The sequence below is a fragment of the Tsuneonella flava genome, assembly GCF_002870965.1.
GTDB lineage: Bacteria > Pseudomonadota > Alphaproteobacteria > Sphingomonadales > Sphingomonadaceae > Tsuneonella > Tsuneonella flava.
Window position 1 is genome coordinate 1 of sequence record NZ_PHSO01000005.1, and the last position, 112,965, is coordinate 112,965.

At 61.9% G+C, this 112,965-nt stretch carries 108 protein-coding genes and 2 pseudogenes (1 of these 110 only partly in view); 58 read left to right on the forward strand and 52 right to left on the reverse strand.

Annotated elements, in window-relative coordinates:
* The first annotated feature begins 507 nt into the window (after window positions 1-507).
* Window positions 508-1,134 (forward strand): DNA alkylation repair protein, encoded by a 627-nt coding sequence (locus CV013_RS07050; RefSeq protein ID WP_102154589.1) that lies wholly within the window; start codon window positions 508-510, stop codon window positions 1,132-1,134.
* Between the two features lie 132 nt (window positions 1,135-1,266).
* On the opposite strand, the gene CV013_RS07055 is transcribed toward CV013_RS07050, so the two are convergent.
* The 6 genes from CV013_RS07055 to CV013_RS07075 form a co-directional block, all read right to left on the reverse strand.
* Window positions 1,267-1,527 (reverse strand): hypothetical protein, encoded by a 261-nt coding sequence (locus CV013_RS07055; protein ID WP_198591836.1) that lies wholly within the window; start codon window positions 1,525-1,527, stop codon window positions 1,267-1,269.
* Window positions 1,528-1,575: 48 nt separating this feature from the next.
* Window positions 1,576-1,707, reverse strand: a complete 132-nt coding sequence (locus CV013_RS15945) for a hypothetical protein (RefSeq protein ID WP_267907955.1) — start codon at window positions 1,705-1,707, stop codon at window positions 1,576-1,578.
* 56 nt (window positions 1,708-1,763) lie between these two features.
* Window positions 1,764-2,234 carry a hypothetical protein gene (locus tag CV013_RS07060; protein WP_123639869.1) on the reverse strand — a complete coding sequence of 157 codons (471 nt, stop codon included), beginning with the start codon at window positions 2,232-2,234 and terminating at the stop codon, window positions 1,764-1,766.
* 87 nt (window positions 2,235-2,321) lie between these two features.
* Window positions 2,322-2,567 (reverse strand): hypothetical protein, encoded by a 246-nt coding sequence (locus tag CV013_RS07065; RefSeq protein ID WP_102154592.1) that lies wholly within the window; start codon window positions 2,565-2,567, stop codon window positions 2,322-2,324.
* 234 nt (window positions 2,568-2,801) lie between these two features.
* Window positions 2,802-3,278 carry a hypothetical protein gene (locus tag CV013_RS07070; RefSeq protein WP_223805156.1) on the reverse strand — a complete coding sequence of 159 codons (477 nt, stop codon included), beginning with the start codon at window positions 3,276-3,278 and terminating at the stop codon, window positions 2,802-2,804.
* 157 nt (window positions 3,279-3,435) lie between these two features.
* Window positions 3,436-4,077, reverse strand: coding sequence for a YqaA family protein (locus CV013_RS07075; protein ID WP_102155083.1), 642 nt, complete (start codon window positions 4,075-4,077; stop codon window positions 3,436-3,438).
* 252 nt (window positions 4,078-4,329) lie between these two features.
* Here CV013_RS07075 and CV013_RS15675 point away from each other — a divergent pair, with 252 nt between their 5' ends.
* The 6 genes and pseudogenes from CV013_RS15675 to CV013_RS07100 all read left to right on the forward strand — a co-directional run bounded on the left by CV013_RS15675 (window position 4,330) and on the right by CV013_RS07100 (window position 7,884).
* Complete coding sequence (locus tag CV013_RS15675) at window positions 4,330-5,079, forward strand: hypothetical protein (RefSeq protein WP_198591837.1); 750 nt, start codon at window positions 4,330-4,332, stop codon at window positions 5,077-5,079.
* Window positions 5,072-5,536, forward strand: a pseudogene (locus CV013_RS07085) (terminase large subunit domain-containing protein); the annotation flags it as partial. The gene CV013_RS15675 and the pseudogene CV013_RS07085, both read left to right, overlap by 8 nt.
* Before the next feature lie 46 nt (window positions 5,537-5,582).
* Window positions 5,583-5,756 (forward strand): annotated as a pseudogene (locus CV013_RS16010) (DUF2793 domain-containing protein); the annotation flags it as partial.
* Window positions 5,757-5,762: 6 nt separating this feature from the next.
* Window positions 5,763-5,936, forward strand: coding sequence for a hypothetical protein (locus CV013_RS15820; RefSeq protein ID WP_232806568.1), 174 nt, complete (start codon window positions 5,763-5,765; stop codon window positions 5,934-5,936).
* A 196-nt stretch (window positions 5,937-6,132) separates the two neighbouring features.
* Window positions 6,133-7,260 carry an OmpA family protein gene (locus CV013_RS07095; RefSeq protein ID WP_102154595.1) on the forward strand — a complete coding sequence of 376 codons (1,128 nt, stop codon included), beginning with the start codon at window positions 6,133-6,135 and terminating at the stop codon, window positions 7,258-7,260.
* 93 nt (window positions 7,261-7,353) lie between these two features.
* Window positions 7,354-7,884, forward strand: a complete 531-nt coding sequence (locus CV013_RS07100) for a superoxide dismutase family protein (protein WP_102154596.1) — start codon at window positions 7,354-7,356, stop codon at window positions 7,882-7,884.
* On the opposite strand, the gene CV013_RS07105 is transcribed toward CV013_RS07100, so the two are convergent.
* The 7 genes from CV013_RS07105 to CV013_RS15970 form a co-directional block, all read right to left on the reverse strand.
* Window positions 7,885-9,486: an MFS transporter gene (locus tag CV013_RS07105; protein WP_102155085.1), complete on the reverse strand. Its 1,602-nt coding sequence runs from the start codon at window positions 9,484-9,486 to the stop codon at window positions 7,885-7,887.
* 29 nt (window positions 9,487-9,515) lie between these two features.
* Window positions 9,516-10,214 carry a 7-cyano-7-deazaguanine synthase QueC gene (gene queC, locus CV013_RS07110; protein WP_102154597.1) on the reverse strand — a complete coding sequence of 233 codons (699 nt, stop codon included), beginning with the start codon at window positions 10,212-10,214 and terminating at the stop codon, window positions 9,516-9,518.
* 129 nt (window positions 10,215-10,343) lie between these two features.
* Window positions 10,344-10,763: a DUF3617 domain-containing protein gene (locus tag CV013_RS07115; RefSeq protein WP_102154598.1), complete on the reverse strand. Its 420-nt coding sequence runs from the start codon at window positions 10,761-10,763 to the stop codon at window positions 10,344-10,346.
* Between the two features lie 97 nt (window positions 10,764-10,860).
* Entirely contained in the window at window positions 10,861-11,754 is an 894-nt protein-coding gene (hslO, locus tag CV013_RS07120) for an Hsp33 family molecular chaperone HslO (RefSeq protein ID WP_102154599.1), read from the reverse strand.
* A gap of 55 nt (window positions 11,755-11,809) precedes the next feature.
* Window positions 11,810-12,739: an ornithine carbamoyltransferase gene (gene argF / locus CV013_RS07125; RefSeq protein WP_102154600.1), complete on the reverse strand. Its 930-nt coding sequence runs from the start codon at window positions 12,737-12,739 to the stop codon at window positions 11,810-11,812.
* Window positions 12,739-13,929, reverse strand: coding sequence for an aspartate aminotransferase family protein (locus CV013_RS07130; protein WP_102155086.1), 1,191 nt, complete (start codon window positions 13,927-13,929; stop codon window positions 12,739-12,741). Before CV013_RS07130 ends, argF begins: the two co-directional genes overlap by 1 nt.
* A 131-nt stretch (window positions 13,930-14,060) precedes the next feature.
* Window positions 14,061-14,831, reverse strand: a complete 771-nt coding sequence (locus CV013_RS15970) for a cold-shock protein (protein ID WP_102154601.1) — start codon at window positions 14,829-14,831, stop codon at window positions 14,061-14,063.
* A gap of 266 nt (window positions 14,832-15,097) precedes the next feature.
* Between CV013_RS15970 and CV013_RS07140 the strand changes: the two genes are divergently transcribed.
* From CV013_RS07140 to CV013_RS07160, 5 genes are read left to right on the forward strand one after another with little or no spacing between them, the layout of a single operon-like run.
* A complete protein-coding gene (locus CV013_RS07140; RefSeq protein ID WP_102154602.1) occupies window positions 15,098-15,883 on the forward strand; it encodes a TerC family protein in 786 nt (261 codons plus the stop codon).
* A 7-nt stretch (window positions 15,884-15,890) separates the two neighbouring features.
* Window positions 15,891-16,328 carry a TIGR01244 family sulfur transferase gene (locus tag CV013_RS07145; protein WP_102154603.1) on the forward strand — a complete coding sequence of 146 codons (438 nt, stop codon included), beginning with the start codon at window positions 15,891-15,893 and terminating at the stop codon, window positions 16,326-16,328.
* A 15-nt stretch (window positions 16,329-16,343) separates the two neighbouring features.
* Window positions 16,344-16,739, forward strand: a complete 396-nt coding sequence (locus tag CV013_RS07150; RefSeq protein WP_102154604.1) for a hypothetical protein — start codon at window positions 16,344-16,346, stop codon at window positions 16,737-16,739.
* An 11-nt stretch (window positions 16,740-16,750) separates the two neighbouring features.
* Window positions 16,751-17,713 carry a sterol desaturase family protein gene (locus CV013_RS07155; protein WP_102154605.1) on the forward strand — a complete coding sequence of 321 codons (963 nt, stop codon included), beginning with the start codon at window positions 16,751-16,753 and terminating at the stop codon, window positions 17,711-17,713.
* 33 nt (window positions 17,714-17,746) lie between these two features.
* A complete protein-coding gene (locus CV013_RS07160) occupies window positions 17,747-19,333 on the forward strand; it encodes a GMC family oxidoreductase (protein WP_102154606.1) in 1,587 nt (528 codons plus the stop codon).
* 241 nt (window positions 19,334-19,574) lie between these two features.
* Here CV013_RS07160 and CV013_RS07165 read toward each other — a convergent pair whose 3' ends face one another.
* From CV013_RS07165 to CV013_RS07185, 5 genes are all read right to left on the reverse strand, one after another.
* A complete protein-coding gene (locus CV013_RS07165) occupies window positions 19,575-20,912 on the reverse strand; it encodes an ammonium transporter (RefSeq protein ID WP_102154607.1) in 1,338 nt (445 codons plus the stop codon).
* A 26-nt stretch (window positions 20,913-20,938) separates the two neighbouring features.
* The gene (locus tag CV013_RS07170; RefSeq protein ID WP_102155088.1) at window positions 20,939-21,277 is read right to left on the reverse strand and encodes a P-II family nitrogen regulator; all 339 of its coding nucleotides are present in this window, start codon (window positions 21,275-21,277) and stop codon (window positions 20,939-20,941) included.
* Window positions 21,278-21,429: 152 nt separating this feature from the next.
* Window positions 21,430-22,128, reverse strand: a complete 699-nt coding sequence (locus CV013_RS07175) for an endonuclease/exonuclease/phosphatase family protein (RefSeq protein ID WP_102155090.1) — start codon at window positions 22,126-22,128, stop codon at window positions 21,430-21,432.
* Window positions 22,129-22,147: 19 nt separating this feature from the next.
* Window positions 22,148-22,726, reverse strand: a complete 579-nt coding sequence (locus tag CV013_RS07180; RefSeq protein ID WP_102154608.1) for a pyridoxamine 5'-phosphate oxidase family protein — start codon at window positions 22,724-22,726, stop codon at window positions 22,148-22,150.
* A 120-nt stretch (window positions 22,727-22,846) separates the two neighbouring features.
* The gene (locus CV013_RS07185; RefSeq protein ID WP_102154609.1) at window positions 22,847-24,421 is read right to left on the reverse strand and encodes a helicase HerA-like domain-containing protein; all 1,575 of its coding nucleotides are present in this window, start codon (window positions 24,419-24,421) and stop codon (window positions 22,847-22,849) included.
* A gap of 108 nt (window positions 24,422-24,529) precedes the next feature.
* On the opposite strand from CV013_RS07185, the gene pabB reads away from it, so the two are divergent.
* The 9 genes from pabB to ribA all read left to right on the forward strand — a co-directional run bounded on the left by pabB (window position 24,530) and on the right by ribA (window position 33,884).
* On the forward strand, window positions 24,530-26,326 hold the full coding sequence (pabB, locus tag CV013_RS07190; protein WP_102154610.1) for an aminodeoxychorismate synthase component I: 1,797 nt from the start codon (window positions 24,530-24,532) through the stop codon (window positions 26,324-26,326).
* Entirely contained in the window at window positions 26,323-26,973 is a 651-nt protein-coding gene (locus tag CV013_RS07195; protein ID WP_102154611.1) for an RluA family pseudouridine synthase, read from the forward strand. Before pabB ends, CV013_RS07195 begins: the two co-directional genes overlap by 4 nt.
* Window positions 26,966-27,379: an alternative ribosome rescue aminoacyl-tRNA hydrolase ArfB gene (gene arfB / locus CV013_RS07200; RefSeq protein WP_102154612.1), complete on the forward strand. Its 414-nt coding sequence runs from the start codon at window positions 26,966-26,968 to the stop codon at window positions 27,377-27,379. The genes CV013_RS07195 and arfB overlap by 8 nt, the downstream gene beginning before the upstream one ends.
* Window positions 27,380-27,525: 146 nt before the next feature.
* The gene (rpmG, locus tag CV013_RS07205) at window positions 27,526-27,693 is read left to right on the forward strand and encodes a 50S ribosomal protein L33 (RefSeq protein WP_013832249.1); all 168 of its coding nucleotides are present in this window, start codon (window positions 27,526-27,528) and stop codon (window positions 27,691-27,693) included.
* A 64-nt stretch (window positions 27,694-27,757) separates the two neighbouring features.
* Window positions 27,758-28,426: a LolA family protein gene (locus CV013_RS07210; protein ID WP_102154613.1), complete on the forward strand. Its 669-nt coding sequence runs from the start codon at window positions 27,758-27,760 to the stop codon at window positions 28,424-28,426.
* 335 nt (window positions 28,427-28,761) lie between these two features.
* On the forward strand, window positions 28,762-30,942 hold the full coding sequence (locus CV013_RS07215; RefSeq protein ID WP_102154614.1) for a TonB-dependent receptor: 2,181 nt from the start codon (window positions 28,762-28,764) through the stop codon (window positions 30,940-30,942).
* Window positions 30,942-31,949, forward strand: a complete 1,008-nt coding sequence (locus tag CV013_RS07220) for a PepSY-associated TM helix domain-containing protein (protein ID WP_102154615.1) — start codon at window positions 30,942-30,944, stop codon at window positions 31,947-31,949. Before CV013_RS07215 ends, CV013_RS07220 begins: the two co-directional genes overlap by 1 nt.
* A 79-nt stretch (window positions 31,950-32,028) precedes the next feature.
* On the forward strand, window positions 32,029-32,823 hold the full coding sequence (locus CV013_RS15835) for an exodeoxyribonuclease III (protein ID WP_223805157.1): 795 nt from the start codon (window positions 32,029-32,031) through the stop codon (window positions 32,821-32,823).
* Window positions 32,824-32,867: 44 nt separating this feature from the next.
* Window positions 32,868-33,884 (forward strand): GTP cyclohydrolase II, encoded by a 1,017-nt coding sequence (ribA, locus tag CV013_RS07225; protein WP_223805158.1) that lies wholly within the window; start codon window positions 32,868-32,870, stop codon window positions 33,882-33,884.
* Window positions 33,885-33,918: 34 nt separating this feature from the next.
* Here the strand turns inward: ribA and CV013_RS07230 are convergent, their stop codons facing one another.
* Genes CV013_RS07230 through recQ form a run of 5 tightly spaced genes read right to left on the reverse strand, consistent with a single transcriptional unit; the run spans window position 33,919 to window position 38,229 of the window.
* Window positions 33,919-34,908 carry a hypothetical protein gene (locus CV013_RS07230; RefSeq protein ID WP_102154617.1) on the reverse strand — a complete coding sequence of 330 codons (990 nt, stop codon included), beginning with the start codon at window positions 34,906-34,908 and terminating at the stop codon, window positions 33,919-33,921.
* A 59-nt stretch (window positions 34,909-34,967) separates the two neighbouring features.
* Window positions 34,968-35,225 carry a hypothetical protein gene (locus CV013_RS07235; RefSeq protein WP_102154618.1) on the reverse strand — a complete coding sequence of 86 codons (258 nt, stop codon included), beginning with the start codon at window positions 35,223-35,225 and terminating at the stop codon, window positions 34,968-34,970.
* Window positions 35,226-35,228: 3 nt separating this feature from the next.
* On the reverse strand, window positions 35,229-35,429 hold the full coding sequence (locus tag CV013_RS07240; RefSeq protein WP_102154619.1) for a toxin-antitoxin system HicB family antitoxin: 201 nt from the start codon (window positions 35,427-35,429) through the stop codon (window positions 35,229-35,231).
* 25 nt (window positions 35,430-35,454) lie between these two features.
* The gene (locus CV013_RS07245) at window positions 35,455-36,372 is read right to left on the reverse strand and encodes an SPFH domain-containing protein (protein WP_408057035.1); all 918 of its coding nucleotides are present in this window, start codon (window positions 36,370-36,372) and stop codon (window positions 35,455-35,457) included.
* Between the two features lie 54 nt (window positions 36,373-36,426).
* On the reverse strand, window positions 36,427-38,229 hold the full coding sequence (recQ, locus tag CV013_RS07250) for a DNA helicase RecQ (RefSeq protein WP_102154621.1): 1,803 nt from the start codon (window positions 38,227-38,229) through the stop codon (window positions 36,427-36,429).
* Between the two features lie 133 nt (window positions 38,230-38,362).
* On the opposite strand from recQ, the gene CV013_RS07255 reads away from it, so the two are divergent.
* The 4 genes from CV013_RS07255 to CV013_RS07270 all read left to right on the forward strand — a co-directional run bounded on the left by CV013_RS07255 (window position 38,363) and on the right by CV013_RS07270 (window position 41,152).
* On the forward strand, window positions 38,363-38,689 hold the full coding sequence (locus CV013_RS07255) for a hypothetical protein (RefSeq protein WP_102154622.1): 327 nt from the start codon (window positions 38,363-38,365) through the stop codon (window positions 38,687-38,689).
* Between the two features lie 101 nt (window positions 38,690-38,790).
* Window positions 38,791-39,042 (forward strand): hypothetical protein, encoded by a 252-nt coding sequence (locus tag CV013_RS07260; protein WP_148070609.1) that lies wholly within the window; start codon window positions 38,791-38,793, stop codon window positions 39,040-39,042.
* Window positions 39,043-39,080: 38 nt separating this feature from the next.
* Complete coding sequence (locus tag CV013_RS07265; RefSeq protein ID WP_102154624.1) at window positions 39,081-40,295, forward strand: acetyl-CoA C-acetyltransferase; 1,215 nt, start codon at window positions 39,081-39,083, stop codon at window positions 40,293-40,295.
* Window positions 40,296-40,297: 2 nt separating this feature from the next.
* Window positions 40,298-41,152 carry an FAS1-like dehydratase domain-containing protein gene (locus CV013_RS07270; RefSeq protein ID WP_102154625.1) on the forward strand — a complete coding sequence of 285 codons (855 nt, stop codon included), beginning with the start codon at window positions 40,298-40,300 and terminating at the stop codon, window positions 41,150-41,152.
* Window positions 41,153-41,175: 23 nt separating this feature from the next.
* Here the strand turns inward: CV013_RS07270 and ppk2 are convergent, their stop codons facing one another.
* A complete protein-coding gene (ppk2, locus tag CV013_RS07275) occupies window positions 41,176-41,946 on the reverse strand; it encodes a polyphosphate kinase 2 (RefSeq protein WP_102154626.1) in 771 nt (256 codons plus the stop codon).
* A 73-nt stretch (window positions 41,947-42,019) separates the two neighbouring features.
* On the opposite strand from ppk2, the gene phhA reads away from it, so the two are divergent.
* Window positions 42,020-42,961 (forward strand): phenylalanine 4-monooxygenase, encoded by a 942-nt coding sequence (gene phhA / locus CV013_RS07280; RefSeq protein WP_102154627.1) that lies wholly within the window; start codon window positions 42,020-42,022, stop codon window positions 42,959-42,961.
* An 89-nt stretch (window positions 42,962-43,050) separates the two neighbouring features.
* On the opposite strand, the gene CV013_RS07285 is transcribed toward phhA, so the two are convergent.
* The 5 genes from CV013_RS07285 to CV013_RS07305 form a co-directional block, all read right to left on the reverse strand.
* Window positions 43,051-43,305 carry a hypothetical protein gene (locus tag CV013_RS07285; protein WP_102154628.1) on the reverse strand — a complete coding sequence of 85 codons (255 nt, stop codon included), beginning with the start codon at window positions 43,303-43,305 and terminating at the stop codon, window positions 43,051-43,053.
* 71 nt (window positions 43,306-43,376) lie between these two features.
* Window positions 43,377-43,640 (reverse strand): GlsB/YeaQ/YmgE family stress response membrane protein, encoded by a 264-nt coding sequence (locus CV013_RS07290; protein WP_102154629.1) that lies wholly within the window; start codon window positions 43,638-43,640, stop codon window positions 43,377-43,379.
* A gap of 99 nt (window positions 43,641-43,739) precedes the next feature.
* Entirely contained in the window at window positions 43,740-44,552 is an 813-nt protein-coding gene (locus CV013_RS07295) for an undecaprenyl-diphosphate phosphatase (protein ID WP_102154630.1), read from the reverse strand.
* Between the two features lie 100 nt (window positions 44,553-44,652).
* A complete protein-coding gene (locus CV013_RS07300; RefSeq protein WP_102154631.1) occupies window positions 44,653-46,824 on the reverse strand; it encodes a M13 family metallopeptidase in 2,172 nt (723 codons plus the stop codon).
* Between the two features lie 187 nt (window positions 46,825-47,011).
* Complete coding sequence (locus tag CV013_RS07305; RefSeq protein ID WP_102154632.1) at window positions 47,012-48,853, reverse strand: ABC transporter transmembrane domain-containing protein; 1,842 nt, start codon at window positions 48,851-48,853, stop codon at window positions 47,012-47,014.
* Between the two features lie 171 nt (window positions 48,854-49,024).
* Between CV013_RS07305 and CV013_RS07310 the strand changes: the two genes are divergently transcribed.
* Window positions 49,025-50,278: a polyhydroxyalkanoate depolymerase gene (locus CV013_RS07310; RefSeq protein ID WP_102154633.1), complete on the forward strand. Its 1,254-nt coding sequence runs from the start codon at window positions 49,025-49,027 to the stop codon at window positions 50,276-50,278.
* Between the two features lie 4 nt (window positions 50,279-50,282).
* Here CV013_RS07310 and CV013_RS07315 read toward each other — a convergent pair whose 3' ends face one another.
* On the reverse strand, window positions 50,283-50,927 hold the full coding sequence (locus tag CV013_RS07315; RefSeq protein WP_102154634.1) for a DUF4126 domain-containing protein: 645 nt from the start codon (window positions 50,925-50,927) through the stop codon (window positions 50,283-50,285).
* A gap of 92 nt (window positions 50,928-51,019) precedes the next feature.
* Window positions 51,020-51,856 carry a LytTR family DNA-binding domain-containing protein gene (locus CV013_RS07320; protein ID WP_123639888.1) on the reverse strand — a complete coding sequence of 279 codons (837 nt, stop codon included), beginning with the start codon at window positions 51,854-51,856 and terminating at the stop codon, window positions 51,020-51,022.
* A gap of 140 nt (window positions 51,857-51,996) precedes the next feature.
* On the opposite strand from CV013_RS07320, the gene CV013_RS07325 reads away from it, so the two are divergent.
* A complete protein-coding gene (locus CV013_RS07325) occupies window positions 51,997-52,551 on the forward strand; it encodes a DUF2306 domain-containing protein (RefSeq protein ID WP_157935741.1) in 555 nt (184 codons plus the stop codon).
* 73 nt (window positions 52,552-52,624) lie between these two features.
* Here the strand turns inward: CV013_RS07325 and CV013_RS07330 are convergent, their stop codons facing one another.
* The 4 genes from CV013_RS07330 to CV013_RS15680 form a co-directional block, all read right to left on the reverse strand.
* A complete protein-coding gene (locus tag CV013_RS07330; protein WP_102154637.1) occupies window positions 52,625-53,803 on the reverse strand; it encodes an acetyl-CoA C-acyltransferase in 1,179 nt (392 codons plus the stop codon).
* A 106-nt stretch (window positions 53,804-53,909) separates the two neighbouring features.
* Entirely contained in the window at window positions 53,910-54,359 is a 450-nt protein-coding gene (locus CV013_RS07335) for a MaoC family dehydratase (RefSeq protein WP_102154638.1), read from the reverse strand.
* Between the two features lie 60 nt (window positions 54,360-54,419).
* Window positions 54,420-55,817 carry a DUF5935 domain-containing protein gene (locus CV013_RS07340; protein ID WP_102154639.1) on the reverse strand — a complete coding sequence of 466 codons (1,398 nt, stop codon included), beginning with the start codon at window positions 55,815-55,817 and terminating at the stop codon, window positions 54,420-54,422.
* Window positions 55,814-55,960: a hypothetical protein gene (locus CV013_RS15680; protein WP_190276451.1), complete on the reverse strand. Its 147-nt coding sequence runs from the start codon at window positions 55,958-55,960 to the stop codon at window positions 55,814-55,816. The genes CV013_RS07340 and CV013_RS15680 overlap by 4 nt, the downstream gene beginning before the upstream one ends.
* A gap of 121 nt (window positions 55,961-56,081) precedes the next feature.
* On the opposite strand from CV013_RS15680, the gene CV013_RS07345 reads away from it, so the two are divergent.
* The 9 genes from CV013_RS07345 (at window position 56,082) to gmhB (ending at window position 69,754) form a co-directional block, all read left to right on the forward strand.
* Window positions 56,082-57,314 carry a TIGR04063 family PEP-CTERM/XrtA system glycosyltransferase gene (locus tag CV013_RS07345; RefSeq protein WP_102154640.1) on the forward strand — a complete coding sequence of 411 codons (1,233 nt, stop codon included), beginning with the start codon at window positions 56,082-56,084 and terminating at the stop codon, window positions 57,312-57,314.
* A 44-nt stretch (window positions 57,315-57,358) separates the two neighbouring features.
* Window positions 57,359-58,912: a hypothetical protein gene (locus CV013_RS07350; protein WP_102154641.1), complete on the forward strand. Its 1,554-nt coding sequence runs from the start codon at window positions 57,359-57,361 to the stop codon at window positions 58,910-58,912.
* A 208-nt stretch (window positions 58,913-59,120) separates the two neighbouring features.
* Window positions 59,121-63,761: a glutamate synthase large subunit gene (gltB, locus tag CV013_RS07355; protein ID WP_102154642.1), complete on the forward strand. Its 4,641-nt coding sequence runs from the start codon at window positions 59,121-59,123 to the stop codon at window positions 63,759-63,761.
* A gap of 11 nt (window positions 63,762-63,772) precedes the next feature.
* On the forward strand, window positions 63,773-65,209 hold the full coding sequence (locus CV013_RS07360) for a glutamate synthase subunit beta (protein WP_102154643.1): 1,437 nt from the start codon (window positions 63,773-63,775) through the stop codon (window positions 65,207-65,209).
* A 439-nt stretch (window positions 65,210-65,648) separates the two neighbouring features.
* A complete protein-coding gene (locus CV013_RS07365) occupies window positions 65,649-66,413 on the forward strand; it encodes a helix-turn-helix transcriptional regulator (RefSeq protein ID WP_102154644.1) in 765 nt (254 codons plus the stop codon).
* A gap of 353 nt (window positions 66,414-66,766) precedes the next feature.
* Entirely contained in the window at window positions 66,767-67,675 is a 909-nt protein-coding gene (gene rfaE1, locus CV013_RS07370; RefSeq protein ID WP_223805240.1) for a D-glycero-beta-D-manno-heptose-7-phosphate kinase, read from the forward strand.
* Window positions 67,672-68,685 (forward strand): ADP-glyceromanno-heptose 6-epimerase, encoded by a 1,014-nt coding sequence (gene rfaD / locus CV013_RS07375; RefSeq protein WP_102154646.1) that lies wholly within the window; start codon window positions 67,672-67,674, stop codon window positions 68,683-68,685. Before rfaE1 ends, rfaD begins: the two co-directional genes overlap by 4 nt.
* Entirely contained in the window at window positions 68,682-69,212 is a 531-nt protein-coding gene (gene rfaE2 / locus CV013_RS07380) for a D-glycero-beta-D-manno-heptose 1-phosphate adenylyltransferase (RefSeq protein ID WP_102154647.1), read from the forward strand. The genes rfaD and rfaE2 overlap by 4 nt, the downstream gene beginning before the upstream one ends.
* Entirely contained in the window at window positions 69,206-69,754 is a 549-nt protein-coding gene (gmhB, locus tag CV013_RS07385) for a D-glycero-beta-D-manno-heptose 1,7-bisphosphate 7-phosphatase (RefSeq protein ID WP_102154648.1), read from the forward strand. Before rfaE2 ends, gmhB begins: the two co-directional genes overlap by 7 nt.
* Window positions 69,755-70,011: 257 nt before the next feature.
* On the opposite strand, the gene ung is transcribed toward gmhB, so the two are convergent.
* Complete coding sequence (gene ung, locus CV013_RS07390) at window positions 70,012-70,710, reverse strand: uracil-DNA glycosylase (RefSeq protein ID WP_102154649.1); 699 nt, start codon at window positions 70,708-70,710, stop codon at window positions 70,012-70,014.
* 79 nt (window positions 70,711-70,789) lie between these two features.
* Here ung and CV013_RS07395 point away from each other — a divergent pair, with 79 nt between their 5' ends.
* Genes CV013_RS07395 through CV013_RS07405 form a run of 3 tightly spaced genes read left to right on the forward strand, consistent with a single transcriptional unit; the run spans window position 70,790 to window position 72,705 of the window.
* On the forward strand, window positions 70,790-71,410 hold the full coding sequence (locus CV013_RS07395; protein WP_102154650.1) for a ribonuclease D: 621 nt from the start codon (window positions 70,790-70,792) through the stop codon (window positions 71,408-71,410).
* 27 nt (window positions 71,411-71,437) lie between these two features.
* Window positions 71,438-72,133 carry an LPS export ABC transporter periplasmic protein LptC gene (locus CV013_RS07400; protein ID WP_102154651.1) on the forward strand — a complete coding sequence of 232 codons (696 nt, stop codon included), beginning with the start codon at window positions 71,438-71,440 and terminating at the stop codon, window positions 72,131-72,133.
* Complete coding sequence (locus CV013_RS07405) at window positions 72,130-72,705, forward strand: LptA/OstA family protein (RefSeq protein WP_102154652.1); 576 nt, start codon at window positions 72,130-72,132, stop codon at window positions 72,703-72,705. The genes CV013_RS07400 and CV013_RS07405 overlap by 4 nt, the downstream gene beginning before the upstream one ends.
* A 48-nt stretch (window positions 72,706-72,753) precedes the next feature.
* Here the strand turns inward: CV013_RS07405 and holA are convergent, their stop codons facing one another.
* The 4 genes from holA to CV013_RS07425 are packed head-to-tail and all read right to left on the reverse strand — an operon-like array spanning window position 72,754 to window position 77,300.
* Entirely contained in the window at window positions 72,754-73,800 is a 1,047-nt protein-coding gene (holA, locus tag CV013_RS07410) for a DNA polymerase III subunit delta (protein WP_102154653.1), read from the reverse strand.
* The gene (gene lptE / locus CV013_RS07415; protein WP_102154654.1) at window positions 73,797-74,297 is read right to left on the reverse strand and encodes an LPS assembly lipoprotein LptE; all 501 of its coding nucleotides are present in this window, start codon (window positions 74,295-74,297) and stop codon (window positions 73,797-73,799) included. The genes holA and lptE overlap by 4 nt, the downstream gene beginning before the upstream one ends.
* Window positions 74,294-76,828 carry a leucine--tRNA ligase gene (gene leuS, locus CV013_RS07420; RefSeq protein ID WP_102154655.1) on the reverse strand — a complete coding sequence of 845 codons (2,535 nt, stop codon included), beginning with the start codon at window positions 76,826-76,828 and terminating at the stop codon, window positions 74,294-74,296. Before leuS ends, lptE begins: the two co-directional genes overlap by 4 nt.
* A 22-nt stretch (window positions 76,829-76,850) precedes the next feature.
* The gene (locus CV013_RS07425) at window positions 76,851-77,300 is read right to left on the reverse strand and encodes a DUF3576 domain-containing protein (protein WP_102154656.1); all 450 of its coding nucleotides are present in this window, start codon (window positions 77,298-77,300) and stop codon (window positions 76,851-76,853) included.
* A 385-nt stretch (window positions 77,301-77,685) separates the two neighbouring features.
* Here CV013_RS07425 and CV013_RS07430 point away from each other — a divergent pair, with 385 nt between their 5' ends.
* Together CV013_RS07430 and phbB are read left to right on the forward strand one after the other, a co-directional pair.
* Complete coding sequence (locus CV013_RS07430) at window positions 77,686-78,465, forward strand: hypothetical protein (protein ID WP_102154657.1); 780 nt, start codon at window positions 77,686-77,688, stop codon at window positions 78,463-78,465.
* 160 nt (window positions 78,466-78,625) lie between these two features.
* Window positions 78,626-79,348, forward strand: a complete 723-nt coding sequence (gene phbB, locus CV013_RS07435) for an acetoacetyl-CoA reductase (protein ID WP_102154658.1) — start codon at window positions 78,626-78,628, stop codon at window positions 79,346-79,348.
* Window positions 79,349-79,393: 45 nt separating this feature from the next.
* On the opposite strand, the gene CV013_RS07440 is transcribed toward phbB, so the two are convergent.
* The gene (locus CV013_RS07440) at window positions 79,394-80,167 is read right to left on the reverse strand and encodes a helix-turn-helix domain-containing protein (protein WP_102154659.1); all 774 of its coding nucleotides are present in this window, start codon (window positions 80,165-80,167) and stop codon (window positions 79,394-79,396) included.
* An 85-nt stretch (window positions 80,168-80,252) separates the two neighbouring features.
* Between CV013_RS07440 and CV013_RS07445 the strand changes: the two genes are divergently transcribed.
* On the forward strand, window positions 80,253-80,519 hold the full coding sequence (locus CV013_RS07445; RefSeq protein WP_190276452.1) for a ribbon-helix-helix domain-containing protein: 267 nt from the start codon (window positions 80,253-80,255) through the stop codon (window positions 80,517-80,519).
* 802 nt (window positions 80,520-81,321) lie between these two features.
* On the opposite strand, the gene CV013_RS07455 is transcribed toward CV013_RS07445, so the two are convergent.
* Window positions 81,322-81,552, reverse strand: coding sequence for a hypothetical protein (locus CV013_RS07455; protein ID WP_190276453.1), 231 nt, complete (start codon window positions 81,550-81,552; stop codon window positions 81,322-81,324).
* A gap of 61 nt (window positions 81,553-81,613) precedes the next feature.
* Window positions 81,614-82,897 carry a UDP-N-acetylglucosamine 1-carboxyvinyltransferase gene (gene murA, locus CV013_RS07460; protein ID WP_102154662.1) on the reverse strand — a complete coding sequence of 428 codons (1,284 nt, stop codon included), beginning with the start codon at window positions 82,895-82,897 and terminating at the stop codon, window positions 81,614-81,616.
* A gap of 76 nt (window positions 82,898-82,973) precedes the next feature.
* On the opposite strand from murA, the gene galU reads away from it, so the two are divergent.
* Entirely contained in the window at window positions 82,974-83,852 is an 879-nt protein-coding gene (gene galU / locus CV013_RS07465) for a UTP--glucose-1-phosphate uridylyltransferase GalU (protein ID WP_102154663.1), read from the forward strand.
* 148 nt (window positions 83,853-84,000) lie between these two features.
* On the opposite strand, the gene CV013_RS07470 is transcribed toward galU, so the two are convergent.
* From CV013_RS07470 to CV013_RS07490, 5 genes are all read right to left on the reverse strand, one after another.
* On the reverse strand, window positions 84,001-85,545 hold the full coding sequence (locus CV013_RS07470; protein WP_102154664.1) for an acyl-CoA synthetase: 1,545 nt from the start codon (window positions 85,543-85,545) through the stop codon (window positions 84,001-84,003).
* 143 nt (window positions 85,546-85,688) lie between these two features.
* Window positions 85,689-86,393: a M23 family metallopeptidase gene (locus CV013_RS07475; RefSeq protein ID WP_408057025.1), complete on the reverse strand. Its 705-nt coding sequence runs from the start codon at window positions 86,391-86,393 to the stop codon at window positions 85,689-85,691.
* A gap of 153 nt (window positions 86,394-86,546) precedes the next feature.
* Window positions 86,547-87,392, reverse strand: coding sequence for a ferritin-like domain-containing protein (locus CV013_RS07480; RefSeq protein ID WP_102154665.1), 846 nt, complete (start codon window positions 87,390-87,392; stop codon window positions 86,547-86,549).
* Window positions 87,393-87,406: 14 nt separating this feature from the next.
* The gene (locus CV013_RS07485; RefSeq protein ID WP_102154666.1) at window positions 87,407-87,877 is read right to left on the reverse strand and encodes a peroxiredoxin; all 471 of its coding nucleotides are present in this window, start codon (window positions 87,875-87,877) and stop codon (window positions 87,407-87,409) included.
* Between the two features lies 1 nt (window position 87,878).
* Window positions 87,879-90,575, reverse strand: a complete 2,697-nt coding sequence (locus tag CV013_RS07490; protein WP_102154667.1) for a bifunctional [glutamine synthetase] adenylyltransferase/[glutamine synthetase]-adenylyl-L-tyrosine phosphorylase — start codon at window positions 90,573-90,575, stop codon at window positions 87,879-87,881.
* Between the two features lie 101 nt (window positions 90,576-90,676).
* Between CV013_RS07490 and CV013_RS07495 the strand changes: the two genes are divergently transcribed.
* Window positions 90,677-92,365 carry a M28 family metallopeptidase gene (locus CV013_RS07495; protein ID WP_102154668.1) on the forward strand — a complete coding sequence of 563 codons (1,689 nt, stop codon included), beginning with the start codon at window positions 90,677-90,679 and terminating at the stop codon, window positions 92,363-92,365.
* Between the two features lie 22 nt (window positions 92,366-92,387).
* Entirely contained in the window at window positions 92,388-93,374 is a 987-nt protein-coding gene (locus CV013_RS07500; RefSeq protein ID WP_102155097.1) for an agmatine deiminase family protein, read from the forward strand.
* Between the two features lie 166 nt (window positions 93,375-93,540).
* Here CV013_RS07500 and CV013_RS07505 read toward each other — a convergent pair whose 3' ends face one another.
* The 3 genes from CV013_RS07505 to CV013_RS07515 form a co-directional block, all read right to left on the reverse strand.
* A complete protein-coding gene (locus CV013_RS07505) occupies window positions 93,541-94,287 on the reverse strand; it encodes a sulfite exporter TauE/SafE family protein (RefSeq protein WP_102154669.1) in 747 nt (248 codons plus the stop codon).
* Window positions 94,288-94,309: 22 nt separating this feature from the next.
* Window positions 94,310-96,307 (reverse strand): threonine--tRNA ligase, encoded by a 1,998-nt coding sequence (thrS, locus tag CV013_RS07510; protein WP_102155100.1) that lies wholly within the window; start codon window positions 96,305-96,307, stop codon window positions 94,310-94,312.
* Window positions 96,308-96,576: 269 nt separating this feature from the next.
* Complete coding sequence (locus CV013_RS07515; protein WP_223805160.1) at window positions 96,577-98,235, reverse strand: alkaline phosphatase D family protein; 1,659 nt, start codon at window positions 98,233-98,235, stop codon at window positions 96,577-96,579.
* Window positions 98,236-98,370: 135 nt separating this feature from the next.
* Between CV013_RS07515 and CV013_RS07520 the strand changes: the two genes are divergently transcribed.
* The 8 genes from CV013_RS07520 to CV013_RS07555 all read left to right on the forward strand — a co-directional run bounded on the left by CV013_RS07520 (window position 98,371) and on the right by CV013_RS07555 (window position 108,164).
* Window positions 98,371-98,553, forward strand: a complete 183-nt coding sequence (locus CV013_RS07520; protein WP_123639889.1) for a hypothetical protein — start codon at window positions 98,371-98,373, stop codon at window positions 98,551-98,553.
* A gap of 3 nt (window positions 98,554-98,556) precedes the next feature.
* Window positions 98,557-99,165 carry a hypothetical protein gene (locus CV013_RS07525; RefSeq protein WP_102154672.1) on the forward strand — a complete coding sequence of 203 codons (609 nt, stop codon included), beginning with the start codon at window positions 98,557-98,559 and terminating at the stop codon, window positions 99,163-99,165.
* Entirely contained in the window at window positions 99,162-99,353 is a 192-nt protein-coding gene (locus CV013_RS07530) for a helix-turn-helix transcriptional regulator (protein ID WP_102154673.1), read from the forward strand. Before CV013_RS07525 ends, CV013_RS07530 begins: the two co-directional genes overlap by 4 nt.
* Window positions 99,354-99,385: 32 nt before the next feature.
* Entirely contained in the window at window positions 99,386-100,114 is a 729-nt protein-coding gene (locus CV013_RS07535) for an alpha/beta fold hydrolase (protein WP_102155101.1), read from the forward strand.
* Between the two features lie 9 nt (window positions 100,115-100,123).
* On the forward strand, window positions 100,124-100,948 hold the full coding sequence (locus CV013_RS07540; protein WP_102154674.1) for a tetratricopeptide repeat protein: 825 nt from the start codon (window positions 100,124-100,126) through the stop codon (window positions 100,946-100,948).
* Window positions 100,945-101,925 carry an LLM class flavin-dependent oxidoreductase gene (locus CV013_RS07545; protein ID WP_102154675.1) on the forward strand — a complete coding sequence of 327 codons (981 nt, stop codon included), beginning with the start codon at window positions 100,945-100,947 and terminating at the stop codon, window positions 101,923-101,925. The genes CV013_RS07540 and CV013_RS07545 overlap by 4 nt, the downstream gene beginning before the upstream one ends.
* A gap of 193 nt (window positions 101,926-102,118) precedes the next feature.
* Entirely contained in the window at window positions 102,119-106,855 is a 4,737-nt protein-coding gene (locus CV013_RS07550) for an NAD-glutamate dehydrogenase (RefSeq protein WP_102154676.1), read from the forward strand.
* Between the two features lie 82 nt (window positions 106,856-106,937).
* Window positions 106,938-108,164 carry an NAD(P)/FAD-dependent oxidoreductase gene (locus tag CV013_RS07555; protein WP_102154677.1) on the forward strand — a complete coding sequence of 409 codons (1,227 nt, stop codon included), beginning with the start codon at window positions 106,938-106,940 and terminating at the stop codon, window positions 108,162-108,164.
* Here the strand turns inward: CV013_RS07555 and queG are convergent.
* Window positions 108,147-109,217 (reverse strand): tRNA epoxyqueuosine(34) reductase QueG, encoded by a 1,071-nt coding sequence (queG, locus tag CV013_RS07560; RefSeq protein ID WP_102154678.1) that lies wholly within the window; start codon window positions 109,215-109,217, stop codon window positions 108,147-108,149. The two genes, CV013_RS07555 and queG, sit on opposite strands and share 18 nt — an antisense overlap.
* Window positions 109,218-109,244: 27 nt before the next feature.
* Here queG and CV013_RS07565 point away from each other — a divergent pair, with 27 nt between their 5' ends.
* The 4 genes from CV013_RS07565 to msrB all read left to right on the forward strand — a co-directional run.
* Entirely contained in the window at window positions 109,245-110,228 is a 984-nt protein-coding gene (locus CV013_RS07565) for an ABC transporter ATP-binding protein (RefSeq protein ID WP_102154679.1), read from the forward strand.
* Window positions 110,225-111,445, forward strand: a complete 1,221-nt coding sequence (locus tag CV013_RS07570; protein ID WP_102154680.1) for an ABC transporter permease — start codon at window positions 110,225-110,227, stop codon at window positions 111,443-111,445. Before CV013_RS07565 ends, CV013_RS07570 begins: the two co-directional genes overlap by 4 nt.
* Before the next feature lie 117 nt (window positions 111,446-111,562).
* Window positions 111,563-112,900, forward strand: a complete 1,338-nt coding sequence (locus CV013_RS07575) for a cytochrome P450 (protein ID WP_102154681.1) — start codon at window positions 111,563-111,565, stop codon at window positions 112,898-112,900.
* A gap of 61 nt (window positions 112,901-112,961) precedes the next feature.
* On the forward strand, window positions 112,962-112,965 hold the 5' end (the start) of the coding sequence (msrB, locus tag CV013_RS07580) for a peptide-methionine (R)-S-oxide reductase MsrB (RefSeq protein ID WP_102154682.1). Its footprint extends 485 nt past the window's final position; 4 of the gene's 489 nt are visible here — the first part of the coding sequence; the start codon lies at window positions 112,962-112,964; its stop codon lies off the right edge, out of view.

A 112,965-nucleotide genomic window follows, 5' to 3' on the forward strand; every position in this document is an offset into this window, starting at 1 on the left:
CGCACTGCCGATAGCTGGTCAATACTACCGCGCGCATCTCCTCCCCGTCGTCATTGCGAGGAACCGCGGGCGACGTGGCAATCCACGGACCGCCGCTTGCGCCATCGCAGCCACCGCGATGGGCAGCACCCTCACGCCTTGGATTGCTTCACTGCGTTCGCAATGACGAAGGAGAGGGGTAGAGGCGCGCGGGACATAGAGGGCAGTGGCAGACGAGTCGCGCGGCGGTGCGGCAGCCAGCGCCAGCAACCCGCGCAACCCCACTCTCCCCGCATCCCCTCTCCCTCCGGCACACCGTCGCCCCGGACCTGATCCGGGGCCCCGCTTTTCTTCCCGCACCGCGTTGGAGGAAGCTGGACCCCGGCTCGGGGGCCGGGGTGACGGGATAGCAGGACCAAACCACCTCCGCTCGCCGCCGTCACCCCTCACCCTTGCGAAGAGCGTCGCCGCGCGCGCTGTACAGTCGCGGGGATCGCCCTATATGCGTGGCCCGAAGGGGATTGCGGTATGGGTATCGTGGACGACATCGTTGCCAGATCGCAGAAGACCGAACACGGTTTCAACGACTTGCAGCTTGCCGCCGATGAAGTGGTGTCATCGCACGATCGCGCGGCGGCCAGCGAAATCGCGCTGGCCCTGCTCGATTCGCAAGTCCATCAGGCGCGGTGTGTCGGCACTTTCATCCTGGGGCAGTTCGCCGCAGCGGACGCCGACGCGCTGCATATCCTGAAAGACCGGGTGAGTCAGGACAGCGACTGGCGGGTTCAGGAAATACTGGCCAAGGCGTTCGACCGGTTCTGCCACGATACCGGATACGAGGCGGCGCTGCCGGTCATCCGCGAATGGCTCTCCGCTACGGCGGCCAATACGCGGCGGGCCGTGACCGAAGGGCTGCGGATATGGACCGGCCGCCCCTATTTTCGCGACCATCCGGGGGAGGCGATTGCCCTGCTCTCTGCACTGCGCGATGACGAAAGCGAATATGTCCGCAAATCGGTCGGCAATGCATTGCGCGATATCAGCAAGAAGCATCCCGATATGGTCCGTCGGGAAGTGCGGAGCTGGGATCTGACCACGCGCGGGGTGCAACAGGTGCATAAACTGGCGACGCGGATCATTGCCGACCGGCTGTAATCCGCCGCGCCCACGCAGCAACGCCTCCAACCAGATCGCCGGGAGCATTGCGTGTCTGTCGCAATGAGCGGACAGATGCGGGTGCCGTTCCCGCCGATCCAAACCTGTTGTCGGGCCGCTATTTCCAGACCGCTATATCCCGTCCGATTGTATCGCCGCATCGAGACCGGCCGGATCGATCGTCACCATCCGCGAGCGATGGTGCCCGCGCACATGAATGACAGTCGCCACGCGAACATACACGCTGCGATCGTTACCTTCGTGCACCTCTTCATCGGTATCGATATCGTAAGTGCCCGGCGGGAGCTGTTCTGCGATTTCCTTCAGCCGAAAGGGCGCGGCGAAGGTCACCTGCGTTCGGGTGGTGCGGATGGCCATACGGCGTGCTCCCATTCGGCGGACATGCGCGGGGCCGGAAGAACCCGGCCAATATCCCGCGCCTTATTTGTTGCGAATGGTTTCCAGCCCTTTGATCGCACCCGGTTTGAGGCTGGGCTGAGACGCGTTGGTCTTGGGCTTTTCCGCCTTGGGCTTGCGGATTTCGCGGCTGGATCGTCTTTGCTTCTTCGACATCGTGTCTCTCCGTTGGGCCGTCACTGCGCGAATTGCGGTGCGGCTATGGCTTCAATTCAGTCTGAGCGGAGGTGGCGCTTCGCGTTCGGCGCCGGATCGCTTTGCGCGTGCGATTGCTGTCGACGATGCTCGGCCAGTGCGAGGGGCAGATCGGTATAGACATAGGGCCCGACGAAAAACTGCCGGATGACAGCAGTGGCAACCCCATCGGGCAGCGGCACCTGCGGCGGATCGAGCGAGCCGCCTTCGCTTTCCCACGAACCGATCGAATGCGGTTCGGCCGGTGTCGGCAGATCGCCGGCATACGTGCCGTAGATAACCGTGTCGGTCGATACGGCCGGCGGAGGGGCGACGATCGTAGTGGCAGATGCGCTGTCCTGCGCGCCCAGCCGCAATTCCCGCAGCTCCCGGATTCTCTCCGCATAGAGAGCGATCTTTTCGTAGTGGCTGTCGCTCACCCCGGCGCCCGATGTCTGGCTTTTCATTACTTCTGCCTGATGGGCACGCAGCAGTTCATTGATGTCCATGATCATGGTCCTCGCATGGCGGGGCGGGAAAGCGATAAGGGCGAAGGCCGGGGACACTGGCTGGAATGCCCCCGGCTTCGCTGCCTTTTAGCCCTGCTGGTTTTCGGCCTGCGCCCGCTTGCCATTTTCAGCCTGCAGACTGGTCGCACGGGCCTTGCCGCCGCCGGAAACCTGGCTGGTGGCATATCCGTAACGCTGGCCAGACTTTGGTTCGGCCGCTTCCTGCTGAAGATCGGCCTTCACGAAGGGGAGTGCATCGCCACCCTTTTCAGGGGCAATCATGCCTTCGCCCTTGGCGGAGTCATAGCTCTTGATGGTGCCAAAATGGGTCATATCCGTATCCTTCTATCTCGCGCAGACGATCATCAGCGACCGCTTGTGCGCGGGCTAAGAGGCGAAAAAGAAAGAAGAGAGGGGGACTTGGCCCTCTGGACCGTCGATCACGACTGGCAGCTGATCCCAATGTGGTGCGTCGGCAGCAACTAAACAAGGTGCGCGGTCGCTATGTGCAGAACGGGCATCGGTGTTCAGTGGCGCGTGGCACCTGCCGATGCAGCTCCCTCCCCCTCAGGCGCGGGTGACCAGTGCGGTGCTGGCGATTTCGATCACCGGCACTTCCCACGGGTGCGCCGCGACGATTGCATCGATCGCCGCCGATACCGCCCCCTCTACTGCGTCGGCGGGGATATAGACTGTCAGGATCGCAGTGGGGGACACTGTATTGGCCCCGGCATCACCCAGCGCGGGCCGCGCCGCTGCGCCGGGGGTGAACAGTTCCCAGCCCGCCCCCAGCTCGATAACCGATTGATACAGCCCAAAATCGCCCAGCGGATTGTCCCCGCGCACCACCGCGATAACTCGCGCCAGCGCGCAATCGGGGTGAATCTCCTCCACTTGCCCGCGCATCAGCAGGGCCAGTGTATCGTCATCGAGCGGGCAGTGGATTTTCAGCGCGGTTACCGCGCGCGTGGCGTGATGGGCAGGCATAGCGCCTGTTATCACGCCCCCTGCCCGATGGCGATCAGTTGCGTGAGTCCTGGCCATGCGCCGCCCCCCTCGCCGCGGCCACAACTGCCGCGATGGAGGGGCGTCGGGTGGAAGCTTGGTTCACACGAAGGCACGAAGGCACGGAGTGGGGTTTGGTTCGGGGATAAGGGCCGCACTGCCGATAGCTGGTCAATGCTATCGCGCCGCCGCCCTCTCAGCCCCCGGCATTTACCGTGGTGGCCGCCGCGCATGGGTCGGACTTGTCCGAACTGCTGCCGGAAAGCGTCGTCAGCACCAGCACGCCGCCCACCAGCAGCACAACAAACGCCGTCGTCACCAACCCGAGATACTTGTCGATCACCCGCTTGATCGGGGCGCCGAACACGCGGAACAGCACGCCCACTGTCACGAAAATCAGTGCACGGGCGAACAGGCTCGACAGCACGAAGCTGACCAGGTTCATGCCGACGAAACCGGCAGTGATCGTCAGCAGTTTGAACGGCACCGGGGTCGCGCCTGCGATCAGGATCGCTTCGAAATCGTATTTCCGCAGATGGCATGCGGCGACGGGGAAACTGTCTGTCAGGCCGAGCGCGCCGATCAGGCGGACGCCGACGGTATCGTACAGCCCCCAGCCGATGGCATAGCCGAGCAGCGCCCCGGCGACCGAGGCCAGCGTCGCCACCAGCGCGAAACGGATCGCCTTTTTCGGTTCGGCCAGACACATCAGGCCGAGCAGAGGGTGCGGCGGGATCGGGAAGAAGCTCGCTTCGACGAAGCAGAAGAACGCCAGCCACCACACGGCATGGCGATGCGCCGCCTTGTCCATCGTCCAGTCGTAAAGCTTACGCAGCATCGCCGTTCCACCCTGCATCCCAAGTGCGTCGCAGGCGTTTAGGCGAGCGCGGCGGGTGGCACAATCGCTCTCGCAAACTAACCTATTTGGTTTTTTCTATTGACATCGTCACGCTGTTTCGGTACATAAGTCGAACATCGCGATATTCCGATTCGAACGGGCGGCCCTGCACACGCAGCGGCCGCCCGTTTGCGTTGGCCCTCGCCAGATCGCGCCCCGTCAGCGGGGCCGCACCACACGGGAGCATGTCCAATGACCGCCAGCCAGATCGATCCGCCAGCCTATCACCGGACCCGGCAACAGTGGGAACAACCGTTCCTGCAATCGCTCGCCCGCCTGAAATTCATCACCCGCGCGGCAGAGAAAACGGGGATTGCCGCCGCCACGGTCCATGCCCGCAAGCGGCGCGATCCCGATTTCGCGCGGGCGATAAAGCGCGCGGTGGCGCAGGCCGCGCCGCCAATGCCCGGCGTATGCGAAGTGGCCAGCCGCCAGCGGCCCCGCCACACTGCCACCACCCGCCGCGTCGCGCCCCTCGCTCCGCAACCGGGCCGCAAGTGGCGCGACCGGTTTATCCAGCGGCTGGGCGAAACATCCAACGTCGCGGCCAGTGCAGCCCACGCGCATATCTCCACCCGCGAAGTCTATGCCCTGCGGCGCAGCGACCCGACCTTTGCCGCCGCGTGGCAGTCTGCGCTCTACGAAGGGTATCTCAATCTGGAGATGGAGGTACTGGGCCACCTGCGCGACCCGGCGCCGGAGCGGAAGCTGGACGTGGCCAGCGCGCTGCGTCTGCTTTCCGCGCACAGGGAAACCGTGGCGAAAGAGCGCGCCGTTCGCACGCATATGAGCAAGGCGGAACTGCGCGAATCGCTTGCCCGCAAGGTCGATGCGCTGCGCCGCAAGATCGAGGCCGAACGCGCCACCGATGCCGAGCTGGATCGGGCGGCAGACCGCGCCTCTGACAAGAACACTTCGGGAAAGGAACCCCGCGATGCATGAACCCCCGCTGGGTTTCCTCTACGATGCCGACCCAAGCAAGACCGAACAATGGATCGGCGCGCTGGCGGACAGGATCACCCGCGACGAACGCGACGAGATGGCGCACGATTTCCGCTATTCCGCGCACGCCGGGCAAATCGCCCCGCCGGGGGACTGGCGGGTGTGGCTGGTGATGGGCGGGCGCGGGTTCGGCAAGACGCGGGCGGGCGCCGAATGGGTCCGCTCTGTGGCCGAAAGCGACGGCACGGTGCGGATCGCGCTGGTCGGCGCATCGCTGGGCGAAGCGCGCAGCGTGATGGTGGAAGGGGAAAGCGGGCTGGTCGCCTGCTCTCCCCCGCATTGCCGCCCTCTGTTCGAACCGTCGCTCCACCGGCTGCGCTGGCCCAACGGGGCGCAGGCGTTCCTCTATTCCGCCGCCGAGCCGGAAAGCCTGCGCGGCCCGCAACACAGCCACGCACCCCGGCCAGTCGCAGAAAGAGGTTTTCGTCAATCAGGCGCACGCGATGATCGACGCCCTGCTCCATCCCGCAATTTCCGGCGAAGCAACGTCACCGCCCGCCGATCCGGCTTCCGGCGAAGCGTGGCTTGTCGGCAACGGTGCCACGGGCGACTGGGCGGGTCACGTCGGTAAACTGGCCGTTTACCACACGGATCAGTGGCTGTTCTTCGCCCCGCGCGCCGGGATGCAATTGCTCGATACGCGCAGCGGGCAGCAGATCCGCTACACCGGCGAGTGGGAAAAACCCGCCGCCCCTCCGCTGCCACACGGAGGGGAAGTGATCGATCACGAGGCACGCGATACGTTGCAGATACTTATTGAAGCGATGAAGTCGGCCGGAATCTTTCCTGCAAACTAGCGGGAACTATTTGCAGATACGCCCGTTCGGGCTGCACATGGAGGGCAACAATCCTGTCTTTCTTCGATTATTGGGCACATGACCGATGCGTTCTTGCAACACTTGGTTTTTAATGCCTGCTTGCTCTCTCGCAAGCTAGGAGATAGGGGTTGGGTTCTTCGGTGGCTCAATATTCGCTGAAAAGGGGAATTGCATAATGCGGAAACTCGTCATCGGTATGGCGATGGCCTCTACGGCCCTTGCTGTGCCTGCACTTGCACGAGATAATTCGTGGTACGTCGAAGTCGACGGCGGCCCGATGCTCGTGGAAGATATCGACTTCAACATCAACGGCACGTCGAACGCTGCCAGCGCCAACTTCGACGCTGGTTACGACTTCGGCGGCGTGGTTGGCTACGACTTCGGCGGCATCCGCCTCGAAGCCGAAGGCAGCTACCGCAACTCGAACGTTTCCGACATGACCGTCGGCAACCTCGGCGTTGCTTCGGGCACGAACACCACCATTTCGGGCGTCACCACGCCTGCTAATGGCAGTGCCAACGTTCTCAGCTTCATGGTCAACGCTCTGGCTGACTTTGGTGACGACGATGGCCTGCAGGGCTTCGTCGGTGCCGGTGCCGGTGTCGCTCGTACTTCGTTCGACAACATCACCGTCAACAGCGCCGGACCGGGCTTCCTGGACGATTCCGACACCGGTCTCGCATGGCAGGTTCTGGCGGGTGTTCGCGCTCCGCTGACCGACCACTGGGATGTCGGCCTGAAGTATCGTTACTTCCAGACTCAGGGCACCGACACGGTCGACACTCTGGGCCGCGACGTTTACGCCAAGTGGCGTTCGCACTCGCTGCTCGGCACGCTGACCTACAACTTCGGTGGCAAGGAAGAAGTGGCTCCGCCGCCTCCGCCGCCCCCGCCGCCGCCGCCGCCTCCGCCGCCCCCTCCGCCTCCGCCGCCGCCTCCGCCGGCTCCGGTGTGCAACAAGGGCCCGTACATCGTGTTCTTCGAATGGGATAAGTCGAACATCACTCCGGAAGCTGCGTCGATCCTCGACAACGCCGTGTCGGCATACGCCAACTGCGGTAGTGCTTCTGTGATGCTGGCCGGTTACACCGACCGTTCGGGTACTGTGAAGTACAACCTCGGCCTCGCGGCACGTCGTAACGCTTCGGTTCGTTCGTACCTCTCGGGTCACGGCATTCCGGACGGTATGATCTCGAGCGAAGCCTTCGGTGAAGCGAACCCGCGTGTTCCGACCGCCGACGGTGTCCGCGAACTCCAGAACCGTCGTGTGGAAATCACCTACGGTCCGGGTTCGGGCATGTAATCTTCGGCATCAGCCGAATTTTCGAGAGGGGCCGGAGCAATCCGGCCCCTTTTTCGTTGTGGTCATGGGCTTTCTAATTTTCGGAGGGAATTCATGACGATCTTTAAAACTGCTATCTGCGCCGGGGCGCTCGCTGTGTTGGGTGGTTGCACCACGATGCAGGATCTGCCGACCGAACGGATCGGCTCCGCCACCATCTCGCTGCCCAACGGGATGCCCGCTGGCACCGCGCACTTACTGTCCAGTGGCGATACCGTTAACGTGGCCGTGGCTCTTACCGGCATTCCTGCCGGCGAGCACGGCATCCACCTGCATATGGTCGGCAAATGCACTGTGCCCGATTTCAAATCGGCTGGCGGCCACCTGAACCCGCAGGGCAAGGATCACGGTTCAATGGCTGCGGGCGGCAAGCATCTGGGCGACCTGCCCAATATCGCCATCTCCAGTAACGGCACCGGCACTCTGAATGCCAAGCTGACAGGCACACGGCAGGAAGTTATCGATGCGATTTTCGATAACGATGGCACCGCAATCGTCGTTCACGCCGATCCGGATGACAACATCACCAACCCATCAGGCAATTCCGGTGCACGGATCGCCTGCGGGGTGTTCAAACGCTCCTGATCAATCCGCTTCACCCGCTGCAGCCGCGCGTTCGCGCACGGTTGCGGCGGATAGCGGCACCAGCCTGATCGCGACCAGCAGGCAGATCAGGCCGATCGGCACAGCCCACATCGTGGACAGCACCCCGTGCGACAGATCGTCACCATTGGTGGCAGAGACCCAGCCCGCCATAAACGGTCCAAGCGCCAGGCCGACCAGCGTGGTCGCCAGGAAGAATGTCGCCGTGGCCACCCCGCGCATCCGCGGCAGAACCAGCGCCTGACTGGTCGCTGCCGCCGCGCCCAGCGCGCTGGCCGCCAAGAACTGCGTCAATGCGGCGAAGATGTAGAACACCACTACGCTGCTGGTGGTATAGCTGACCCAGATAATCGGCAACGGCGCGATCAGCCCGAACAGCACGACATAGAGCCGCCCGGCTGCGAAGCGGACAAACAGGAAATCCGCCATGCGGCCACCCGCGATCACGCCGAGGAAGCCCGCGACTGCCGCCGGGGCGCCCAGCCACCAGCCCAGATCGGTCTTGTCGACCATGAACACTCGCTCGGCATATGGTGCGCCCCAATATGAGCAGGCGTACGATACGAATGCGACGATGCCATAGCCCAGAATGGTGCAGAGAAACGCAGGCGATCCCCATGTCAGGCGGAAAGTCGGCAGATCGCGCGCGCGCAGTGCTGTGGCCCAGCTGAATACCGCGTAATATCCCACCGCCAGGAACAGCCACTGGTCCGACACCGCTGCGATGATCGAACCGGTGCCCGCATGAACATAGATCGACAGCAAATAAGCAGCGACAGCAAAAAATACCGCTCCTGCCAGATTAAGCGCCAGCCCGCCGATCCCGCGCCGCGCGGCGCCGATCACAGTGAACGGTGGAATGATCTGGTAGAGTTCCTCGAAAAAGCCCTTGAACGGCCGGGGATCGCCGGGGGTGGGTATGCCATCGATTGCCCCGCGCACAGGCTCCCGCAGAGTCATCACCCACAATGCCAGCAACAAACCCGGTGCGCCGACCGCGATAAACGCCACATGCCAACCGGCCAGATCGAGCGGCCCGCCATCGGGATAGGCCGTGTTCCAGCCATCGACGATCGCCCCGCCGATCAGCAACGAAATACCTCCGCCGAGATACAGGCCTGAGGAGTAGATCGCCAATGCCGTTGCCCGCAGGCGCGCAGGAAACCAGTCCGATATCAGCGAGTAGGCCGATGGGCTGGCGGTCGCTTCGCCGACCCCGACGCCAATCCGCGCGAATGTCAGCGCCGTGCCATTGCGCGCAAACCCGGACAACGCGGTCATTACCGACCACAGCGCCAGGCCGATGGTCATCAGCCGCACCCGTTTCCAGCTGTCGGCCAGTTTGCCCAGCGGAATGCCGAACAGCGCGTAGAAAATGGCAAACGCCGTGCCATAAAGGAAGCCGAGATACGCATCGTCGACCTGCAGATCGGCTTTGATATCGTTGGCCAGAATGGAGAGGATCTGCCGGTCGACGAAGTTCAGCACATAGACCAGCACCAGCACTCCAAGGGCATACCAGCTATAGGCTGGAACCGATTGCTCCTCGACAGTTGCGGGCGCAGGTGTACCGCCATTCTCGATCTTCAAATTGCCTCTCCCCTACGGCGCTATCAGCCGCTTGTGTAAGCTACCCTATCCTCTAATCCTGCATCCGCGAAGCCCTTTTGTCGCAAGCGGCAACTATCGCATTGCCCGCAGGCCAGCCCATCGGGAGTCGGGTCGTAACACGACCAGGACATGCCCGTATCCAGCCCCAGGCGATGCGCTTCGCGCGCAATATCGGCCTTGCTCATATGCTGCAGCGGAGCATGGATAGTGAACGGCCGCCCTTCGACACCCTCTTTCGTGCCGAGCCGGGCCGTTTCGGCAAAGCTGGCGATGAATTCGGGCCGACAGTCGGGGTATCCCGAATAATCGAGCGCATTGACGCCGATGAAGATATCGTGCGCGCCCGCCGCCTCTGCACAGCCCACGGTCAGCGCCAGAAAGATCAGGTTGCGCGCCGGCACATATGTGATCGGGATATCGTCCCCCACCCCCGACTTGGGCACGTCGATATCTGCGGTTAGCGCCGATCCGCCGAATTTCCGCAAGTCCAGTGGCAGCACGATATGTTCCCCCGCGCCCAGAGCGGCGGCAATGCGCTGCGCCGCCTCGATCTCCCGCCGGTGGCGCTGCCCGTAATCGATCGTCAGCGCGTGAATGGCGAAGCCACGTTCGCGCGCGATCGCAGCGGACACCATCGAATCGAGGCCACCCGACAGCAGCACGACTGCCACCGGGGCGCGGTTGGATTGAGAATCTGTCATGCCGCAGAGCTAGAACCAGTGCTGCGCCTGCACAATACGTTGTTTCGAACGTTCTCGGCACCCCGCCGCAACGCGTGATAGGCACGCCAAGCCCCCTGTGGGCGGAGAATGCCCGCGTTACCGGTTCCTCTAGCGGCAAGCCCCTGTTCGGCGCGCTTCCAGCTTCATATCGAACGGTCGCCCATCGGCGATGCCCTGAGTCGATATCTGCACCAGTGTAGGCGTTTCGCTGCGGATCGTGGTTCGTCCATAGCCGTTGCCACGGCAGGTATATTGCACCGTCACCATGCTGGCGCTGTTTTCAGCGACAAAGCGATTGCATGGTGGTTGCCGGTGTTTGATCTGGATGAGATCGCGCCCGTTCTTCAGACAGAGCTTACGCACTTCGCCAGTCGCACGATCGCGCAGTTCCCACGCGCCCGGCGTCAGATTGTCGAGCATTGCGAGCGCAGGCGCTTCCGCCACGGCAGGCGTCATAACGCCGCCGCCTGCCAGCAATGCGGCACCCACAATCGCCGCTTTCAGACCGGATGAAGGCCCATAACGCATTTCTCGTCACTCCAAGCTGAGGCCCATCCAGTGCCTCTCACACCAACTATACGCTGGGAAAGATGGGGAACAACACATGCGCCCGCAAGGTCATAAATCAGACAGCGATTGGAAATAACCGCGAGCAGAACGCGCAATCAACATGGATCTTACCGTCCTCGCCTCGCATCGCTTCTCTTTCATCTTCAGGGAAACGTGAAAGTATTTGGCGATAATGATCCTCAGAACACCGGCATCCACGGTTAATGTGTGCACCCGGATTTACGCGCACTTCGCTCTCTTCATGAAACAGCCGCCAGACGATTCCTTCCAGCGACAGCGCGGGATCGAGCAGTTCGTCGTGCCGAATCGATCCGGCCATGACAGCGACATGCTCCCATTCCGGGTGATCGAGCCGGGCATGGAGACGCTCGCGCCCTTCCTCCCCGTCGGGCATGTGCTGCACCAGTATGCCCGCCGCAGTCGTCCCCGCGTTGCCCGAACGCACTGCGACGCGGATAAGCGTCGGCACCTGTTCTGACTGCGTGAAATAGGCTTCGCAGGCATCGGACAGCGACTCGCCTTCGAGCGGCACCACGCCCTGATATCGCCCGTCGCCATCGGTCATATCGAACGTGATAGCGAGATAGCCTTTGCCGAATAGCGCGGAGAGCGGCGGGTTCGCACCCAGTTCCCCCAGCCGTTCGGCATCGAAATCGACATACCCGCGCAGATCGCCATCGCGATAATCGCACACCAGCAGGCGGACCACGCCGCCTTCGGTTTGCGCCTGCATCGTGACCTGACCGCTCTCCTTGTCGAGCAAGCCGCCGATCAATGACGCGATCACCAATGCTTCGGCCAGCAGGTGCGTGATCGCCGGGGGATAGGAGTGCGCGGCGAGGATTTCGTCCAGCACCCGGTCGAGCCGCACAAGCCGCCCGCGCGCGTTGCGCGAAGGGATCGTAAAGCCGAGCACTTGCCCGGCGAAGGTTTCTTCTGTGTTTTCCATCGCCGCCGATATGGGGGCTGCGCGGCCATACGCAATCGCCGCGCAGCCGTAACCGTCAGAGCAGCCCCATGCTCCACAGCAGAACCGATTTCTGCCCGTGGATGCGGTTTTCGGCTTCGTCGAACACGACCGACTGACCGCTTTCGAATACCTCTTCGCTCACTTCTTCCCCGATATGCGCGGGCAGGCAGTGGAGGAAGATCGCATCGGGCTTCGCCAGCGCCATCAGCGCGGCATTCACCTGATACGGGGCCATCGCCGCCAGCTTGGCATCGGCGTGGTCCTGGCCCATCGAAATCCACGTATCGGTCACGATCACGTCGGCGCCATCGGCCGCTGCGGCAGCGTCGTTGGTGAGGGTTACCGTGCTGCCACCCTTGCGCGCCAGATCGACGAATTCAGCGTCAGGCTCGTACCCGGCCGGAGTAGCGACGCGGACGTTGAAACCCAGCAGCCCGGCAGCCTCCAGAATCGAGTGCAGCACATTGTTGCCATCCCCGAACCACGCCAGCTCCAGACCCGGCAGCGATTTGCCCTGCTCTTCGATCGTCAGCAGATCGGCAACGATCTGGCACGGGTGCGACCGGTCGGTCAGCCCGTTGATGACCGGCACAGTGGCATTGGCCGCCATTTCGCGGATCTTGTCGTGATCGTCGGTGCGGATCATGATCGCGTCGACCATCCGGCTGAGCACGCGCGCGGTGTCGGCCACGCTTTCACCGCGCCCCAGTTGCATCGAACCGGCGTCCATCACCATCGCGCTGCCGCCAAGCTGACGCATCGCCATGTCGAAGCTGACGCGGGTGCGGGTCGAATTCTTTTCGAAGATCATCGCCAGCACGCGGCCAGCCAGCGGCGCGTCGCTGTCGATCTGTCCTTTGGACCATTCGCGCCGCGCGGATTTGCGAGCATGGCCATCGCGCAACATCGCCTTCAGCGCATCGGGGCCAGCGTCGGACAGGTCGAGGAAGTGCCGATATCCCATCACGCGACCTCCGGCGGCTGATAATCGGCAGCACCGGCCGACAGCTTATCGAAGAATTCGTCGATCTCTGCATCGCCAATCACCAGCGGAGGCAGGATGCGAAGAGTCTGATCGCCCGCCGCCACTGTCAGCAACTGATGGTTATCGCGCAGATGCGCGTAGAACGGACGGCTTTCGACTTTCATTCGCAGGCCGAGCATCAGCCCCTTGCCGCGCACGAAATCGAACAGATCGGGATAATTGCCAATGAACTGCTCAAGCCGGGCACGAATGCGTTCGCCCTTTTCGCGCACTTCGCTGAGAAATTCGTCGTTGGCCACAGCATCGAGCACTGCCGAACCTGCCGCCATCGCCAGCGGATTGCCGCCGTATGTCGAACCGTGGGTGCCGATAACCATGCCGCGTGCGGCCTTTTCCGTTGCCATGCAGGCGCCGAGCGGGAAACCGCCACCGATTCCCTTGGCCGTGGCGAGGATATCGGGTTCGACTCCATATTGTTCGTAAGCATAGAGCGTTCCGGTGCGCGCAACGCCGCACTGCACTTCGTCAAACACCAGCATCAGATCGTGCTCGTCGCACAGCGCGCGCAAGCCCTTGATGAATTCATCCGAGCCGGGACGGATGCCCCCTTCGCCCTGAATCGGTTCGACCAGGAAGCCCGCGGTGTTCGGCCCCATCAGCGCCCTGGCGCTTTCGAGGTTATCGAATTCGGCATATTTGAAGCCTGCGAGCAAAGGCATGAAGCCCTTGTGCATCTTCTCCTGATTCGATGCGCTGATCGTCGCCATCGTCCTCCCGTGGAAGGCGTTGGTGAACGTGATCAGCTCATACTTGTCATCGTTGCCCACGCTCTGGTGATAGGCGCGCGCAGTCTTGATCGCCGCTTCCACCGCTTCGGCACCCGAATTGGTGAAGAATACCGTGTCTGCGAAAGTCTTGTCCACCAGCCGCTGTGCCAGCGCTTCGCCCTGCGGGCTGCCGTAGAGGTTCGATACGTGCATCAGCGTTTCGGCCTGCTTCTGGATCGCACCGATCAGACCGGGATGGCTGTGGCCGAGCAGGTTGACCGCGATGCCGCTGGCGAAATCGAGATAGCGCGTGCCGTCTTCGTCGATCAGGTGGCAATTGTCGCCGCGCACGGGGCGCACACCACACCGGGGATAGACGGGCATGAGCGGAGTGATCGACATCGGCATAATCCTTCAAGCAGAAACGAACGAGAGATTTGAAACGACAAATGGCGGCCCCGTAAAGGGCCGCCATTCGCACCGTGTAGGCAGTTGCATTGCTACGGTCAAACCAACCGCAATGCCGCCAGCGATCAATCCTGGACGGGCACCAGGTTAACCGCCGAATGCTTGCCTCGTCGATCGACTTCGAGGTCGAACTCGAACCGGTCGCCTTCGTTGATCGAAGACAGACCAGAGCGTTCAACCGCAGAAATGTGAACGAATGCATCGGGCTGGCCATCGTCGCGAACGAGGAAACCGAAGCCCTTGACCGCGTTGAAGAACTTAACCGTACCGGTCGCCTTCTCGCCAGTCAGTTCGCGACGCGGCTTCTCCGGAGAGCTGCTGCTGCTGGCAACCGGAATTACGTCACCGACGACCTGAAGATCCTGAGCGGAAACTTTGCCACCGCGATCGACAAGATTGAATTCCAGCTCCTGCCCTTCGGCCAGCCCTTCCAGACCGGCACGTTCGACTGCGGAAATGTGCACGAACACATCTTCACCGCCAGTTTCCTGTGCAATGAAGCCGAAGCCTTTCTGGCCATTGAAGAACTTCACCGTCCCTTTGCCGGTGCCGACAACTTGCGGGGGCATGCGGTTGAAACCGCCACCACCACCGCCGCCGCCGCCCGGACGGCCACCGCGACCGCCGCCGCCGAAACGGTCACCGCCGCCGCCGCCGAAACGGTCACCGCCGCCGCCGCCGAAACGGTCACCGCCGCCGCCGCCGAAACGGTCACCGCCGCCGAAATTATCGCGAGGAGGAAAACTGTCCGGCCCCCCGCCGAACGGATCGAAGTTGTCCTCGCCGAAACCATCGCGTTTGTCCCGGCCGCGACGGCGCCCTCTGTCATAACCCATAGTCTAAAACGTACCTTCGCACTTTAACCGCCCCACAACTCCCCCCCGACGGCGCGGACGGAACGCGCCGGGCCGACACGATTCGCTCCGAAGAACAATGCACGCCGGTCAATCAGTGTAGGTTCATAGCGCATACCAAAGTGTTAAGCGAACATTTTGATTGGCTCGCCCGACAGGGCGGTAAATTTCCTACGGCGCCGTAATTAAACGGTTACCACGAGCGGACTTCTTGCCAGCGGGATCGAGTGTTGCCATTGACGCAGGCAATGGACCTTCTTGCACTCCTATCCGACCCTGCGGCATGGCTCGCACTGCTCACCCTGATTGCGCTGGAAGTCGTTCTTGGGATCGACAATCTCGTATTTATTGCTATTCTTTCCAATAAGTTACCTGAACATCAGCAAGCGCGCGCACGGCGCATTGGCCTGTCGCTGGCATTAATAATGCGAATCGCCCTGCTGATGCTGATCGGCTGGCTGGTGACATTGCAAACGCCGCTGTTCGACCTGGGCCTGCAAGGCGCGCCCGGCCCACATGGCGAGCCTACATTCGAGACTGCATTTTCGGGACGCGACCTTATCCTGCTGGCCGGTGGCCTGTTTCTGTTATGGAAAGCGACCAAGGAAATTCACCATTCGATGTCGCCCGAAGACGAATCGGGCGACCTGCTCGACAAGACACCGGCGAAAGCTGTCGCTCAACTCACTTTCGGCAGCGCTATCGCTCAGATCATCGCGCTCGATCTGGTGTTTTCGATCGATTCGATCCTCACTGCCGTGGGAATGACCGACGAAGTACCGATCATGGTCACAGCAGTGATCATCACCGTCACCATCATGCTTTTCGCAGCAGATCCATTGGCGCGATTTATCGAAAAGAACCCGACACTGGTGATGCTGGCGCTGGCGTTCCTGGTGATGATCGGGTTCGTGCTGATCGCCGATGCGTTCGGGTTTCACGTTCCCAAAGGCTATATTTACGCAGCGATGGGTTTTTCGGTCGCAGTCGAAGGACTGAATATCGCCCAGCGCAAGCGCCGTCAGAAGGGATAAGATACACATGGCCCAGTTTCGCCGCCTGTCCGACATAATGCTCGCCAGTCCGCAGATTTCGGTCGCGGATGTGTCCGATGCGCTCGCACAGGGTGTGACGCTGATCATCAACAACCGACCCGAAGGGGAAAGCGACGATCAGGTGCCCGGCCCGCAGATAGAGGCTGCGGCGCGCGCGGCAGGTATCGACTATCTCGCTATCCCAATCACCCATTCCGGTTTCAGCGCGCCGCAAGTCGATGCCATGGCCGAAGCATTGGCCCACGCCAGCGGGCAGGTTCTTGGCTATTGCCGTTCGGGCACCCGTTCCACGCTGTTGTGGGCATTGGCGCAAGCCAAGGCAGGCGAAAACCCCGATGCCATCACCGCTGCCGCTGCCGACGCGGGATACGACGTATCGCCCATTCGCGGCGCGATGGATGCGCTGGCTGGCGCCGCGCACTGATCCCGGCATCAGACGATGGCCATGCAGCTGGTCCTGTTCGGTGGTTCGTTGGCAGCTATCCTGCTGCTTGCCTTCATCGCGCATAAGCTGGGGCTTGGCGGCGATATCCGCATTCGCGATGCCGATCAGGCCCGCGCATTGGCGAACGAAACGATCGATGGCTTCAATCCGGTAGAGATTTCCATCGATCGCGCAGGATATGGCGCGCTGCTGCGCGATGCCGACGGGCGTGTGCTGCTGCTGCGCCGACATGGAGCACGCTTTGTCGGGCGCCTGCTCGATAGCCATGCCGAATCCCGACTCGACCAGCAATTCATCACGATCGGCACACACGAAAAGCGCTTCGGCACGGTCACGCTCAATCTCGGCCCTCAAGCTCAGGCTTGGGCGGCGAGCCTCCGGCGGCTATAGAGCGAAGCATCATGCCCGATTTCTCGCCCGTCGATTATGCCGTACCCGGCTTTGTCCTGCTGGTCCTGATCGAAATGGTCTGGGCGTGGAAGGTGCGGCGCGAGGCATACGAAGCAAAGGATACGCTGACCAGCCTCGGACTGGGGCTGGGCAGCACGGTGGCGGGCGTCCTGCTGGGCGGAATCGCACTAGCGGCATTCGTTTATGCCTATCAGTTCCGTCTGTTCGATATCGGCTGGACATGGTGGGCTTGGATCGCCTGTTTCGTGCTCGACGATCTGGCCTATTACTGGATTCACCGGACGGGGCATCGTGTACGCTGGTTCTGGGCGAGCCACGTGAATCATCATTCCAGCCAGCATTACAACCTGTCGACCGCGTTGCGACAGACATGGACCGGCGCGCTGACGCTGGGCTTCGCATTCAAGCTGCCGCTGGTGCTGATTGGATTTCATCCAGCGATGATCGCGGTGGTGGCCGGATTCAATCTGATCTACCAGTTCTGGATTCATACGGAGGCAATCGAAAGGCTGCCGCGCTGGTGCGAAGCGGTGATGAACACGCCGAGCCATCACCGCGTGCATCACGCGACCAACCCCCGCTACCTCGATCGCAACTATGCGGGCGTTTTCATCGTGTGGGACCGGATGTTCGGCACGTTCGAACCAGAGGTACTACCCCGCGAAGGGGGAGAGCCGATCCGCTATGGCATTGTCAAACAACTCGGCAGCTTCAATCTGTTGTATGCCGTGTTCCACGAATGGGCGGCGATGCTGGCCGATATCTGGCGCGCACCGTGGCGGCACAAACTGTCGTATCTGCTGCGCCCTCCGGGCTGGAGCCACGATGGCAGCCGGGAGACATCGGATACCATGCGCGAACGCTGGCTCGCACGGCAGGCGCAACAGGAATCGGCAACGCCAAAGCAAGTTTCATCTGAAAACCCGATTGCAGGGACTCGCGAAGCCGCCTAACCCTTGTCTCCAGATAAAAGAGGAGCCTTGGGAATGGATGAGTTCGACGTCATCGTAATCGGCGGCGGCAGCGGCGGCAGTGCAGTTGCCGGGCGACTGGTCGAAGCAGGCAAACGCGTGTGCCTGCTGGAAGCAGGACCGCGCAACGATAACATGCTTATCAAGACGCCGGGGTTCATGCCCTTCATCCGCAATGCCTCCAATTATCGATACGATACGGTGCCGCAGAAAGGTCTGAAGGGCCGGATTGGCTATCAGCCGCGTGGCCGTGGGCTGGGCGGATCGAGCGCCATCAACGCGATGATCTATATTCGGGGCAACCGGTGGGATTACGACAACTGGGCTACGCTTGGCTGCAATGGGTGGAGCTACGACGACGTGCTGCCCTATTTCAAGCGGGCGGAACACAATGTGCGCGGTGAGAACGAATACCACGGCGCCCGTGGCCCGCTGTGGGTCAGCGATCAGAAGTACTACAATCCCGGCAGCCACGCCTTCGTCGATGCGGCGACGCAACTACAGCTTCCCCACAATGCCGACTTCAACGGCGCGAAACAGGAAGGTTTCGGGCTATATCAGGTAACCCAGAAAGATGGTGAGCGCTGGTCGGCAGCCCGCGCCTATGTCGAACCGCTCCGTAGAAGTCGCAATCTGGATATCCGCATCGGGGTGACAGTGCAGCGGATCGAGATATCCGAAGGCCGCGCGCGCGGGGTGACTTATACCGTCGCCGGCAAGGAACGCACACTGACGGCGCGGGGCGGCGTTGTGCTGTCGGCAGGCGCGTTCAATTCGCCGCAGATCATGATGCTGTCAGGTATCGGTCCGGCAGCGCATCTTAAGGAACACGGGATCGATGTGCTGGCCGATATGGCCGCTGTCGGTTCGGACCTGCAGGATCACCCCGACTACGTATCGAGCTGGGAAACGGACAATACCGACTTTATCGGCACCAGCTTGAAAGGCAGTGTGCGGATGGTGAAGGCCATCGTCGAACACCGCCGGAAGCGTACCGGCATCATGACCACGCCCTACGCCGAGGCAGGGGGTTTCTGGAAAGTGATGAACGATGCGCCTGCGCCCGATGTCCAGTGGCACTTCGTCCCGGCTATGCTGGAAGATCACGGACGGCAAAGCGTGAAAGGCCACGGCTTTTCGCTTCATGCCTGCGTACTGCGCCCTGAAAGCCGGGGAACCGTGCGGCTGGCCAGCAACGATGCCGACGATGCGCCACAGATCGATCCCAACTTCCTCGATGACGAACGCGATATGGCTACCTTGCGCGCAGGTGTCCGCTTGTCGCACCGGATTGTCGATGCCCCGGCGATGGCAATCTACAATCCGCAAGACCGCTACCCCATCGATCTCGATGATGACGATGCGCTGGACGATCTCATCCGCAGTCGCGCCGACACCGTTTATCACCCGGTCGGCACCTGCCGCATGGGCAACGACCCCGACAGCGTCGTCGACCCGCAACTCAAAGTGCGCGGTATCGATGGCCTGTGGATCGCCGACGCATCGATCATGCCCCGGCTGGTCAGCGGCAACACCAACGCGCCCAGCATTATGATCGGAGAGCGATGCGCGGATTTCGTGAAAGCGGAATTACAGCGTTAGGTATTGCACCGAACGGCCTGCCGATGGCGGGCTGCAAGTCGCATGTCCCTCAAACAACGGCACCGGGGGCTTCGTGAAAGCTCCCGGCTAAACACCAATGGCTATCTCGCAAAAAAGAGGCCGGAGCGGCTGGCTCCGGCCTTTTAAAGGTGTTGTTCGCAGGAGGAACATCTGATGGCGGGACCGGGATTGAGGAGAGGAGAGAGTCCCCGACCCCGCCAAACTGGATAATCTTGTTCGATCAGTTGTAGGCGCGCTCTCCGTGTTCACCGATGTCGAGACCTTCCTGTTCGACTTCGGGGGAGACACGCAGCCCGGTGATAAGCTTGGCGATGTAGATCGCGATCACGGTGCCGATAGCAGCCCAGACCAGCGAGACGAGCACGGCCTGAATCTGGATCCAGACCTGTGCACCCATCGCAGTGGAGCCATCGCCCGGTCCGCCGAACACCGGCTGATAGACGATGCCTGTGCCGATGGCGCCAACGATGCCGCCTACGCCGTGGATCCCGAATGCATCGAGCGAGTCGTCGAAGCCGAGCTTGGGCTTGAGCTTGCTGACCACCAGGAAGCAGACGATCGAGGCGACAGCGCCCAGCACGATCGCACCGAACGGGCCGGAGTTACCGGCAGCCGGGGTCACTGCGACGAGACCGGCAATAATCCCCGAGCAGAAACCGAGCGCCGAACCTTTGTGGCCGGAGACCTTTTCCGCCAGCATCCAGAACAGGCCTGCCGAAGCGGTGGCAACGAAGGTGTTGATCATGGCGAGACCTGCAGTGCCGTCGGCTTCGAGTTCCGACCCGGCATTGAAGCCGAACCAACCCACCCACAGCAGGCCGGTGCCGACCATAGTCAGCGTCAGGCTGTGCGGCGGCATCGGTTCGCTGGGATAGCCTTTGCGCTTACCGAGGATGATCGCAGCGACCAATGCGGACACGCCCGCATTGATGTGCACCACAGTGCCGCCAGCAAAGTCCAGCGCGCCGAGCTTGAACAGCAAACCGCCGCCTGCCCACACCATGTGGGCAATCGGGAAATAGACGATCGTCAACCACACAGCCGTGAACACCATCACTGCCGAAAACTTCATGCGCTCGACTGTCGCACCCAGCACCAGCGCTGCGGTAATCGCGGCGAAAGTCATCTGGAAGCTGACGAAGACATATTCGCTGATCACTTCGTCAGAGAATGTCGCTGCAGTCGAATCGGGCGTGACCGACGACAGGAACAGCGAACCGGAACTGACGAAATTGCCGATGAACCCTTCCGAAGTCGTCGGCCCAAATGCCATCGAGTAACCCCACATCACCCAGATCAGCATCGCCAGCGCCGCTGCCGCGCCGATCTGTGTCATGGTGGACAGCATGTTCTTCGAACGGGTCAGACCGCCATAAAACAAGGCAAGGCCCGGCAGGATCATCATCAGGACGAGAACGGTGGAAGTCATCATCCAGGCATTGTTGCCGGGGTTGGGAACAGGTGCAGCCTTTTCGGCAACTTCCTGAGCAAAGGCAGCGGTGGTGGCGAGCATCGAGCCCCCTGCCACGACCGCGCCGGTAACGAGTTTGCGGATCATTGGAGTACCCCTCGTGTCCATGGGAATTACAGCGCGGTATCGCCGGTTTCGCCGGTGCGGATGCGCGTGGCAGAGGCGAGATCGAGCACGAAAATCTTGCCGTCGCCGATGGCTTCGGTGCTGGCGACTTGCTGGATCGTCTCGACAACTTGCGGTGCGATCGCGTCGGTTGTTGCGATCTCCAGCTTCACTTTAGGAAGCATGTTGGTCGAATACTCGGCTCCGCGATAAATTTCCGTCTGGCCCTTCTGGCGCCCGAAGCCCTTCACTTCGGTCACCGTCATGCCCGCGACGCCGATGCCCGAAAGAGCTTCGCGCACTTCGTCGAGCTTGAACGGCTTGATTACGGCGATGATGAATTTCATCCCTGCCCCCTTGCTGACCGCCGGACGATCCCGGCTCGGCCCATTCAGCAAGAGGCGTGCCAAGCGCCCGAATCTGCCTGAAATACGTGCATTCGGACAGATTCTAGAAATCCGAGTTGTTCATATATGCCTTAAAATTAGGCTTTTGCCTATTATTCGGGCAATTCGAGGCGCGCCCAGACAGGAAGATGGTCCGATGCCTGGGATGCCAGTGCGCTGCGATGGACACCATGCTCCACCACCCGCCATTCTTGCGATGCGACAATCCGGTCCAGGTTGGCGACCGGTCTGCGGCTGGGAAAGCTCGGCCCGGGCACCAGCGATTGCCACCCGGCACCGAACTCGCGCATTGCACCGCTCGCCTTGCCCCACTGGTTGAGATCGCCAAGCAACACCGCCGGACACCCGCCCTCGCAATCGTCGACGTGATCGAGCACGGCGCGGATCTGATCCCGCCGCCTGAGGCCTGACAAGTCCAGGTGCATTCCCACCACGCGCAAACGCCGTTCGCCCACAAAAAAGTCGCCCCGCACGGCCCCGCGTGGTTCCAACGTGGGCAGTACCAGCGGCTCCGATTCGACTGGCTTGAAACTACGCCGCACCAGCAAAGCATTGCCGTGCCAGCCCAGACTGCGCGGCCTGCGCGCTACGGGCAGCGCGCGCCAGGGCGTATCGTCGAGCGCGGCACGCTCTATGACGCTCACTCGCTGGCCAAACCGGCGATCGCACTCCTGCAAGGCGATTACATCGGCATCGATTTCCCGCAACACCGATACGATACGATCAGCGTCACGGATGCCGTCAATGCCGACACCCTTGTGTATATTATAACTGGCGAAAGTGAGCTGCACTGCGCTCAACCAACACCGATCATTCGCTGACGGTTCCGGCTTCGCCCGCAATATAGCGGTCGGTCGGGCGCGCGGGCAGCCCATCGATACTGCGATTGCGCGCGATGTATTTTTCCCTCCACACTCCGGGATCGGCCTGCCGGTGATACTTGGTCAGTGTTTCGCGCTGGCGGTCGAATTCCATCAGCGGCACGCCCCATCCGCAACTGGTCTGCACACTTTCGACTGCGATATCGAAAATCTGCCGTGTGCCGGGCAGCAACGCGAAATGCGCGGCCAGCTCTTCCCATTCGGAGTCAGCAGGCAGAACCGCCCGCCCCTTGCCGTATATCCGCAAAATCAGTGCTGGCTGCTGAAAGTTGCACACCATCACTGTGATACGCCCGTCAGCCATCAGATGGGCGTTGGTCTCGTTGCCCGATCCGCCGAGATCGAGATAGGCGACTCGTGCAGGTGACAGAACGCGAAGCGTATCGGCAAGCCCCTTGGGACTGAGATTGATCCGCGCATCTGCGGCAGCCGTGGCGACGAAAAACACCGGCTGCGCGACGATCATCGCGATATGGTCTTCCGTAAGCGCATCGAAGAATTCAGCCATCTTGCAACAGGAATAGGCCCCAAATGGGCCTTCTGCCAAGTGCAACAGACTTAATCGCGATTCAGCGCAGCTTCTTCTCTTTCTTGCCCAACCCGCGCATTCTGCCTCGCCCGAGGCTCATTACCGCATCAGACCGCCCAGCAGGTTGCGGACAAAACGCCCGGCAATCTGCCCGCCAAAGCTGGTCGCAATCGTCCCCGCGGCACTGGTTGCTGCGCTCCGCACAGGATTGGCGCTCGACTTGCGGCCGCTTATCTTCGCGGCGACGATCGCGGCGGTCGAACTGGCAGCGGCGCCCATCGCCGCCTTGCCCGCACGTTCCCACAACGATGTAGTCTTGCGCGAACGCTTAGCGACTTCGTCCTTACCCTTCTCCGCCACTTCTTCGGCGGTATCAGCGGCATCGACAGCTTTGGCGGCGAGCACTTCCTGTGCACTCTCGCGATTAACCGCAGTATCGTATTTGCCATCCACCGGGCTGACCGACTGTATGATTGCCCGTTCTTTGGCGGTCAATGGCCCAAGGCGGCTGCGCGGCGGCTTGATAAGGGTGCGCTGAACGACAGACGGCGCGCCATCGGCCATCAGAGTCGACACCAGCCCCTCGCCCACTTTCAGCTGCGTGATGGCCTCCGCTACGTCGAGTTCGGGATTGATGCGGAAGGTATCGGCAGCAGCCTTGATCGCCTTCTGATCGCGCGGTGTGAAGGCACGCAGAGCATGCTGTACACGGTTGCCCAGTTGCCCCGCCACGTCTTCAGGAATGTCGATCGGATTCTGCGTACAGAAATAGACGCCGACACCCTTGGATCGGATCAGCCGGACCACCTGTTCGATCTTGTCGAGGAGCGCCTTAGGCGGATCGTCGAACAGCAAATGGGCTTCATCGAAGAAGAACACCAGCTTCGGTTTGTCCGGATCGCCCACTTCGGGCAATGTCTCGAACAGTTCCGCCAGCAGCCACAACAGGAAAGTGGCATAGAGCTTTGGGCTCTGCATCAGGCGGTCGGCGGCCAGCACATTGATGTACCCGCGCCCCTTTTCGTCCACCTTCAGGAAATCGTCGATCTCCAGCGCTGGCTCGCCAAAAAAACGGTCGGCCCCTTGCGATTCGAAGCTCAGGAGCTGACGCTGAATCGCCCCGACACTGGCCTTGGTAACATTGCCATACTTGCCGCTCAACGCGCCGCTATTTTCAGCAGCCCATTGCAGCATCGCCTGCAGATCGCTGAAATCGAGCAGCAACAGGCCGTTGTCGTCAGCATAGCGGAACACGATCTGCAACACGCCTTCCTGCGTATCGTTGAGATCGAGCAGGCGGGCGAGCAACAGCGGCCCCATCTCGGAGATAGTGGTACGGATCGGGTGCCCCTGTTCGCCGTACAAGTCCCAGAAAATCGCGGGATTATCGGAATAGGCATAGTCATCCATGCCCAGATCCTTCGCCCGTTGCTCGAGCGAAGCGGCATGTTTGAAATCATGACTGCCCGGCATGGCGATACCCGACAGATCGCCTTTCACATCGGCCAGGAATACCGGCACGCCATCGGCGGAAAAGCTTTCCGCCAACCCCTGCAAGGTCACTGTCTTACCAGTGCCAGTCGCCCCGGCGATCAGCCCGTGGCGGTTGGCACGGCCAAGGTTGAGATACTGTTTCTCTCCATTGGCAGCCAGACCCAGGAAGATTTCACCCATTGCTCAAGATACTCCGGCATTTGGTTGACCCGGTAATCGCATGGCGCAGCGTGCCCTGCACGGTCAAGCACCCTCGACTTGCGCGCCGAAGAAGCTAAGGCAGGGGCAATGGGAGAACGCAGCCCTTTCGTATTGCTTGACGACGCGCGCGACAGTGGTGCCGCCAGTGCGCGGCACTATTCCCATCCGCGCGCTGTGTTCGTCGCCTATCGCCCAGCAGAGGTGGCATCGGTGCTGGAGGCGGCCGAAACCGCACGGATCAGCAAGGGCGGCATCCTCGCGGGTTACATCGCCTTCGAAGCCGGGCTCGCGCTCGAACCCCGGCTCGCGCCGCTGGCCGACGCGCGCAGCGGCGCGGCCGGACCACTGGTGTGGCTGGGCCTGTTCGATGCGGAAGAAACAATTTCCGCCAACCGGGTACCAGACTGGCTGGACGCCAATTCCGACGGGAATGCATCGCTTGGTCCTCTCGACCCACAGCTGTCCACTGGCGGTTATATCGAAGCGTTCACCGAAATGCAGGATGCGATTCGGGCTGGCGATATCTATCAGGCCAATCTGACTTTTCCTGTCGCAGGCAGCTATCGCGGCGACCCGCTCGCGCTTTACGCGGCGCTGCGTCGCGATGCGAAGGCAGGTTATGGCGGCGCGGTCTTCGACGGACAGCGCTGGCTGCTCAGCCTCTCACCCGAACTGTTCGTGTCGCTGAAAGGACAAAAGGCGCGCGTCAAGCCGATGAAAGGCACCCGCCCGCGCGGGCACAATCTGGAAGAAGACCACGATCTGGCAGAAGAACTGGCCCATTCGGAAAAGGATAAGGCCGAAAATCTGATGATCGTCGATCTGATGCGGAACGATCTCAGCCGGGTCGCCGTGCCCGGAAGTGTACGGGTCGAATCACCTTTCACGATCGAAAGCTATCCCACGGTGCATCAGATGGTTTCCACGGTAGAGGCCAGACTTGCCCCCGGCATGGGCACGATGGATCTTGTCCGCGCGATGTTCCCGTGCGGATCGGTAACCGGCGCGCCAAAAATCCGGGCGATAGAAATGATTGCCTCCGTGGAGCGCGACGCCCGCGGGCCATATTGCGGCGCCATCGGCCGGATCGGACCCGATGGAGACGCGGCGTTCAACGTGGCCATCCGCACCCTGCGCCTGTCCGAGATTGAAAACGGTCAGGGGACTGCAGTTCTGGGTCTCGGCTCCGCAATCGTTGCAGACAGCGAAGCCCTGTCTGAATGGCGTGAAGGCATTTTGAAGGGCGATTTTGCCCGCCGCAGCGCCAGCGCATTCGATCTGATCGAAACGATGCGGTTCGATCCTGAGGCGGGAATAGAATTGCTGGAACTGCATCTGGAACGAATCAAGGCAAGCGCAGAGGAATTCGGCTTTTCATTTGATCGGCACGCAGCACGTAATCAAATTCAGGCACTGTGTTTCGATCTCGATGCAGCATCGAAAGTGCGGCTGTTGGTGGCCCGCAGTGGCGCGATGGGTCTGGAAGCATCGCCTCTGCCCGAAGCGCCAGAACGACCGCTGACCTGCGCGATTCTGCCGCTGCCGGTCAATTCAGGTGACTGGCGCTTGCGGCACAAGACAACTGACCGCGCGTTCTATGATGCCGCGCGTGAAGTGGCACGCGATGCCGGTGCAGACGAAGCCCTGTTGTTGCGAGACGATGGCTTGCTCACAGAAGGCAGCTTCACATCGCTGTTCATCGAACGACGCGGTATGTTGCTGACACCGCCCGCATCGCTTGGACTGCTGCCGGGTGTACAGCGTCGCCATCTCATCGAACAAGGGCGCGCGCGGGAGGAAAATCTGACGATCGACGATCTGGCCGATGGGTTTTTTATTGGCAACGCCGTGCGCGGTCTGATGCCTGCAAGGCTGATGGAATGATTCCGATTTTGTATGAGGATGGCGAAGCGCTGGCGATCGATAAGCCCGCACGCCTGCCGCTCGAACGTCCGCGCGCAGGCGGTGCATCGCTGGAAGATCGGATCGGTGAATTGCGTCTTGGGTTCCTACGCGATCCGGTGCCGGTCCACAGGCTCGATACCGACACTTCGGGATGCCTGCTGCTGGCACGCAACCCCAAAGCCCTCAAACGTTTCAATAAGGCGTTTGCCGAGCGGCTGGTGGAAAAACGCTACCTCGGCATCGTGGAAGGAACTTTGAAGCAAAGCGAAGGGACTATCGCCCTCTCGCTTTCCAAGATCAGTTCGGCGGAGGCCGGATGGCGGATGATCCCGGCTAAGAAGGGCAAACCCGCAGTCACCCATTGGCGACAGATTGCGTCAGCTGGAGGATTCACGCTCGTAGAATTTCGGCCTGAAACCGGGCGCACTCACCAGATTCGCGTACACGCGGCATCAGGGCTTGGTGCACCGCTGGCAGGCGATCCCGTCTATGGCAATCGCGCGACCGCGCCACGCACAATGCTCCATGCAGCAGGCCTCGTTGTTCCGCGCGAAGGCAAAACGCCAATCGTTGCCGTATCACCACTGCCGCCCGATTTCGCGCAGCTCGGCTTCGCGCATGAGTGACGCGGACGAAACGGTCGCACGCGCACTTTCGCTGGTAGAAGAGAGCTTCATCGCTGCATCCGGGCCGGGTGGGCAAAACGTCAACAAAGTAGCGACCGCCGTGCAACTGCGGCTCAACGTGTTCGCCCTGCGACTGCAGCCACAGGTCTTCACCCGCCTCAAATCGTTGACGGGCAGCAGGATGACGAGCGGGGGCGAAATCGTGCTGACCGCCCGCCGATTTCGCACACAGGAAGCGAATCGTGCCGACGCCCGCGAAAGACTGACGGAACTGATTCGCAAGGCGCACGAAAGCCCGCGCAAACGCGCCAAGACCCGGCTCAATCGAATCAACAAGGAAGCCCGTATAAAAGCAAAGAAATCCCGCGGCACGGTGAAGGCCAACCGCGGCAAAATCGATTGGTAGCCACAGCGCAGACCCGCCCCCTCGACACTTGACTTTATCCACCGTTTGCAGCATTGGCCGCGCCGGACGGGCGGCGCACGTGTGCCGCCCTTGGTATTTGTGAGGTCCGGCAGGACTTCCATCAAGAACGCATCAGGACGCAAAAAATGGCGAAGCCCGCAACCGTCAAGATCCGGCTGGTTTCCACCGCCGATACCGGTTTCTTCTATGTTACTAAGAAGAACCCGCGCAACACGACCGAGAAAATGTCGTTCCGCAAGTACGACCCGGTTGCGCGCAAGCACGTCGAATTCAAGGAAGCCAAGATCAAGTAAGCTGAATGGCCGGAACCGGTTGGGTTCACTGGCGGTTCAAGGCTCCGACACCATAATCCGGAGCATGATGATCTTGACCAAATTCCGTAAAGCCCCAGTGCGCGCCGCCCTTGTCGGCGCGCTTTCGCTTGCCTTGCCTGCAAGCGCTGCTTTTACGCTGGCAGCAACGCCAGCAGTGGCTGCCAGCCCGGACAAGCTCGATACCGCCGTATCGGCACTCCGTGCGATCTCGACGATGACTGCCGATTTCGTGCAGACCGATGCCAAGGGGCAGTCGCTTTCCGGCAAGATGACACTGAAGCGTCCCGGCAAAATTCGCTTCGAATATGCGAAGAGCGCCGACATGCTCATAGTGTCGAATGGCAGCTCGCTCTATCTGATCGATTATGCGGTGAATCAGGTTCAACGCTGGCCGATCAAAAGCTCGCCGCTCGGTGCGTTACTCGATCCCAACCGTGACGTAAAAAAGTACGGCAAGTTGATGCCGACCAGCACGAACGACGTGATCGGCGTCGAAGTGCGCGATCCGAAGCATCCGGAATACGGTGTCATCACGCTTGTGTTCAGCCGCAATGCATCGGCCCCGGGCGGATATGAACTGGTGAGCTGGGTCGCCCTCGATTCGCAGAACAATCGCACGACTGTGCGGCTGAAGAACCAGCGCTACGGCGCAGCCATTTCCGACAGCACATTCAAGTTCAAAGATCCGCGCCGATCGGGCCGTCGCCCTTAATCAACGCATTCAGGTCGGGTCGTTCGCATCCTGCGACAAAGCGCGACAATACGTTCATGGACCCGAAAGGCGCCCGTTCCTACATATTAGGCAGCAGGATGGCTTGAGAGGGCGGTTTCCCCCCTGTTGCCCCCTCTACCCTTAACGGGTCACCTGCAACAGCGTGACGAACGCTCAAAAGGAACCCTCGTGCCAATGCCCCCGGCACGAGGGTTTTCCTTTGCCTGCCACTTATTTTCATACCAAAGCCAGACTAAGCACGAGCAACCGCGTTTCACCGCTATTGCAATCCATTATCATTATCCTTAGGGCGCCTCGCATTCACAGGAGGTACCATGCATTTCGGTCGGCTTTTTATCGCATCAGTGTCCACTCTCGCCTTTGCCGCACCGGCTCTCGCGCAAGAGGCGGCGGAAGCAGACAGCGATGCCCCGGTAGAGGCAGCCGCGTCGTCCGATATCGTGGTAACCGCCACACGAACCCAGCTCCCTGCCAGCGCGCTGCCGCTCACTATCGATGTGCTCGATTCGGAAACATTCAACCGCCAGCTGACCATTTCCGGATCGACCGTTGATGCAGTGTCGGCGCTCCTCCCCTCGTTTTCTCCCACACGGGAAAAATTGAGCGGCGCCGGGGAAAGCCTGCGTGGCCGGGCACCACTCTTCGCGATTGATGGAATCCCGCAATCGACCCCGGTGCGCGATGGATCGCGCGACGGCTATACCATCGATCCGTTCTTCATCGACCGGGTGGAAGTGATCTATGGATCGAACGCCTTGCAAGGCATCGGCGGCACCGGCGGTGTCGTCAATCAGGTCATCGTGGCCGCGCCAAAGGAAGATGGCGTATCGGTTCGCACTCTGGTTCAGGGTACCGCAGCCGACAGTTTCGCCGGGGAAACACTGGGCGGCAAAGTTGCCGCACTGGGAGGCTGGCGCAATGGTGCGCTCGATGCTTCGATAGGCGGAGCATTCGAACGGCGCGGCGCATTTGTGGACGGAGCGGGCAACCGGGTCGGCGTGGATGGCACTCAGGGAGAAATTCAGGACAGCGATAGCTGGTCGGTGTTTGGCCGTGTCGGCTACGATCTGACGCCCGACACCCGCATCGAACTGGTCGCCAATCATTTCGAATTGAAAGGTAACGGCCATTATGTGGTGGTTCCGGGCGACCGTCTCGCTGCCCGCCCCGCGTCGAGCGAGTTGGGGCAAAGCCCCGGCGACACTCCGGCGAACAAGGCCGACATGGTTTCCCTGTCGCTAAAGGACAAGAATCTGGCAGGCGGCACGTTCACGCTACAGGGATTCTACAACCGCACACAGGACATATTCGGCGGCGGAATCTACGCATCGTTTCAAGACCCGACGATTGACCCCACCGGCCAGCTGTTCGACCAGTCGGCGAACAAATCGCGCAAGGTTGGCGGCAAAGTCACCTACGAACGTGGCGTTCCGGGGTTTGACGACCTGGTCCTCACTGTCGGATTCGATGTGTTGTTCGACAAAACTACCCAGACGTTGATTCAGACTGGACGCGCATGGGTGCCTGAAACGGAATTCCGCAGCCTTGCCCCGTTCGCGCAAGCCAACCTCAAGCTGCTGGATGGTGCGCTTCGCCTCGCTGGCGGTGTTCGTCACGAAGATGTGAAGCTGACCGTAGGCGACTATGAAACGCTGGCCGCCAACGGCGCGACAGATGACAACGATATCTCGACATACACGCCGATCTTCGTCGCAGGCGGCTCTCCCTCGTTCAGCCGGACACTCTTTAACGGAGGCGTGATTGTGGAGCCGATGCAGGGCCTGCGGGCATATGGCAGCTACGCAGAAGGGTTCACTATCGCCGATGTCGGCCGCATCCTGCGCGGGGTTTCAGAACAAGGCGTGGACATCGACAATTATCTGTCGCTCGAACCAGTCATTTCCAACAACAAGGAACTGGGCGTTGAACTGGAACGCGGCCCGGTCAAGGCTAACGCCAGCTATTTCTGGTCGTCGAGCAAGCTCGGCTCTCGCCTTGTGCTCAACAGCGACGGCATCTTCGAAGTGGTCCGTGCGCCAGTCGATATCGAAGGGCTTGAACTCAACCTCAAGACCCAAACTCCCGTTCCCGGACTGGACGTGTCTTTCGGCTATAGCCATCTGATCGGCAAGACAGACGGCAACGGAGACGGAATTCTGGAGGCGGATCTCGACGGCGCAAATATCTCGCCGGATCGGCTCAACCTCGCGGCCGATTTCACCCGTGGTCGTTTCAGCGCACGGGCGCAGGGGCGGTTTTATCTGTCGCGCACGTTCGCCGGGCAACCGGCGGACAGCGCCTTCGAAGGATACACACTGCTCGACGCCTACATCGGGTATCGCACCGGGTTCGGTCTGGTCTCACTGGGCATTCAGAACGCGCTCGACGAATATTACCTGACGTATGACAGCGATACTGTCCGCACGTTCGACAATTCACGGTACTTCACCGGGCGCGGGCGCACGTTCACGTTATCGCTGCAAAGCGAGTTTTAATGAACCTGCTGGCCACGCTGCACCGCTGGGCCGGGGCAACGATCGGCGCAATTCTGATCGTCCTCGGCCTGTCGGGTATCGCGCTGGTCTGGGAGGACGAGTGGATCGGCGTGCCCGGGGCGGGCGATCTTGTCGACGCAAGCCCACCCGCGCTTGCTCACGCTGTGGACGCCGCGATGACGCATCACGACGGTCTTTCACGAGTTACATTTGCTAGCGACGGAACGGGGCTGCATCAGACGGCCTATGCCGACGGCAGCGGCGCATATCTGAACGGGCAAGGCGCTATCGTCGAACAATGGTCGGGTAAGTGGCAGCGGCCCGAATTATGGATTTTCGACCTGCACCATTATCTGTTCGCAGGCGATATCGGCAAGACGATCACAGGCATCGCCGGACTGGCGGGGGTGTTCTTCGTTATATCGGGCGCGATCCTGTGGTGGCGCACCCGGCGGACGTTCGTTTTCCGTCTCTGGCCGAAGCGAATGACGCGCAGCGCCATCATCCGGCAGCATCGTGATCTTGGCATAATTGTCGCCCCATTTCTGTTCGTAGTGCTGCTTAGTGGCAGCGCGATGGTGTTCAAACCACTCGGCGCAGCCCTCGTCACTCCCTTTCCCGCGCCAATAGAGCACCCTGCATTGCCTGCCACCCAGGTCGATCCGAACGACTGGGAGGCAATATTCCGTCTGGCGAAAACGACTTTCCCCGGCGCCGAGATCCGCCGCCTCCAGTTTGGTGCGGAGACGACAACACTGCGCCTGCGGCAGCCGTTCGAATGGACACCCAACGGACGGTCCTATCTGCGGATAGACAACGCAGGGCTTGTTACCGTCGACGCGCCGACCGGCGCCATCGACAGGCAGAATGCGACTGAGAAGTTCTATCCGATCCACGCAGGCAAAGTTGGCGGCATCTGGTGGAAAATCGTGCTGACCCTGACCGGGATGAGCCTGGTGTTGCTCGGCGCGCTGGCATTTTTCGGTTTTTGGTTCAGGCGGAAATAATCCCGCTGGCCGCATCTGGCGGTAAAAGGATACAAGGTAACGTCTTGCCCGCGCGGCCCGCGCTCCCTATCGAAACGCCATGCTGTCTGTTGCCACTTGGAATATCAATTCAGTCCGCCTGCGTATCGAGCAGGTTCAACGTATGCTGCGCGAACAGGCACCCGACGTGCTGTCCTTGCAGGAAATCAAATGTCAGGAAGGCCAGTTCCCGGCGCAGGCGTTCGCGGACATGGGCTATGTCCATCAGGCGGTGCACGGCCAGAAGGGATATCATGGCGTAGCTACGGTCAGCCGCGTGCCCTTGCGCGAAATTACCCGGTTCGACTGGCAGGATAATGGCGAAGCACGCCACGTCGGTGTCGAACTGACCGAAGGCGAAGGCAAAGGCCTCGTCATCGAAAACGTCTATATCCCGGCAGGCGGCGATATTCCCGATCGCGAACTGAACCCGAAATTCGGGCAGAAGCTCGATTTTCTGGAACGGATGACGCGCTGGTCCGAGACACTGGACCGGCCCACACTGCTGGTCGGGGATTTCAACATCGCCCCGCTCGAATGCGATGTTTACGATCACAAGGCTTTGCTGAAAGTGGTCAGCCATACTCCGCTGGAAGTGGAAACGCTGAACAGGTTGCGGGACGCGCATGGGTGGGCCGATCTGGGGCGTCATTTCATCCCGGCGCCGGAACGCAATTATTCGTGGTGGTCGTATCGCAGTTACTGGCGGCAGAAGGATCACGGGCGGCGGCTCGATCATATGTGGGCCAGCCCCGACCTTGTCCCTCAGGCGTCGGCGCATCGCTTCGTCGAAGAAACGCGCCGCTGGGAACAGCCAAGCGACCACATCCCGCTGATTACGGAGTTTTCGCTCTGACCGGGCCAAGCCCGCAACGCCGCGCGGCGCAGGCAGTCGATGCCTTGCGCCACGGCTGGCCTATCGCGCTGGATGGCGGACCGGTCCTGCTGCCCGCCGAAACCGCAATAGTGAATGGCGCGACATCGCAACTTGCGCTGATTTCCTCCGCCCGTGCAGCGACCCTCAAACTCGCCAATCAGCGTGAAGCGGCAGAGCCCCATGCCCCCGTTCTGGTCCGCGCCGCCGAACCCTTCGATCTTGCCGCGGCGCGCGCGCTGGCCGACCCGGCCCTCGATCTGGCCACTCCGCTGAAAGGGCCGTTTCGGGCGGAAATGCTCGAATGGGAGGAGGCGGCACAAGCGGCGCTGGCGCTGGCGCGGATTGCCGGAATTCTACCTGCTTTCATGGTCGATCCGCAAAATGCCGGCGAAGCGCAACCATTTGCACCCGGCGACCTGTCGGCCCTGTCCGATCCGATCCACCTGACTATCGCCAGTCGGGCGCATTTGCCTGTCGATGCCAGCGATCAGGCCGAAATAGTCGCCTTCCGCAGTATCGACGATACGCGGGAGCATGTTGCGCTGATCATCGGGGAACAGCGCAGCGATCGCGCGCCTATCGTCCGACTTCACTCCGAATGCCTGACGGGCGATGTGCTTGGCAGTCTGAAATGCGATTGTGGGCCACAACTCGACGCCGCGCTCCACGCCATCGCCCACGAGGCGCAAGCGGGCGGCTGGGGCGTGTTGCTCTATCTGCGGCAGGAGGGGCGCGGGATCGGGCTGGTCAACAAACTGCGCGCCTATCGCCTGCAGGACGATGGTTTCGACACCATCGATGCCAATCAACGGCTGGGTCTGCCCGATGAAGCGCGCGATTTCCCGACCGCTGCGCGTATGCTGGATCTGCTGGGCGTCTCTGAAATCCGGCTGATGACCAACAATCCGGCAAAAGTCTCAGCGCTGGAACAAGCGGGCGTGAAGGTGATCGAACGACTGGCGCACCAGTTGCCCGACAACCCGCACAACGCGCGTTATCTGGCGACCAAGCGTGATCGGGCAGGGCACCTGCTGACGTAACGTCCAATGGCGCCGAAAAGACTTCGCGACAGCTTTATCGTTTCTCGAACGGCTTGATTCCGTCACCCAATGTATTGGGCCCAAGCTTCAGCGCCGCGCCTGTCCAGTCAGCGACGAAGGCACTGCTGCGGCGTAACGAAGGCGCAAAGCGGGCATCGTTGCCTGCTATTGTCAGACCGGTCGACGGATTGGACCGATTTTCCGCCCCGACCGCGATAAATGCAGAATAGTTTTCCTTATCCCGCCCCTGCACGAACCAATTGTTGGTGATCTGGCCAGTCGCCCCATTGGGCAGGTCGATCATGTAATTGGTGGCGCGTCCCGCAGAATCGTCGAAATCGCTCGATGCGATCTCCACCACTTTCGCGCGTGATTTCAGATAATGGCCGCCGGTTCCGCGCTCAAAGCGCGTGCGCGTTACCCGCAGATGGCCGTATTCACCCACGTAAAGTGAATGGGCGCACCCTGACTGATCCTCACAATTGCCGAGGCCGGAAAAGGTGGTCTTGTCGATCACGATCATCCCGTTCGGATCATTACCGGTAAGGATTCCCTGCTGGCTATCGAGAAACCAGCTCTGCGCCACAGTCAGATTGCCGTTCTCGAGACGAATGCCCGCACCGTTAAAGTCAGGCACCGCCATGTCACGGAACACCAGACCAGCTACGCGCGCCGACTGTCCGCCCAGCACCAGTGCTGCTTTCCCCTGACATGTCTTGCCAGAAAATACCGCTTTGCCCGGATCGCTGGCGAGATAGGTGATATTGCCGCCGCTCTGCACCGCGCATTCGCGGTAAGTGCCCGGCGCAATCGCGATGGTGCCAGTTCCGCCACCGATGGCATCCACTGCTGCCTGCAATGTGGGATAGCCACGCTTCGTTTCAGTCACCGTGAATGGCGCTTTGCCATCCTGTGCCAACAGGGTCGCTGTGGGAATAGCGGCCACCGCGACCGCGGCCACCGCAGCGATGAGCAGGGGCGATGGGCGCGCTGGTGCGGCGGGCTTCGAGGCATGGCTTTCCATAGCGCCTGCGATAGTGGAAAAGGGTTAACGCCGGGCTAAGCCTTGGCCCGGCACTGCATTCAGTCTTCCGAACCCCAGCGCCAGCGCCACTGGCCGCGTGTGCGCTTTTTCGCGATGATAATCAGCACCGCAGTGGCGATCACAAAACCCGTCCACCGCAGGAACGGATCGAGATCCGGCACGTTCGCCAGCCCGATCAGGAGCGCAGCGAAGGCGATCAGCAAGACCCAACCCTGCCACGCAATCGGCATCCCGGCACCATACCCAAACCGTTTGGGAGCGAACCAGTATCCTTCTTCGAAAAACTTATGCAGCATGGATCAATCTCCTTTTGGTGGGCGACCGCGACGGACAGGCTTCGAGTGAGCGATGGAAATCCCGCGCGCCTCCAACGCTTCGCGCAGCAACATTTCGATTTCCGCATTTGCACTCCGCAGTTCGGCTGCGGCCAGGCGCTCGATCGCAGCGTGAACCGCCGGATCGAGACGCAGGGCAAAGGCTTTTTTCTTCGAAGCGGACATGGAATGAGAAGTCCTGTCAGAGCCTCTATTGGTAGAGCGTTCCGGCGTTGACGACCGGCTGCGCCTCACGTTCACCGCACAATACGACCATCAGGTTCGATACCATCGTCGCACGGCGTTCGTCGTCCAGTTCGACGATCTCGTCTTCGCTCAACTTAGCAAGCGCCATTTCCACCATACTGACGGCGCCCATCACCAGCTTCGCTCGCGCAGCAATCACCGCTTCGGCCTGCTGGCGGCGCAGCATGGCTCCGGCGATTTCAGGGGCATAAGCAAGGTGCGTCAGCCCGGCTTCGTCCACGACGATCCCGGCAACATTCAGTCGTTCGTTCAGTTCGACCTGCAATTCGCGGTTTACCACATCGGGGCTGCCGCGCAGCGTGGTTTCTTCCTGCTCCAGATCGTCATACGGATGGCGGGCACCCACGGTCCGCAGACCTGCTTCGATCTGGATGTTCACGAATTCCTTGAAATCGTCGACGTCGAATGCTGCCTGTGCAGTATCCGCTACGCGCCACACCACGTTGCAGGCAATATCGATCGGGTTACCTTTCAAATCGTTGATCTTCACCCGATCCGAATGGACGTTGTGCGCGCGGGCAGAGATCTTTTTCCGCATCATCCATGGCCAGATCCAGCGCAGCCCTTCCGTCCGATCGGTGCCAGAATAGGCGCCGAACAGCGTGATGACAGCCGCCTGATTGGGCTGAATCATGTAAAATCCCGATGCCACCACCAGCGTAGCAACGATGCCCAGCAGCACACTCCCCACGAACAGCAACTTGGCCGCGCGATCAGCACCGACAGGCGGAAATCCGCCACTCACAAGCCACACCGACACTACAGCAGTCGCCAGCAGGACCAGCAACATGATGTAGCCATTGTAGGTCTTGGCCGACCGTTCGCGGCTGGTGTTCATTCCCTTGAGTTCAACAGACACGATAGTGATTCCTTCGATATAATTATGATATCATATTTATATCGAATCGCATTCATGTCAATCGATATGACGGATCACCGACAGGAATTCGTCGCCATAAGCTTCCAGCTTTTTCGCTCCGACCCCGCTGATTGCGCCCATTTCGGCGCGCGACCGCGGGCGCGTGGCAGCCATTTCGCGCAACACAGCATCATGGAATACCACATAAGGTGGAACGCCCGCTTGCTGCGCGAGTTCGCGGCGGCGTTCACGCAATGCATCGAACAGCGAATCGCCGATCGGATTGGCTTCTCCGCCTCTGCTTCTGCGGCGACTACCCTGCTCGCGACGCGGCGGGATGGCAATCTCGACACTCGCCTCGCCTTTCAGGATTGCCTTGGCATCGCCGGCCAGTTGCAGCCCGCCATGCTCGGTCGCGGTCAGGCTGCCACGCGCCTGCAATGCGCGACTGAGAGGCTGCAGCAGGCGCGCCTCTTCATCGGTCACGATGCCGAACACGCTCAGCCGATCGTGGCCGCGCTCGGCCACCCGAATATCATTCGATCCAGTGAGCACTTTCTGAACGTGGCCGAATCCATATGTCTGTCCGGTACGATAAACAGCCGACAGCAATTTGCGCGCCAGTTCGGTCGCATCGGTCACACTGGGAGGCGACAGGCAATTGTCGCAATTGCCGCATCGTTCCGCCGGATGTTCCCCGAAATGGCGCAGCAGCACCGCACGGCGGCATCCCGGCGTTTCGACCAGACCGGCGAGTGCATCGAGCCGCTGCCGTTCCGATTGGCGGCGGGATTCGTCCACTTCGGTCAATCGCTGCCGCGCGGTCGCGAAATCGCTCGCCCCCCATAACATGACTGACTGAGCAGGGTCGCCGTCGCGCCCCGCACGCCCGGTTTCCTGATAATAGGCCTCTATCGACTTGGGGATACCCGCATGGGCGACGAAGCGCACATCGGGTTTGTCGATCCCCATGCCGAACGCAATCGTCGCGACGATCACCATATCTTCGCTGGCAACAAAGGTCGCCTGATTGGCAGCGCGCTGTTCTGGCGGCAGACCGGCATGATATGGCAGCACCGATCGTCCGGTCGCTGCGGCGAGCTGTTCGGCCAGCTTTTCCACCCGCGCACGGGTCGGTGCATAGACTATGCCCGGCCCCGGCTGTTCAGCCATCAACGCAGCCACTTGCCGTGCGGGATTATCGCGATGGCGGATGGCATAGCGGATATTGGGCCGGTCGAACCCGGCCACGATCAGCCCGCTTTCGGGGATGCCGAGCTGGGCCAGAATGTCGCTACGCGTATGCGCGTCCGCTGTCGCGGTCAGCGCCAGGCGGGGCACATCGGGGAATGCATCCATCAACGGACGCAGTTGCCGGTAATCGGGCCGGAAATCGTGGCCCCATTCGGATACGCAATGCGCTTCGTCGATGGCGAACAGCGCGATCCGTGTGCTGGCCAGCAAATCCCGAAATTGCGGTTGGCTGGCCCGTTCCGGGGCGACATAGAGCAGGTCGAGATCGCCCCGGCGAAATGCGTCCATCGTCTCGCGCCAGTCGGAATCGGCGCTGGTCAGCGTGGCAGCGGCAATGCCATTGGCACGCGCGGAACGAAGCTGATCGTGCATCAGTGCGATCAGCGGGCTTACCACCACGCAGGTGCCATGCATCATAGTTGCCGGCAACTGATAGGTGAGCGATTTTCCCGCCCCTGTCGGCATAACCGCCAACGTCGACTCCCCTGCCAGAACACGAGCGACAACCTGATCCTGCACTCCGCGAAAGCTGTCGAAACCGAACACCTCCCTCAAAGCAGCGCGAGCAGGACCAAGATCGGCAGGCGGGGCAAGCAAAGTATCCATTGACCCGGCCAATGCCACAGCGCGCTGCGCGGGGGAACGGGGGGAGGCGGTTGTGTGGACAGCTTCGCGTTGCCCTTGGCCGACCTGGTGGCTAAACCCGCGTGCAACCCATTCCAATTGGAGAGACCACACAATGAAGAAATTTGCCTATGTAGCTATCCCGCTCGTGCTGACTCTGGCCGCTTGCGGGAAGTCCGACGATGCATCGACCGAAGCGGAAGCCGACACCGTTGAAATGCCTGCGGACGACGCGATGGCAACAGTCACCGAAACGCCGGAAGCCGACGACGCCGCCAACGCAGCCGCCCCGGCCATCGACGCTGCATCGGAAGCCGCCGCACAGAAAGTACAGCAAACCGCGCAGCAGGCAGGCGAGAGCGCAGCTGAAGTCGCCGCCCGCGCTCAGGCGGCCGCTGCTGCTGCTGCCGCAGCGACAGGCGAGCAGGACGCAAAGGATTAAACACCTTCGCTTAATCCGATGAACAGGCGGGCGGATCGGGCGGATCGCATGGCGCGATTCGCCCGCTTTTCCTTTTCGCCGTATGCGGTATGGCATGGACTATGCGTTTCATCCGGCCACTTGTCGCCCGCCCCGCCACCGCATTCGCCGCTGTTGCAACGGTACTGCTGCTTTCTGCCTGCAATGGTCAGGGTGAAGATCCCGGCCCCACCAGTATGACCGAGAGTGAGAGCAAGGCGCTCGACGATGCCGCTCAGATGATTGAGGAGCGGCGCCTGCCGCCCGACGCTATCCCAAGCTCGGACACATCAGCGACCAACGATGTCGCCAGCCCGAACCCCACCGATAATTGATCACGCGGGGCGCAAGCCCCCAAGGGAGATAAGTCAACATGAGCCAACGCCGCGCCGCCATCGTCAGCCCGCTTCGCACACCGGTGGGCAAATTCCTCGGCGCGCTCTCGTCGCTCGATGCCGGCCAGCTCGGTGCAATTATTCTCAAAGCGTTGATTGACCGATCTGGAATCGATCCGGCGCGGGTCGACGATGTCGTGTTCAGCCAGGGATATGGAAGTGGCGAAGCCCCCGCGATTGGCCACTGGGCGTGGCTGGCGGCAGGGCTGCCTTTAGAAGTACCGGGCTATCAACTCGACCGACGCTGCGGGTCGGGACTGCAGGCGGTCGTCAATGCTGCAATGATGGTGGAATCGGGCCATGCCGACGTGGTCGTCGCTGGTGGCTGCGAGAGCATGTCCAACGTCGAACACTATGCAACCGGGCTGCGTACCGGGAAGAAAGCCGGACATATCGAATTGATGGACCGCCTGACCCGTGGCCGAGTGATGAGCCAGCCGGTCGAACGGTTCGGCGTCATCAGCGGAATGATCGAAACGGCGGAAAATCTCGCCAGCGATTATGGCATTACGCGCGCCGCGGCCGATGCCTATGCTGTCCGCAGCCATCGCAATGCGACTGCCGCATGGGAAGCGGGCCGGTTTGACGCTCACCTCGTCCCCGTCGAAGTGCCGCAGCGGCGCGGAGATCCGGTTGTCTTCGCAAAAGACGAAGGTTTCCGTCCAGATGCCAGCATGGAAACCCTCGGCGCACTGCGCCCGCTCGAAGGGGGTGTTGTCACCGCCGGCAATGCCAGCCAGCAAAACGATGCCGCTGCCGCCTGTCTTGTCGTGGCCGAAGACAAACTGGACGAACTGGGGCTGGAGCCTGCGCTGTGGTTCACCGGATATGCCGCCGCCGGATGCGACCCAAGCCGCATGGGTATTGGCCCCGTCCCGGCGGTCGAGCGTCTGTTCGCCCGCACCGGCATGGGCTGGAACGATATCGGTATGGTCGAACTGAACGAGGCCTTCGCGCCGCAGGTTCTGGCTGTACTGAAAGGGTGGGGCTGGTCGGAAAACGACAGCCGGATGGACATGCTGAACGTCAACGGGTCGGGTATCTCGCTCGGCCACCCCATTGGCGCGACCGGAGGCCGTATTCTGGCCGATATGGCCGCTGAAATGGCACGTCGCGAAGTGCGTTATGGGCTTGAAACCATGTGTATCGGCGGCGGGCAGGGTATTGCCGCGATTTTCGAACGGGCGGCGTAACGATGAACGATTGGACCGCATGGGTCGGGCGCGAAGAACGCCGCAACGACACACTCGATACCGCGCTGGCCGCGCGCTGGCTGGCGACATTCGACCTGCCCACCCCTACCGACGGGGCGATGCCGCAGGGCATTCACCTGTGCCTGTGCACACCCGATGCGCCGACTGCGACACTGGGGGAAGACGGCCACCCTGTGCGGAACGAGAGCGAGGCCAGCTTCCTGCCTCCGATCCCGTTGCCCCGCCGAATGTGGGCATCGAGCAAGATGGAATTCCACACCCCGATTGCCATCGGCGCAACTATCGAGCGCACCAGCAGGGTCGCTTCCGTCACACCCAAATCAGGCCGCAGTGGCGAAATGGTGTTCGTCGATGTCGTCCACGATACTGCCGCCGATGGCGCGCTGGCCGTGCAGGAGACGCAGACGCTGGTCTATCGCGAGGCGTCACCAGCCGATGCCCCACTCCAGCCGCCCGAACCCGGTGAAGGGATGTTCGATCCCGCAGAGTGGGACGCGCATCGCATTCTCACACCTGATTCCCGGCTGCTGTTCCGCTACTCCGCTCTGACCTTCAACACCCACCGCATCCATTACGATGCGCCTTATGCTCACGACATAGAGCGTTATCGCGGGCTGGTCGTCCACGGCCCGCTCAGCGCCAGCCTGCTGTTGCAACTGGCTGCACGCGAATTGGGCGACAACCGCCTGACCGGCTTCTCCTTCCGTGGAGTAAGCCCGGCCATCGCAGGAGAGGCATTGCATCTGGCAATGCACGAGAGCGATACGGGGATTGCATTGGGTGCGTTTGCCGATGACGGGCGCGAAGTAGTCCGCGCAAAAGCGATGGTGGGATAAGGCCCGCAATCAGCGACCCCCCGCTATTCGACCGGATAGTCCTTTATCGGTTTGAGCACGCCATATTCCTCCGCATGTGGAGGATGGTCCAGAGGTGGAAACGAAAGTTCCTCCGGCTGCACAGCGGTATCTGGCATTCGGTCGAGCAGGTCACGCACCAGTGTCAGGCGTCCCAGCTTCTGATCGTTGAATTCCACCAGAGTCCACGGCGCATGTTCGGTATGCGTCGCTTTCAGCATCTCCTCCCGCGCATGGCTATAATCGTCGTATTTGCCCCGCGCGGCGAGGTCGATCGGTGACAGTTTCCAGCGTTTGAGCGGATCGTCGAGCCGCTCTCTCAGCCGCTCTTCCTGTTGCGCCTGATCGGTGGTGAGCCAGTATTTGAACAGCAGGATGCCATCGTCCACCAGCATTCGTTCGAATACCGGAGCCTGTTTGAGAAAAGCGTCCACTTGCAGCTGCGTGGCAAAACCCATGACCTGTTCCACTCCGGCCCGGTTGTACCAGCTCCGATCGAACAGGACGATCTCCCCCGCGCTGGGCAGATGGCGGACGTAGCGCTGGAAATACCATTGCGTCTTCTCCGTTTCGGTCGGCGCAGCCAGCGCCACGGTGCGACATTGGCGCGGATTGAGGGGGCCGCCCACGGCCCGGATCGCCCCGCCTTTGCCCGCGGTATCGCGCCCTTCGAACAACACACAGATGCGCGCGCCCGTCGCTTTTGCCCAGCGCGCCATCGCGACCAGTTCCAGTTCGAGCGGCTCGTATAGCTCTTCGTATTGTTTTTTCTTCATTTCCCTATGCGCCGGGCCTTCACGGACAGTTTGTCAGCACCGTATGTAGGTGCTACAAGTTTCAATTGTAATCATGGCTACTCTCGCAGACCAAGATCAGGACTTTTCCGTCCTGCCCGATTTGCCCGCGGATGTCTTCACCGCTCCGCTTCGCAAGCCCGCGCATGTTGGTGACGATTGGATTGAACCGGCGCAAACCCAATACGGCACAGCAGAAGATGCTATCTGGAACGATCTTTACGAACGGCAGATGGACGTACTGCCCGGTCGTGCGGCCAGCGCGTTTATGGCAGGCCTTCAGAAACTGCCGCTGGGCCAGCGCGGTGTACCCGATTTCAACGAACTGTCGGAAGAACTAGGCTACCTGACCGGGTGGAGCGTGGTGCCGGTGCCGATGCTGATCCCCGACCACGTGTTTTTCTGGCATCTGGCCAACAGGCGTTTTCCTGCGGGCAATTTCATCCGTACACGCGAAACGTTCGATTACATTCAGGAACCGGACGTGTTCCACGATGTGTTCGGCCATGTGCCGATGCTGGCCGATCCGGTCTATGCCGATTACATGCAGGAATATGGCCGCGCCGGGTGGAAGGCCATGCGTTACAACCGCCTGAAAGCACTGGGCGCGCTTTACTGGTATACAGTCGAATTCGGCCTGATACTGGAAGGGCCCGACGATGTGCGTGCCTATGGCGCCGGTATCCTGTCCGGCCCGACCGAAGCGGTATTTTCAACCGAAGCCAAAAGCCCGAACCGCATCATGCTAAACGTCGATCGCGTCATGCGAACCGATTATGTCATCAGCGATCTTCAGCCGACCTATTTCGTGATCGAAAGCTTCGAAGACCTCTATCACCAGACGGTGGAGCGAGATTTCGACCGCCTCTATCGCAACCTGCCGCCCGCGTTCACTTACGCCAACGCAGCAGTTATCGATGTCGACGACGTGCTCCACCGCGGCACGCAGGAATATCTGCTACGCGGCGGGCGCGGCAGCGGCGCGAAACCGGTCTGAGCGAAGCCTCAGCAGCAAGAGATAACGTGCGGGCATAGAAAAACCGGCCCGGAATCGCTTCCGGGCCGGTTTCTGTCGCTTGTCTGCGATTAGTTGCCGTTGGCGTGGTCGGCTGCTTCGCCAGCTTTTTCCATCGCATCGGCCTTGTCTTCGGCCTTCTTGGTCATTGCATCTTCCTGTGCATCGGTGATCTGGCCAGCGTCTTCCATCGCTTCGGCTTTGTCGTTCACCGCTTCGGCATGCTGTTCACCGGCATCTTCCATCGCATTTTCCTTCGGACCGTCGCATGCAGCAACGCCGAGGCCGAGCGCGAGAGCCGACGAAATCATGATAAACTTCTTCATTTCAGTATCCCCTTCTTGGATTAGGCTGTCGATAAAACCGGTTGCGTGACCAGCTAACGATCGGTCACGGATTAATGATGCTGACGGGCGAGCGCCTGCCGCAGAATGTTGAAACTAGCCAACAATCCGATCGTTCCGACAAATGAGAAAAGCAGTGACGAGGCGGTCAGACCGACGAACAGCGAACCGTCGTTCGTCAGCCAGCCGATGGTCAACGCGCCCAACGAACCTACCGTCAGGTTGGCGAGGACACATTGCCGATTATCGGCGCAGATAAGAATAGAGGCCAGCCAGCCAAGGACGCCCCCGACAGCCAGCAGCACGATCAAACCCATTACACTTCAAATCCCTGTGACTGCTGCTCGGGTAACGAGCTGCCAGCCGACAAGGTTCCAAAATGTGCGGTGAACCGATCCCCGAACAGCAGGCCAGGCTCAGCCGAAGCTGAGCCAGGCGATAGCTGCCGCGCCAATTACGATGCGATACCAGGCGAACGGAGCGAAGCCGTGGCGGCTGACGTAAGCGACAAAGGCACGGATCACAGCCAGAGCCACGATGAAGGAAACGGCAAACCCGATGCCGATTTCGGTCCAGCCCACCGGGCCAGAGCCCGCGGCCAGCTCTTCACGGTGGTCGATAATCTGCAATACGGTCGCGCCCATCATTGTGGGAATGGCGAGGAAGAAGCTGAATTCTGCCGCAGTACGCCGCTCCACACCCATCGCCAGCGCGCCCATGATCGTCGCCCCGGAACGGCTGACACCGGGGATCATGGCAATGCACTGGACAAATCCGATGCCGAGTGCAGTCTTCATGGGAAGATCGCCAATACCCGTCGCTTCGCCTTGTTTAGCGACGCGTTCGATCACCAATATCGCAACGCCACCGATCAGCAGTGCCCAGCCAACCGGCACCGGACTTTCGAGCAAAGCATCGATCTGATTCTTGAACAGAACCCCCAGCACTGCCGCCGGGATAAATGCAATCAGCAGATTGCGAATGAAGCGCAAACTATGCGCCTCTCCCTTCAGTAAGCCCATGCCCACGGCCCAGAACGTGCGCCAATAAGCCACGACGACCGCCAGGATCGCACCAAGCTGGATTACGATATTAAAGACCTCCCAGGTCTTCGGATCGTAGCCGAACAGCTTGGAGGCCAGAATCAGGTGCCCGGTGGATGATACCGGCACGAATTCCGTCAGACCCTCGACGATGCCAAGGAGGATGGCTGTAAGTGTAAGACCCATGACTGCCGCCCATTGAAGCACGGGCGGAACAAGTCAAGTGACCTGTCCCGCCCGCGCAAATGTTAGCCAGTTCAGCGCAATTCCTCGCGCCGGACTTTTCTTACCAGATCTTGAGCCGCTGTTCCGGCGGGAGGTAAAGTGCGTCACCCGGCTTCACGTTGAACGCCTTGTACCAGGCATCCATGTTGCGAACGATCCCGTTCACCCGGTACTCTTCCGGGCTGTGCGGGTCGGTGCGAATCCGCATCCGTGCGGCATCTTCACGCTGCTGCGAACGCCATACCTGTGCCCATGCGAGGAAGAAACGCTGATCGCCGGTCAGACCGTCGATTACCGGCGCTTCCTTGCCGTTCAGCGCCAACTTGTAAGCACGGTAAGCCAGGCTCAATCCGCCCAGATCGCCGATGTTTTCACCCAGCGTGAAGCGGCCGTTCACACATGTCTTGCCATCGTCGAGCGGGCAGAACTTGTCGTACTGTTCGACCAGCTTGTTGCCCAGCTTGTCGAAAGCCGCGCGGTCCGCAGCAGTCCACCAGTTGCGGAGTGCGCCGGTGCCATCGCTCTTCGCACCCTGATCGTCGAACCCGTGGCTCATTTCATGGCCGATCACCGCACCGATCCCGCCATAATTGACCGCCAGATCGGCTGTCGCATTGAAGAACGGGGGCTGCAGAATACCAGCCGGGAACACGACCTCGTTCATGCTGGGGTTGTAGTAGGCGTTGACCGTTTCCGGCAGCATACCCCACTCGGTGCGATCGATCGGGCCACCCAGCTTCGACAAGTCGTGGTTCCATTCCCAGGCACTGGCCGCAACGCGGTTAGCGATGGGATTGTCCGGCGTCATCGTCAGGCCTTTGTAAACTTCCAGATTGTCGCGGTAACCGATCTTGGGCGTAAAGGCATCGAGCTTGGCAATCGCTTCCTTCTTGGTAGCGGCGCCCATCCAGCCATTCGACTTGATCGATTCCGCCAGAGCAATCCGCAGATTGGCGACCAGCTTGTCCATCGCCACTTTGTTCGCAGGCGGGAAGTACTTCTCGACATAGGCCTTGCCGACCAATTCACCGACGAGACTTTCGGTTTCATCGATCGCGCGCTTCCACCGGGGACGCTGCTCAGGCGTACCCGACAGAGTCTTGCCGTAGAATTCGAAGTTCGCCGCATCGATGTCTGACGGCAGGACAGAGGCATTGCTGGAAATGAACCGCGCGATGGTCCACGCCTGCAGCGTCGAAACCGGCACTTCGCTCAACAGCTTGAACATGCCCGGCACACCGCTGCCGATCGACTGAACCTGTTGCGGGGTGAGGCCCAGCTCCTTGGCGCGTTCGGGCGAAGGCGGCAGGTAGGCGACATTGAATTTCGTCGCTTTGTCCAGGCCCGATGTCTGCATGAATGCGGCCAGCGGGAAGTCGCCCGCCAGCGCGGCAAGCTGTTCTGGCGTTTCGGCATTATAGGTCAGGTCGCGATTGCGGCGCGCAGTGCGATCCCACGATACGTCGCGGGCAATCACATCTTCCAGGCTGTACACGGCCTCAGCCGCCGCCTTGGGGTCGGCATATCCAGCCTTACCGAGAATAAACGCGAGATAATCGCGATACTTCTGCTGGATCTCCTTACCCTTCTCGCTTGTGTCGAGATAGTAGTCGCGATCGGGCAGGCCCAGTCCGCCGTTGTAAATTCCCACGAGGTACTGATCGGGCTGCTTGGAATCGACCATCACACCGCCGCCGAAGGGCGCGGGATAGCCCGGCTTGCCCCATAGCGCGGCCAGTTTGGGCAAAGTGTCGGCACCGATGATCGCCGTCAGGTAAGGTTGGGCGTGGCTCAAGCCCGCAGCGTTGATCGCCTGCGTATCGATGAAGGCGTTGTACACATCGACTACACGGGCATCGCTGCTGTCGGGCGCGGGGTTGGATGCGACCATTGTATCGACCACGTTCTTCACGTCTTTGGTCGAACCTTCACGCAGCAGGTTGAACGCCCCGAAGCGCGAAAACTCTGCTGGCAACGGATTGGCTTCGAGCCATTTCTCGTTCGCGTAAGCGAAGAAGTCGTCGCCCGGTTTCACATCATGATCGATGTAGGCAGGGTCGAAACCCCAGGTGCCGAAACTCATTGTCGGCAGTTTGTCTTCATCTGCGGCGGCATCCTTGGCAGGTGCGGGCTTTGCGGCGGCGGCAGGCGCCGGATCGGCAGCAGATGCAGGAGCGGCAAGCGCCAACGCAAATGCGCTGGCACCGGCGGCGATAGCGGTCTTGATGGTCATGAAAGTCCCTTCTTGATCCGTTCGAGGCGCGAATAAAGAAGCCCGATACGGGCGCGCCCGGAATGGCCTTGTCTGTGCGCCGCCCACGGGTAACCCGTCAAGCAACGCCAATACGTTCGTCGGCTGCATTAACCGCTTTGTAGATTAACCCGCCTGAGGCTCGACTGAACGCAGGTGCTTGCTGGCTTCAGGCCATTTCTCCGGTGCCAAACTGCAACCGGGCAAGCCGCGCGTACAGACCGCCCGCTACCGCCAGTTCGGCATGGGTGCCCTGCTCCACAATGCGCCCGTCTTCCATCACCACGATCCGGTCGGCAGCGCGGACAGTGGCGAGGCGGTGAGCGATGACCAGCGTGGTGCGGTGTTGCATCAGCCGGTCGAGCGCGTCCTGCACCAACCGTTCGCTTTCCGCGTCGAGCGCGCTGGTCGCTTCGTCGAGCAACAGGATCGGCGCATCGCGCAGTATGGCGCGGGCAATCGCGATCCGCTGGCGCTGTCCCCCCGATAGCTGCGTTCCATTCTCGCCGAGGAACGTATCCAGTCCCTGTGGCAGATCGCGCAGGAATGCTTCTGCATTGGCCGCCCGCGCCGCTTCCCAGATCGCTTCGTCGCTTGCGTCCCATGCGCCATAACGCAAGTTGTCGCGGGCATTGGCGGAAAACAACACGCCTTCCTGTGGAACCAACGCGATACGCTGGCGAATTTCCGCCGGATCGGCGCTGATCAGCGGCACTCCATCGAGCCGGATCGTGCCCGCCTGAGGATCGTAAAACCGTTCCGCCAACTGGAAGATCGTCGATTTTCCCGCGCCCGACGGGCCAACGATGGCCACGGTTTCGCCGGGCTGCACCTCCAGCGTAAAATCGTGCAGTGCAGCGGTGTCCAGCCGCGTGGGATAACGGAAACTGACATTGCGGAACGACAGGTTGCCACGCGCGGGCACTGGCAGTGCCTCTGGCCGGGCAGGCGCGGCGATTGTCGGCTGTTCATCGAGCAATTCGGCCAGTCGACTGGCTGCCCCCGCGCCACGCAATAAATCGCCATAAACTTCGGTCAGCGATCCGAATGCGCCCGCGACCAGACCGGCGGTGATAACCACCGCGGCAATCGTACCGCCGGATATTTCGCCGCTCGCCACGCCGACGGCCCCGCGCCACATCAGCGCAGTGATCGCGCCGAAGATCAGCAGGATAACAATCGCCGTCATCGCTGCACGGATCAGGATGCGGCGCTTGGCCGTGGTGAAGGTGCTTTCCACTGCGCCGGTAAACCGTTCCCGCTCACGCGTTTCCTGATTGAACGCCTGCACGATCTTCATCGCGCCGAGCACTTCGGTCACCATCGCTCCGATATCGGCCACCCGGTCCTGACTCGACCGCGAAACTGTACGCAACCGACGGCCGAAATACGTGATCGGGATCACGATGGCGGGGATCACCAGCATCATCCACATCGTCAGCGTCGGCACCAGCCAGAACAGGTACGCAGTGCCGCCAATCGCCATCAGCGTGTTCCGCAGAGCGACCGAAACGGTCGTGCCCACAACCTGCTCGATCAGCGTGGTATCGCTGGTCATCCGGCTGGAGATTTCCTTGGGGCTGTTCTCTTCGTAAAAACCCGGCGCAAGGCGCAACAGGTTCTGCTGCACGCGCAGGCGGATATCGGCCACCACCCGTTCGCCCAGCCACGAAACAAAATAGAACCGTGCCGCTGTACCCAGCGCCAGTACGCACACGATCATCATCAGATAGCGGAACCAGCGCGCGATATCGTCAGGGTTTCCTCCCGCGGAAAAGCCCCGGTCGATAATCAGCTTGAACCCGGCCGGTATCGCCAGAGTCGCGCTCGCCGTAATCACCAGAGCGATCAAGGCCAGCGTCACGCGACCGGGATACACCAGCGCCTGCTGCCAGATCATCAGCAGCGGGCGAATGCTCTTCGCCGCCTGTGGATCGCGCTCCTTGCGGCGGCGGCCCCGCTTGCGGCGGGTGGGAGCGGCGGTTTCGTCTTCCAGCGGAGTGTCGTCCATCGGGGCCGCACATAAGCCTGCCTTGCGGCGAAATCCACTGGTACGCTCGACATTTGGCGCCAGCCTCCCATATTGTGCATTGCACAATGAAACGAACGCGGGCACCATACCTCCCGTTCGGGAATAAGCGCCAAAGGCGCGACAACAACGCCGCACGGCAGGAGAATACCAATGCTCTATCACGCACACGAGATGCAACGGGCATGGCTGAACGGAGCCAGCGCATGGGCTTCGATCGCTTCGGAAATGTTGGGAAATCCCGCCAATCCGATGGGTTATTTCGGGTTAGGCCCCACTGCGGCGAGCGCATTGGAAGTGTTCGCTCACGCTACGCAGTCACGTGGCAAACCCGAATTCGGGATCGATGCGGTCAATGTCGACGGGCAACCCCACGCAGTGATCGAATCGATCGTGCTGAACAAACCGTTTGGCGATCTTCTCCGCTTTACCCACGACGGGCTGGACGATTCTTCGCCCAAAGTTCTGATCGTCGCTCCGATGAGCGGCCATTATGCCACACTGCTGCGCGGCACCGTCGAACGGATGCTCGAACATAGCGAAGTGTACATCACCGACTGGGCCGATGCGAAGATGGTCTCCATGCGCGAAGGCAGCTTCGACCTGGACGATTATATCGATTATATCATCGATTTCCTCGAATATATCGGGCCAGGCGCCAATGTGATCGCCGTGTGCCAGCCTTCGGTGCCCGCGCTTGCAGCCACGGCCGTGATGAATGCTGCGAAAAACCCGGCGACCCCTGCGACGCTGACGATGATGGGCGGCCCGATCGACACCCGTTGTTCGCCCACCACGGTCAACGATCTGGCGATGGAGCGGCCCATCGAATGGTTCCGCCAGACAGTGATCGCCACCGTGCCGATGCAGTATCCGGGGCACGGGCGGCGGGTCTATCCCGGCTTCATGCAGCTCGCCAGTTTCATGAGCATGAACCTCGGCAGCCACATGATGAGCCATTACGAGATGTTCAAACATCTCACCGCAGGCGACGATGCCAGCGCCGATCTGACCAAGGCATTCTACGACGAATACCGTTCGGTGTGCGACATGACCGCCGAATTCTATCTCCAGACGGTGGAGGAAGTGTTCCAGAAGCATTCGCTGCCCAACGGAACATTCGTCCATCGCGGCAAGCCGGTCGATCTCGGCGCGATCAACCAGACCGCGTTGCTGGCGGTCGAGGGCGAACGAGACGATATTTCAGGCATCGGCCAGACCAAGGCTGCGCTCGATCTGGCCACGGGCCTCGCCAAATCGAAGAAGCTGTATCTGCTGGCCGAAGGGGCCGGACACTATGGCATCTTCAACGGCAGCCGCTGGCGCACCAAAATCGCGCCAGTGGTCGAAGAATTCATCGCTAAGCACGCCGCGAAGGGTAAGGCGCGACTCAAGCAAGTCGCCTGACGTGCTAGCCTGCGCCCGCGTCGAAATCTCTGGCGCGCACCCGGGCCGGTACCGGCTCGCCCCGCCCCTTGCGACCGAGTAACTTGCGGATCACCCTTCGCGCCATCAGCGTAAGGTAAACTGCCAGCACCAGCAGCGCCACTGCGACGACAGCAGCAATCGCTGGGAAAGCATAGACCAGCACCAGCGAGCCACCGATCACCACATCTTCGGCTAGCGAAGCGGCAAGATTGCTGACCGGTTCGGGGCTGGCGTTGATAACCGCGCGCGTACCCGCCTTGCTGGCATGGCTGGCCAGCGCCCCGGCGCCCCCCAGTATGAACGCGATCACTTGCGTGTTTGGATCGGAAGGATCGACGATCGCCAGCGCCAGCATCGCACCGCCAATCGGACGGACAAGCGTGTGCACTGCATCCCATGCGCTGTCGAGCCAGGCAATCTTGTCTGTCAGCAGTTCGATCAAAGCGGCCAGCGCAGCCACACCCATAACCCACGGATTGGCCAGCACATCCAGCGCGGCGAGATGTTCGGGCAACGGTAACGGACCCCAGCGCATCGCCGCACCGGTGGCGAAGATGCACAGATACAGGCGCCATCCGGCCAGCAGGCTGACCGATCCGGCAATGCCCAGAATCTCGATAATCCCCATCGGCCCCTTCCCCCTCTTGCGGCTGCCTAGAATTTCGCCGGTGCGTCCATGCGATCCTGAATGCTACGCCGGAACCACACAAATTGCACGGCCTAGAACCAGCCTGCAGCGCGCAGTTCCTCCACCATGCTACGGGCAACAGGCACTTCGCGCCCGTCTGTCAGTTGCAAGCGGATCGCCCGCCCGTGTCTGATTGTGCCGCTGACAGCCCGGCGCGCCACCCACCAGCCACGGTGGACCCGCGCCCCGTCGATCCCGCGCAGCGCCTCTGTCGCATCGCCCATCCGCATCAGGATCAACGCATCGCCCCTGTCGGTGTGGACCCTCAGATAATGATCTTCGTTTTCTAGATAGAGCACATCCTCCCCCAAGGCAGGAGGCAGCTTGTCGAAAACCAGACGCGCCGGATCGGGCGATGGCGCTTCTTCGCGCGCGGGCGAGGTCGCTGAAGGCACTGTGGCGGCAGGCTGTATGTTATGATCCGCATGGGTGGGCGATGCGCTCTCCCCCGCCACACGCCTGTTTCGCCGCAACAATACCTGCAACGTAGTAACTATCCCGCCCACCAGCACGACATTGGAATAAAGTACAGCCAGCCTACCAAGCCGCATCTCGCCAAGCTGCCAGCCATAGAGCGTACCCGCAACGATCAGCGTCGTCGGAAACGACGCCAGCATCGTAGCAAGCGCAAGCCCCAGCCAGAGCGGCAAACCGGTGCGTTCGGACAAGGCGATCCCGCCCGCCACGACCGGGCGGAAACAGAGATATCCGCCAATCGCAAACACCAGCCACACGAACAGGCGCGTGCCGAACGGCATGGCGTCCATTCCGAACGGAGCCAGCAGCGCCATCGCCAGCGCGGCAACCGCCATCAGCGCGATTTCGCGGGCCAGCTTGCCCTTATTCAACTGAATACCTGCTCCGTTCATGCTTCGCGAGATGTACAGCCTGCGCCGCGGAAGGCCAGCCTGCGAAATGCGGGTCGCGTTCGTGCAATCGCGATTGCCCGCCAACGGGCGAGTGGCATTTCCAGTGCCATCGAAACCATCGGATGCACGAAGGAATTGCCATGACACCCTCTCCCGCCCCTACGCATTCCAGCCGCACTGCCGGTGCAGAGGCCGCCATGCCCGGTCGTTCCGCACAGGCTGTGCGCTGGGGCGCGATGGTCGTCATTGCCGGGATGAGCGTTGCATGCGCCGTTGCGATCGCCCGTCTGGCCGCCGCCCCCTACCGAGTGACGATTGCCCCGCACATCCCGCACCTTTGGCTGACCATTCATCTGGTCTGTGCTGTCCCCGCGATCCCATTGGGCGGCTGGATCCTGTTGAGCCGCAAGGGTGATCGGCGCCACAAAATGCTGGGCCGGATCTGGGGCATCATGATGCTGGGTGCGGCGCTATCGAGCTTCGCGCTGACCGGATTGCTGGGCGGAAGCTTCAGCCCGATCCATGCGCTGTCGATCCTCACGCTGGTGACCATCCCGCGGGCGGTGTGGAACATTCGCCGCGGTAATGTACGCGCTCACAAACGTTCGATGGTCACTCTTTACATCAGTCTGCTGGTGGCCGCCGGGTTTGCATTCCTACCCGGCCGCCTGATGGGCGACTGGCTGATAGGCTGACCGCCTTCACCAAAAAACGCAGCGCCACCGGGCGGGCCAGGGCGCTGCGCGTATTACATTGCTGTTGGTGACCTCAGAGGACTTCGAACAGGCCCGCTGCACCCATACCGCCGCCGACGCACATCGTCACCACGACATACTTTTCGCCGCGACGTTTGCCTTCGCGAATGGCGTGGCCAACGCAGCGCGCGCCAGTCATTCCATAGGGATGGCCAATGGAGATCGAACCGCCGTTGACGTTGAGCTTCGCACCGTCGATGCCGAGCTTGTCCTGACAGTAAAGCACCTGCACTGCGAAGGCTTCGTTCAGTTCCCACACGCCGATATCGTCGATCTTCAGGCCAAACCGATCGAGCAGCTTGGGAATAGCATATACCGGACCGATGCCCATTTCATCAGGCTCCGTCCCGGCGACAGCCATGCCGACATAACGCGCCATCGGGGTCAGGCCCTTTTTGGCTGCAACACCGGCTTCCATCACCACGACCGCCGCAGAACCGTCGCTGAGCTGGCTGGCATTACCGGCCGTGATCGAACCGCCGGGGATCACCGGCTGAAGGCTGGAAAGCCCTTCCAGCGTGGTCGACGGGCGATTGCCTTCGTCCTGCTTCAGCGTGATTTCCTTGTCGGAAATTTCGCCGGTTTCCTTGTTCTGCACCTTCATCGTGCGGGTCACTTCGACGATTTCGTCGTCGAAAATGCCGGCCTGCTGCGCGGCAGCGGTGCGCTGCTGGCTGGACAGCGCGTATTCGTCCTGCCGTTCGCGGCTGATGTTGTAACGGTTGGCGACCGTTTCCGCGGTCTGCAACATCGGCATGTAAACAGCGCCGTGCATCGCCAGCAATTCGGGGTCGGGCATCACCCGCATTTCAGGCGTCTGCACCAGACTGATCGATTCCTGCCCACCGGCAGCAACGATGTCCATCCGGTCCATCACCACCTGTTTGGCTGCAGTGGCGATAGTCATCAGGCCACTGGAGCACTGGCGATCGATGGTCATGCCCGAAACGGAAACCGGGCACCCGGCGCGCAGTGCGACCTGGCGGCCGATATTGCCTGCCTGTGCGCCCTGCTGCAACGCAGAACCCCAGATGACATCGTCGATTTCGCCCGCTTCGATACCGGCACGTTCGATGGCCGGGGCGAGCGAAAGGGCGCCGAGCGTGGCGCCCGGAGTGGCGTTGAACGCACCGCGATAGGCCTTGCCGATCGGGGTACGGGCGGTGGATACGATCACTGCATCACGTGACATGGAGTATTCCTTATGTTGCGAAGTGCGGGTTTCCTGATCCTGACAACAGATCAGGCAAATGAGTTTCGCGCGCCCGATCGCCCGTGGGCACAGGCGCGCAGACGGATCAGACGAAGATCTGGGTGATCCATTCGCAGATCAGAGCGGGCTTTTCCTCGCCTTCGATCTCGATGGTGATTTCAGCGGTCTGCTGCCACTGGCCGGGCCGTTTTTCGACCATTTCCACCAGTTTCCAGATGCCGCGAATGCGCTTGCCGGAACGAACGGGGTTGATGAACCGCGTTTTGTTGCCGCCATAGTTGATGCCCATTTTCACGCCGTCGATCTGCGGCATATCCGAATTGGCACCAAGATAGGGGATCATCGACAGCGTCAGGAACCCATGCGCGATCGTGCCCCCGAACGGAGTCATCTTCGCCATATCCGGATTGACGTGGATAAACTGATGATCGCCGGTCGCATCGGCAAATTTGTCGATCCGGTCCTGGCCAATTTCGACCCATTCGCTGGTCGCGATGGTTTCGCCGACTTTCGCCTGGATTTCCTGCGGGGACATGCGCCTCTCCTCTTTTCGAAGCCGTGGTATGTTGGCGGCTTCATAGGCGCATGACTGGCCCTAACGCAACGCGCCTGCCTGTGCCGCTACGGCATTCTGGCCTGCACGGGCACGCCGCCGCCGCTGGGCAGCGCGGGGCGATTCGGGTTTCTGCGAATCGGTGCGCTTGCAATACGTCCACAACGCGCACTGCACCCCCACCAGCGTGAGGATAAACGGCTGATAGGCAATTCCCTGAAACAGCGAGCCGAGCAGATAGATCGCCTGCCCGAACTGCAGCGCCACAGCCAGCGGCGCCTGCCACGCTTCATGCTCTGCCGTTCGCCCGCGCCAGCGCCGCCGGATGCGTTCCATCTGCCACAGGCCGAGCGCGTGAATCCACAGCCACAGGGTAATGCCGGGATACCCCTGTTCCCCCAGCATTTCGAACACCGCCGAGTGATAGGCGCGGCCCTTGTCGGTCACGGTCGTCATCCGCACCGATTCGCCGGTGCCATCGTCGACTCTTTGCGGCATCCGATATGTAAAAGAATTGCCACGATAGGCATCGAACCCACCACCCAACGGGTGTTCAGCGGCATAGTCGATCGTCCACTGCCACACCGCCAGTCGGGTGGACGCGGATTCATCTTCCTTGTGATCCTCGATGGTGTTCATCCGGTCCCAGTAGCTTTGCGGCACGAACGGCAATGCCGCCATGCCCAGCAGGCCAGCCCCGACGATATAGAGAAACCGCCGCTTGGTATCGCGCAGCATCAGTATGCCAAGCAGCGCGATGCAAAGCAGGCCGGTGCGCGCCTGCGTTCCGATGGGCATCAGCAGGCAGGAAAAAATCAGCGCCGCGGCAAATGTTTTCACCCGCCAGTCAGGCCGGAAGATCGTTCCGTATTTCACCAGCCACAGGATCGTAGGGATGATAGCGATGGCAACGGTGGAGATGGTCGAGCTTTCGTACATCCCCGAATTGTCGTTCACGAACAGCGACAACACGCCATATCCGCCGCCGCCGGTTGCGGTTTTCATCCCGCCGTCGATGATGATCGCTCCGGCTGTCAGGACCATCGTCAACAGCACCGCTTCGAATCGCAGGCGTGTCGTCAGAGTCAGCGGCACGAATATCGCGAACAGCAACGCCTTCCACACCCAGCTCCACTTGTGCGCGGCCTCCGCCGGGAAGTCGGCCCCGAATGTCGTGAACGCACAATAGGCCAGCAGCGCCACCAGCAGCCACTGGCGAAATGCGAACTGCGCGCCTTTCTTGTTATCGACCAGCAGCCATCCGCCGAACGCGGCGCAGAACGCAATCAGCGACACCGGCAGCGCCGCGACGAAGCGCCAGCCAATCGTCTGCGGCGCCAGTGTGTCGATATAGATATAGAGCAGCACCCAGATGAAGGAGCGTTTCAGCCCCAGCACCAGAAACGCGACGATGAACAACAGCAGCGCGAGATCGGTCATGGCGCGGCGCTCTCTTCCGGCCCATCGTCTTGCGGAAGCGGCGGCGGCGGCGGATCGGCATCGAGATCGTCGCGCATCGCCAGCCGCAACCCCATCAGCAGCAGCAGACCGTGCGTAAGCGCCAGAGCGAACAGGTCGATCATGCTGCTATCAACTGCTCCCTGGACTTCACGCAATGCGGACGGGACGATTCCGGTCCATCGTCGCACCCGATAACAGCAGGCGGTTGACGTGGCGTTAAGGCTATCGTGAGATAGTCTGGCCATGACCAGAGTTCTACATGTCCTCGACCATTCGTTGCCGCTCCACAGCGGCTATACCTTCCGCACACGCGCGATCATGACCGCGCAGGCCGCCAGCGGGCTGGAGGTACGCGGGATCACCGGGCTACGGCACGAAGCGGATGGGCCACCAGCCGAAGTGGCCGACGGGTTGTTGTTCCACCGGACCACAGGCGATGCCGGTGGCCCCGTCGGGCTGCGCGAACTGCGCGAAGTCGCCCGACTGGTGGAAGCAATCGAGCGCGTGGCGCAGGATTGGCGTCCCGATGTGCTGCACGCGCATTCGCCCGCGCTGTGCGGGCTGGCCGCGCTACGCGCCGGGCGCAAACTGGGCATTCCGGTGGTGTACGAAATCCGCGCCTTCTGGGAAGATGCCGCTGTCGGCAACGGCACCGGGCGCGCCGGATCGGTGAAATACCGGCTGACACGAGCGATGGAAAACCGCGTTGTCGGTGAGGCCGACGCCGTGTTCACGATCTGCAACGGTTTGCGCGACGATCTGATCGCGCGCGGTTTCGACGGTGGGCGGATCGGCATTTCGCCCAACGGCGTGGACCTGTCGCTGTTCGGCGATCCCCCCGCGCGTGACGACGCACTGGCCGCCGAGCTGGGCATCCCTGCCGGGGCGCCGGTGATCGGCTTCATTGGCAGTTTTTACGATTACGAAGGGCTGGACGATCTGATCGCGGCCATGCCGCGCCTGCGCCAGCGCCACAGCGATGCCCGCCTGTTGCTGGTCGGCGGCGGGCCGATGGATGCGGCATTGCACGCGCAAGCCGCCGCATCGCCCGCGGCCGATGCGATCGTGTTTACCGGGCGCGTACCGCATAGCGAAGTCGAACGGTACTATTCGCTGATCGATATCCTTGCCTATCCGCGCAAGGCCAGCCGCCTGACCGATCTGGTCACACCGCTCAAGCCGCTGGAGGCGATGGCACAGGGCCGGATCGTCGCCGCGAGCGATGTCGGCGGACATCGCGAACTGATCGACGATGGCGAAACCGGCACTCTGTTTGCGCCCGACAATCCCGCCGCCTGTGCCGACGCACTGGCCGATCTGATCGATGCGCGCGAGGGATGGGAATGCCAGCGCAAGCGTGCCCGCGCCATCGTAGCCGAACGGCACGACTGGGCGCGCAACGTCCATCGTTATCAAGTCGTTTACCATCATCTGTTAGGCACAGCGGTTGATGAGGGGCTGAGTGCTGCCGCCTGAGGCGCGAACGCACATCGAACAGCTCGTAAACATGGGGTAAACGAGTGCAACCCACGAACAAGAAGCAAGCGGCTAAACCGCCGGTCAGCGCCCACCCGGCGTTTCCCGTTATCGTGGCGCTGTGGTTCTGCGCCCTGTTCGGCATTGGCAGCATGGTTCTGCCGGCGGCATTGCTCGAAAAAGTCGTCGCGTCGACGGGCATTTCCGTCGTCATTCCTGCAGCTGCACCGCCACTGGGTATGACCGCGCGCATTCTGATCGCGCTGGCGGCAGCGGGCATCGGTGTTGTCGCGGGCCTGTTCGTTGCTCGCAAGGTTGCCGCTTCGCAAGGCAACACCACTCCGGCCCGCAGCCGTTCGATCGCGTCAGGCCCGGAAGAGAAAGCCGAGAGCACCGCCGATCCTCTTTCGACCAAGAAACCCATTTCCGCGCATGAAGAACTGGGGAGTGACCGGTTCGACGCTCCATTCGACGATGATGAAAATGAGGTGATGTCAGTCGCGCATAACGCGGAGAGCGATGCCGAGAGCGACTCGCTCCGCTTTCACACTGTTCTGCAAAGCGATGAAGTGCATGACGATGCGCTCGAACTGGCGGCCTTTGCCGAAGGCGGGGAGGAAATCGCCGCAGACGAATATGGCATTCCGCTCGCGGGGCCGCAGGCTCCCATCGCGCATGCCTCAATCGCCGGGTCAGACGAAGAACCCGCGCCGTTGGCAAATGAGAAGGAAGCGATGGCCGACCATATCGAAACTGCGCCGTTTGCAACCACCGACGCAAACGGCCTGCCAGCCTCTGCACAAGCGGAACAGGCGCCTGCCACACATCCTGCCGACAACATTCTCAACCGACCGGTGGAGGAGCTGTCGATTGCCGGACTGGTAGAACGGTTCGCGCATGCGCTGGAAACCCACCGCGCATCGGTCGCGGCGCAGGCGAATGCCGCGCCCGCACCGCAATATTCCGACCAGACGCCCGATTCCGCGCACGAAACACGCCCATCGACCGCCCATCGCGAATCAGTGCCTGCAGCCCCGCCGCCGCCGTATGTGCCAAGCGCACTGCGCCCCATCGCCATCGATGACGACGACGAAGGGTTTGGTGACGAGCATATTTCCGATTTCGATCCGACCTCTGCTCTTACCTGCCCGACATATTCTGCGGGGCATACGACAGATTATTCTGCCAGCAATCGGGCCGCCGAACACGTTCCGTTCACTCTCACGCGCGATTCGTTTGCAGAACCGGCAAATGTAGCCAACAGCGATTATGACGGCTGCGAAAGCAACGATGAATATTCATCGTTACTGACGATGAAGAGCCCGTTCACTCTGCCGCGCGAACCAGCGCAGGTCTATGACGAGGACGACCGCGAAGCCAGTGACAGCAAGCCGACAGCGGCCTTCCCCGGCCAAAGCGACCGGCAGACACGAACCGCTGACAATAGCATCGCGCATCTGGCTGACGGGCTCGATACCATTGCCCAACATAGTGATTTCAACCCTGCAACAGCGGTCCGCCATCATGACGCCGCTGAAACCGAGCGGCGCCTGCGCGAAGCGCTGGAGAAACTGCAGAGAATGAGCGGGGCCGCCTGAGCCAGCCCTGCCGCCCGCATGTAACCCCCCGTGGGTAAAGCCGGACTTTAGCCGACTCAATCGCCTTCGCGGTTGCAATAATTCGATCCTGTCTGCATTGATCAGACTTGCGATAACTTTGCTGCGCGAAAACGCGCTGCGAATCGCGCTTCATTGCCGCGAACGCCGCTTTCCTGCGGACAGCGGCCAGTGACAGGACAGGAATTGAATGGGTTATCCAACGCCTCAGGGCCTCTACGATCCGCGCAACGAACACGATGCCTGTGGCGTCGGGATGCTCGCCCATATCAAGGGCAAGAAAACGCACGAAATCGTGACCCGGGCGCTGGAAATTCTGGCGAATCTCGATCATCGCGGCGCAGTCGGCGCCGATCCGCTGCTGGGCGATGGCGCGGGCATTCTGATCCAGATTCCCGATCCGATCTTCCGCAAATGGGCCGACGCCGCAGGGCACGATCTGCCGCAGCCGGGCGATTATGCCGTCGCCATGTGCATGATGCCGCAGGATGAAGCCGCGCGCGCATTCGTGGTCGACAAGTTCGAAAAATTCGTCGGCAAGGAAGGGCAGCGACTGGTCGGCTGGCGCGATGTTCCCGTCACGCTCGACGGGCTGGGCAAGGCAGTGATCGAATCGATGCCGGTGATGCGCCAGTGCGTGATCGCCCGCGGCCCCGCCTGCGAAGATCAGGACGCGTTCGAACGCAAGCTGATCGTGATCCGCAAGCAGGTGCAGAACCCGCTGAAAAAACTGGCGATCAAGCACAACCTGCCCGATCTGACAGACCTGTATATCCCCAGCTTTTCCAGCCGCACGATCGTGTACAAGGGGCTGTTGCTGGCAACGCAGGTCGGCAGTTTCTACGACGATCTGCGCGATCCCGACTGCGTTTCGGCACTGGGGCTGGTTCACCAGCGGTTTTCGACCAACACTTTCCCCAGCTGGCGTCTGGCCCACCCCTATCGCTTCATGGCGCATAACGGTGAGATCAACACCGTTCGCGGCAATGTGAACTGGATGACCGCCCGCCGCCGGACGATGGAATCGCCGCTGCTGGGGGCCGACCTCGACAAGTTGTGGCCGATCATCCCACACGGGCAATCGGACACCGCCTGCCTCGACAATGCGTTGGAACTGCTACTGCTCGGCGGATATTCGCTGGCCCATGCGATGATGATGCTGATCCCCGAAGCGTGGGCCAAGAATCCGATGATGGACCCGCAGCGGCGCGCATTTTACGAATATCACGCCGCACTGATGGAACCGTGGGACGGGCCGGCGGCGGTGTGTTTCACCGATGGCCGCCAGATCGGCGCAACGCTCGACCGTAACGGCCTGCGCCCCGCGCGCTATTGCGTGACGAAGGACGATTATATCTGCCTGTCGTCCGAAAGCGGGGTTTTGCCGTTCGCGGAGGAGGATATCGTCCGCAAATGGCGCTTGCAGCCGGGCAAGATGCTGCTGGTCGATCTGGAACAGGGCCGCATCGTCGAAGATGCGGAAGTGAAGGCCGAACTGTCCGCTGCCGAACCATATGCCAAATGGCTCGACGCGGCACAGTACAAGCTGGCCGATCTCGATCATATCGAACCCGAACTGAGCGATGTGCCAGAAGACGCCAGCGATCTGATCCAGCGTCAGCAGGCGTTCGGCTACACGCAGGAAGATGTCGGCAAGTTTCTGGAGCCGATGGCCGCCAATGGCGACGATCCGATCGGTTCGATGGGTACCGATACGCCGCTGGCCGTGCTGTCGCAGCGCCCGCGCCTGCTCTACGATTATTTCAAACAGAACTTCGCTCAGGTCACCAATCCGCCGATCGATCCGATCCGCGAAGAACTGGTGATGAGCCTGCTGTCGATGATCGGCCCGCGCCCCAATCTGCTGGGCCACGAAGCCGGTACGCACAAGCGACTGGAAGTCGAACAGCCGATCCTGACCAACGAAGATCTGGCCAAGATCCGCTCGGTCGAGGCGGCGCTCGATGGCGCATTCCGCTGCGCCACGATCGACATCACCTGGGACGCCGCCAGCGGGGCCGAAGGTATCGAACTGGCGATCAAGGAAATGTGCTGGGCCGCCACCGAAGCGGTGCTGCAGGACCATAACATCCTCGTGCTGTCCGACCGCGCTCAGGGGCCGGACCGGGTGCCGATGCCCGCGCTGCTGGCTACCTCCGCTGTCCATCACCATCTGGTGCGGCAGGGCTTGCGGATGCAGACCGGGCTGGTGATCGAAACCGGCGAAGCGCGCGAAGTGCATCATTTCTGCGTGCTGGCCGGCTATGGCGCCGAAGCGATCAACCCGTATGTCGCCTTCGAAACGCTCGAACAGATCCGCAGCGAGAAGCTGCCGCATATCGATGCCGCGCAGGTTCAGAAAAACTATATCAAGGGCGTCAACAAGGGCATGCTCAAGGTCATGTCCAAGATGGGCATTTCGACCTACCAGTCCTATTGCGGCGCGCAGATTTTCGATGCGGTCGGCCTGTCGAGCAAATTCATCGACGATTACTTCTCCGGCACTGCGACCACTATCGAAGGGGTCGGGGTGAAAGAAATCGCGGAGGAGGCGGTGCGTCGCCATGCGATCGCTTACGGCGACAACCCTATTTACGAACACATGCTCGACGTGGGCGGAATCTACCAGTTCCGTATGCGCGGCGAAGAGCATGCGTGGACCCCGGAAAGCGTGGCCGATCTGCAGCATGCGGTGCGCGGCAATTCGCAGGATCGCTACGACGCGTTCGCCCGGTCGATCAACGATCAGAACGAACGCCTGCTGACAATCCGCGGGCTGATGGAATTCCGCAACGCCGATCAGGCCATCCCGCTGGATGAAGTCGAACCGGCGAGCGAAATCGTTAAACGGTTCGCCACCGGCGCGATGAGCTATGGCTCGATCAGCTGGGAAGCGCACACCACTCTGGCGCTGGCGATGAACCGCATCGGCGGCAAATCGAACACCGGCGAAGGCGGTGAAGACCCGCGCCGGTTCGTGCCGCTCGACAATGGCGACACGATGCGTTCGTCGATCAAGCAGGTCGCCAGCGGGCGGTTTGGCGTCACCACCGAATATCTCGCCAATGCCGACGATATCCAGATCAAGATGGCGCAAGGGGCGAAGCCCGGCGAAGGCGGGCAGTTGCCCGGCCACAAGGTCGACAAGATCATCGGCAAGACGCGCCATGCCACCCCCGGCGTGGGCCTGATCAGCCCGCCGCCGCACCACGACATCTATTCGATCGAAGACCTCGCGCAATTGATTCACGATCTGAAGAACGTGAACGGCGACGCGCGGATTTCGGTGAAGCTGGTGAGCGAAGTGGGCGTCGGCACGGTCGCGGCGGGCGTATCCAAGTGCAAGGCCGACCACGTGACCATTTCGGGTTACGATGGCGGCACGGGCGCTTCGCCGCTGACCAGCCTGACCCATGCTGGCGGCCCGTGGGAAATCGGCCTGGCCGAAACCCAGCAGACCCTGCTGCTCAACAACCTGCGTACCCGCATCGCGGTGCAGGTCGATGGCGGACTGCGGACCGGGCGCGACGTGGCCATCGGCGCGTTGCTGGGTGCGGACGAATTCGGCTTTGCCACTGCGCCGCTGATCGCCGCAGGGTGTATCATGATGCGTAAATGCCATCTCAACACCTGCCCGGTGGGCGTGGCCACGCAAGACCCCGAACTGCGTAAGCGGTTCAACGGGCAGCCCGAACACGTCATCAACTATTTCTTCTTCGTGGCGGAAGAGCTGCGCCGGATCATGGCCGATCTCGGCTTCCGCACCGTCCGCGAAATGGTCGGGCGGGTGGACAAGCTCGATATGCGCCGCGCGCTGCGCCACTGGAAGGCGAACGGTGTCGACCTCAGCCGGGTTCTGCAACAGGTGCCGCTGGGCGACAGCGAAGAGCTGTTCTGGTGCCAGACGCAGGATCACAAGCTGGACGAAGCGCTCGATCGCAAGCTGATCGAAATCGTTCAACCCGCTATCGATAAAGGCCAGACGGTCGCTGCGGACCTCGCGATCAAGAACGTCAACCGCTCTGTCGGGGCGATGCTTTCGGGCCATATCGCGAAGGCGAAAGGGCACGCCGGGCTGGCACCCGATCAGGTGAAGCTGAACTTCACCGGAGTCGCCGGGCAAAGCTTCGGCGCATGGCTGGCGCACGGGGTCACGCTGGAACTGACCGGCGATGCCAACGACTATGTCGGCAAGGGCCTGTCGGGCGGGCGCATCGTCGTGCGCCAGCCGGACACTGTCAATCGCGATCCGGGCGAGAACATCATCGTCGGCAACACCGTGCTGTATGGCGCGATTGCAGGCGAAGCGTTCTTCAACGGCGTCGCGGGCGAACGCTTTGCGGTGCGAAATTCGGGCGCGGTCGCAGTGGTCGAAGGGACCGGCGATCATGGCTGCGAATATATGACCGGTGGCGTGGTCTGCGTGCTGGGCAAAACCGGGCGCAATTTTGCCGCGGGGATGAGCGGCGGCATCGCCTATGTCTATGACGAGGATGGCGAATTCGCTCAGCTCTGTAATCCGGCGCAAGTCGATCTGGAGAAGATCGATCCCGCCCGAGACGAGGAAGACGGCACCGGCCGCCCGCAACAGCGCGCGCGTAATGTCGAAGACACCGGCATGGGCGACATGTTGCGCCACGATGCCGAACGTCTGCGAATACTGGTCGAACGCCATCACCTGCACACCGACAGCGCAAAGGCCAGGGCATTGCTCGACGATTGGGACAATGCGCTTGGCAAATTCGTGAAAGTAATGCCCCGCGATTATCGCCGCGCGCTTAAGCAGCTCGAAGCCGAGCGCGAGGAAGCCGCGATGGAAGCGGCGGAATAGGGGTCGAAACGATGGGCAAGGAAACAGGCTTCCTCGAATACGAACGTCAGGATCGCACTTATGCGGACCCGGCGGAACGGCTGAAGCACTACAAGGAATTCGTGATCCCGCACAGCGAGCCGGACCTGCGCCTGCAGGCCGCGCGGTGCATGAATTGCGGCATCCCGTATTGTCACAATGGTTGCCCGGTGAACAACCTGATCCCGGACTGGAACCACCTGACCTACGAAGGGGACTGGAAGAACGCGCTGGAAGTGCTGCATTCGACCAACAACTTCCCTGAATTCACCGGTCGTGTCTGCCCCGCTCCGTGCGAAGCGAGCTGCACGCTCAACATCACCGATGAACCGGTGACGATCAAATCGATCGAATGTGCCATCGTCGATCGCGGCTGGCAGGAAGGCTGGATCACACCGCAAGTGCCGGAAACCAAGACCGGCAAGTCGGTGGCGGTTGTCGGCTCCGGCCCGGCCGGGCTTGCTTGCGCGCAGCAACTGGCGCGCGCGGGCCACTCCGTAACGCTGTTCGAAAAGAACGACCGCGTCGGCGGGCTGCTGCGCTATGGCATTCCCGACTTCAAGATGGAAAAGCACCTCATCAATCGCCGTGCGGTGCAGATGGAAGCGGAAGGCGTGAATTTCCGCACCAGCACCGAGGTAGGGGTCGATGTCTCCTTCAAATCGCTGAAGGAAAATTTCGATGCCGTGGTGCTTTCGGGCGGCGCGGAAGATGCGCGCCCGCTGGCGATCCCCGGCGCGGAGCTGCCCGGTGTGCGAATGGCGATGGAATTCCTCACTCAGCAGAACAAGCGCAATGCAGGCGACGACGAAGTCCGCGCCGCCCCGCGCGGCACGCTGACCGCCACTGGCAAAAAAGTGGTCGTGATCGGCGGCGGCGACACCGGCAGCGACTGTGTCGGCACATCCAACCGGCAAGGCGCGGAAAGCGTGGTGCAGCTGGAAATCATGCCGCAACCGCCGGAGAAGGAAAACAAACTGCTCACCTGGCCGCACTGGCCGCTGAAGCTGCGGACCTCCTCCAGCCACGAAGAAGGGGTGGAGCGCGATTTCTCTGTCCTGACCAAGCGGGTTGTGGGCGAAGGCGGCAAAGTGACTGGCCTCGAATGCATCCGTCTCGAATGGGATGGCGGCACGATGAAGGAAATCGCAGGCAGCGAATTCACCATTCCGGCCGATCTGATCCTGCTGGCGATGGGTTTCGTCGGACCGAAGAAAGCGGGCCTGCTCGAACAGGCGGGCGTGGAGCTGACCGATCGCGGCAATGTTGCCGCCGATACGGTTGGCTATGCCACCAGCGAGCCAGGTGTGTTCGCGTGTGGCGATATGCGCCGCGGGCAAAGTCTGGTGGTGTGGGCCATCCGCGAGGGTCGCCAGTGCGCCCGCGCAGTGGACGAAGCACTGATGGGGGCCAGCGAACTGCCGCGTTAAGGGGCATCAGCCATTGGCATTCGTGCCGCGCCCAACCGCCTGTCCGTCACCGCAAACGCAGTAACCCAATCCATGGGATCAGGGTTTCGCCCATCGCGGCGTTTGCGGTGGACGAAACGGGCGGTCCATAGATTGCCGCGTCGCTTCGCTCCTCGCGATGACGAGGGGTGGGCGGCGGTCGGGAGGGCCATGACACCCTGCACGCCCCCAGCTCCCTCCCCCGTGACGCAGTCCATGGCTTGAAGGTTCCGCCTTTCGCAGCGGGAGCGATGGAGCGGTGAAGGGCAGTTGCGCTCACCAGACCGTTCGAAATTCCGCGCCGCCGAGTGTCCTAAAATGATACACATGGGACACAAAACCGCGTAAACTTGGCGCTGTGCGTCGCTCCTATGCATACTGCCACTTGCGAATCGCAGAGCGAACGCAATCGGAGAACTGGATGGCGAGTGGCGATGAAACCGGTTTCTGGCCCTGGGTCGAAGCAATCGACCGAGCCGAAACGATATCGGGCCTGCGCGATACATTGTTGGCGGCTTTCTCGTATGTCGGCTTTACTGCAGCCTATTTCCTTGGTCCGGTGGTATCCGATGCACGTGTCGGGCGAGTGCTGACCAATGTCGGTTTCCCGCGCGAATGGGAGGAGCGCTATCGCGCAGAATTCTATCTGATCGATCCAATCGCAACCCACGCGATTACCCGGCGCGGCGCGTTCTGCTGGCCCGACGATCTGGCAGGAACTCCACTCAAACCGGCAGAGCGCGACTATCTTGCGCTGCTGGCCGATTATGGAATGGAACGCGGAGTGGGCCTGGCATCTTTCGGTCCGTTCGCACGCACCGGCTTTATCGGTGTCGGATTGCCCCGTTCAGGCATCGCAATCGATCGTCGTTCGATCCTGATGGTAGAGGTTGCCGCGCGACTGGCGCATCAGCGTTACCTGCGGCTGATCGATCCATTCCCCAATGGCCCGCCCAGCCTGTCCGACCGGGAAATCGAAGTTCTGTCGCTGATCGCGCAGGGAAAGAGCAACGCTGTGATCGCTCAGCTCCTCGATATCTCGCCCAGTTCGGTCGATGTGTATGTAAAACGGATTTTCACCAAGATGGGGGTGGCCGACCGGACATCGGCATCGGTGCGGGCGCTGGCTATGGGGCTGGTTCTCACCGGCAGGTTTCCCAAGCAGCCGCATAGCGGGCGGCTATAGCCGCTCTTCGCAGTTGCCTGCTGCCTTTCGCGCTTAATCATGTACCGTAATTGCCGCCTTGTCGGGTAATTAAGGTACATGATGGCATCCTAAGAATAAACTAGGAGGCCGTTGCAATGCCCTCGGGTCGCCCCGATGGCAGAGGTGCGCCGGGCCGATCCTCCCAAAAGATAAGCGCGGCGCACCGCCTACCTCCGCCCCTTAAATGATCCGTCACGCGCATCGGTGCACCGACCGACTGGAATTTTGCGCGACAGCACGCTATCGGGAACTGGGATCTGACGTCTTCCGGGGGAAGCAAGCTGCAGATTCCTGCCACCCAGATCAGCGCTGCCCGGATCACCGGCGCCCAAATCGCCACCACGCGCATTCTGATCGCGGGCGATGTCATGCTCGACCGGTATTGGTTCGGCGATGTCGAACGGATCTCGCCCGAAGCGCCGGTGCCTGTGGTCCATGTCACGCGCGAGGAATACCGGCTCGGCGGCGCAGGGAACGTGGCGCTGAACGTCGCGTCGCTCGGCGCACAGGCCGCATTGATGAGTATCGTCGGGGAAGACGATGCCGCCACCCGCTTGCACGCCCTGCTGCGCGATGCCGGGATAGAGCCGCTGCTGGAAAGCGATCCGACGCTGCCGACAACGGTCAAGCTGCGCGTCAGCGGCCGGGCGCAGCAGTTGATCCGGCTCGATTTCGAACATGCTCCCGGCTCGCGGGTTCTCGATCGCAAACTGGCGCGGTTCCGCAATCTGCTGGACCGGTTCGATGCGGTTGCCCTCTCGGATTATGGCAAAGGCAGCCTGGCCCATGTGCAGGCGATGATCGCGCTGGCCCGCGAAGCGGGTAAACCGGTGCTGATCGATCCCAAGGGTAGCGATTACACCCGCTATCGCGGCGCCACTGTCATCACCCCCAACCGCGCGGAATTCGAACTGGCCGCCGGCCCGTGCCATAGCGAAGCGGAACTGGAACAGCGGGCGGAAACGATGCGGCGCGACCTCGCGCTCGACGCCGTGCTCGTCACCCGCTCGCACGAAGGGATGTCGCTGTTCGACGATGCCGGGCATCTGCATGTGCCCGCCGCCGCACGCGAAGTGTTCGATGTGACCGGCGCAGGCGACACCGTGGTGGCTGCGCTGGCAGCTCTGATCGCCAGCGGTATGCCCTTGCGCGATGCGGTGGAAATTGCCAATCGTGCCGCCGGGATCGTCGTCGGTCGTTTCGGTACGACCGCTATTGCATACGAAGATCTCTTCTCATGACAGTGGTTGTCACCGGGGCTGCCGGATTTATCGGCGCCAATATCGTCAAAGAGCTGAACCAGCGCGGCTGCAGCGATATCGTTGCAGTGGACGATCTGTCCCAGCCGGGCAAGTTCGCCAATCTGGCCGACCTCCGGATCGCGGATTATTTCGACAAGAACGATTTTCTGCACCGGCTGGCCGCCGGGCAACTGGGCCGGATAGAGGCGGTGTTTCACGAAGGTGCCTGTTCCGACACGATGGAACACGACGGGCAATTCATGATGGCCAACAATTACCGCTGGTCGAAACACCTGCTCGATATCTGCCTGCGCGATCGGATTCGCCTGCTCTATGCTTCGTCTGCGGCGGTCTATGGCGCATCGACGGAGTTTGCAGTCGATCCGGCGAACGAGCACCCACTCAACGTCTATGGTTATTCCAAGCTGTTGTTCGACAATGTCGTGCGCCGCCATCTGGATGCAGACAGCCCGGTGCAGATCGCCGGATTTCGCTATTTCAATGTCTACGGCCCACGCGAAGCCTGCAAAGGGCGCATGGCATCGGTTGCCTGGCACCATATGCAGCAGTTGCGGGACGAAGGGCACGTGCGCCTGTTCGGCGCATATGGCGGCTACGCAGCGGGAGAGCAGCTGCGCGATTTCGTTTCTGTGCGCGATATCGTGCGGGCCAAGCTGTGGTTCTTCGACAACTCGCATGCTGCGGGTATCTTCAACCTCGGCACCGGGCGGGCAGAACCGCTCAATGCGGTGGCCAGCGCGGTCATCAATGCCGAGCGGGCGGCCAGTGGGCAGGCACCGCTGACGCTGGCCGAACAGGTCGCGCAGGGGCTCATCCGCTATGTCGATTTCCCGGACGCGCTGAAGGACAGGTATCAGTGCTTTACGCAAGCCGACCTGTCGGGCCTGCGCGCTGTGGGATATGATGCGTCTTTCGCGACAGTGGAGGAAGGCGTCAGCGCCTATGCCCGCGATGCGAGCGATGCGCCTGTGGCGGAGCAAACGGCATGACCGGCCTCCTCACTCCACCCGATATCCACCGTATCTGCACCGCAGGCAATGCCCGGTTGCACGAAAAGCTGACCCCCGCCCGGATGGCCAGCGGAGGGCTCGCGCTGCCGCGCCCGCTGGTCTTCACCAACGGTGTGTTCGACATCCTCCATCGCGGTCATGTCACTTATCTAGCAGCGGCGCGCGCATTGGGCGCATCGCTGGTGGTAGGGTTGAACAGCGACGATTCGGTGCGGCGGCTGGGCAAAGGGTCCGACCGCCCGATCAATCCGCAGGTCGACCGCGCGCTGGTGATCGCTGCACTCGCTTCGGTCGATGCGGTACTGCTATTTACCGAAGATACCCCGTGCGAACTGATCGCCCGCATCCGCCCCGATATCTATGTGAAGGGCGGCGATTACGACATCGATGCCCTGCCCGAAACGCAGATCGTGCGCGGCTGGGGCGGGCAGGCCTATGCCCTGCCGTTTGCGGACGGATATTCGACCACTGCGCTGATCGCCCGCACCCGTGCCGCGCCATGTTGACCCCGGCGGCCTTTCTCGATCGCGACGGGGTGATCAACGAAGATCGCGGCTATGTTTCGACATGGCGCGATTTCGCTTTCCTGCCCGGTGCAGTGGAGGCGATCTCGCGGTTGCAGGATGCGGGATATCTGCCAGTGGTCGTCACCAATCAATCGGGCATCGCGCGCGGCTATTTCAGCGAAGCCGAGTATCGCACATTGACCGAACGGATGTGCGCCGCGCTGGCCGATGCCGGCGTGACGATTGGCAAAGTCTATCACTGTCCCCATTCGCCCAGCCGTCGGCCACCGTGCACGTGCCGCAAACCCCGCGCGGGGATGATCGAACGGGCAATTGCCGAACTGGGGATCGACCGCGCCGCATCGTTCATGGTGGGCGACAAGCTAGGCGATATCGCCGCCGGGCGCGCCGCCGAACTGGGCGCGACATTCCGGGTCGGCCCCAAGGCAATCGGCGCGAAAGACGGCGCAACCGCGCGCTTCCCCGATCTCGCCACCTGTGCCGCCGCCATCGTTGCGGGGGACGTCGCGGTGGGGTGCTGACGCAAGGGGGGGGGCAGGGGGGGGATGTCACCCGTATCCGCGAAACGCTTCCCTACACCCGCCGCGCTATGCTTGAGCGGGTGGCATGGTTTTGTGCCGCTACGCTATGCGCCAGATGGCTCATTTGCGGTGTCGCCTGGTCGCGCCGCAGGAGGCAGCAAACCGCGATTTGGCGAAGTCCACAGCGGGCTGCGGAAAGTCACACACAAGCCACGGAAAAAACCGCACCTTTCCCGCGAAAGTCACAGATTTCAAAACTACCGGGAGCGGTCCATGTCCCAGTCGATTGCGCCGCGCCCGTGCTGTTCCAAAAAGGCATTGGTCTGGCTGAACGGGCGCGATCCGAAAAACCCGCGATAGGCCGACAGCGGGCTGGGGTGCGGGCTGCGGATGATCAGATGCGGGGTGTCGCCCTGCAGCGCCGGGATACGCGCGGCCTTGCTCTGCGCGTGGCTGCCCCACAGGATGAACACGCTCGGTTCGGGCCGCTCCGCCACGGCAGCGACGCAGGCATCGGTAATCGCGTCCCACCCGCGCCCGGCGTGGCTGCCCGCTTTGCCCGCCTCCACCGTCAGCGTGTTGTTGAGCAGCAGCACCCCTTGCCGCGCCCAATGCGACAGATCGCCATGCCGGGGCGGCGCGATGCCGAGGTCGCTTTCCAGTTCCTTGTAGATATTGACCAGACTGGGCGGCACCTGCACCCCATCGGGCACGGCAAAGCACAGGCCCATCGCCTGACCCGGCCCGTGATAGGGATCCTGCCCCAGAATCACGACTTTCACCGAATCGAGCGGCGTCAGTTCCAATGCCCGCAAACGGCTGCCGCGCGGGGGATAGATGGCGTGCCCGGCATCCTCCTGCGCGCGGAGGAAACCGCCCAGTTTGCGGGCTTCGGGGGTGGCCAGCACGGGTTCCAGCACCGCGCGCCAGCTATCGGGGATTGCTTCGCTTGCCATGCTTTCTCGCTACGCTGCGCGACCGATGCTCGCCAGCGCCTCTTTCCCTCTATCCCCAATCGCCCTAAGGACACCTGCGATGACAGTACATTTCCATGAAGAGGATCTGCCCGCCGGTGTGCTGGCAGGCGACGGGCCGATTGCGGTCGATACCGAAACGATGGGTCTGGTGACGCATCGCGACCGGCTGTGCGTGGTGCAGCTGAGCGATGGCGGGCCGGACGAACATCTCGTGCGGTTCAAGGTGGGCAGCGATTATCGCGCGCCCAACCTCAAGGCCTTGCTGGGCGATCCGAACCGGTTGAAATTGTACCATTTCGCCCGGTTCGATCTGGCAGCAATCGAATACTACCTCGGCACGATGGCCGCGCCGGTGTTCTGCACCAAGATCGCCAGCAAGCTGACCCGTACCTATACCGACCGCCACGGACTGAAGAACATCGTTACCGAACTGCTCGGCGGGGAGATTTCCAAGCAGCAGCAGTCGAGCGACTGGGGCGCCCCCGAACTGACCGAAGCGCAGCGTGACTATGCCGCGTCGGACGTGCGCTATCTCCACCGGCTGCGCGATGTGCTGGCCGGGCGGCTGGAACGCGAAGGCCGCACCGAAATCGCGCAGGCGTGCTTCGATTTTCTGCCCACCCGCGCCCGGCTCGACATGGCCGGCTGGGCGGACAAGGACATATTCAGCCACGAGTAGGGCCACCCCCGCTCAGGATAACAGGCAATGACAGGCGTCGAAGAGATCGAAACCGAACAGGCGAGGCGGCTCCGCAGCACGCGGCAGCACTTTGCCGCGCCCGGCGGTTCGCACGATCGGCTGGTTGGGTTTCTGGCCAAAGCATTGCCGATGGCGGTCGGCGTAGTCGCCGCACTGATGGTTATTACCCCGCTGTCGCCGCGCGGCGAAGTCAGCTTCCTGCTCGACAAGAACAAAGTCGCCGTGGTCCACGAACGACTGCGTGTGGACAACGCGATGTATCGCGGGCTGGACGATAACCGGCGGCCGTTCTCGCTCACTGCGGGCAGTGCGGTGCAGAAATCCAGCAAGGAAGGGATCGTGCGGATGGACGATCTCGTCGGCCGGATGCTGATGTCCGATGGCCCCGCACAGATCGTCGCCCCGGCGGGACAGTACGATTTGCGTACGCAAGTGGTCGATGTCGACGGCGATGTCCACTTTACCGCCGCCGATGGATACAATGTGCTGGCGCGCGGTGTGAAAATCAACCTTGCCAAACAGACACTGGTGGGCAGCAACGGGGTATCCGGTGCGATCCCGGGCGGCACGTTCTCTGCCAACCGTCTGGAGGCCGACCTCGCCGCGCGCACCATCCTGCTGGATGGCAATGCGCGCCTTCGCATGGTTCCGGGCAAACTCCAGATGCCTCAGATCAGCCAGACCAGAAAGCCAACTCCATGACCTCTCGTTCCCCCTTCAATGCCCGCACCGCGCTGCGTAATGCCACGCTGGGCTTTGTGCTGACCTGTGCGGCGTTCGCCGGGATACAGGCGGGCGCGCAGGCGATTGCCGGGCACAATTCCGATGCGCCGGTCGATTATGCCGCCGACCGGATCGAGCTGCAGGATCGGGAAAAGCGCGTGGTGCTGTCGGGCAATGTCGATGTGACGCAGGCCGGGCTGCGGCTGCGCGCCGCGCGCACGATCATCAACTATACCGATACGGGATCGCTGAAAATTCAGCGCATCATGGCCACTGGCGGAGTGACAGTGACACGCGGCAACGAACGCGCATCGGGCGATGTGGCGGTGTACGATTTCAATCGCCGGATCATCACGATGGCGGGCAATGTGCGGCTGCTGCGCGGCACCGATACCCTCAACGGCGGGCGGCTGGTGATCGACTTGCGGAGCGGGGTGTCGAGCGTCGATGGCAATGCCAGCGGATCTGCCCCGGTCACCGGCGCGGTGAAGAGCAGCGGCAACGGGCGCGTCAGCGGATCGTTCTCCGTGCCGAAAGACGGCGGGAAGTAAACCGCTGGCCACGGTGCGCTGCGGCACGATGCGCCAGGCGCGAATACCTTACTTACGGGCTCCAGCGCCCACCCGTGCAATGCCCGCCAGCGTTTGCGTCAGCAGTGTTTCGCTGGCCGAGCTGTTGGCCAGCAGCGCACGATGCAGTTCGACCAGACGCGACACCAGCCGGTCCAGCCGCCTGCCGCGCCATACCGATAGCTGATCGGAGAGGTCGGGCGCATCCTTGAAGAACACCCGGCGCGCCTTCGTTTCCGCCTGCACGAACTGGCGCGGATTCTGCCCCGGCCCCATCCGCGAATCGAGCTGAGCCAGTTGCGCCGCGCGCCGTTCGAACGCCAGCAACAGGCCAACGGGGTTGAGGTTCATCTCCCGCATCCGGTGCAATTCGCCCGACAGTTCCGCTGTGCGGCCCGACAGCACTGCATTGACCAGCGGCATGAACCCGTCTTCCTCCGTCCGCGCGCCAATCTGGTCGAGCGCCTCGGCGTCGACCGTCACCGGCGCTTCCGGGCTGGCATCGAGATAGAGCGCCAGCTTGGTGACTTCGGACTGAGCCAGCCGCACGTCCAGCCCGGTGGCGCGCGCAATCCGTTCCGCCATCGGTCCGCTGAGGCGCAGACCCGCTTCGTCGCCCATCGTGCGGACTGTATCGCGGACCTGGTTGAGATCGGGCGGCCAGAACATCGCGACCAGCGCATCGTCGCGTTTTTCCAGCAGCTTCGCTGTGCGCGATTTATCCGTTGCGGAGGTAGCGACAATCAGCACGGGGCACGGTGTGCCCTCTCCATTGTCGATTGCCGCCAGCAGATTGGCCACGGCATCGTGGGCTTCGTCCCCATTGGCACGAACGACGATATGACGGCTACCGGCGAATAGCGACGTCGAGCGCGCTTCGTCGTCCAGAAGAACCGGATCGCGCCGCAGGTCGCCGCCCGCCAGATCGACCCGCTCCCCCGGATCGTCGAGCATCGCGGCTATCCGTTGTGCAGCGGCATTGGCCCCCGCTTCATCCGGTCCGCAGAAAAAGAACACCCGTGCAGAGCGCGCGGCCCGTGGGGCAGCGGCGGCAAAATCCCGCTGTGTCGCCTTCATCGCCGCTCGCGCAGCGTCAGCGCGACTTGCGTAGCGATCTTGTCGGCCACTACGTTGGCGAGGTTTTCCAGCGCAGTCTGTTCAGCGGCGATCGTTGCATATTCGCTGGAGACGACATCGATCCCAGCATCGGATCCCGCCGTTGCGTCGAGCAGTATCTCGTTATTGGCAAGGCTGACAAGCTGGTAGCGCGCCCGCAAAGTGCGCCGTTCGCGGCCCACGGTGTCATCGCTCAACACGCCCAGTCCTTCGAGCTGATCGTCGAGCCGCACGATCAACTTGTATTGCGGAGCAGACTTGCCACCGGCCGAAAACCGATCGTTCAGAGCATTGCGAACCAGCCACCCGGCCTGCCCTTCGATAGCCGGAACCTCGATTGCGGACAGACCGCGCGCAACCGCGCCGCTGGAACCACCGGCATACATCGGCTGCAACCCGCAGGCGGACAGACCGGCCAGCAATGCCCCAGCGGCGAGGAGGCGCAGCGGCGCCATCATGCGACGATATTCACCAGCCTGTCGGGCACTACGATCACTTTGCGTACTTCCGCTCCATCGAGCGAACGCTGAACCTTCTCGCTGGCGAGCGCAAGCGCTTCCAGTTCTTCGCGAGGCATACCCTTGGCAACGGTCAGCGTATCGCGCAGCTTGCCCTTCACCTGCACCGCGATGGTGACTTCGTCATCGACCAGCAGCGCCGGATCGACCGTGGGCCAGTCCGCTTCCGCCACCAGCCCGCCGGTGCCGAGCGCTTCGGCCATCGATTCGGCCAGATGCGGCATCATCGGGGATACCAGACGCGGCAGCGTAGCGACCGCTTCGGCGCGTTCGGGCGAAGGTCCGGCCTTCTCCACCGCGCCGGTCAGTTCGTATATCTTGGCCACCGCCTTGTTGAACTGCAGCGCTTCGATATCGGCGGCGACACCGGCAATCGTGCGATGCATCAGTTTGGCGAGCGCGGGATTGGCATCGCCCGCTGCATCGGGCGCGCCATTGGCGACGATGCGCCACAACCGCTGAACAAAACGCCCGCAGCCCTCGATCCCGGCTTCTGACCACGGCAGATCGCGCTCTGGCGGGCTGTCGCTCAGCATGAACCAGCGCACCGCGTCGGCCCCGAAGCGATCGACCATCGCATCGGGATCGACCACGTTCTTCTTCGACTTCGACATTTTGACGACTTTGCCAATGTCGACCGGCTGGCCATCGGCGATCAGCACTGCACCATCGCTGCCGCGCTCGATCTCTTCGGGGCCGTACCACACGTCGCGCACCAGATCTCCGGCACCTTCGCGGCGCGAATAGGTTTCGTGCGTCACCATCCCTTGCGTGAACAGGCTGGCGAACGGTTCGGCAAAATCGATCATCCCGCAATGCTGCAACGCACGGGTCCAGAACCGGGCGTAGAGCAAGTGCAGGATCGCGTGTTCGATCCCGCCGATATACTGTTCCACCGGCAGCCATTTGGCGACTTCGTCCCGGTCGAACGGCTTATCCGCAGGCTGGCTGGCGAAGCGGAGGAAATACCAGCTCGAATCGACGAAGGTGTCGAGCGTGTCGGTTTCCCGCCGTGCCGCTGCGCCGCATTGCGGGCAATCGACATGCTTCCAGGTGGGATGACGTTCGAGCGGGTTGCCCGGCGTCTTGAAATCGACATCTTCCGGCAGAGTAACCGGCAATTGATCTTCGGGCACTGGCACGATCCCGCAGGTATCGCAATGGATGAACGGGATCGGCGTGCCCCAGTACCGCTGGCGCGAAACGCCCCAGTCGCGCAGGCGCCACACTGTCTGCCCTTCGCCCCAGCCACCGGCTTCGGCGCGGACGATCACCGCGGCAATCGCTTCCTCCACCGCCATGCCGTTGAGGAAATCGGAATGGACCAGCACCCCGTCGCCCGCTTCGGCCTCGCCCGCGAAGGGAGCGTCGGCTTCCCCGGCATTCTTCGCGACAACGCGGGTGATCGGCAGATCGTATTTAGTGGCGAATTCGAAATCGCGCTGATCGTGCCCCGGCACGCCCATCACCGCGCCGGTGCCGTAATCCATCAGCACGAAATTGGCGATGAACACCGGCAAATGCTGCCCGGTGAACGGATGGACTGCGCCGATGCCGGTATCGAAGCCGAGCTTTTCCGCGGTTTCCAGCGCCGCAGCAGTGGTCGCCCCGCGCTTGCACTGATCGATGAACTTCGCTGCGTCGCAATTGCTGGCGGCAACGCCCTGCGCGATCGGGTGATCGGGCGCGACCGCCACGAAACTGGCGCCGAAAATGGTATCGGGCCGGGTGGAATAGACCTCCACCTCGTTGCCATCCGAGAGCGCAAAGCGGAATTGCAGCCCCTGGCTCTTGCCGATCCAGTTTTCCTGCATCAGCCGGACTTTTTCAGGCCACTTGTCGAGCGCGCCCAACCCGTCGAGCAGGTCTTCCGCGAACTGCGTGATCTTCAGGAACCACTGGCTCAGCTTGCGTTTCTCGACTTCGGCGCCCGAACGCCAGCCTTTGCCGTCGATCACCTGTTCGTTGGCCAGCACGGTCATATCGACCGGATCCCAGTTGACCTCGCTTTCCTTGCGATAGACCAGCCCCGCTTCGTACAGGCGCAGGAACAGCGCCTGTTCGTGGCCGTAATATTCGGGATCGCACGTGGCGAATTCGCGCGTCCAGTCGAGCGCGAAGCCGATCCGTTTCAGCTGCGCTTTCATGTTGGCGATATTGTCGCGCGTCCACCCGCCGGGATGCACGCCCTTTTCCATCGCTGCGTTTTCAGCGGGCATGCCGAATGCATCCCACCCCATCGGGTGCAGCACTTCGTGCCCGGTCATCCGTTTATACCGGGCGAGCACGTCGCCCATCGTATAATTGCGGACGTGCCCGATATGGATGCGCCCCGATGGATAGGGGAACATCTCCAGCACGTAGCTTTTGGGTTTGTTGCTGTCGCTATCGGCAGTGAACGTCCCGGCTTGTTCCCAGGCACGCTGCCAGCGCCCGTCCGCCGCCGACGGATCGAAACGCTGATCGGTCATGTAATATCCTCCGGCTGGGAAATCAGCCTGCAATGGCCTGACGGCGCAGTTCGCGCGCCTTGGTCAGGATGATATCTTCCAGTTTCTGCACTGTGGCCGCCTGCACCGGGGCATCGACCCAACTACCGTTCTGGTTCACTTCACGGCTGGCGGCGACGCGAATGGCATCGGCACGCAGATCCTGATCGAGGATCGACACAGTCACCTTCACCCGTTCGCCGGGGTTCTGCGGGTTGGAATACCAGTCGGTCACGATCACGCCGCCCGCACTGTCCGCCTGAAGCAGCGGTGCGAAGCTGACCGTTTCCAGCGCCGCGCGCCAGAGATAGGAATTGACGCCGATCGTCGTCACATTGGCGGCGGCAAGGTCCGCCTTGGGCCGGTCACGACCGCCACAGGCAGCGAGAGTGGCGATGGCCGCAACGGCAATGGCGGCGCGGGCGATACGGGTGGTGGTCGAACTGGCGGTCATGATGGGGGTCGATCGTCCTCGATAAGTCTCTGTCGAGCCTCTAGAGCGCGCGGCTCCGGCAAGCAAGGTGTCGCGCAGCAAATGCGCCTTGTCGCGGTGAATGGCCGCTGAACCTCTATTCGGTGGACCGGTTGTGGAAAAGAGGCAACAGGTAAACCGGCAAAACCACGCGGCGCATCGAAAAACTTGTAAAAACTGGCGCGTTTTCGTTATCGTTCGAGTTAACCCAAATCCGGCGGCGAGTCGATTTTTCAACCGCCATCGCAAAAGGGGCAAGGGCTGGCCGGTAACCGAGCCGCTCATTGAAGGTTAAGGTCGGCAGGCGTTGAATAGTACGCTGCCCGTAAAAGGGCCGATCGCATAAGGGACGAGACAGGGCTTTACCGTGGGCAAGCGTGGCATCAGCATCGGCAACAAGGCGTTCAAACGCTTCGGCGCGCCTGCTGTTCTGAGCGTTGCCGCCGTGGCGGCCCTGGCCATTCCCACCGCAGGGCTTGCAGTGACCGCAGTCGGTTCGCAGACTGCCGGGACCGAACGCCCGCTCGGCTCGATCACCACGTTCACGCCTGCCAATGTCGATCCGGCAGTCGCCCGGCGGCTGGCCGCCAAGATCGCGGCAAGCGGCAAATCGCTGCGCTTTACCCCTGCGGCATCGCCCGCCAGCGACGCCCGCACGGTAACCGTCGCCATCCGCATCGACGATGACAGCGCCCGCGCCATTTCGGTGCACAACGCCATCGCTTCCGCCAAGGGCGAAGCGGGCAACGGCCCGTCGATCGCCAGCCTGGCGTCAACGCGGTATAATCTGGGCATCGCCCGCGGATACCAGTCTTTCGCGAAGCCCGATCCGGTCAAGCTCGACATATCGGATACGCCGATGGCCGACCTGTCCACATTCAATTCAGGCGACAAGAAAGACGACAAACCCAGCCGGTTGCAGGCGCGCATTTCGGTGGAGCATGATGGAAACGTTGGCCGCGCACCGCGCACTCTGGGCGCATCCGGCCAGCAATCGGTCGATGTCGGCGGTGCATTCCGTGTATCGCGCAACCTCGACGTGACAGCGGGCGTCCGCCTGTCGCAGGATCGCGACCGTCTGGCCCCGCTGACCGATTCGGTTCAGGATAATCAGGCGGTCTATGTCGGGACTCAGTTCCGCTTCTGATAATCTCTTTTTGCCGGATCTGCGGCCCTGTTCGGGCCGAATATAGCGAATTCGTATGAATAGCCCCGCTGCCAGCGGGGTTTTTCTTTGTCCCCGGCGGCTGTTCGCCTACGTTCGACTGTGGAGAGTCGAGAGAACCTGAACAGGCACGGGAGTAATTATGACACGCGTTGCAATCGTTACCGGGGGCACCCGCGGGATCGGGGAAGCGATCAGCCTTGCGCTGAAAGAACAGGGCCGCACAGTCGTCGCCAATTATGCAGGCAACGACACGAAGGCGAAAGAATTTGCCGATCGGCACGGCATCGCCGTGATGAAGTGGGATGTGGGCGATCACGAAGCCTGCATCGAAGGCTGCAAACAGATCGCCGCCGATTTTGGCGATGTCGATATCGTCGTCAACAACGCCGGGATCACCCGCGACGGCACTTTACACAAGATGACCTTCGACGACTGGAACGACGTGATGCGCGTCAATCTGGGTGGCTGCTTCAATATGGCCAAGGCCTGCTTCCCCGGAATGCGCGAACGCGGCTGGGGCCGGATCGTCAATATCGGCAGCATCAACGGGCAGGCTGGTCAGTATGGCCAGGTCAACTATGCCGCTGCGAAGAGCGGGATTCACGGCTTCACGAAAGCGCTGGCGCAGGAAGGCGCCAAATTCGGTGTGACAGTAAACGCCATCGCCCCCGGCTATATCGACACCGACATGGTGGCCGCCGTGCCGGACACGGTGCTGGAGAAAATCGTCGCCAAAATTCCGGTGGGCCGCCTCGGCCATGCCGAAGAAATCGCCCGCGGGGTCGCTTTCCTGACCAGCGAAGACGGCGGCTTCGTCACCGGATCGACCATGAGCATCAACGGCGGGCAGCATATGTATTGATCGGGTTGGGGCGCCGGACACCGGCGCCCTGCCCCCCCAAATTGCTCAGTCGATCAGGATGCCGACGACCTTCCACGCGCCGCCTTCCTTTTGCAGCGTAACCGTCTCGATAACGTCGGCTTTGTTAGCGAACGTGGTCCTGAACCGCACCTCCTGAAAGCCGTGCGGCGGCGCATTGAGGTAGCGGATGGTTTGCAGGTTGCGCGAAACCACCGCACCGAGCGGGACGCGCACCTGCTGAGACGCTTCGGCCCAGCCCGCAACCGTATTGGCATCGCGGAAGCTCTTGCCCGCACTATCGAAGGCCCCCTGCCAGTTACCGGCATCGCCCAGCGCGAGCCAGTTGCGAGCGGCAGCCTCCACCGCAGAGTCGCGCGCGGCATCTTCTGCCGATGGCGGGCTTGCGCCATCGGCCATCGGGCCATTGGTCATCAGGGGGGCGGACAGCAGCAGAGCTGCAGCTAGCAAAGACATCGCGATACCTCCGATCAGCCAGGCGACTGTGCGCCTGGCACCCCACCCGCCACTGTGGCGAGTTCCAGGGAGAGGCGCAGGTTCGCCGGTTGTGGCGGATTCGGCTTCCCCCAAATTCTTGCGGGCAAGAAAATCGGGGGTCTCGCTCTCTTCATTCATCAGCATTCGCGCAGCTTCGCGGCTGCTCGACACTTCCAGCTTGCGCCGCGCCCCGCGCAGTCGCTCGTTGACGGTATGTACCGATATATCGAGGTGGCGGGCTGCCGACTTGGCATCGTATCCCCGCACGATCAGGCGGAGAGTCTGCTTCTCCTTGTCGGTCAGTGCATCAAGTCCATCGCCCATCCATTGTGGGTAAGACGCTGCCCGGCGACGATCCACCCAAAAAAATTCGTAGGCCAGCCTGCACCTTGCGACTAGCGTGGGGAGAATGAACGTACCCTACCACCCTCCTGTGAAGCGGTCGGTCGCCATCGCCGGGCACCGCACTTCGATCAGCCTCGAACCGCTGTTCTGGGATATGTTGCGCGCTGCGGCAGAGCAGGAGCAGGTGGCGCTGTCTTCCATCGTCGCCCGGATCGACGAAGAGCGGATACGGGCCCAGCACCCCTGCGGGCTGGCAGGCGCGATCCGGCTGTGGCTGGTCGCGCGGCAGATGGGGGTAGACGGCGGATTGCCGGGGGCGGAGAATGTATGACGGAGGGTAAAGAGCGGGGATCCGCTGGTCAGGGGCGATTGAGTGGGGGGCAAATGCCCCACTCTCCCACGTCGCCCCGGACGTGATCCGGGGCCCCGCTTTTCTTGCGAGCCACGTGGGAGGGAGCTGGACCCCGGCTCGGAGGCCGGGGTGACGGCGATGGTGGGAAGGTGCCACAACATCCACACCCCGCGCCCCACTCTCCCCCTCGTCATTGCGAGGAGCCGCAGGCGATGCGGCAATCCATGGACCGCCATCGCCCCAGCCTCAATCGAAGTAGGGGGCGGGACAGTCAGGCCATGGATTGCTTCACTGCGTTCGCAATGACGAGTGGTGGGTGGCATGGGTTTTGGATACCAATGGTGCGCGAAGCGGGCACATCCGAAGCGCCACCAGCAACCCGCTCCACCCGCGAATACCAGCACCGGCGAAAACCCCTAGGGCATACGTCGCCCCGGACCTGATCCGGGGCCCCGCTTTTCTTCCGCGCCGCGTTGGAGGAAGCTGGACCCCGGCTCGGGGGCCGGGGTGACAATTACGGTGGAGTGCGGCTCCTCGGCAAACCGCCCCTCGAACGGGAACGGGAACAAGCCTTCCCGCCTCGTCAGTGCGAGGAGCGTAGCGACGTGGCAATCCATGGCTCGCCGGTCGCTTGCATCACAACTGCCGTGACGGGCAGAACCGTTCCGCCCTGAATTGCTTCACTGCGTCGCAATGACGAACGAAGGGCAGCACCGGAGTGAGGTGGGCACGAACACGGTTCCACCGCATCACCCCACACCGTCAGGCCGCAACCTGCCCGTCAGTAATTCGCAGGCGGATCGCTGGCGGGGAAGCTCTGGTCGCTGTCCTCGTCGGTTTCGCTCCATTTGCGGCGCGGTGTGTCGCGCATGGCCGATGGTCCGGCATCGCGAACGTCGACGTTACCCTGATTTCCGGCAAAGGCCGCACGGTCGCTGCCCTGCCGTTTTTCGAAATATTTGTACCCGGCATAACCCAGGGCTCCGAGCGCGGCGAGTTTCAGTAAAGCCATGATAAACCTCTCTTTCTTACCCCACCAACGGTTGGGAGTGAAGAAAGGTCCACGCTTCGCCTCAGTCGTCGCCCACCCGTTCGACTTGCGCGCCGACCAGAGCGAGTTTCTCTTCCAGCCGTTCGTACCCACGGTCGAGGTGGTAGAGGCGGCGGACCTGCGTCTGCCCTTCGGCGGCAAGCCCGGCGATCACCAGGCTCATCGACGCGCGCAGATCGGTCGCCATCACTTCCGCCCCGTGCAGCTTGCCCACACCCTTGACGATTGCGGTGCGGCCGCTGGTTTCGATATCGGCCCCCATGCGCGCCAGTTCGGGCACGTGCATATACCGGTTTTCGAAGATCGTTTCGGTCAGCACACTGGTGCCTTCGGCCACTGTCAGCAGAGCCATCAACTGCGCCTGCATATCGGTGGCCAGCCCCGGATAGGGCGCGGTCGAAAGGTTGGTCGCCTTCAGCGGCCCCTCGGCGGCGATCCGCACGCCTTTCTTATCCGCATCGCACGCCACACCAATGTTACGCAGCGCGTGCAGCGTGGCCTGCATCTCGTCCGCCTTCGCCCCGTCGAGATAGACCTCGCCGCCGGTGATCGCCGCGGCACAGGCATAGGAACCGGCTTCGATCCGGTCGGCCATCACGCGGTAAGTCGCGCCATGCAGACGCTTGACCCCGTGCACCGTCAGTTCGGAATTGCCGATCCCTTCGATCTCCGCCCCCATCGCCACCAGCAGGTTGCACAGGTCGACGATTTCCGGCTCGCGCGCGGCATTGCTCAGGCGGCAGGTGCCACTGGCGAGCACCGCCGCCATCAGCGCATTTTCCGTCGCGCCCACCGAAACCACGGGAAAGTCGAACTCGCCCCCCGGCAAGCCGCCATCGGGCGCATGGGCGCGGACGTATCCCTGCGCCAGTTCGATCTGCGCTCCGAATGCCTCCAGCGCTTTCAGGTGCAGGTCGATCGGACGGTTGCCGATGGCGCACCCGCCGGGCAGCGAGACAGTCGCTTCGCCCATCCGCGCCAGCATCGGGCCAAGCACGAGGATCGAGGCGCGCATTTTCCGCACCAGATCGTAAGGCGCGACAGTGCCGGTGATGCGGGTCGCTTCCAGTGTCATCACCCGGCCGAAATCTTCCGGCCTGCTGCCCTGAATGGCAGTGGTGACGCCGAACTGGTTCATCAGATGCTGAAACCCGTCGATATCGGCCAGCCGCGGCAGGTTCCGCAAAGTCAGCGGTTCGTCGGTTAACAGCGCGCAGGGAATCAGCGTGAGCGCGGCGTTCTTCGCGCCGGAAATCGGGATCGTGCCGTTAAGGCGTTTACCGCCTTCGATAATAATCTTGTCCATTGCGCGGCATTAGCGTGTTTCCAAGCGCTCGCAAGTCGCGGTTGCGCGGGGGCGGCACAGTGCTTATCCCCGTATCATGACCGACCGTAAGCCGATCAGGAAAGCCGTATTCCCCGTTGCCGGGCTCGGCACGCGTTTCCTTCCTGCGACCAAGGCCATTCCCAAGGAATTGTTGCCGATCGTCGATCGCCCGCTGATCCAGTATGCCGTGGACGAAGCGCGCGAAGCGGGGATCGAACAGATGATCTTCGTCACCGGTCGCGGCAAGACCGCCATCGTCGAACATTTCGATATCGCTTACGAGTTGGAAACGACGATGGCCGAGCGCGGAAAATCGCTCGACGTGCTGGCCCCGACCCGCTTCACCCCCGGCGATATCATCACGGTGCGCCAGCAGGTGCCGCTGGGCCTCGGCCACGCGATCTGGTGCGCCCGCGCCATCGTAGGGGACGAACCGTTCGCGATCCTGCTGCCCGATGAACTGATGATCGGCCAGCCCGGCTGCATGAAACAGATGGTCGATGCCTATAATCAGGTCGGCGGCAATCTGATCAGCGTGCTGGAAGTGCCGCAGGAATCGGTATCGAGTTACGGCGTGATCGCACCGGGCGAAACCGTGTCCGATACACTCACCGAAGTGACCGGGCTGGTGGAAAAACCGCCGGTCGAACAGGCCCCGTCGAACAAGATCCTCTCTGGCCGCTATATCCTGCAACCCGAAGTCATGCGGACGCTGGAAGATCAGGAGAAGGGCGCAGGCGGCGAAATCCAGCTCACCGATGCGATGGCCCGAATGATTGGCACTCAGCCGTTCCACGCGGTGACATTCGACGGCAAACGCTACGATTGCGGCAGCAAGACCGGCTTTGTGGAGGCAACCCTCGCGCTCGCGCTGCAACGCGAAGACATGGGCAACGAAGTCCGCGCCATCGCGCAACGCCTGCTGGCGGAATAACGCGGCGCGGAAGAAAAGCGGGGCCCCGGATCAGGTCCGGGGCGACGTGGGCCGTAGGGGTTTTCGCTGGTGCTGACGCCTGCGGGGTGGTGCGGGTGTAGTGAGGGACTGGGGGACTGGGGAGCCGCACCCCACCAGCCCCCAACCGTCACGCGTTCTCAGTCTGAGCAGCTATCGCCGCATATTCGTCGCGCAGTTCGCGCTTATAAAGCTTGCCATTGGCTTCGCGCGGCAGTTGCGCGCGGAAATCGATCTGGCGCGGCATCTTGATGCGGGCGAGACCGGGGGCGAGGAAGGCGCGCAGTTCTTCCTCCAGCGCAGGCCCGGCGTCCGCCATATCGACCGGCTGGACCACGGCAACAACCCGTTCGCCCATATCGGGATCGGGCGCGCCGATCACCGCGGCGTCCATCACCTTGTCATGCGTGACCAGCAGGTTCTCGATTTCCTGCGGATAAATATTGACCCCGCCGGAGATAATCATGTGGCTCTTGCGGTCGGTCAGATAGAGGAACCCGTCTTCATCGACATGCCCGATATCGCCCAGTGTCATCCACCCTTCGCGATGCATCGCCTCCGCTGTCTTTTCCGGGTCGTTGTGATACGTGGGCAGGACATCGTTCTCGAAATAGAGCAGACCATCGGTGCCCGCGGGCACTTCCGCCCCGTCCGGGCCGCAGACATGCAGCTTGCCATGAATTGCACGCCCCACGCTGCCCTGGTGTGTCAGCCAGTCCTCGCTGCGGATCAATGTCATGCCGATCCCTTCGGACCCGGCATAGTATTCCAGCACGATCGGCCCCCACCATTCGATCATCGCCCGCTTCACCGGCACCGGGCACGGGGCGGCGGCGTGGATCGCGCGGCGGTGGCTCGACAAATCGTAGCGGGTGCGAACATCCTCCTCCAGCTTGAGCATACGGATGAAATGGGTCGGCACCCACTGGCTGTCGGTCACACGGTATTTCTCAATCGCCGCCAGCGCCGCTTCGGGATCGAATTTCTCCATAATCACGACTGTGCCGCCCAGCCGGTGGACCGTGCAGCACCACGCCAGCGGAGCGGCATGATACAGCGGCGCGGGGGAGAGATAGACCATCTCGCCATCGGCGGGCATCCCCACGCCCATCACCGCCAGCCCGACCAGCGCGTTGGTTTCCTGAATATCCTCGCTCGGCGGCGGCGGCGGCTTCACGCCTTTGGGTCGCCCTGTCGTGCCTGAGCTATAGAGCATATAGGCGCCCGGTGCCTGATCGGGGATCGGCGTGGCGGGCTGTTGCGCCAGCGCAGCGGAGAAATCCTCCGCCCCCGCGCCGCCTACGATCATCTGGCGGCAATCGGGGCATTCGTCGCGCAGCGCCGCGCTGACATCGGCGAAATACGGAGTCGTAATCAGCGTCTTCGCCCCCGAATCGCGGAGGATATAGGCGACCTCCGGCGCAGTCAGCCGGGTGGAAACCGGCACCAGCATCGTGCCCGCGCGTTGCGATCCCCACACCAGCGGCAGATAGAGCGCGTTGTTTTCCATCAACACGCCAAAGGCATCGCCCCGCCCGAACCCGTTGGCGCGCAGCCATTGGGCAAAGCGGTTGGCGGTGGCGTCCATCTCGGCATAGGTCACCGTTTCACCGCTGTCGGCCATGATAATCGCCGGGCGGTCGGCACGGGTCTGCGCGTGGCTTACCGGGTGCATCCATCTCTCTCCATTGCGACTCCTTATGCGGAGTTCGATTGGGTCGAGACTAGTTGCAAACGGCAACCGGGCAAGCAAAAAGGCGGCGGGATCGCTCCCGGCCGCCTTTTTGCTTGCTTGCGGTGATTGCGAAGCGGGCGGGCTTACTCGCCGCCGCGGCCGCCGGTGCTGTCCGCCACCATCATCACCCGGCGCTGAGCATCCGATTCAACCATGTACGGGATCGGGTTGACCGCCTGGCCATCGACGCGGACTTCGTAATGCAGGTGCGGGCCGGTCGAACGGCCGGTGCTGCCGACATAGCCGATCACTTCGCCTTTCTTCACCCGTTCGCCAGCGGCAACCGCCAGACGCGACAGGTGGGCATAGCGGGTCTGCAGCGACGCGCCGTGATCGATCGCGATATAGAGGCCGTAGCTGGAAAAACGATCGGCGCGCTGCACCACACCGTCTGCCGTGGCATAGACCGGGGTGCCGGTCGGCGCGGCCAGATCGATACCCTTGTGCGCGCGACGGCCACCGATAACCGGGTGTTCGCGCATCCCGTAATTGCTGGTGGTGCGGGCGCCATCGACCGGCATCTGCGACGGGATCGACACGGCGATGGATGTTGCCGGCGGTGCCGACGGACCGTTCTGATCGAGCGAGCGCCACGAAGCGAACAGTTGCTTGAACTGTTCATCCCCGCCGGAGATCGACGATGCTTTGGCATCGCGCACCGGGGCGGAAATGTCGGTGGCAGCGGCGGCGCTGGCATTGGCCAGTGCCGGGCTCATCCCTGCGGTGAAAAAAGCGGCAACCGATGCGATCACGGCGAAGATTCGGCGTTGCAAACTGCTTACGACCACGAAATCCCGTCCTTGTTTTTGCCGCACATGCAATGCGCGGTACGATCCGAAGGTATCGGCAAAACAAACCCGAAGGCCTGCTTCGCGAAAAATTTCTGAGACTTTACGGAACCCCCCGCCGTCTCGTGGATTATGGGTTAACCGTTGAAAGATTTACGAAGCAAGCGCAGCGCACGCTTCCAGCGATAAACCGGCTGCTGAACGCGCCGAGTCGTTGAACGGAGGCTTCAGCCCACCCCTAAAGTGCCGCCGAACCAGCCGAATCCAGAGATTTTCTGCCGATTCACCAAGCGATTCAGCAATCGCCCCAAGATACCTGGCGCCGACCGCGACATGGCGGATTTCATCGTCAAGGATTCGCTGAAGCAGCCGCGCGCCCGCTTCGTCGCCCTGCGCCCGTACCCGGTCGCGCATGGCGGGCGTGACATCCAGCCCGCGCGCCTCCAGCACCATCGGCACCACAGCCAGCCGCGCGGCGACATCGTGCGCGGTTTCCTCCGCCGCCTGCCACAGCCCGTCGTGCGCGGGCAAAGCGCCATAATGGCTGCCCAACTGGCGCAGCTTGCGATCGATCAGCGCGAAATGCATCGCCTCGTCCGCGGCCACCGCCAGAAAATCGCTGACGAATTCCGCCCCCATCTCTGCGCCGAACCGCCCCGCCATATCGAGCGCGAGATCGATGGCGACGAATTCGATATGCGCCAGCGAATGCCACAGCGCGATCCGCGCCCGTTCCGATCCCCCGCGCCCGCGCTTGGGCATGCGGTTGGGTGCCAGCAGCTCCGGCGCTGCGGGCCGCGCCGGGCGGTCGGGCATCGCCGCATCGAACCCCCACGCCAGCCGCCCCAGCCGCCAGTCGCGCGCAACCTGCCGCGCCGCGAACACCTTCGCCTGCGGATCGGCGGTCAGCAGCGCAGCACGGATCGCCGATCCAACAGCGGCGGGCGCGGCGGGCGGATTGGCGGCGGGCGGGTCTGCGGCGATCGGAGACGCGGTCATGGATGGCGGATTGCTCAAAGCGCCTTCGCGGCCTCCAGCACTTCCTGCGCGTGGCCCTTGACCCGCACTTTGCTCCAGATGCGGGCAATCGTGCCATCTGCGGCCAGCAGATAGGTGCTGCGGATCATGCCCATGTAGGTCCGGCCGTAATTCTTCTTCTCGCCCCACACGCCCAGCGCATCGGACAGGCCGCCTTCTTCCGCATCGGTGGCCAGCGGCACCTTCAGATCCTGCTTTTCGATGAAGTTGCGGTGTTTTTGCGGCGAATCCTTGCTTACCCCAAGCAATGCGACCCCGTGTGCGGCGAATTCATCCGCCAATGTGGTGAAATCCTTCGCCTCGGTGGTGCATCCGGGGGTATTGTCCTTTGGATAGAACCAGATAACCGCCTTCTTTCCTGTCAAAGATGATGGTGAAATGGTGCCACCGTCGGGCGTTTCCATAGCGATGTCGGGCATCTTGTCGCCCACTTGCGGGAAAGTCATGTCAGGTCGTCTCCAGTTTCTCGTCGAATGCCGCGGCCCAGGCGGCGGCCACTTCCTGCCGCGCCGCTGTAAAGGCATGTAAAAGCGCCGTAAAATCACTCTGCCCACATGCCTCGGCCAGCGCCTGCGCCGCATCCGCACCGGGCTCCGCAAGGTCGGGCGACAGCAAGCGGCCCGCCACCAGCAAGCGGGTCATCAACTGCCGCGCCTCCACCACGGCGGGCGGCAGAAGGCCCTGCCCTACCAGCTCTTCGACAGCAATTCCCAGCCGTGGATTGAAAGCCGTGCGTTCGCGTAATTGCAGGTAATGTATCAGGAATTCCAGATCGACCAGTCCGCCGCGCGCCAGCTTGGCATCAAGCGGACCCTTGGCCGGTTTGTGCCGCGCCATCTCTGCGCGCATCTTCAGCGCATCGGCCCGCAGCTTCTCCGGGTCGCGTTCCTGATGCAGCACACTGTCGATAGTCGCTTGTAATTGCTGGCGAACTTCGCTCGACCCGGTCAGCGGGCGAGCGCGCGTGAGCGCCATATGCTCCCACGTCCACGCCTCATTTTTCTGATATTGTTCAAAGCTTTGGAAGCTAACCGCCAGCGGCCCCTGCGCGCCCTGCGGCCGCAGCCGCGTATCCACTTCGTACAGCGCCCCCTCCGCCGTCGGCACCGACAGCGCCGCGCTGACCCGCTGCGCCAGACGGTTGAAATAGAGCGTGACGCCGAGCGGCCTGTCCCCGTCCGACTCTCCCTCAAAATCGCCGGAAAACAGATAGATAACGTCAAGGTCGGAGGCATATGTCAGCGCCCCGCCACCGAACCGGCCCAGCCCCAGCACGACCAGTTCGCGCCCCGGCACGCGCCCATGAACGCGCGCAAACTCCTCCTCCGCTGCCGCCTGCGCCACCAGCAAGGCGGCCTCTGCCGTCCGCGCCAGCGCGGTGGCGATTTTCAAAGGATCGTGAATAGCTGCAATGGTTTGCAAGCCAAGAGCGAAGCGTTCTTCCCCCGTCACGATACGAATTCGATCGAGCTTGCGTTCGTAATCGTCGCCCGCTTCGCCCCGCTCCATCTCCGCAGCGAGCTCCTCGACACTGCCCGGCAGATCGAGCGCGGTCTTGTCGATCAGCGCATCGAGCAATTCGGGCCGCCGCCCCAATGCATCGGCCAGCGGCGGCGCAAGTATCAGAATTCGCACGAGTTGATCGAGCAGAGCCGGGCGCGCTTCCAGCAAGCGGAACAGGTTCAGCGCGCTCGGCGCAGCGGCCAGCACCCGTTCCCACCGGTTGATCGCCTGCACCGGATCGGGTGCCTTGGCGAACCGTTCCAGCAAGGCGGGCAGCAACGCTTCGAACGCACCCCGCGCCGCTTCGGATCGCAAGGCACGGATGCGGCCATCGCTCCATCCTTCGATCCGTTGCGCGAGTTGCGCCGCCTGAGGAAAGCCAAGCGTTTCCAGCTTATTGGCCAGCGCATCCCCCGCTACCGCAGTTGTTGAGCCGCCTTCGGCATCGTCCGCGATCAGGGCGTCGTATCGCTCTGCCACTTGCCCCGTGATCGCTTCCAGTTCAGCGATCAGCGCCGCCCCGTCCGCCAATCCATCGAGGCGCGCAACATTGTCCAGCGCATCGCCCGCAGGCAGCACGTGGGTCTGATGATCCTCCACCATTTGCAACCGGTGTTCGATCGTCCGCAGCCGGTCGTAACTTTCGCCCAGGATACGGGCGTCCTCGCGCCCGATCCGCCCCGCTTCCGCCAGCGCATCCAGCGTCGCCCGCGTACCGCGCAGCCGCAGTGAGGGATCGCGACCGCCGTGAATAAGCTGATGGGTTTGCGCGAAAAATTCGACTTCGCGAATACCGCCCCGCCCCAGTTTCACATTGAAGCCCGGCCCCGGCGCGGAAGGCCCGGCATGGCTGGCCCGTATGCGCGCGGTCAGCCGCCGGATTTCGACTATAGCCCCGAAATCGAGGCTCCGCCGCCATACGAACGGGCGGATCGCCGCCAGAAAATCCTCTCCCGCTACGACATCCCCGGCGCAGGCACGCGCCCGGATAAAGGCCGCCCGCTCCCACGCCAGTGCGGAGCTTTCATAATGCGACAACGCCGCATTGACCGAGATCGCCAGCGGGCTGACTTCCGATGCCGGGCGCAGTCGCAAATCGACCCGGAAAACATAGCCTTCGGCGGTGTTTTCGCTCAACATCCGAACAATTTCACGGGCGTAGCGCTGCGCTGCCTCGCCCGGTTCGTCCCGCTCGCGCCGCGGCAGGGTATCCGGGTCGTAGAGCAGGATCGGGTCGATATCGGAACTGTAGTTCAGTTCCCCCGCACCATGTTTGCCCAACGCCAGCGCAATCATCCCGGCAGGCTCCGCATCGGGCACGCGGCTGCGGATAGTGGCGGCAATCGCGCGGTCGAGCGCCCGGTCGGCCAGCGCCGATAACTCGCTGGTAATCCGCAACAAAGGAAACGCCCCTGCCAGATCGCCAATCGCCAGCGCCGTCGCCAGCGCCAGTCGTTCGCGGCGCAAGGCGACGCCCGTATCCTCGATCCCGTCACCCGCCGACTTAGCCAGCGCCAGTGCCCCTTCACCGTCGCCGGCAGCCAGCAAGGCCGCCAGTTCCGGCTGCCGGTCAAGCGCACGGGCAAGGAATGGCGCATGGTTGCGCGCCCGCTCTATCGCTGCTGTCCAGTCTCCACTCATCGCCCGCGTCACTGCCCGTTTGCCCGCAACGGCGCAAGAACCTGCCCTTGCCCTTGGCCCCGGCCAATGCATAAGAGTGCAGGCAAAGGAGATTTTCCGGTATGATCCGCACCCTGTTCGTTGCAACAGCCACGCTCGCGCTTGCTGCATGTGCCACTACACCGGCGCCGGAAGCGCCCACCGCATCGCTCACCAGTGCCGAAGAAGCGGTGGCTCCGTCGATCCCGATCATGAAGGCCATGACCAAACGCCTTTCCGCCGACGATTTCGAAGGGCGCGCACCCAGCACCGCGACAGAGCCGAAAGTGCTTGATTACATTGAAGCCGAATTCAAAAAGGCAGGCTTGCAACCGGGCAACAATGGCCAGTGGTTGCAGGAAGTGCCGACAGTGGAAATCACCGGCAGCCATTATACGCCGATGGCGATCACCGGCGGTTCGCAGCCGCTGTCGTTTGCATTTGGCGATCAATATGTCGCCACCAGTTACCGCGTTACTCCGCATACCCGTGTCGAGAACAGCCCGCTGGTCTTCGTCGGCTATGGCATCAACGCCCCCGAACTGGGGTGGAACGATTATGCCGGGGTGGACATGAAGGGCAAAACCGCCGTCATCCTCGTCAACGATCCCGACTATGCGATGGAAAGCCAGGACGGGCTCTTCAAAGGGCGCCGGATGACCTATTACGGACGCTGGACCTACAAATTCGAAGAGGCAGCGCGTCAGGGTGCCGCCGCTGCGATCATCGTGCACGACACCTTCCCCGCCGCCTATGGCTGGAACGTCGTCAATTCGAGCTGGACCGGCGCGCAGTACTATGTCCAGAAACCGAACAACGCGATGGATCAGACGCAGGCCAATGGCTGGATACAGAAGCCTGCCGCCGAAGCGATCCTGAAAGATGCCGGGATGGATCTCGCTACGCTGACCGCAGCCGCGCAGAAGAAGGGATTCAAGGCGGTACCGCTGGGCCTCAATGTCAGCTTCGGGTTCGACAATGCGATCCGCAAATCGACATCGCATAACGTGGTCGGCATCCTGCCGGGCAAGACCCGGCCCGACGAATATGTGCTCTATTCCGCGCACTGGGACCACCTGGGCCGCTGCACCCCCGATGCCACCGGCGACGATATCTGCAACGGGGCCGTCGACAACGCCACCGGCGTCGGCGCAATCACGGCACTGGCCGATGCCAGCCACCGTGCGGGCGGTGCCGAACGCAGCCAGGTATTTATTGCGCTGACGCTGGAGGAATCGGGCCTGCTCGGTTCGGAGTACTACGCACAGAACCCGATCTATCCACTCAACCGCACCGTTGGCGGCGTGAATATCGATGCACTGCTGCCCGGCGGACGGGTGCGGGATTATGCGATGACCGGTGGCGACAAATCGGACCTCAACGACCTGTTCCGGCAGGCTCTGAAAGAACAGGGGCTGGTCGAAGCCCCTGAAGGCACACCTGAAAAGGGGCACTATTACCGTTCCGACCACTTCAGCCTTGCCAAGCGCGGGGTGCCGATGTTCACCGCCGGACGTGGCAGCGACTGGGTCGATGGCGGCAAGGAAGCAGGCGAGGCCGCAGAGGAAGAATACACCAAGCACCACTACCATGCGCCGAGCGACGAATGGTCGGACAACTGGAACTGGGCCGGGCTGGCGCAGGATCTGGCGCTCTATTACCGTCTGGGGCAGATGCTGGCCAACGGCGACACATGGCCCAACTGGCGCGCCACCGACGAATTCCGCGCCATTCGCGACAAGTCCTGTGCCGCCCATTCGGGCGGCTGCTGATCCTGCCGACCGGATACGCCAGATGACCGCACGTATGCCGCCCGAATGGGCTCCGCAGGATTGGCTGTGGATCGGTTTTCCGCACGATGCGGACGAATGGCCCGGCTTCCTCGAACCGGCGCAGGAACAGATCGCTGCATTCGCCAATGCCGTGGCGGAAAGCGGGCAGGACGTGCGCCTGCTGGTGCGCGATGGCGCCAACGAAGCGCGAGCGAGATCGCTCCTCTCCGGCGCGGTCAGGCTGGAACGGCGCGTTTATGGCGATGTCTGGTTACGCGATACCGGCCCCTTAGTGCGCGAGGACGGATCGGCGCTACGCTGCCGTTTCAACGGGTGGGGCGGCAAATACCTGATGGATGGCGACCAGACCATCGGTGCGGAGCTGGCGCGCGATGCAGGCCTGCCCGTGGTGGAGAGCGACTGGATTTTGGAAGGCGGCGCACTCGATGGCGACGGCACCGGGCTGGTCGCCACCACCGAACAGTGCCTGCTCAACCCCAATCGCAACCCCGATCTTTCGCGAGATGATATCGAGGCACGGCTCGCCCGCGACCTTGGGTTCGACCGGGTGCTGTGGCTGGGTGACGGACTGATAAACGATCACACCGACGGACACGTGGATAATCTGGCCCGTTTCGTTGGCCCTAACAGGCTGGCTCTGCCGCGCGCCACAGGGCCTAACGATCCGAATGCCGCGATCTACGCCGATGCCAGGGCGCGCGCGCAGGACTTCGGGGTGGAGGTATGCGAAATCCCCTCACCCGGCCTGATTACCCGCGGCGATTGGGTCGAACCGGCCAGCTACGCCAATTTCGCTATTACGAGTCATCTGGTCGTCGTGCCGACATTTGGTTCCCAGCACGATGAAGACGGTGTCGCTGCTATCGCGGAGCTGTTCCCGGACCGGGCGACCATTGGCCTGCCGGGAGATGCGGTGCTGGCAGGCGGCGGCGGGTTCCACTGTGCCAGCCAGCAGATGCCGCGCCTGCGATCACACGGACACCCTTAACTTAACCACTCGTTAGGAAACCGGGCGCACAATGGTCGCATGGCCACGGCAATCGCCCTTGCAAAAACAACCTTGGAGCATCGCGCATTCGCAATGGCGCGTACGCTGATCGTTAGCGGGTGCGCCCTCGCCCTGATCTTCGCCGATCGCGCGTTGCCGTTCTGAGTTAGCTGAGCAGCTTCACCAGCGCCACAGCCGCCGCAGCGGCCAGCATCAGCGCGACAAAGCTGCGCCACAGCCTGTCGCTGACTTTCCCGAATGCCTGCGAGCCCAGCCAGTTGCCCACCAGCACCGCCGGGAACAACAGCGCCGCCAGCACCAGATAGTGCCACTCCAGCACCCCCAGCGCCGCACCCGAAACGAGGCTGCTGGCCGATGCGATGGTGAAAATCAGCAGCATCGACGCCTTTGCCACATGCCGCGGGATAGCTCTGCCAACATAGTATGGCACGACAGGCGGACCGGGCATCCCGGCAAAACCAGTCAACAGCCCAGTGGCAATACCTGTTGCGCCAGTGTGCAAATGCCCCGGCAAATCCGCTGCGCGCTGCGGTAGCAGGATTGCAGCAAACGCTGACAGCGCGACGAAAGCGATCAGCACGCGGGCAATATCCGGGGGCGTGATCGAGAGGAGCCACAATCCAGGCGCAACCGCCAGAACAACCCATGCGGCGATGATCAATGCAGACCGCTCCGCATGGCGGGCGATGAAACGCGCGTCGCTCAGCCCGATCAGCACCGACACACCATTGGTGACCAGCACCGCCTCCACCGGAGTAACCGCCAATGCCAGAACCGGCACCAGCAGGATCGCCATGCCGAACCCGGCCAGCCCGCGCACAAACGCCGCAACAAACGCAGTCGCCAACGCCGCGACAATCTGAATAAGGGTAAACCCGGCGAGTGCGATCACATGCGAAGGTCCGTCAAGCAGATCAACGCAGATCGGGCGGTGTCGCCTCGCCCTTCAGCATCGCAATCGCTTCAGCGAGCGGGAGAACTTTCTGCTGCTGCTCACCCAATGTGCGGATCGCGACTGTGCCCTCGTCCGCCTCGCGCTTGCCGACGACCAGCAAGTGCGGAACTTTCGCGTGGCTATGTTCGCGCACCTTGTAGTTGATCTTCTCGTTACGCAGATCGGTTTCGGTACGAATGCCCGCCGCCGTCAACTGCGCGGCGACATCGTTGGCATAGTCATCCGCGTCGGACACAATCGTTGCGACAACTGCCTGCGTCGGTGCCAGCCATAGCGGCAGGCGACCTGCATTGTGTTCGATCAGGATGCCGATAAACCGTTCATACGAACCGAAGATCGCACGGTGCAGCATGACCGGACGATGTTTCTCGCCGTCTTCCCCGACGTAGCTGGCATCGAGCCGTTCGGGCAGCACTCGGTCCGACTGGATCGTGCCAACCTGCCAAGTGCGGCCGATGGCGTCGGTAAGGTGCCATTCCAGCTTGGGCGCATAGAACGCGCCTTCGCCCAGCAGCTCTTCCCATCCGTATTCTTCGGTCGCCATGCCCGCATCGGCCACGGCCTGACGCAGTTCGTCCTCAGCCTTGTCCCAATCGGCATCGGAGCCGTACCGCTGCTCAGGCCGCAGAGCCAGTTTGACCGAATAGGTAAAGCCGAAGTCGCGATAGATCCGGTCGGCCAGTTCGCAGAACTTGCGGACTTCATCAACGATCTGATCTTCCCGGCAGAAAATATGCGCGTCGTCCTGCGTGAACTGACGCACACGCATCAGGCCGTGCAGCGCCCCATGCGGTTCGTTGCGGTGGCAACAGCCGTTTTCGTAAATCCGCATCGGCAGATCGCGATACGATTTGATGCCCTGCCGGAAAATCAGCACGTGCGCCGGGCAATTCATCGGCTTCAGCGCCATCCACGCCGCATCGTCCGACACCAGCGGCCCTTCGTCTTCCACATTGGGCACTTCGTCGGGGATGACGAACATATTCTCGCGATATTTGCCCCAGTGGCCGGACTGTTCCCACTGGCGGGCATCCATTACTTGCGGGGTCTTTACTTCGCGATAGCCCGCCGCATCGATCGCGCGGCGCATATATGCTTCCAGTTCACGCCAGATGCGGAAGCCCTTGGGGTGCCAGAACACGCTGCCGTGCGCTTCTTCCTGCAGGTGGAACAGGTCCATCTCCCGGCCCAGTTTGCGGTGGTCGCGCTTGGCGGCTTCTTCCAGCCGATGAAGGTGTTCGTTAAGCTGCTTCTTGTTGAGCCAGCCAGTCCCGTAGATACGCGTAAGCTGCGCGTTGTTCTGGTCGCCGCGCCAGTAAGCGCCCGCCACTCGCATCAACTTGAACGCCTGCGGATCAAGCTTGCCCGTGCTTGGCAAGTGTGGGCCCCTGCACATGTCGAGCCAGTCTTCACCCGACCAGTACACCGTCAGGTCTTCACCTTCCGGCAGTTCTTTCGCCCATTCGGCCTTGAACACTTCGCCTTCCGATTGCCAGCGGGCGATCAGATCTTCGCGGTTCCACACTTCGCGGCGCAACGGTTTGTCAGCCGCGATGATCCGCCGCATTTCTTCTTCGATGGCGGGCAGATCGTCCATGCTGAACGGATCGCGACTGTCGGGCGCCTTCACGTCATAATAGAACCCGTCATCGGTCGCGGGACCGAACGTGATCTGCGTTCCCGGCCACAGCGACTGAATCGCTTCGGCCAGAACGTGCGCGTAATCGTGGCGCGCCAGTTCGAGGGCATCCGCCTCGTCGCGCGCGGTGACCAGCGCCAGTTGCGCGTCGCCATCGAACGGCCGCGTCAGATCGCGCAGTTCGCCGTCGACCCGCGCTGCCAGCGCCGCCTTGGCCAGCCCCGGCCCGATAGAGGCCGCAACATCGGCAGGCGTAGAACCAACCGGCATTTCCTTTACCGATCCGTCAGGGAGAGCGATCTTGAGCAGTTCCGTCATCGTATCCGTCCATTTGGTATGGCGCGCCCATGACACAGGCAGGCGCAAACCGGAAGGCGTCGGATTACAATTCGCGAATTCGGGAGGTGACGCCATGCCGCCCGAACCCGGGCGGCAGGAGCCGTACCTAGCGCACGACCGCCTGCCCCCGGATCGCGGGGGTAGTGGTGGTAGTGGCACGAATTTGCATCATCGCGCTGGCATATAGGCACGAAAGGTTAAGCGGTCGAGGCCTATCGGTTGAATGAGCGATACGGCCCCCAGTCGATCTAAGCCTCCGCAAACTTGCGCGCGCCATAGTTCGCGCTCATCCGGCGAGTTTTGGCCAACACGTCCGACCGCTTGCGGATCGTATCCATGAACCGCCATTCACTGCTGGCTCGTTCAGGTGTCAGCTCCACTGCCATGTAACCGCGGTTCGCGGTTTCAGCCCATTTGAGATCGGGGCTGCTGGCGACCAGTTCGCGGGCGGTGTCCTGTGGCTTCTTCCAACCGAGATATGCCTCGGCGCCAGGGGATGTCACCGAATGCCCGGCGAATTCCACCCCGGCTCCATCCAGTTCGCACGCCCATGCATTGTGACTGTCGCCCGACAACACCACCAGATTGGCATCAGCCTCTTTCGCTGCATCCAGCAGGCGTTGCCGCGCGGCAGGATATCCGTCCCATGAATCGAGGTTGAAGGGGATGCCGACTTTCGACGCCAGAACGCCCGCTGCGAGCCGCTGGCGAACATAGTCGGGCGTATCTGCGGATAGCCCTTCGGCAACTTCTGGCGGAAGGAACAGCGATCCCATCACTATCTGTTGCACCAGCACCTGCCACTTGCGACCGGCACCGACGGACTGCTTCATTCCGGATGACAGCCACTGCTGTTGATCTGCCCCCATCAGATTACGTGCCGGATTTTCCCAATCGCGCGTTTTGAACGCTTCCAGCGCCGCCTGCATGTGCGCCGGATCGGTGTCTTTAAGAGCGGCAGCCAGATCGAGTTGCTTGTCACGCCCGGTCAGTCGGGTTTCCAACCGGAACAGCGTCGCCAGATCGCCGATGTCGTAGCTGGCCCAGTTGGCATCGCTGACCGGCATCCATTCACGATAGGCGCGCATGGCAGCAGCCTTGCGAACACTCCATTCGCCTTCGGTGTCGGGTTGGTGATTTTCGGCCCCGCCCTTCCACGAATCGTTGGCGCTTTCGTGATCGTCCCACACCGTAATCGTGGGATAGATCTGGTGCAGTCGCGCAAGATCGGGATCGCGGCGATAGCTGGCATAACGCGCCCGATAGTCGGCAAGATGGATCGTTTCGCCAATTGGCTCTGGCAACCGCCCGGCAACCGCCTGAGCCTTGGAAGGGTAGTGGCCGTAATCGTATTCGTAGAAGTAGTCGCCCAGATGCACGGCAAGATCGAACGCATCCTGTTCGCAAGCATGGCGATAGGCATTGAACCAGCCAAATCCCATGTTGGAACAGGAAAACACCGCCATGCGAAACTTGTCGGTCGCCCCATCGGGCAAAGTGCGGGTTCGGCCAACGGGGGACATCGCTCCATTCGGTGCGACAAACCGATAGAAATACCAGCACCCCGGCTCCAGCCCGGCGGCCACTGCCTTGGCGCAACAATCGTGTTCAGGGGATGCTTCAACGGTGCCACCGGCAACGATCGCCCCAAAATCCTGCCGATCGCTCACTTCGAATTGTAGCGTTGTGGGATGAGGCGCAACGAAACGGGTCCATAGCAAGACAGATCGCGCCGCAGGTTCGCCGCTGGCGATTCCGTGGGTAAAACCGCTGCCGAACGGCGCCCCCGCCTGTGCTGCCAGCGGTGCAGCCGCGAGTGTCCCGAGCGACAACGCACTCATTCCAAAAAAACTGCGGCGTGTCAGAGGCGAAGCGGCAGGCAAGGCCGCGTTAGGCTGGTCAGTCATACCTCAACGCTAGGCCCCGATAGCGACGGAATGAAGACACAATATCGCCAAGCGTCATCGACATTATGTATAGCAAACTTGACACCTCACCTTCGCATGTCTAGTAAGCTTTACATATTGAAGAGGAACATTGACATGACAACCATCCAAAGGAGCCTTGTGCTTGCTGCCGCCATGCTTCTGGCCGCACTGGCTGCGATTTTCGACATCATCCCTGCTGCGTTTGCGGAATATACACCGCTTGGTTTGCTGGTGTTTTTGCCGTGGGCCCTGTCAGGGGAGCGCCAATGCAGCCTGAGGAAGAGCAAGGAATCCTGAGCGATGGCAGGGATCGTGGATAAAATCGCAGGTCGCCGGCCCTGGATGTGGGCGCTGGCATTTGCCGGAGCGATGGGGATTGTCGCATGGTTCGAACACCGCCATGTCCTTGGCGGCATCCGCTCCCTCCCGTTTGTAGCGGCAGGTTGCCTGTTTCTGATTCCACTGGCAAAATCGGCCAACAATTGCGCCTCGGCCAGTGGGACTCTTACGCCCGCCATGCGCCAATATAACCGGCGGATGATGATATGGGCGGTCTCGTATATCGTATTGCTCGGCGTTGCGATGTCGATCCGCAACAATCTCGACCCGCAAGGGCCGCTACTATGGCTGATCGCAGTTCTGCCCAGCTTGCCCATGTTGTTCTTCATCTGGGCAATGGTGCGATACCTGAAGGAAGAGACAGACGAGTATCTGCGGTTACGCAACACACTAAGTGCCTTGTTCGGGCTTGCGCTGCTGCTTGGCGTTGGAACGTTCTGGGGCTTTCTCGAAGCGTTCAAGGTCGTTCCGCATGTCGATGCATGGTGGGTTGTTCCGGTGTGGGCAATGGGCATGGGTCTCGCCAATGTCTTTCAGGTGATGCGCGACCGCAAAGGCAACGATCAATGAAAAACCGGCTCAAAGTATTGCGCGCCGAGCGCGACTGGAGCCAGCAGGATTTGGCTGAGCGGCTGGAAGTCAGTCGACAGTCAGTCAATGCCATCGAAACAGGGAAGTACGATCCCTCTCTCCCCCTCGCTTTTCGTATCGCGGAGCTGTTCGGCCAACCGATAGAGGCAATCTTCCTGCGCGATTGACCGCAGGGGCCGCATAGGACCATTGTGGCATGATGCACGACATTCAATACCACAGTTTCGACGACGGTCGCCGGCTCGCTTTTCGCCATTGCAGCGGCAGCGGCCCGGCAATCGTGTTTCTGCCCGGCTATATGTCGGACATGGACGGCAGCAAGGCCACTGCGCTGTTCGACTGGGCGCAAGCGAACGGGCGCGAATGCCTGCTGCTCGACTACTCTGGATGCGGCCGTTCGAGCGGCGACTTCGCCGATGGTACATTGTCGACGTGGCGGGATGAGGTCGCCACTCTGATCGATGCCTATACCTGTCATCCGGCTATTCTGGTCGGATCTTCAATGGGAGGCTGGTTGATGTTGTTGGTGGGCGAAGCGATTGGCCACCGTTTGCACACGCTCGTGGGTATCGCCGCAGCGCCGGACTTCACCGAATGGGGCATCGACGCCGCCGCCAGAGCGAATCTTCTGAATGGGGAAACGGTATACGAAAAGAACCCCTACGGCCCTGAGCCGACGCCGACTCACGCTACATTCTGGGCCGATGGGCAGGCCAACCGGCGCCTTATCGGCGAAATCGCGCTCGATTGCCCGGCACGCTTGCTGCACGGGCAGCAAGATAACGATGTCCCGTGGGAGATTTCGCTACAACTGGCACAGGCGCTGCGTTCGACCGACGTTCACCTGACACTTGTCAAAGATGGCGACCATCGACTGTCGCGCGAACAAGATATCGCCTTGTTGTTGCGGACAGTGGCCACCATCTGAAGGTTTGCCATGCTTACTCTCCTCCTCCCAATTCTGATGCAGGTCGGCCCGAACCCTTCTGTTGGCCTCAGCCCCATCGAACAACTCGACATGAACAATCGCCCGCCGCGCACCCGCGCCAACCGAGATGCCCAGGAGCGCACGCCCAGCGCTCTGGAAACCTGCCTCGACACAGCGCGCACCGCGCCGGAAAAGGCACATGCCATCTCGGTCGAATGGATCAAGCGAACCACCGGAGAGCAACGCGCTGCAGGCGAACATTGTCTGGGGGTCGCGGCAGGCAATATGGGCGAATGGGACGCTGCCCGCGCAGCTTTCATCGCTGCCCGTGCGGATGCCGAAGATGCCGCGTTTCGCACACGGATGAGCGCACTGGCAGGCAGCGCCGCGCTCGCTTCCGGGGATGCGGCAGGCGCTCTTGCACTGCTCGATGCAGCGAAGAACGAAGACCCACTCGATCCGTCAGTGAGAGGGGCCATCGCTCTTGATCGCGCCTCGGCCCTTGTGGCGCTCGACAGAGCCGACGACGCCACTTCCGCACTAGCCGAAGCGCGCGCTGCGATGCCGGGTGATCCGCAAACCTGGTTGCTTTCAGCTACGTTGTCCCGGCGAACGGGCGACCTTGCCACTGCTCAGGCACAAATCGAAAAGGCCGTATCACTCGATCCGCAAGATCCGGCCATCGGACTGGAAGCGGGCGTGATCGCCATACTGGCAGGGCACAGCGAAGCGGCCCGCAAGTCGTGGCAGTCAGTGATGGAAACCGCACCTGACAGCGAACAGGCGCAAACCGCCAAAGATTATCTCGCTCAAATCGGAGAAGGCGCGCAATGATTCCGCTGTCAGTCCTCGATCTCGTCCCCGTTCGCGAAGGTGGTACATTGGCAGAGGCATATTCTGCCACCGTTTCATTGGCGCAAGCTGCCGAACGATTGGGATACAAGCGGTTCTGGATCGCCGAACATCACGCGATGGAAGGGATCGCAGGTGGGGCAACATCGGTCGTTATCGGCCATGTCGGCGCCGCGACGCACACGATCCGCCTCGGTGCCGGCGGGATCATGCTACCCAACCATAATCCGTTTGTGATTGCCGAACAGTTCGGCACCCTCGATGCTCTGTTCCCCGGGCGCATCGACCTTGGACTGGGTCGTGCGCCTGGCGCAGGGCCAGAACTGCAACGCGCCCTGCGGAAAGACCTGCACCGTGCCGCCGAAATGTTCCCTACTGACGTGGCGGAACTGCGCGCCTTGCTAACCGGGGAGCCGGAACTGCCACTCCGCGCCACCCCAGGTTATGGATCGAATGTCGAAATGTGGATGTTGGGCTCCAGCCTTTTCGGAGCCCAACTCGCTGCGAAGCTTGGCATGCCCTATGCTTTCGCCAGCCATTTCGCGCCCGACCACCTGGATGCGGCGCTGGCGCTGTATCGCGAGCGGTTCGAGCCATCGCGATGGCTGGACAAACCGTATGCGATGGCGGCGATGACCGTATTTACAGCCGAAACCGATGCCGAAGCGGAGCTGATCGCCAGTTCGCAGCAACAGAGTTTTGTTCGTTTGCGGACCGGCAATCCGGGCAAACTGCCACCCCCGGTAAAGGGGTATATCGACACGTTGCCTCCACAGGCCCAGGCGATCCTGGCCAATATCGGACAGGCAAGCGCTATCGGATCACCGGACACAGTCCGCGCGTCAATCGGGCGTTTTATCGAACGCACACAGGCAGACGAAATCGTCGTTTCCGGTGCAACCTTCGATCCGGCGACACGGGTTCGTTCGCTCGAATTAACGATGGAAGCCCTGGCCTGAAAATTTGGCGTCAGTCCCCTCTGGCCCCCGTCACCCATTCAGGCCTAAAGGAGAGGACGAGCCGCTCGAACGCTACGTCACTGCTGCCTTGCAGTCGCGCAAGCACGGGCCTATCACAGCCAGATTGCTGCGCCGTGCAGCAATAATATAACAGGGCTCGCAAGACATTTGGCGGGCCGACGGAGCACTACGGATGTCCGCTGAAGCAGCTGATTCTACTTCTGGTTCCACTTCACGCATATCGACCGATGCCGCACTGGCGAAGTCTCTCGCCCGCCTCATTCGCGATTCGTTGCTGCCGGGGGATGAACCGCTGAGCAAAGCCCGCGTGGAAGATGTCGCGCAATTCCTGATCGAATCAGCGGCGCAGCGCGGACCCGGCGAACCGTCTATCACGCTCAATTCGGCATCGGGCGACCGGCGATTCATGCGTCTGGCTCTCGTCAACGATGATATGCCGTTTCTGGTCGATTCGATTGCGGCCACGATCGCGGCACACGGAATTTCGATTGATCAGTTGGTTCACCCTGTCGTTCGCATGAAGCGGACCGATTCAGGCGAACTGGCGGAAATCCTTTCATGTGAAGCTGAAAGCGGCCAGCACGAGTCGTTGATTTATATCGAAACACCGCGTGTCGATGCACGCCAGCGCCGGGCGCTCGAAAAAGATCTACGGACAACGCTTTCAGACGTCCGCGCTGCCGTAACCGACTGGCAAAAAATGCGCACCGCGATGCTGGACGATGCAGCCAGTGTTACCGATACCGAAGGTGCCGCTCTGCTGCGCTGGCTGGAAGGCGGCATGCTGACACAGCTCGGTCATGTCACACGTCGTCGCGATGGCAGCCATTCGACAATGCTGGGCATCTGCCGCAAAAGCGCAAAGGAAATCCTCGCTGACGCATCGTTTGACCGTGCCTTCGCGTGGTTCGATGGATGTGGCCGAGAAACAGCACGTAGCCCGCTGATTATTAAAGCGAACCGCATTTCCAATGTTCATCGCCGGGTCCCGCTCGATCTGTTCATCGTGCCTGTGTTCGAAGGCGATGAGGTGACCGCACTTTCGATCCACGCGGGCGTCTGGACCAGTTCCGCGCTTGCCGCCGCGCCCGGCTCGGTGCCACGTCTACGCACTCAACTCGCTGAGCTGAATGCCAAGTTCGGGTTCGATCCCAACGGCCATGCAGGGAAATCGCTGGTCCACGCGCTGACCATGCTGCCACACGATGTGCTGATCGGTTTTTCCGACGCGGACATCGAACATGTCGCAACCACTATGATGAGCCTGGTCGACCGTCCGCGCCCGCGGCTGGTTCTGGTGGAAGCTCCGCTCAGCCGTCATCTGTTCGCATTCGTCTGGTTACCGCGCGATCTGCTGTCGACGCAGGTCCGCACACGCATTCAGGAAATGCTCGAAACCGGCGCAGGCGCTGTGGCGCTTGACTGGAGCTTGCAGGTCGAAGGCGGCAATCTGGCGATGATCCGCTATGTGCTCGATTATCGTTCGGGCGAAGGTTCGCCCGATGCCGCGACAATCGAAGCGAGCATTCAGGCTTTGCTGCGCGGCTGGAGCGAAGCGGTCGAAAGCGAACTGGCGACGGATGAAGACCCCGCTCGCGCTGCTGCTCTCGCTACTCGGTTTGCCGATGCTTTCCCGACTGCCTACCGCGCCGATTATGGCCCGGCAGAGGCCGCACAGGATATTCGCCGTCTGCGTCGGCTTGCCGCCCATCACGAGGATGGCCCCACCACCGCGAGCACTGCCCCTCAGCGCGATGTACGTCTGTATCGCCACGAAGATGATCCGTCGAACCGACTACGCCTGAAAATCTATCAATCGGAAGGCGCTTTGGCTCTTTCCGATGCCGTGCCGGCGTTGGAAAACTTCGGATTTCGCGTATTGGAAGAAGTGCCTACTTTTCTCGATGAAGGAAAGCTGGGCACCATCCACGATTTCACGCTCGGACTGAACGAAGCGGATGATACCGAACAGCTTCTCGGTCGCACGCCACAGATCGAGGAAGCAATCGCTGCCGTACTCAATGGCGGGGCGGAAGATGATCCGTTCAACCGCCTCGTAGTCGGCACCGGGCTCGAAGCGCGCGAGGCTGACTGGCTGCGCGCGTTCTATCGCTATCTGCGTCAGGCGGGAATCGGTTACACGATCTACACTGTCGTCGATGCACTACAACGGGCGCCCGACGTTACTCGCGCACTGGTCGGCCTGTTCGCGGCCGAACACGATCCGGCATTCGCGGGGGACCGCAAAGCAGCCGCAGAGGTGCAGGAAGAGGCGATCCGCAAGGGCTTGCTTAATGTCGCTGCAATCAACGACGATCGGCTGCTGCGGCTCTATCAGGCTCTGATCGGCGCAATTCTGCGGACCAACGCTTTCGCCCCCGCTGCGCGCGAAGCTTTGGCCTTTAAGATCGATTCACACCTCGTTCCGGGCCTGCCCAAACCGATTCCGTGGCGCGAAATCTTCGTTTATTCGCGCCGTTTGGAAGGGATTCACTTGCGCGCTGGGCCCGTGGCACGCGGCGGCTTGCGCTGGTCCGACCGGCGCGACGACTTCCGCACCGAAATCCTTGGTCTGATGAAAGCGCAGCGTGTCAAAAACGCGGTGATCGTGCCGACAGGGGCGAAGGGCGGTTTCTATCCCAAGCAATTGCCCGATCCCACGCGCGACCGCGAAGGCTGGGCTGCTGAAGGCAAGGCCAGCTATCAGGCGTTTATCCGCACTCTGTTGTCGATCACCGACAACCTCGTCGATGACAAGGTCGTTCATCCGCGAGAAGTTGTGATTCGCGACGGTGACGATCCTTACTTCGTCGTTGCCGCAGACAAGGGAACTGCCTCGTTCTCCGACGTTGCCAATGCCATTGCTGAGAGCCAGAACTTCTGGCTCGACGATGCATTCGCCAGCGGCGGCTCCAACGGATACGACCACAAGGCAATGGGCATCACCGCCCGCGGCGCATGGGTTTCCGTCACGCGTCACTTCCTCGAAATGGGTATCGACGTCCAGAAGGATCCGGTGCGCGTGGTTGGCTGTGGCGACATGTCGGGCGACGTGTTCGGCAATGGCATGTTGCTGTCCAAATCGATCAAGCTGGTTGCAGCTTTCGATCACCGCCACATCTTCCTCGATCCCGACCCTGACGCGGCTGCAAGCTGGAAAGAGCGCAAGCGGCTGTTCGATCTGCCCCGTTCGAGCTGGGAGGATTACGATCCCTCACTGATTTCCAAAGGGGGCGGCGTATTCGCTCGCTCGCTCAAGAAAGTTCCACTGAGCAAGCAGGTTCGCGAGGCGCTCGGTATCGACAGTAGCGAACTGGAACCGGAAGCACTGATTTCCGCCATCCTGAAAAGCCCGGTCGATCTGCTGTGGTTTGGCGGGATCGGCACTTACATCAAGGCCTCGACCCAAAGTAACGCGGAGGTTGGCGATCCGGCGAACGACGCATTGCGGGTGAACGGCGCAGATTTGCGTGTTCGCGTCGTCGGAGAAGGTGCCAATCTTGGAGTCACCCAGGCCGGGCGGATTGAGTTTTCGCTGAATGGCGGCCGGATCAATGCCGACTTCATCGACAATTCCGCCGGGGTCGATTGTTCGGATAACGAGGTCAACATCAAGATCGCGCTGGCCGCCGCCCGCCGCGCCGGTCGCCTTTCGGAAAAGAGCCGCAATGCCTTGCTGGTCGAAATGACCGACGAGGTGGCGCAGCTTGTTCTGGAAGATAACCGTTTGCAAGCGCTGGCATTGTCTATCGCTGAGAGCGGAGGCAGCAAAGCGGTGGCCGCTCAGATCCGTCTCATCGAATCTCTGGAAGATCGCGGCTACCTCGATCGCAAGACCGAGGGGCTGGCTGATAGCGAGACACTAAACCGCAGAGCAAGCGATGGTGCAGGCCTTACCCGGCCTGAACTGGCCGTTCTGCTTTCATCGGCCAAGCTGGCATTGCAGGATGCGATAGAAGGTAGCGATCTTCCCGAAGATCCGCAGGTAGAGGCCCTGTTGCTCAACGCATTCCCCGAACCGATGCGTAGCAAGTACCGTACATTCATCGAAGGCCATCGCCTGCGGCGCGAAATCATCGCCACCAAACTGGCAAATCGGATCATCAACCGACTGGGGCCGGTCCATCCGTTCGAACTGGCGGAAGAGGAAGGAGCGGGGCTGGCCAACATCGCCAGCGCGTTTGTCGCTGCTGAACACCTGTTCGCTATCGACGCGCTGTGGGACCAGCTGGAAACTGCCAGGATGCCGGAAATTGCCCGCATCGTGCTGTTCAACCGCGTCGCCGTCGCTATGCGGAGCCAGATGGCCGACCTATTACGTGCCGGGGCCGGGCCGCTGTCACCCAGCAAGCTTGTGGGTGATATCGGCAAAGGTGTGAAGCATCTGGCCAAAGACACGGAAGAGTTGCTCGGTGCCGAATCGCTCCAGCATTCTGCCCGATTGCGCGCCGAATTGATCGAGGTAGGTGCCAGCGAATCGTTAGCAGGCGAAGTTACGCACCTGTTCGATCTCGATGGCGCTGTCGGCCTTGCCCAGCTCGCGCGGGAGGTCGATATCGCCCCCCGCAAACTGACCGGCGCATTTACCCTCCTTGGCGCACAACTCGGTCTCGACTGGGCGCAAGGCGTGGCGGCACTGATGAACCCGTCCGACGTGTGGGAACGCCTGCTCGTTGCCGGGCTAGCCCGCGATTTTCAGCAGATGCGGCTGGAGTTTCTTAGCCGCATCGCCCGCCGAAAAGATGCAAGGGCCGATCCAACCGCAGCAGTCGATGCGTGGACGGAGACTCACGCCGACGGGATTCGCCAATTCCGTTCGATGATCGCACGCGCGCAGGCTCACAGCCCGGTTTCACCGGCCATGCTGGCCCAGATCGCAAGCCAGGCGCGCAACCTGCTGGGGCGCTGACATCGCACCTATCCGGCGATTCATCTTGCAGAATCTACAAGCACGCTTGACCTGAAGGCGATTTGCCTCAAGTCAAGCGCGCATGGAGAGTGCAGACATCGTCATCGTCGGCGCAGGGCACGGCGGCGCGCAAGCCGCTATCGCTTTGCGTCAGCAGGGTTTCACTGGCTCGATCATGATGATCGGACGCGACAGTGAACCGCCTTACGAGCGGCCGCCGTTGTCGAAAGAATACCTTGCGCGGGACAAGCCGTTCGAACGCATCTACATTCGTCCGCCTCAGTTCTGGGAAGAACGCGAGGTTACTCTGCGACTTGGCAATGTGGTAACTGGCGTCGATCCGCAAACACACACCGTCAAGCTTATGGACGGGACGGAAATCGGTTATGGTAAGCTGATCTGGGCAGCGGGTGGCGATCCGCGCCGCCTGTCGTGCGCGGGGGCCGATCTCAATGGAATCCACGCAGTACGCGATCGCGCCGATGTCGACCGGATGATGGCGGAGCTGGATGACGGCGCGAAGCGTGTCGTTGTAATCGGCGGCGGCTATATCGGGCTGGAAGCGGCCGCTGTGCTGACCAAACTGGGATGCAAGGTAACCCTGCTCGAAGCGCTTCCTCGCGTGCTGGCGCGGGTCGCAGGCGAAGATCTTTCACAGTTCTATCAACAACAACACACTGCCCACGGAGTCGACCTGCGAACCGAAGCAATGGTCGACAAGCTCGAAGGTGAGAATGGCTGGGTGCGCCGCGTCGTGCTGGCTGACGGGAGCAGTGTCGAGTGCGATATGGTCGTCGTCGGGATTGGTATCGTGCCCGCAGTCGGCCCGCTGATCGCAGCGGGGGCAGCCGGGGCCAACGGGGTCGATGTGGACGAGCATTGCCGGACTTCGCTGGAGGACGTCTATGCGATTGGCGACTGCGCGGCCCACGCCAATCCATTCGCAGACGGAGCGGTGATCCGGCTGGAATCTGTCCAGAATGCCAATGACATGGCAACCACCGCCGCCCGCGATATCATGGGTGAGCCGGTTCCTTACAACGCTCTGCCGTGGTTCTGGTCAAATCAGCACGATCTCAAGTTGCAGACCGCCGGGCTATCGCTCGGTCACGACACGACAGTGCTGCGTGGCGATCCGGCAGATGGGAAATTTTCCGTTATATATCTGAAAGATGGTCGTGTAATTGCGCTCGATTGCGTGAATTCGACCAAGGATTATGTGCAGGGTCGCAAACTGGTGGAAGCCCGCATTTCCCCCAATCCCGACGTACTGGCCAATCCGGAAATCCCTTTAAAAGAGCTGGTTTAGCGCCCACTCTGCCGCTTCAGCCACCACCGGATCGGGGTCGGCGGTCAGAGCGCGGACCTGCGGCCCAAGTGCCTGATCGCTGCTATTCCCTGCGGCAATCAGGCAGTTACGGACGAAGCGATTACGCCCGATCCGCTTGATCGGACTGCCGGAAAACAGCGCACGAAATCCCGCGTCATCCAACGCGAGCAATTCCAGCAACTTAGGCGCCACCAACTCGGCCCGAGGCAGGAAAGCACGATGGGTTGCTGCACTGCTTGCAAACTTGTTCCAGGGGCAAACTGCGAGGCAATCGTCACAGCCATAAATGCGATTTCCCAATGCCTTACGAAACTCATGCGGGATCGGTCCGGCATGTTCAATTGTGAGGTAAGACAGACAGCGGCGCGCATTCAACTGATAGGGTCTCGGAAATGCACTGGTAGGGCACGCTGTTTGACAGCTAGAGCATGATCCGCAGCGATCGTCATGCATCGCGTCGGGCGTGAATGGCAAAGTGGTGTAGATCGCGCCAAGAAACAGCCACGATCCATGTTCGCGGCTGACCAGATTGGTATGCTTGCCTTGCCAGCCGATTCCGGCGGCCTGCCCCAACGGCTTTTCCATCACCGGCGCGGTATCGACAAACACCTTCACCTCCGCCCCCGGCGCTTCGGCCACCAGCCAGCGAGCAAGGCGCTTAAGGGCCTTCTTCACGGTGTCGTGATAATCGCGGCCCTGAGCATAGACCGAAATCCGCGCACGATCCGCCTGATCGGCCAGCGCCAGCGGATCATGGTGCGGAGTATAGGCCATGCCCAGCGCGATCACGCTGCGCGCATCGGGCCACAGCCCTTGGGGAGAGCGCCGTTCATCGGCACGGCGTTCCATCCATTCCATCGCGCCGTGGTGTCCTTCGCCCAGCCATTCGGCATAGCGGCGGGCACGCAGCGGGTCTTCGGCGGCAGAGGCAAAGCCCACCGCGACGAAGCCTTCGTCGCGCGCACGCCCGGCTGTGCGGGTACGCAGTTCGTCGATTTCCAGTCGTTCAACCAAACTTGGTCTTGCTCCCATGCACCATCCACGGCTAGTTCGCACGTCATGGACGCCGCGCCAAGCGTAACTCCCGTTTCCGAAAACGACATGCGCCCGCTTGCGATTGAGGCACGCGGGCTGGTCAAGCGATTTGACGGTACGACTGCGGTCGACGGGGTCGATATTTCTGTGCCCGAAGGGGCGATCTACGGCATCCTTGGCCCCAATGGGGCGGGTAAGACCACGACCTTGCGAATGCTGCTGGGGATTATCGATCCCGACGAAGGGGTTCGCAAGGTATTCGGCCATTCGCGCCCGCACGATATCGGCCGCCTGATCGGATACCTGCCGGAAGAACGCGGGCTGTATCCGGCGATGAAGGCGGTGGACGCCATCGGTTTTCTGGGTGCCTTGCGCGGAATGCCATTGGCGGAAGCGACCGCGCGCGGGCGCGAGCTGCTCGAAGAAAACGGCCTCGGCCACGCCGCTGACAAGCAGATTCGCCAGCTATCGAAAGGCATGGCGCAGACTGTGCAATTGCTGGGCACACTGGTGCACCGGCCCAGACTGGTCGTGCTGGACGAGCCATTCAGCGGGCTTGACGCACTGAATCAGGGCAAGCTGGAACGGATGATCCGCTCTTTGGCAGAAGACGGGACGACGGTGATCTTCTCCACCCACGTTATCGCCCATGCCGAACGGTTGTGCGAAGGGGTGGCGATCATCGCCGGGGGGAAAGTGCCCTATGCCGGCAGCGTGGACGCAGCGCGAGACCGAATCCCGGCACAGGTCCGCCTGGAAACCCGCGCCCGCGAAGGGGCATGGCGCGCCGCCTTGCCTGCCGATGCCCGGCACGAAGGCGATTACTGGTATTTCTCACTGCCCGACAGTGGGATCGAACCTCTGCTGCGCGCACTGATCGAAGGCGAAGCAGGCATCCTGTCGCTATCGATCGAGCGGGCCGGGCTGCACGATGCCTTTGTCCATATCGCAGGCGAAGCGGCGGCGCGCGCTCTCGAAGAAGGCAATGCGGCGGAGCAAGGCCAATGATCGGACAGACCGCACCCGCTGCCCGCCTGTCACTGTTGCGCGCTGCGTTCGTTATCGCCCGACGCGATTTTCTGGCGATCCTGCTGTCGAAGGCGTTTTTCTTCTTCCTGCTCGGCCCGATCATCCTGATCGCAGTCAGCGGCGGAGCCGGGGCGATCGGTGCCAAGGCCGCGAAAAATGCCCATCCGGCGCAACTCGCCGTGGCAATGCCGACAGAGCAGGCCCACGCCTTCGCCGCTGCCCATGATCGCATCGATCCGCTGGTGTCGCTGCCCGCAATCACGCTGGTCGATCCGATGCAGGCCAGCGACCCTGCCGCGCTGCTTCAGCGCAGTGGCGAAAACTACGGCGCTGTACTGACCGGTTCGCTGACGCAGCCGGTGCTGACCGGTACAGAAGATCAGATCAGGAAATGGCAAGGCGAAGTCGCGCTGCTGGCTGCCACTGCGTCGGGCGCGGACCAGCAGTCCTTTCCGCGGGTCGTCACCGAATCGACAACGACAAGCGGTGCCGCCAAGAAAAGCGCGCGGGCAGGCACCGCGACCGCCGCGCTGACACTGCTGTTCCTGCTGACGATGTTGCTGGCAGGCATGGTGCTGTCGAACCTCGTCGAAGAAAAGGCGAACAAGATTATCGAAGTGCTGGCCGCGTCGATCCCGATGGACGCGGTTTTCCTCGGCAAGCTGTTCGCTATGCTGGCGGTCAGCTTTGTGGGAATCGCGGTCTGGGGCGGTATCGGGCTGGCGATTATGGGGGCGACAGGCGGATTGACGGCATCCCTGCCCGTTCCGGCGGTTGGCTGGCCGCTGTTCGTTGTGCTGTTCCTGCTGTATTTCGCAATGGCTTACCTGATTATCGGTTCGGTCTTCCTCGCTATCGGTGCGATGGCCCCGACTGTGCGCGATGTGCAGACCTTGTCGATGCCGGCCACGATGCTGCAACTGGGCGTGTTCTTTCTGGCGACATATGCCAGCACCGATCTGGGATCGCCGGTCGAGCTGGCCGCTGTGATATTTCCGCCCAGCTCCCCTTATGCGATGATTTCGCGCGCAGCGCAGGTGCCGGATCTGTGGCCGCACCTGGTGGCACTGGCATGGCAAGCGATGTGGGTGGTGCTTTTCGTGCGTGCCGGGTCCGCCATGTTCCGCCGCCGCGTGATGAAATCCGGCCCGCAGCAGAGCGGAAAACGCAGCCTTTTCGGCAAGTTTGCGCGCTAAGCCGGACAATAGATCAGTCGCAATCGGCAACTGACTATTGACAGTGCGGTAAGTAACGGCAGGATAGGCTCCGACAGAGGCGTCCCGATATGGAGTCGCCCGACAGGAGAGAATGCGATGGCGACTCAGGCAGCCGAAAAGCCCACCACATGGCGCACCGAGCCGCGCGCGGTCGATGCGCTCGATGCAGCGCTCAAGGCCAATCCGCAGGCAATGCCGGTGCACCCGGAAAAATGGGATGTCAGCCGCAGCGATATCTACGTGGAAGATCGCTGGCAGCCGATCTTTGCCGAAATGCGCGCGGCAGGCGATCTGCACAAGATCGAAAACAGCCCATACGGCCCGCACTGGAACGTCGTAAGCCACAAGGCGATCCAGCATATCGAAGCGCTGCCTGAGCTGTATTCTTCAAGCTGGGAATATGGCGGCATTACGATCCTCGACCGGATGGACGATGCCCAGCTTGAAGAGCTGGGCCGCGAACGGTTCGAACTGCCGATGTTCATCGCGATGGACCGGCCCAAGCATACTGGCCAGCGTCGCACCGTTGCCCCCAAATTCACGCCAAGCGCAATGGCCGGAATGGACGATGAGATCCGCCAGCGCACCGGCGAGCTGCTCGATTCGCTGCCACGTGGCGAGGTGTTCGACTGGGTGGACAAAGTCTCCATCGAATTGACCACCGGCATGCTGGCGATCCTTTTCGACTTCCCCTGGAAGGATCGCCGGCTGCTCACTTTCTGGTCCGACTGGGCAGGCGACACCGAAATCGCTCTGGTCCGCGAACTGGACGATCAGCGGATGGATATCCTGCGCGAAATGGCCGCCTATTTCCAGCAGTTGTGGATCGAACGCGCCAACAAGGAGCCCGGCCCGGATCTGATTTCGATGATGATCCATTCCCCGGCAATGAACCAGATGGACCCGCAGGAATTCATGGGCAATCTGGTGCTGCTGATCGTGGGCGGCAACGACACCACCCGCAATACCATGAGCGGGATCATTCATGCCTTCGACAAATTCCCCGATCAGCGCAAACTGTTCGAAGAAGATCCCAGTCTGATTCCCAACGCAGTGCAGGAATGCATCCGTTACCAGACCCCGCTGGCCCATATGCGCCGCACCGCCACCGAAGACAGCGAATTGTTCGGCCAGACTGTGAAAGCGGGCGAGAAGCTGATCCTGTGGTATCTTTCCGCGAACCGTGACGAAACGGTATTCGAAAACGCAGACAAGCTCGATATCACGCGCGAGAATGCCCGGCGTCACCTCGCCTTTGGCTATGGCATCCACCGCTGCGTTGGCGCGCGGCTTGCCGAAATGCAGCTCCGCATCCTGCTCGAAGAAATGCACAAGCGTCGGATGCGGGTGCATGTCGCAGGCGATGTGGAGCGAGTGCGGGCAAACTTCGTCCACGGGTTCCGCAAGCTGGAAGTGGAAATCACCGAATTTTGATCCCCGCGCGACGGGGGCGGGCGTTCAGCGCAGGTTATCGCCAACATGGGATGATGGGACGATGA

What these genes read in the sequence shown, in the direction of transcription:
- CV013_RS07050 (WP_102154589.1), top strand. Translation starts at nt 508, where the DNA reads ATGGGTATCGTGGACGACATCGTTGCCAGATCGCAGAAGACCGAACAC.
- CV013_RS07055 (WP_198591836.1), bottom strand. Translation starts at nt 1,527, where the DNA reads ATGGGAGCACGCCGTATGGCCATCCGCACCACCCGAACGCAGGTGACC.
- CV013_RS15945 (WP_267907955.1), bottom strand. Translation starts at nt 1,707, where the DNA reads ATGTCGAAGAAGCAAAGACGATCCAGCCGCGAAATCCGCAAGCCCAAG.
- CV013_RS07060 (WP_123639869.1), bottom strand. Translation starts at nt 2,234, where the DNA reads ATGGACATCAATGAACTGCTGCGTGCCCATCAGGCAGAAGTAATGAAA.
- CV013_RS07065 (WP_102154592.1), bottom strand. Translation starts at nt 2,567, where the DNA reads ATGACCCATTTTGGCACCATCAAGAGCTATGACTCCGCCAAGGGCGAA.
- CV013_RS07070 (WP_223805156.1), bottom strand. Translation starts at nt 3,278, where the DNA reads ATGGCCAGGACTCACGCAACTGATCGCCATCGGGCAGGGGGCGTGATA.
- CV013_RS07075 (WP_102155083.1), bottom strand. Translation starts at nt 4,077, where the DNA reads ATGCTGCGTAAGCTTTACGACTGGACGATGGACAAGGCGGCGCATCGC.
- CV013_RS15675 (WP_198591837.1), top strand. Translation starts at nt 4,330, where the DNA reads ATGACCGCCAGCCAGATCGATCCGCCAGCCTATCACCGGACCCGGCAA.
- CV013_RS15820 (WP_232806568.1), top strand. Translation starts at nt 5,763, where the DNA reads ATGCAATTGCTCGATACGCGCAGCGGGCAGCAGATCCGCTACACCGGC.
- CV013_RS07095 (WP_102154595.1), top strand. Translation starts at nt 6,133, where the DNA reads ATGCGGAAACTCGTCATCGGTATGGCGATGGCCTCTACGGCCCTTGCT.
- CV013_RS07100 (WP_102154596.1), top strand. Translation starts at nt 7,354, where the DNA reads ATGACGATCTTTAAAACTGCTATCTGCGCCGGGGCGCTCGCTGTGTTG.
- queC (WP_102154597.1), bottom strand. Translation starts at nt 10,214, where the DNA reads ATGACAGATTCTCAATCCAACCGCGCCCCGGTGGCAGTCGTGCTGCTG.
- CV013_RS07115 (WP_102154598.1), bottom strand. Translation starts at nt 10,763, where the DNA reads ATGCGTTATGGGCCTTCATCCGGTCTGAAAGCGGCGATTGTGGGTGCC.
- hslO (WP_102154599.1), bottom strand. Translation starts at nt 11,754, where the DNA reads ATGGAAAACACAGAAGAAACCTTCGCCGGGCAAGTGCTCGGCTTTACG.
- argF (WP_102154600.1), bottom strand. Translation starts at nt 12,739, where the DNA reads ATGGGATATCGGCACTTCCTCGACCTGTCCGACGCTGGCCCCGATGCG.
- CV013_RS07130 (WP_102155086.1), bottom strand. Translation starts at nt 13,929, where the DNA reads ATGTCGATCACTCCGCTCATGCCCGTCTATCCCCGGTGTGGTGTGCGC.
- CV013_RS15970 (WP_102154601.1), bottom strand. Translation starts at nt 14,831, where the DNA reads ATGGGTTATGACAGAGGGCGCCGTCGCGGCCGGGACAAACGCGATGGT.
- CV013_RS07140 (WP_102154602.1), top strand. Translation starts at nt 15,098, where the DNA reads ATGGACCTTCTTGCACTCCTATCCGACCCTGCGGCATGGCTCGCACTG.
- CV013_RS07145 (WP_102154603.1), top strand. Translation starts at nt 15,891, where the DNA reads ATGGCCCAGTTTCGCCGCCTGTCCGACATAATGCTCGCCAGTCCGCAG.
- CV013_RS07150 (WP_102154604.1), top strand. Translation starts at nt 16,344, where the DNA reads ATGGCCATGCAGCTGGTCCTGTTCGGTGGTTCGTTGGCAGCTATCCTG.
- CV013_RS07155 (WP_102154605.1), top strand. Translation starts at nt 16,751, where the DNA reads ATGCCCGATTTCTCGCCCGTCGATTATGCCGTACCCGGCTTTGTCCTG.
- CV013_RS07160 (WP_102154606.1), top strand. Translation starts at nt 17,747, where the DNA reads ATGGATGAGTTCGACGTCATCGTAATCGGCGGCGGCAGCGGCGGCAGT.
- CV013_RS07165 (WP_102154607.1), bottom strand. Translation starts at nt 20,912, where the DNA reads ATGATCCGCAAACTCGTTACCGGCGCGGTCGTGGCAGGGGGCTCGATG.
- CV013_RS07170 (WP_102155088.1), bottom strand. Translation starts at nt 21,277, where the DNA reads ATGAAATTCATCATCGCCGTAATCAAGCCGTTCAAGCTCGACGAAGTG.
- CV013_RS07180 (WP_102154608.1), bottom strand. Translation starts at nt 22,726, where the DNA reads ATGGCTGAATTCTTCGATGCGCTTACGGAAGACCATATCGCGATGATC.
- CV013_RS07185 (WP_102154609.1), bottom strand. Translation starts at nt 24,421, where the DNA reads ATGGGTGAAATCTTCCTGGGTCTGGCTGCCAATGGAGAGAAACAGTAT.
- pabB (WP_102154610.1), top strand. Translation starts at nt 24,530, where the DNA reads ATGGGAGAACGCAGCCCTTTCGTATTGCTTGACGACGCGCGCGACAGT.
- CV013_RS07195 (WP_102154611.1), top strand. Translation starts at nt 26,323, where the DNA reads ATGATTCCGATTTTGTATGAGGATGGCGAAGCGCTGGCGATCGATAAG.
- arfB (WP_102154612.1), top strand. Translation starts at nt 26,966, where the DNA reads ATGAGTGACGCGGACGAAACGGTCGCACGCGCACTTTCGCTGGTAGAA.
- rpmG (WP_013832249.1), top strand. Translation starts at nt 27,526, where the DNA reads ATGGCGAAGCCCGCAACCGTCAAGATCCGGCTGGTTTCCACCGCCGAT.
- CV013_RS07210 (WP_102154613.1), top strand. Translation starts at nt 27,758, where the DNA reads ATGATGATCTTGACCAAATTCCGTAAAGCCCCAGTGCGCGCCGCCCTT.
- CV013_RS07215 (WP_102154614.1), top strand. Translation starts at nt 28,762, where the DNA reads ATGCATTTCGGTCGGCTTTTTATCGCATCAGTGTCCACTCTCGCCTTT.
- CV013_RS07220 (WP_102154615.1), top strand. Translation starts at nt 30,942, where the DNA reads ATGAACCTGCTGGCCACGCTGCACCGCTGGGCCGGGGCAACGATCGGC.
- CV013_RS15835 (WP_223805157.1), top strand. Translation starts at nt 32,029, where the DNA reads ATGCTGTCTGTTGCCACTTGGAATATCAATTCAGTCCGCCTGCGTATC.
- CV013_RS07230 (WP_102154617.1), bottom strand. Translation starts at nt 34,908, where the DNA reads ATGGAAAGCCATGCCTCGAAGCCCGCCGCACCAGCGCGCCCATCGCCC.
- CV013_RS07235 (WP_102154618.1), bottom strand. Translation starts at nt 35,225, where the DNA reads ATGCTGCATAAGTTTTTCGAAGAAGGATACTGGTTCGCTCCCAAACGG.
- CV013_RS07240 (WP_102154619.1), bottom strand. Translation starts at nt 35,429, where the DNA reads ATGTCCGCTTCGAAGAAAAAAGCCTTTGCCCTGCGTCTCGATCCGGCG.
- recQ (WP_102154621.1), bottom strand. Translation starts at nt 38,229, where the DNA reads ATGGATACTTTGCTTGCCCCGCCTGCCGATCTTGGTCCTGCTCGCGCT.
- CV013_RS07255 (WP_102154622.1), top strand. Translation starts at nt 38,363, where the DNA reads ATGAAGAAATTTGCCTATGTAGCTATCCCGCTCGTGCTGACTCTGGCC.
- CV013_RS07260 (WP_148070609.1), top strand. Translation starts at nt 38,791, where the DNA reads ATGCGTTTCATCCGGCCACTTGTCGCCCGCCCCGCCACCGCATTCGCC.
- CV013_RS07265 (WP_102154624.1), top strand. Translation starts at nt 39,081, where the DNA reads ATGAGCCAACGCCGCGCCGCCATCGTCAGCCCGCTTCGCACACCGGTG.
- CV013_RS07270 (WP_102154625.1), top strand. Translation starts at nt 40,298, where the DNA reads ATGAACGATTGGACCGCATGGGTCGGGCGCGAAGAACGCCGCAACGAC.
- ppk2 (WP_102154626.1), bottom strand. Translation starts at nt 41,946, where the DNA reads ATGAAGAAAAAACAATACGAAGAGCTATACGAGCCGCTCGAACTGGAA.
- phhA (WP_102154627.1), top strand. Translation starts at nt 42,020, where the DNA reads ATGGCTACTCTCGCAGACCAAGATCAGGACTTTTCCGTCCTGCCCGAT.
- CV013_RS07285 (WP_102154628.1), bottom strand. Translation starts at nt 43,305, where the DNA reads ATGAAGAAGTTTATCATGATTTCGTCGGCTCTCGCGCTCGGCCTCGGC.
- CV013_RS07290 (WP_102154629.1), bottom strand. Translation starts at nt 43,640, where the DNA reads ATGGGTTTGATCGTGCTGCTGGCTGTCGGGGGCGTCCTTGGCTGGCTG.
- CV013_RS07295 (WP_102154630.1), bottom strand. Translation starts at nt 44,552, where the DNA reads ATGGGTCTTACACTTACAGCCATCCTCCTTGGCATCGTCGAGGGTCTG.
- CV013_RS07300 (WP_102154631.1), bottom strand. Translation starts at nt 46,824, where the DNA reads ATGACCATCAAGACCGCTATCGCCGCCGGTGCCAGCGCATTTGCGTTG.
- CV013_RS07305 (WP_102154632.1), bottom strand. Translation starts at nt 48,853, where the DNA reads ATGGACGACACTCCGCTGGAAGACGAAACCGCCGCTCCCACCCGCCGC.
- CV013_RS07310 (WP_102154633.1), top strand. Translation starts at nt 49,025, where the DNA reads ATGCTCTATCACGCACACGAGATGCAACGGGCATGGCTGAACGGAGCC.
- CV013_RS07315 (WP_102154634.1), bottom strand. Translation starts at nt 50,927, where the DNA reads ATGGGGATTATCGAGATTCTGGGCATTGCCGGATCGGTCAGCCTGCTG.
- CV013_RS07320 (WP_123639888.1), bottom strand. Translation starts at nt 51,856, where the DNA reads ATGAACGGAGCAGGTATTCAGTTGAATAAGGGCAAGCTGGCCCGCGAA.
- CV013_RS07325 (WP_157935741.1), top strand. Translation starts at nt 51,997, where the DNA reads ATGACACCCTCTCCCGCCCCTACGCATTCCAGCCGCACTGCCGGTGCA.
- CV013_RS07330 (WP_102154637.1), bottom strand. Translation starts at nt 53,803, where the DNA reads ATGTCACGTGATGCAGTGATCGTATCCACCGCCCGTACCCCGATCGGC.
- CV013_RS07335 (WP_102154638.1), bottom strand. Translation starts at nt 54,359, where the DNA reads ATGTCCCCGCAGGAAATCCAGGCGAAAGTCGGCGAAACCATCGCGACC.
- CV013_RS07340 (WP_102154639.1), bottom strand. Translation starts at nt 55,817, where the DNA reads ATGACCGATCTCGCGCTGCTGTTGTTCATCGTCGCGTTTCTGGTGCTG.
- CV013_RS15680 (WP_190276451.1), bottom strand. Translation starts at nt 55,960, where the DNA reads ATGATCGACCTGTTCGCTCTGGCGCTTACGCACGGTCTGCTGCTGCTG.
- CV013_RS07345 (WP_102154640.1), top strand. Translation starts at nt 56,082, where the DNA reads ATGACCAGAGTTCTACATGTCCTCGACCATTCGTTGCCGCTCCACAGC.
- gltB (WP_102154642.1), top strand. Translation starts at nt 59,121, where the DNA reads ATGGGTTATCCAACGCCTCAGGGCCTCTACGATCCGCGCAACGAACAC.
- CV013_RS07360 (WP_102154643.1), top strand. Translation starts at nt 63,773, where the DNA reads ATGGGCAAGGAAACAGGCTTCCTCGAATACGAACGTCAGGATCGCACT.
- CV013_RS07365 (WP_102154644.1), top strand. Translation starts at nt 65,649, where the DNA reads ATGGCGAGTGGCGATGAAACCGGTTTCTGGCCCTGGGTCGAAGCAATC.
- rfaD (WP_102154646.1), top strand. Translation starts at nt 67,672, where the DNA reads ATGACAGTGGTTGTCACCGGGGCTGCCGGATTTATCGGCGCCAATATC.
- rfaE2 (WP_102154647.1), top strand. Translation starts at nt 68,682, where the DNA reads ATGACCGGCCTCCTCACTCCACCCGATATCCACCGTATCTGCACCGCA.
- gmhB (WP_102154648.1), top strand. Translation starts at nt 69,206, where the DNA reads ATGTTGACCCCGGCGGCCTTTCTCGATCGCGACGGGGTGATCAACGAA.
- ung (WP_102154649.1), bottom strand. Translation starts at nt 70,710, where the DNA reads ATGGCAAGCGAAGCAATCCCCGATAGCTGGCGCGCGGTGCTGGAACCC.
- CV013_RS07395 (WP_102154650.1), top strand. Translation starts at nt 70,790, where the DNA reads ATGACAGTACATTTCCATGAAGAGGATCTGCCCGCCGGTGTGCTGGCA.
- CV013_RS07400 (WP_102154651.1), top strand. Translation starts at nt 71,438, where the DNA reads ATGACAGGCGTCGAAGAGATCGAAACCGAACAGGCGAGGCGGCTCCGC.
- CV013_RS07405 (WP_102154652.1), top strand. Translation starts at nt 72,130, where the DNA reads ATGACCTCTCGTTCCCCCTTCAATGCCCGCACCGCGCTGCGTAATGCC.
- holA (WP_102154653.1), bottom strand. Translation starts at nt 73,800, where the DNA reads ATGAAGGCGACACAGCGGGATTTTGCCGCCGCTGCCCCACGGGCCGCG.
- lptE (WP_102154654.1), bottom strand. Translation starts at nt 74,297, where the DNA reads ATGATGGCGCCGCTGCGCCTCCTCGCCGCTGGGGCATTGCTGGCCGGT.
- leuS (WP_102154655.1), bottom strand. Translation starts at nt 76,828, where the DNA reads ATGACCGATCAGCGTTTCGATCCGTCGGCGGCGGACGGGCGCTGGCAG.
- CV013_RS07425 (WP_102154656.1), bottom strand. Translation starts at nt 77,300, where the DNA reads ATGACCGCCAGTTCGACCACCACCCGTATCGCCCGCGCCGCCATTGCC.
- phbB (WP_102154658.1), top strand. Translation starts at nt 78,626, where the DNA reads ATGACACGCGTTGCAATCGTTACCGGGGGCACCCGCGGGATCGGGGAA.
- CV013_RS07440 (WP_102154659.1), bottom strand. Translation starts at nt 80,167, where the DNA reads ATGGGCGATGGACTTGATGCACTGACCGACAAGGAGAAGCAGACTCTC.
- CV013_RS07445 (WP_190276452.1), top strand. Translation starts at nt 80,253, where the DNA reads ATGAACGTACCCTACCACCCTCCTGTGAAGCGGTCGGTCGCCATCGCC.
- CV013_RS07455 (WP_190276453.1), bottom strand. Translation starts at nt 81,552, where the DNA reads ATGGCTTTACTGAAACTCGCCGCGCTCGGAGCCCTGGGTTATGCCGGG.
- murA (WP_102154662.1), bottom strand. Translation starts at nt 82,897, where the DNA reads ATGGACAAGATTATTATCGAAGGCGGTAAACGCCTTAACGGCACGATC.
- galU (WP_102154663.1), top strand. Translation starts at nt 82,974, where the DNA reads ATGACCGACCGTAAGCCGATCAGGAAAGCCGTATTCCCCGTTGCCGGG.
- CV013_RS07470 (WP_102154664.1), bottom strand. Translation starts at nt 85,545, where the DNA reads ATGCACCCGGTAAGCCACGCGCAGACCCGTGCCGACCGCCCGGCGATT.
- CV013_RS07480 (WP_102154665.1), bottom strand. Translation starts at nt 87,392, where the DNA reads ATGACCGCGTCTCCGATCGCCGCAGACCCGCCCGCCGCCAATCCGCCC.
- CV013_RS07485 (WP_102154666.1), bottom strand. Translation starts at nt 87,877, where the DNA reads ATGACTTTCCCGCAAGTGGGCGACAAGATGCCCGACATCGCTATGGAA.
- CV013_RS07490 (WP_102154667.1), bottom strand. Translation starts at nt 90,575, where the DNA reads ATGAGTGGAGACTGGACAGCAGCGATAGAGCGGGCGCGCAACCATGCG.
- CV013_RS07495 (WP_102154668.1), top strand. Translation starts at nt 90,677, where the DNA reads ATGATCCGCACCCTGTTCGTTGCAACAGCCACGCTCGCGCTTGCTGCA.
- CV013_RS07500 (WP_102155097.1), top strand. Translation starts at nt 92,388, where the DNA reads ATGACCGCACGTATGCCGCCCGAATGGGCTCCGCAGGATTGGCTGTGG.
- thrS (WP_102155100.1), bottom strand. Translation starts at nt 96,307, where the DNA reads ATGACGGAACTGCTCAAGATCGCTCTCCCTGACGGATCGGTAAAGGAA.
- CV013_RS07515 (WP_223805160.1), bottom strand. Translation starts at nt 98,235, where the DNA reads ATGACTGACCAGCCTAACGCGGCCTTGCCTGCCGCTTCGCCTCTGACA.
- CV013_RS07520 (WP_123639889.1), top strand. Translation starts at nt 98,371, where the DNA reads ATGACAACCATCCAAAGGAGCCTTGTGCTTGCTGCCGCCATGCTTCTG.
- CV013_RS07525 (WP_102154672.1), top strand. Translation starts at nt 98,557, where the DNA reads ATGGCAGGGATCGTGGATAAAATCGCAGGTCGCCGGCCCTGGATGTGG.
- CV013_RS07530 (WP_102154673.1), top strand. Translation starts at nt 99,162, where the DNA reads ATGAAAAACCGGCTCAAAGTATTGCGCGCCGAGCGCGACTGGAGCCAG.
- CV013_RS07535 (WP_102155101.1), top strand. Translation starts at nt 99,386, where the DNA reads ATGCACGACATTCAATACCACAGTTTCGACGACGGTCGCCGGCTCGCT.
- CV013_RS07540 (WP_102154674.1), top strand. Translation starts at nt 100,124, where the DNA reads ATGCTTACTCTCCTCCTCCCAATTCTGATGCAGGTCGGCCCGAACCCT.
- CV013_RS07545 (WP_102154675.1), top strand. Translation starts at nt 100,945, where the DNA reads ATGATTCCGCTGTCAGTCCTCGATCTCGTCCCCGTTCGCGAAGGTGGT.
- CV013_RS07550 (WP_102154676.1), top strand. Translation starts at nt 102,119, where the DNA reads ATGTCCGCTGAAGCAGCTGATTCTACTTCTGGTTCCACTTCACGCATA.
- CV013_RS07555 (WP_102154677.1), top strand. Translation starts at nt 106,938, where the DNA reads ATGGAGAGTGCAGACATCGTCATCGTCGGCGCAGGGCACGGCGGCGCG.
- queG (WP_102154678.1), bottom strand. Translation starts at nt 109,217, where the DNA reads ATGGGAGCAAGACCAAGTTTGGTTGAACGACTGGAAATCGACGAACTG.
- CV013_RS07565 (WP_102154679.1), top strand. Translation starts at nt 109,245, where the DNA reads ATGGACGCCGCGCCAAGCGTAACTCCCGTTTCCGAAAACGACATGCGC.
- CV013_RS07570 (WP_102154680.1), top strand. Translation starts at nt 110,225, where the DNA reads ATGATCGGACAGACCGCACCCGCTGCCCGCCTGTCACTGTTGCGCGCT.
- CV013_RS07575 (WP_102154681.1), top strand. Translation starts at nt 111,563, where the DNA reads ATGGCGACTCAGGCAGCCGAAAAGCCCACCACATGGCGCACCGAGCCG.